Annotated in this window: 99 protein-coding genes and 3 tRNA genes (1 of these 102 running past the window's edge); 63 read left to right on the plus strand and 39 right to left on the minus strand. The window is 63.2% G+C overall.

Annotated elements, in window-relative coordinates; genetic code table 11:
* Window positions 1-563 precede the first annotated feature (563 nt).
* Entirely contained in the window at window positions 564-1,217 is a 654-nt protein-coding gene (gene fsa, locus BMY84_RS10670; RefSeq protein ID WP_093083749.1) for a fructose-6-phosphate aldolase, read from the minus strand.
* A 132-nt stretch (window positions 1,218-1,349) separates the two neighbouring features.
* Between fsa and BMY84_RS10675 the strand changes: the two genes are divergently transcribed.
* Both BMY84_RS10675 and BMY84_RS10680 read left to right on the plus strand, forming a co-directional pair.
* Complete coding sequence (locus tag BMY84_RS10675; protein WP_093083751.1) at window positions 1,350-2,009, plus strand: DUF2490 domain-containing protein; 660 nt, start codon at window positions 1,350-1,352, stop codon at window positions 2,007-2,009.
* Between the two features lie 46 nt (window positions 2,010-2,055).
* Window positions 2,056-4,227 carry a primosomal protein N' gene (locus BMY84_RS10680; protein WP_093083752.1) on the plus strand — a complete coding sequence of 724 codons (2,172 nt, stop codon included), beginning with the start codon at window positions 2,056-2,058 and terminating at the stop codon, window positions 4,225-4,227.
* Window positions 4,228-4,230: 3 nt separating this feature from the next.
* On the opposite strand, the gene BMY84_RS10685 is transcribed toward BMY84_RS10680, so the two are convergent.
* Genes BMY84_RS10685 through BMY84_RS10695 form a run of 3 tightly spaced genes read right to left on the minus strand, consistent with a single transcriptional unit; the run spans window position 4,231 to window position 6,508 of the window.
* A complete protein-coding gene (locus BMY84_RS10685) occupies window positions 4,231-4,728 on the minus strand; it encodes an OmpA family protein (protein WP_256215207.1) in 498 nt (165 codons plus the stop codon).
* A gap of 13 nt (window positions 4,729-4,741) precedes the next feature.
* The gene (locus tag BMY84_RS10690; RefSeq protein WP_218146945.1) at window positions 4,742-5,965 is read right to left on the minus strand and encodes a diguanylate cyclase domain-containing protein; all 1,224 of its coding nucleotides are present in this window, start codon (window positions 5,963-5,965) and stop codon (window positions 4,742-4,744) included.
* A 3-nt stretch (window positions 5,966-5,968) separates the two neighbouring features.
* Window positions 5,969-6,508 carry a YfiR family protein gene (locus BMY84_RS10695; protein ID WP_218146946.1) on the minus strand — a complete coding sequence of 180 codons (540 nt, stop codon included), beginning with the start codon at window positions 6,506-6,508 and terminating at the stop codon, window positions 5,969-5,971.
* 150 nt (window positions 6,509-6,658) lie between these two features.
* On the opposite strand from BMY84_RS10695, the gene BMY84_RS10700 reads away from it, so the two are divergent.
* Window positions 6,659-6,865, plus strand: coding sequence for a DUF1289 domain-containing protein (locus tag BMY84_RS10700; protein WP_093083754.1), 207 nt, complete (start codon window positions 6,659-6,661; stop codon window positions 6,863-6,865).
* Here the strand turns inward: BMY84_RS10700 and BMY84_RS10705 are convergent.
* A complete protein-coding gene (locus tag BMY84_RS10705) occupies window positions 6,783-8,300 on the minus strand; it encodes a hypothetical protein (RefSeq protein ID WP_093083756.1) in 1,518 nt (505 codons plus the stop codon). The genes BMY84_RS10700 and BMY84_RS10705 overlap by 83 nt on opposite strands.
* A 74-nt stretch (window positions 8,301-8,374) precedes the next feature.
* Window positions 8,375-9,448, minus strand: a complete 1,074-nt coding sequence (ada, locus tag BMY84_RS10710) for a bifunctional DNA-binding transcriptional regulator/O6-methylguanine-DNA methyltransferase Ada (RefSeq protein WP_093084053.1) — start codon at window positions 9,446-9,448, stop codon at window positions 8,375-8,377.
* Between the two features lie 112 nt (window positions 9,449-9,560).
* Between ada and BMY84_RS10715 the strand changes: the two genes are divergently transcribed.
* The 13 genes from BMY84_RS10715 (at window position 9,561) to BMY84_RS10775 (ending at window position 23,871) form a co-directional block, all read left to right on the plus strand.
* Window positions 9,561-11,120, plus strand: a complete 1,560-nt coding sequence (locus BMY84_RS10715) for a S1C family serine protease (protein ID WP_093083757.1) — start codon at window positions 9,561-9,563, stop codon at window positions 11,118-11,120.
* Between the two features lie 183 nt (window positions 11,121-11,303).
* A complete protein-coding gene (locus tag BMY84_RS10720) occupies window positions 11,304-11,858 on the plus strand; it encodes a F0F1 ATP synthase subunit delta (RefSeq protein WP_093020290.1) in 555 nt (184 codons plus the stop codon).
* A 3-nt stretch (window positions 11,859-11,861) separates the two neighbouring features.
* Window positions 11,862-13,391, plus strand: a complete 1,530-nt coding sequence (gene atpA, locus BMY84_RS10725; RefSeq protein ID WP_093083759.1) for a F0F1 ATP synthase subunit alpha — start codon at window positions 11,862-11,864, stop codon at window positions 13,389-13,391.
* A gap of 42 nt (window positions 13,392-13,433) precedes the next feature.
* Window positions 13,434-14,024: a LysE family translocator gene (locus BMY84_RS10730; protein ID WP_093084054.1), complete on the plus strand. Its 591-nt coding sequence runs from the start codon at window positions 13,434-13,436 to the stop codon at window positions 14,022-14,024.
* A gap of 3 nt (window positions 14,025-14,027) precedes the next feature.
* Window positions 14,028-14,912, plus strand: coding sequence for a F0F1 ATP synthase subunit gamma (locus BMY84_RS10735; RefSeq protein ID WP_093083760.1), 885 nt, complete (start codon window positions 14,028-14,030; stop codon window positions 14,910-14,912).
* A gap of 21 nt (window positions 14,913-14,933) precedes the next feature.
* On the plus strand, window positions 14,934-16,379 hold the full coding sequence (gene atpD, locus BMY84_RS10740) for a F0F1 ATP synthase subunit beta (protein WP_093083762.1): 1,446 nt from the start codon (window positions 14,934-14,936) through the stop codon (window positions 16,377-16,379).
* Window positions 16,380-16,547: 168 nt separating this feature from the next.
* A complete protein-coding gene (locus BMY84_RS10745; RefSeq protein ID WP_004210764.1) occupies window positions 16,548-16,802 on the plus strand; it encodes an ATP synthase F1 subunit epsilon in 255 nt (84 codons plus the stop codon).
* A 225-nt stretch (window positions 16,803-17,027) separates the two neighbouring features.
* Window positions 17,028-19,007, plus strand: a complete 1,980-nt coding sequence (locus tag BMY84_RS10750) for a hypothetical protein (protein WP_093083763.1) — start codon at window positions 17,028-17,030, stop codon at window positions 19,005-19,007.
* Entirely contained in the window at window positions 19,004-19,588 is a 585-nt protein-coding gene (locus BMY84_RS10755) for a hypothetical protein (RefSeq protein ID WP_093083765.1), read from the plus strand. The genes BMY84_RS10750 and BMY84_RS10755 overlap by 4 nt, the downstream gene beginning before the upstream one ends.
* Window positions 19,589-19,684: 96 nt before the next feature.
* Window positions 19,685-21,217 (plus strand): CpaF family protein, encoded by a 1,533-nt coding sequence (locus tag BMY84_RS10760; RefSeq protein ID WP_093020212.1) that lies wholly within the window; start codon window positions 19,685-19,687, stop codon window positions 21,215-21,217.
* Window positions 21,218-21,279: 62 nt separating this feature from the next.
* A complete protein-coding gene (locus tag BMY84_RS10765) occupies window positions 21,280-22,011 on the plus strand; it encodes a hypothetical protein (protein ID WP_256215208.1) in 732 nt (243 codons plus the stop codon).
* Window positions 22,012-22,090: 79 nt separating this feature from the next.
* Window positions 22,091-22,888: a class I SAM-dependent methyltransferase gene (locus BMY84_RS10770; RefSeq protein ID WP_093083766.1), complete on the plus strand. Its 798-nt coding sequence runs from the start codon at window positions 22,091-22,093 to the stop codon at window positions 22,886-22,888.
* 95 nt (window positions 22,889-22,983) lie between these two features.
* A complete protein-coding gene (locus BMY84_RS10775; protein ID WP_093083768.1) occupies window positions 22,984-23,871 on the plus strand; it encodes a DMT family transporter in 888 nt (295 codons plus the stop codon).
* Here the strand turns inward: BMY84_RS10775 and BMY84_RS10780 are convergent.
* On the minus strand, window positions 23,843-24,274 hold the full coding sequence (locus tag BMY84_RS10780) for an OsmC family protein (RefSeq protein ID WP_093083769.1): 432 nt from the start codon (window positions 24,272-24,274) through the stop codon (window positions 23,843-23,845). The two genes, BMY84_RS10775 and BMY84_RS10780, sit on opposite strands and share 29 nt — an antisense overlap.
* Window positions 24,275-24,362: 88 nt before the next feature.
* On the opposite strand from BMY84_RS10780, the gene BMY84_RS10785 reads away from it, so the two are divergent.
* The 13 genes from BMY84_RS10785 to BMY84_RS10845 all read left to right on the plus strand — a co-directional run bounded on the left by BMY84_RS10785 (window position 24,363) and on the right by BMY84_RS10845 (window position 35,516).
* Window positions 24,363-24,728 carry a PRC-barrel domain-containing protein gene (locus tag BMY84_RS10785; protein WP_093083771.1) on the plus strand — a complete coding sequence of 122 codons (366 nt, stop codon included), beginning with the start codon at window positions 24,363-24,365 and terminating at the stop codon, window positions 24,726-24,728.
* Between the two features lie 176 nt (window positions 24,729-24,904).
* Window positions 24,905-25,573, plus strand: coding sequence for an RBBP9/YdeN family alpha/beta hydrolase (locus BMY84_RS10790; protein ID WP_093083772.1), 669 nt, complete (start codon window positions 24,905-24,907; stop codon window positions 25,571-25,573).
* A gap of 103 nt (window positions 25,574-25,676) precedes the next feature.
* On the plus strand, window positions 25,677-25,868 hold the full coding sequence (locus BMY84_RS10795; protein ID WP_093083774.1) for a YezD family protein: 192 nt from the start codon (window positions 25,677-25,679) through the stop codon (window positions 25,866-25,868).
* 176 nt (window positions 25,869-26,044) lie between these two features.
* Window positions 26,045-28,483, plus strand: coding sequence for a TonB-dependent receptor (locus BMY84_RS10800; RefSeq protein WP_093083775.1), 2,439 nt, complete (start codon window positions 26,045-26,047; stop codon window positions 28,481-28,483).
* Window positions 28,484-28,586: 103 nt separating this feature from the next.
* The gene (locus tag BMY84_RS10805; RefSeq protein ID WP_093083777.1) at window positions 28,587-28,868 is read left to right on the plus strand and encodes a type II toxin-antitoxin system Phd/YefM family antitoxin; all 282 of its coding nucleotides are present in this window, start codon (window positions 28,587-28,589) and stop codon (window positions 28,866-28,868) included.
* Complete coding sequence (locus tag BMY84_RS10810; protein WP_093083779.1) at window positions 28,861-29,196, plus strand: type II toxin-antitoxin system RelE/ParE family toxin; 336 nt, start codon at window positions 28,861-28,863, stop codon at window positions 29,194-29,196. The genes BMY84_RS10805 and BMY84_RS10810 overlap by 8 nt, the downstream gene beginning before the upstream one ends.
* A gap of 58 nt (window positions 29,197-29,254) precedes the next feature.
* Window positions 29,255-30,127 (plus strand): 3-methyl-2-oxobutanoate hydroxymethyltransferase, encoded by an 873-nt coding sequence (gene panB / locus BMY84_RS10815; RefSeq protein ID WP_093083780.1) that lies wholly within the window; start codon window positions 29,255-29,257, stop codon window positions 30,125-30,127.
* 75 nt (window positions 30,128-30,202) lie between these two features.
* The gene (locus BMY84_RS10820) at window positions 30,203-30,901 is read left to right on the plus strand and encodes a tetratricopeptide repeat protein (protein WP_093083782.1); all 699 of its coding nucleotides are present in this window, start codon (window positions 30,203-30,205) and stop codon (window positions 30,899-30,901) included.
* An 8-nt stretch (window positions 30,902-30,909) separates the two neighbouring features.
* Window positions 30,910-32,247: an outer membrane protein assembly factor BamB family protein gene (locus BMY84_RS10825; protein WP_256215209.1), complete on the plus strand. Its 1,338-nt coding sequence runs from the start codon at window positions 30,910-30,912 to the stop codon at window positions 32,245-32,247.
* Between the two features lie 95 nt (window positions 32,248-32,342).
* Entirely contained in the window at window positions 32,343-33,710 is a 1,368-nt protein-coding gene (gene der, locus BMY84_RS10830; protein ID WP_093083783.1) for a ribosome biogenesis GTPase Der, read from the plus strand.
* A gap of 17 nt (window positions 33,711-33,727) precedes the next feature.
* Window positions 33,728-33,928, plus strand: a complete 201-nt coding sequence (locus BMY84_RS10835; protein WP_256215210.1) for a sulfurtransferase TusA family protein — start codon at window positions 33,728-33,730, stop codon at window positions 33,926-33,928.
* 92 nt (window positions 33,929-34,020) lie between these two features.
* A complete protein-coding gene (locus BMY84_RS10840; RefSeq protein WP_093083786.1) occupies window positions 34,021-34,455 on the plus strand; it encodes an Hpt domain-containing protein in 435 nt (144 codons plus the stop codon).
* 56 nt (window positions 34,456-34,511) lie between these two features.
* Window positions 34,512-35,516 (plus strand): LLM class flavin-dependent oxidoreductase, encoded by a 1,005-nt coding sequence (locus tag BMY84_RS10845; RefSeq protein WP_093084058.1) that lies wholly within the window; start codon window positions 34,512-34,514, stop codon window positions 35,514-35,516.
* Here the strand turns inward: BMY84_RS10845 and BMY84_RS10850 are convergent.
* On the minus strand, window positions 35,486-36,598 hold the full coding sequence (locus tag BMY84_RS10850) for an acyltransferase family protein (RefSeq protein ID WP_256215211.1): 1,113 nt from the start codon (window positions 36,596-36,598) through the stop codon (window positions 35,486-35,488). The genes BMY84_RS10845 and BMY84_RS10850 overlap by 31 nt on opposite strands.
* A gap of 223 nt (window positions 36,599-36,821) precedes the next feature.
* Between BMY84_RS10850 and BMY84_RS10855 the strand changes: the two genes are divergently transcribed.
* Window positions 36,822-38,477, plus strand: a complete 1,656-nt coding sequence (locus tag BMY84_RS10855; RefSeq protein ID WP_093083789.1) for an ATP-binding protein — start codon at window positions 36,822-36,824, stop codon at window positions 38,475-38,477.
* On the opposite strand, the gene BMY84_RS10860 is transcribed toward BMY84_RS10855, so the two are convergent.
* From BMY84_RS10860 to BMY84_RS10895, 8 genes are all read right to left on the minus strand, one after another.
* Window positions 38,474-39,928, minus strand: coding sequence for an MATE family efflux transporter (locus BMY84_RS10860; RefSeq protein ID WP_093083791.1), 1,455 nt, complete (start codon window positions 39,926-39,928; stop codon window positions 38,474-38,476). The genes BMY84_RS10855 and BMY84_RS10860 overlap by 4 nt on opposite strands.
* A gap of 169 nt (window positions 39,929-40,097) precedes the next feature.
* Window positions 40,098-42,797: a valine--tRNA ligase gene (locus BMY84_RS10865; protein WP_093083792.1), complete on the minus strand. Its 2,700-nt coding sequence runs from the start codon at window positions 42,795-42,797 to the stop codon at window positions 40,098-40,100.
* 72 nt (window positions 42,798-42,869) lie between these two features.
* Window positions 42,870-43,616, minus strand: coding sequence for an SDR family NAD(P)-dependent oxidoreductase (locus BMY84_RS10870; protein ID WP_093083793.1), 747 nt, complete (start codon window positions 43,614-43,616; stop codon window positions 42,870-42,872).
* A gap of 74 nt (window positions 43,617-43,690) precedes the next feature.
* Window positions 43,691-45,742: a S9 family peptidase gene (locus BMY84_RS10875; RefSeq protein ID WP_093083794.1), complete on the minus strand. Its 2,052-nt coding sequence runs from the start codon at window positions 45,740-45,742 to the stop codon at window positions 43,691-43,693.
* A 112-nt stretch (window positions 45,743-45,854) separates the two neighbouring features.
* Complete coding sequence (add, locus tag BMY84_RS10880) at window positions 45,855-46,964, minus strand: adenosine deaminase (protein WP_256215212.1); 1,110 nt, start codon at window positions 46,962-46,964, stop codon at window positions 45,855-45,857.
* Window positions 46,965-47,086: 122 nt separating this feature from the next.
* Window positions 47,087-47,569, minus strand: coding sequence for a DUF2497 domain-containing protein (locus BMY84_RS10885; protein WP_093083796.1), 483 nt, complete (start codon window positions 47,567-47,569; stop codon window positions 47,087-47,089).
* A 70-nt stretch (window positions 47,570-47,639) separates the two neighbouring features.
* Complete coding sequence (locus tag BMY84_RS10890; RefSeq protein ID WP_093083797.1) at window positions 47,640-49,136, minus strand: TolC family outer membrane protein; 1,497 nt, start codon at window positions 49,134-49,136, stop codon at window positions 47,640-47,642.
* 18 nt (window positions 49,137-49,154) lie between these two features.
* A complete protein-coding gene (locus BMY84_RS10895; RefSeq protein WP_093083798.1) occupies window positions 49,155-49,787 on the minus strand; it encodes a protein-L-isoaspartate O-methyltransferase family protein in 633 nt (210 codons plus the stop codon).
* Window positions 49,788-49,975: 188 nt separating this feature from the next.
* Here BMY84_RS10895 and BMY84_RS10900 point away from each other — a divergent pair.
* A tRNA-Cys gene (locus BMY84_RS10900) sits at window positions 49,976-50,049 on the plus strand.
* A 212-nt stretch (window positions 50,050-50,261) separates the two neighbouring features.
* Here BMY84_RS10900 and BMY84_RS10905 read toward each other — a convergent pair.
* The 3 genes from BMY84_RS10905 to BMY84_RS10915 form a co-directional block, all read right to left on the minus strand.
* Complete coding sequence (locus BMY84_RS10905; RefSeq protein ID WP_093083800.1) at window positions 50,262-50,984, minus strand: spermidine synthase; 723 nt, start codon at window positions 50,982-50,984, stop codon at window positions 50,262-50,264.
* A gap of 5 nt (window positions 50,985-50,989) precedes the next feature.
* Window positions 50,990-51,298 carry a DUF6481 family protein gene (locus BMY84_RS10910; protein ID WP_093083802.1) on the minus strand — a complete coding sequence of 103 codons (309 nt, stop codon included), beginning with the start codon at window positions 51,296-51,298 and terminating at the stop codon, window positions 50,990-50,992.
* Window positions 51,299-51,454: 156 nt separating this feature from the next.
* Window positions 51,455-51,530 (minus strand) — tRNA-Thr (locus tag BMY84_RS10915).
* Window positions 51,531-51,713: 183 nt separating this feature from the next.
* Here BMY84_RS10915 and BMY84_RS10920 point away from each other — a divergent pair.
* Together BMY84_RS10920 and BMY84_RS10925 are read left to right on the plus strand one after the other, a co-directional pair.
* Window positions 51,714-53,021, plus strand: a complete 1,308-nt coding sequence (locus BMY84_RS10920) for a PAS domain-containing protein (protein ID WP_093083803.1) — start codon at window positions 51,714-51,716, stop codon at window positions 53,019-53,021.
* A gap of 307 nt (window positions 53,022-53,328) precedes the next feature.
* On the plus strand, window positions 53,329-57,993 hold the full coding sequence (locus tag BMY84_RS10925; protein WP_093083805.1) for an NAD-glutamate dehydrogenase: 4,665 nt from the start codon (window positions 53,329-53,331) through the stop codon (window positions 57,991-57,993).
* A 75-nt stretch (window positions 57,994-58,068) separates the two neighbouring features.
* Here BMY84_RS10925 and BMY84_RS10930 read toward each other — a convergent pair whose 3' ends face one another.
* The gene (locus BMY84_RS10930; protein ID WP_093083807.1) at window positions 58,069-59,058 is read right to left on the minus strand and encodes an MlaA family lipoprotein; all 990 of its coding nucleotides are present in this window, start codon (window positions 59,056-59,058) and stop codon (window positions 58,069-58,071) included.
* A 288-nt stretch (window positions 59,059-59,346) separates the two neighbouring features.
* Here BMY84_RS10930 and BMY84_RS10935 point away from each other — a divergent pair, with 288 nt between their 5' ends.
* The 4 genes from BMY84_RS10935 to BMY84_RS10950 all read left to right on the plus strand — a co-directional run bounded on the left by BMY84_RS10935 (window position 59,347) and on the right by BMY84_RS10950 (window position 62,419).
* On the plus strand, window positions 59,347-59,991 hold the full coding sequence (locus BMY84_RS10935; protein ID WP_093083809.1) for a PepSY-associated TM helix domain-containing protein: 645 nt from the start codon (window positions 59,347-59,349) through the stop codon (window positions 59,989-59,991).
* Window positions 59,992-60,003: 12 nt separating this feature from the next.
* On the plus strand, window positions 60,004-60,528 hold the full coding sequence (locus BMY84_RS10940) for a DUF2271 domain-containing protein (RefSeq protein ID WP_093083811.1): 525 nt from the start codon (window positions 60,004-60,006) through the stop codon (window positions 60,526-60,528).
* 11 nt (window positions 60,529-60,539) lie between these two features.
* A complete protein-coding gene (locus tag BMY84_RS10945) occupies window positions 60,540-61,445 on the plus strand; it encodes a DUF4198 domain-containing protein (RefSeq protein ID WP_093083813.1) in 906 nt (301 codons plus the stop codon).
* Window positions 61,446-61,555: 110 nt separating this feature from the next.
* Window positions 61,556-62,419: an FAD:protein FMN transferase gene (locus BMY84_RS10950; RefSeq protein ID WP_093083814.1), complete on the plus strand. Its 864-nt coding sequence runs from the start codon at window positions 61,556-61,558 to the stop codon at window positions 62,417-62,419.
* 278 nt (window positions 62,420-62,697) lie between these two features.
* Here BMY84_RS10950 and BMY84_RS10955 read toward each other — a convergent pair whose 3' ends face one another.
* A complete protein-coding gene (locus BMY84_RS10955; RefSeq protein ID WP_093084061.1) occupies window positions 62,698-63,198 on the minus strand; it encodes a hypothetical protein in 501 nt (166 codons plus the stop codon).
* A 94-nt stretch (window positions 63,199-63,292) separates the two neighbouring features.
* Between BMY84_RS10955 and BMY84_RS10960 the strand changes: the two genes are divergently transcribed.
* Both BMY84_RS10960 and BMY84_RS10965 read left to right on the plus strand, forming a co-directional pair.
* The gene (locus BMY84_RS10960; protein WP_093083816.1) at window positions 63,293-63,700 is read left to right on the plus strand and encodes a VOC family protein; all 408 of its coding nucleotides are present in this window, start codon (window positions 63,293-63,295) and stop codon (window positions 63,698-63,700) included.
* On the plus strand, window positions 63,697-64,227 hold the full coding sequence (locus BMY84_RS10965; protein WP_093083817.1) for a peroxiredoxin: 531 nt from the start codon (window positions 63,697-63,699) through the stop codon (window positions 64,225-64,227). The genes BMY84_RS10960 and BMY84_RS10965 overlap by 4 nt, the downstream gene beginning before the upstream one ends.
* 195 nt (window positions 64,228-64,422) lie before the next feature.
* Here the strand turns inward: BMY84_RS10965 and BMY84_RS10970 are convergent, their stop codons facing one another.
* Both BMY84_RS10970 and BMY84_RS29040 read right to left on the minus strand, forming a co-directional pair.
* A complete protein-coding gene (locus BMY84_RS10970) occupies window positions 64,423-64,815 on the minus strand; it encodes a gamma-glutamylcyclotransferase family protein (RefSeq protein ID WP_093084063.1) in 393 nt (130 codons plus the stop codon).
* The gene (locus BMY84_RS29040; RefSeq protein ID WP_143075022.1) at window positions 64,808-64,990 is read right to left on the minus strand and encodes a hypothetical protein; all 183 of its coding nucleotides are present in this window, start codon (window positions 64,988-64,990) and stop codon (window positions 64,808-64,810) included. Before BMY84_RS29040 ends, BMY84_RS10970 begins: the two co-directional genes overlap by 8 nt.
* Before the next feature lie 169 nt (window positions 64,991-65,159).
* On the opposite strand from BMY84_RS29040, the gene BMY84_RS10975 reads away from it, so the two are divergent.
* Window positions 65,160-65,345 carry a PspC domain-containing protein gene (locus BMY84_RS10975; protein ID WP_093083818.1) on the plus strand — a complete coding sequence of 62 codons (186 nt, stop codon included), beginning with the start codon at window positions 65,160-65,162 and terminating at the stop codon, window positions 65,343-65,345.
* Between the two features lie 333 nt (window positions 65,346-65,678).
* Here BMY84_RS10975 and BMY84_RS10980 read toward each other — a convergent pair whose 3' ends face one another.
* Window positions 65,679-66,422, minus strand: coding sequence for a DUF72 domain-containing protein (locus tag BMY84_RS10980; RefSeq protein WP_093083820.1), 744 nt, complete (start codon window positions 66,420-66,422; stop codon window positions 65,679-65,681).
* 118 nt (window positions 66,423-66,540) lie between these two features.
* Here BMY84_RS10980 and BMY84_RS10985 point away from each other — a divergent pair, with 118 nt between their 5' ends.
* The gene (locus tag BMY84_RS10985) at window positions 66,541-66,777 is read left to right on the plus strand and encodes a DUF2061 domain-containing protein (protein ID WP_093083821.1); all 237 of its coding nucleotides are present in this window, start codon (window positions 66,541-66,543) and stop codon (window positions 66,775-66,777) included.
* 6 nt (window positions 66,778-66,783) lie between these two features.
* On the opposite strand, the gene BMY84_RS10990 is transcribed toward BMY84_RS10985, so the two are convergent.
* Together BMY84_RS10990 and BMY84_RS10995 are read right to left on the minus strand one after the other, a co-directional pair.
* Window positions 66,784-67,455 carry a peptidylprolyl isomerase gene (locus tag BMY84_RS10990; RefSeq protein ID WP_093083823.1) on the minus strand — a complete coding sequence of 224 codons (672 nt, stop codon included), beginning with the start codon at window positions 67,453-67,455 and terminating at the stop codon, window positions 66,784-66,786.
* Between the two features lie 59 nt (window positions 67,456-67,514).
* Window positions 67,515-67,985, minus strand: a complete 471-nt coding sequence (locus BMY84_RS10995) for a hypothetical protein (RefSeq protein WP_143075023.1) — start codon at window positions 67,983-67,985, stop codon at window positions 67,515-67,517.
* 317 nt (window positions 67,986-68,302) lie between these two features.
* Here BMY84_RS10995 and BMY84_RS11000 point away from each other — a divergent pair, with 317 nt between their 5' ends.
* On the plus strand, window positions 68,303-68,824 hold the full coding sequence (locus BMY84_RS11000; protein ID WP_093083826.1) for a sterol desaturase family protein: 522 nt from the start codon (window positions 68,303-68,305) through the stop codon (window positions 68,822-68,824).
* Between the two features lie 43 nt (window positions 68,825-68,867).
* On the opposite strand, the gene BMY84_RS11005 is transcribed toward BMY84_RS11000, so the two are convergent.
* From BMY84_RS11005 to BMY84_RS11040, 8 genes are all read right to left on the minus strand, one after another.
* Window positions 68,868-69,551, minus strand: coding sequence for a Fe2+-dependent dioxygenase (locus tag BMY84_RS11005; protein ID WP_093083827.1), 684 nt, complete (start codon window positions 69,549-69,551; stop codon window positions 68,868-68,870).
* An 18-nt stretch (window positions 69,552-69,569) separates the two neighbouring features.
* Window positions 69,570-70,337, minus strand: a complete 768-nt coding sequence (locus tag BMY84_RS11010) for an energy transducer TonB (protein ID WP_093083828.1) — start codon at window positions 70,335-70,337, stop codon at window positions 69,570-69,572.
* A gap of 183 nt (window positions 70,338-70,520) precedes the next feature.
* Complete coding sequence (locus BMY84_RS11015; protein ID WP_093083830.1) at window positions 70,521-72,833, minus strand: TonB-dependent receptor; 2,313 nt, start codon at window positions 72,831-72,833, stop codon at window positions 70,521-70,523.
* An 82-nt stretch (window positions 72,834-72,915) separates the two neighbouring features.
* The gene (locus tag BMY84_RS11020; protein ID WP_093083831.1) at window positions 72,916-73,182 is read right to left on the minus strand and encodes a ribbon-helix-helix domain-containing protein; all 267 of its coding nucleotides are present in this window, start codon (window positions 73,180-73,182) and stop codon (window positions 72,916-72,918) included.
* On the minus strand, window positions 73,182-73,904 hold the full coding sequence (gene phbB / locus BMY84_RS11025; protein ID WP_093083833.1) for an acetoacetyl-CoA reductase: 723 nt from the start codon (window positions 73,902-73,904) through the stop codon (window positions 73,182-73,184). The genes BMY84_RS11020 and phbB overlap by 1 nt, the downstream gene beginning before the upstream one ends.
* A 25-nt stretch (window positions 73,905-73,929) precedes the next feature.
* The gene (gene hemH / locus BMY84_RS11030) at window positions 73,930-74,925 is read right to left on the minus strand and encodes a ferrochelatase (RefSeq protein ID WP_093083834.1); all 996 of its coding nucleotides are present in this window, start codon (window positions 74,923-74,925) and stop codon (window positions 73,930-73,932) included.
* Window positions 74,922-77,201 (minus strand): molybdopterin cofactor-binding domain-containing protein, encoded by a 2,280-nt coding sequence (locus BMY84_RS11035; RefSeq protein WP_093083836.1) that lies wholly within the window; start codon window positions 77,199-77,201, stop codon window positions 74,922-74,924. The genes hemH and BMY84_RS11035 overlap by 4 nt, the downstream gene beginning before the upstream one ends.
* A gap of 38 nt (window positions 77,202-77,239) precedes the next feature.
* Complete coding sequence (locus tag BMY84_RS11040) at window positions 77,240-77,674, minus strand: CoA-binding protein (RefSeq protein ID WP_093083837.1); 435 nt, start codon at window positions 77,672-77,674, stop codon at window positions 77,240-77,242.
* Between the two features lie 87 nt (window positions 77,675-77,761).
* On the opposite strand from BMY84_RS11040, the gene BMY84_RS11045 reads away from it, so the two are divergent.
* Window positions 77,762-78,220, plus strand: a complete 459-nt coding sequence (locus BMY84_RS11045; RefSeq protein ID WP_093083839.1) for a GNAT family N-acetyltransferase — start codon at window positions 77,762-77,764, stop codon at window positions 78,218-78,220.
* A 172-nt stretch (window positions 78,221-78,392) separates the two neighbouring features.
* Here the strand turns inward: BMY84_RS11045 and BMY84_RS11050 are convergent, their stop codons facing one another.
* Entirely contained in the window at window positions 78,393-79,376 is a 984-nt protein-coding gene (locus BMY84_RS11050) for an Mrp/NBP35 family ATP-binding protein (protein WP_093083840.1), read from the minus strand.
* Window positions 79,377-79,450: 74 nt separating this feature from the next.
* Here BMY84_RS11050 and hflK point away from each other — a divergent pair, with 74 nt between their 5' ends.
* From hflK to BMY84_RS11095, 9 genes are all read left to right on the plus strand, one after another.
* Window positions 79,451-80,578, plus strand: coding sequence for an FtsH protease activity modulator HflK (gene hflK, locus BMY84_RS11055; protein ID WP_177203981.1), 1,128 nt, complete (start codon window positions 79,451-79,453; stop codon window positions 80,576-80,578).
* A 1-nt stretch (window position 80,579) separates the two neighbouring features.
* Entirely contained in the window at window positions 80,580-81,416 is an 837-nt protein-coding gene (gene hflC / locus BMY84_RS11060) for a protease modulator HflC (protein WP_093083844.1), read from the plus strand.
* 134 nt (window positions 81,417-81,550) lie between these two features.
* Complete coding sequence (locus tag BMY84_RS11065; protein ID WP_093083845.1) at window positions 81,551-83,062, plus strand: Do family serine endopeptidase; 1,512 nt, start codon at window positions 81,551-81,553, stop codon at window positions 83,060-83,062.
* 165 nt (window positions 83,063-83,227) lie between these two features.
* On the plus strand, window positions 83,228-84,859 hold the full coding sequence (locus tag BMY84_RS11070) for a helicase HerA-like domain-containing protein (protein ID WP_093083847.1): 1,632 nt from the start codon (window positions 83,228-83,230) through the stop codon (window positions 84,857-84,859).
* Window positions 84,860-84,892: 33 nt separating this feature from the next.
* Window positions 84,893-85,297, plus strand: a complete 405-nt coding sequence (locus BMY84_RS11075; protein ID WP_143075024.1) for a hypothetical protein — start codon at window positions 84,893-84,895, stop codon at window positions 85,295-85,297.
* 260 nt (window positions 85,298-85,557) lie between these two features.
* Window positions 85,558-86,556, plus strand: coding sequence for a hypothetical protein (locus BMY84_RS11080; protein ID WP_143075025.1), 999 nt, complete (start codon window positions 85,558-85,560; stop codon window positions 86,554-86,556).
* Window positions 86,557-86,696: 140 nt separating this feature from the next.
* The gene (locus tag BMY84_RS11085; RefSeq protein ID WP_093084064.1) at window positions 86,697-88,001 is read left to right on the plus strand and encodes an MFS transporter; all 1,305 of its coding nucleotides are present in this window, start codon (window positions 86,697-86,699) and stop codon (window positions 87,999-88,001) included.
* On the plus strand, window positions 87,998-88,915 hold the full coding sequence (cysK, locus tag BMY84_RS11090) for a cysteine synthase A (protein WP_093083851.1): 918 nt from the start codon (window positions 87,998-88,000) through the stop codon (window positions 88,913-88,915). The genes BMY84_RS11085 and cysK overlap by 4 nt, the downstream gene beginning before the upstream one ends.
* A 123-nt stretch (window positions 88,916-89,038) precedes the next feature.
* Window positions 89,039-90,346, plus strand: a complete 1,308-nt coding sequence (locus BMY84_RS11095; protein WP_256215213.1) for a cell wall hydrolase — start codon at window positions 89,039-89,041, stop codon at window positions 90,344-90,346.
* A gap of 130 nt (window positions 90,347-90,476) precedes the next feature.
* Here BMY84_RS11095 and BMY84_RS11100 read toward each other — a convergent pair whose 3' ends face one another.
* The gene (locus tag BMY84_RS11100; RefSeq protein WP_256215214.1) at window positions 90,477-91,565 is read right to left on the minus strand and encodes a helix-turn-helix transcriptional regulator; all 1,089 of its coding nucleotides are present in this window, start codon (window positions 91,563-91,565) and stop codon (window positions 90,477-90,479) included.
* Window positions 91,566-91,728: 163 nt separating this feature from the next.
* On the opposite strand from BMY84_RS11100, the gene BMY84_RS11105 reads away from it, so the two are divergent.
* From BMY84_RS11105 to BMY84_RS29700, 7 genes are all read left to right on the plus strand, one after another.
* Window positions 91,729-93,081: an aminotransferase class V-fold PLP-dependent enzyme gene (locus tag BMY84_RS11105; RefSeq protein WP_093083853.1), complete on the plus strand. Its 1,353-nt coding sequence runs from the start codon at window positions 91,729-91,731 to the stop codon at window positions 93,079-93,081.
* A 77-nt stretch (window positions 93,082-93,158) separates the two neighbouring features.
* The gene (locus tag BMY84_RS11110; RefSeq protein ID WP_371262413.1) at window positions 93,159-94,478 is read left to right on the plus strand and encodes a metal-dependent hydrolase family protein; all 1,320 of its coding nucleotides are present in this window, start codon (window positions 93,159-93,161) and stop codon (window positions 94,476-94,478) included.
* A gap of 191 nt (window positions 94,479-94,669) precedes the next feature.
* A complete protein-coding gene (locus tag BMY84_RS11115; RefSeq protein ID WP_093083856.1) occupies window positions 94,670-96,778 on the plus strand; it encodes a TonB-dependent siderophore receptor in 2,109 nt (702 codons plus the stop codon).
* A 328-nt stretch (window positions 96,779-97,106) separates the two neighbouring features.
* A complete protein-coding gene (gene rpoB, locus BMY84_RS11120) occupies window positions 97,107-101,267 on the plus strand; it encodes a DNA-directed RNA polymerase subunit beta (protein ID WP_093083857.1) in 4,161 nt (1,386 codons plus the stop codon).
* Window positions 101,268-101,423: 156 nt separating this feature from the next.
* Complete coding sequence (gene rpoC / locus BMY84_RS11125) at window positions 101,424-105,710, plus strand: DNA-directed RNA polymerase subunit beta' (RefSeq protein WP_093083859.1); 4,287 nt, start codon at window positions 101,424-101,426, stop codon at window positions 105,708-105,710.
* Between the two features lie 222 nt (window positions 105,711-105,932).
* A tRNA-Gln gene (locus BMY84_RS11130) sits at window positions 105,933-106,006 on the plus strand.
* 113 nt (window positions 106,007-106,119) lie between these two features.
* Entirely contained in the window at window positions 106,120-108,141 is a 2,022-nt protein-coding gene (locus BMY84_RS29700) for a calcium-binding protein (RefSeq protein WP_093083861.1), read from the plus strand.
* Window positions 108,142-108,159: 18 nt separating this feature from the next.
* Here BMY84_RS29700 and BMY84_RS11140 read toward each other — a convergent pair whose 3' ends face one another.
* Entirely contained in the window at window positions 108,160-109,776 is a 1,617-nt protein-coding gene (locus tag BMY84_RS11140; RefSeq protein ID WP_093083862.1) for an NAD(P)/FAD-dependent oxidoreductase, read from the minus strand.
* A gap of 125 nt (window positions 109,777-109,901) precedes the next feature.
* On the opposite strand from BMY84_RS11140, the gene BMY84_RS11145 reads away from it, so the two are divergent.
* On the plus strand, window positions 109,902-110,312 hold the full coding sequence (locus BMY84_RS11145; protein ID WP_093083864.1) for a MerR family transcriptional regulator: 411 nt from the start codon (window positions 109,902-109,904) through the stop codon (window positions 110,310-110,312).
* 50 nt (window positions 110,313-110,362) lie between these two features.
* The gene (locus tag BMY84_RS11150) at window positions 110,363-112,165 is read left to right on the plus strand and encodes an acyl-CoA dehydrogenase C-terminal domain-containing protein (RefSeq protein WP_093083866.1); all 1,803 of its coding nucleotides are present in this window, start codon (window positions 110,363-110,365) and stop codon (window positions 112,163-112,165) included.
* Window positions 112,166-112,234: 69 nt separating this feature from the next.
* On the opposite strand, the gene BMY84_RS29705 is transcribed toward BMY84_RS11150, so the two are convergent.
* A complete protein-coding gene (locus tag BMY84_RS29705; RefSeq protein ID WP_177203982.1) occupies window positions 112,235-112,384 on the minus strand; it encodes a hypothetical protein in 150 nt (49 codons plus the stop codon).
* Between the two features lie 348 nt (window positions 112,385-112,732).
* Here BMY84_RS29705 and BMY84_RS11155 point away from each other — a divergent pair, with 348 nt between their 5' ends.
* Together BMY84_RS11155 and BMY84_RS29710 are read left to right on the plus strand one after the other, a co-directional pair.
* Window positions 112,733-114,040 (plus strand): amino acid permease, encoded by a 1,308-nt coding sequence (locus BMY84_RS11155; protein WP_093083867.1) that lies wholly within the window; start codon window positions 112,733-112,735, stop codon window positions 114,038-114,040.
* The gene (locus tag BMY84_RS29710) at window positions 114,037-114,210 is read left to right on the plus strand and encodes a hypothetical protein (protein WP_177203983.1); all 174 of its coding nucleotides are present in this window, start codon (window positions 114,037-114,039) and stop codon (window positions 114,208-114,210) included. The genes BMY84_RS11155 and BMY84_RS29710 overlap by 4 nt, the downstream gene beginning before the upstream one ends.
* Before the next feature lie 40 nt (window positions 114,211-114,250).
* On the opposite strand, the gene dnaJ is transcribed toward BMY84_RS29710, so the two are convergent.
* Window positions 114,251-115,343 carry the 3' portion of a molecular chaperone DnaJ gene (gene dnaJ / locus BMY84_RS11160; RefSeq protein ID WP_093083869.1) on the minus strand. The gene runs 56 nt beyond the window's last position, so 1,093 of the gene's 1,149 nt are visible here — the last part of the coding sequence; its start codon lies off the right edge, out of view; its stop codon occupies window positions 114,251-114,253.

Consider the following 115,343-nt stretch of genomic DNA (forward strand, 5'->3'; position numbering starts at 1 on the left):
CATGATGGCTTCCAAGGTTGGTGTCGCAACCCCTCGGAATCATATCGAAACTCGGCCGTCCACCGTTGCGTTAGCGTTCCGACACAGCCTCTAAGAGCCAACCATCACCGGCGCCCAACTGCACCGTAACGATTGATGTCCGACGCTGCCGCCCCGCTATGGCGACCAACGGCCACACCCTGCCTGTGATCCCACCATTCACCCGCGCTCGGCATATAGTGGCGATGCTCCCCTCAAGAGCCCCTTAAAACAAGGATCGGAGCAGAGGTTGACATAAAACCCCTTCCAGAGGAGCAGAAGTTGAAAATCAGCCCTGATCCTCTGGTGACAAAAGCGCCGGAATGCGTGGTTGTCAGGAGCAGTCTTCCTGACAACCGACATCAGCCGTAAAACAGCATGAACAGCAGGCCCATGAGGGTCAGCAGCAGCGCGAACCACAGGAAACCGAAATCGGGCTTGTCGGGGTCACGCATAGGTCAGTCCATCATTCGGCAACGGCCCGCCCTGACCTTCCAACGCCATCATAGGGACGGTGGAAGCCAAAGCGGGCCGGTGCGGATCTATCAGAGAATCGTCTGGCCGGTCTTGGCCCAGTCGGCGGCGAAGCCTTCGAGGCCCTTGTCGGTCAGCACATGCTTGGACAGCATCTTGATGACGGATGGCGGTGCGGTCATCACGTCGGCGCCGATGCGGGCGCTTTCCAGCACATGGATAGGGTGACGGACCGAGGCGACCAGGATTTCAGTGTCGAAACCATAATTGTCATAGATCAGGCGGATATCGCCGATCAGCGCCATGCCGTCGAAGCCATTATCGTCATGGCGGCCGACGAAGGGCGAGATGAAGCTGGCGCCGGCCTTGGCCGCGAGCAGGGCCTGATTGGCCGAGAAGCAAAGGGTCACATTGACCAACGTTCCATCGTCGGTCAGCGCCTTGCAAGTCTTGAGCCCGTCGATGGTCAGCGGCACCTTGATGCAGACATTGTCGGCGATCTTGCGAAGGACTTCGGCTTCCTTCATCATCGTTTCATGGTCGAGCGCGACCACTTCGGCGGACACCGGACCATCCACAATACCGCAGATTTCCTCCACCACTTCCAGGAACTTGCGGCCCGACTTGTGGATCAGCGAGGGGTTGGTGGTGACGCCGTCGAGCAGGCCGGTGGCGGCGAGTTCACGGATTTCGGCGGTGTCGGCGGTGTCGACGAAGAATTTCATGGGATGGACTCCGGGGATGGGCGAATCGCGCCCCTTTAGCGACTGCCGGCCGGATTCGCCATCTTGCGCGACACGAATTGCATCGGCGATGCGGCCAGACTAAGGCGTCGGCACCTTTCCAAAGGACCAGACATGCCCTGTTCGCCCCGCGCCCGCTTCGCCACGGGGCTATGCCTCCTCCTTGCGCCCATGCCCGCCATTGCTGCCGAAAGCGAGAGTCAGGCGTGGATGACCGAGCAGGCGACAGTGCGCATCGACGACGCCAATATCGTCACGATCGATTCGAGCCAGCGCCTGCGGTCCGACGCCAATAGCGGCGGCGAACAGTTTGTTGCGCGGATCGGGCTGGATCATGAAATCGCGCCCCATGTGCAACTGGGTGGCGGCATCGCTTATCTCGACAGCGAGGTGGACAAGGAACTGCGCCTGTTTCAGCAGGCGATCGTGACGAAAGGCGTGTGGCTAAGCCGTACCCGGATTGAACAGCGATTCTTCAGCACGGCAGATGAGCCAAGCTGGCGATTGCGGCAACGGGTGCAGGCATCGGTGCCGATCGATCGCGCAAAGAAGTGGACGGTGGTGGCCGCGACCGAACTCTTCTTCCACCTCAACCGCGCAAGGCCCAGCGACAAGACCGGCCTGGCCATGATGCGCAACCAGATCGGCCTGCGCCACCCGATCGCCAAGGCGCTGGACGCGCAACTCCTTTATATGCGGCAGCAGAATTTTCGGGATGGGCGGCCGGATGTCGTGTCCCACATCCCCTGGCTGACGCTAAGCTGGCGGCTGTAGCCGCGAAGCCATTGCGCCCCGCGCCCAGCGCTTTAAGGACAGTGCCATGTCGTCCCGCGCCCGTGTCCTGATCCTGAACGCTGCCCTGGGGCCGCTCGACTATCGCGTGCCGCATGGCATGCGGGTGGAGCCGGGCAGCATCGTCGTCGCACCGCTGGGACCGCGCCAGCTGATCGGCGTGGTGTGGGAGGAGGATAGTTTCCCCGATATCGACACGGTCGGCGACAACAGGCTGCGCAATTTGCTGGAGGTGGTGGATGCGCCGCCCCTGCCCGAACCGCTGCGCCGGCTTATCGAATGGACAGCGGATTATTATCTGAGCCCGCCCGCCGCGGTATTGCGCATGGCGCTGTCGTCCATGGCGGCGCTGGAGGGCGCGCGGACGGTGATCGAATATCGGGCCACCGGCGCGGTGCCCGACCGGATGACCGAACAGCGGAGCCAAGCGCTGGAGCGGATCGGCGAGCGACAGGGGCTGATCCGCGAACTGGCGATGATCGGCGGGGTGAGCGACGCGGTGATCCGCGGCCTTATCAAGCAGGACATATTCGAGGCGGTGGAGGTAAGCGTGGATACGCCCTTCCCCATGCCCGATCCTGCGCATGCCCAGCCTGTGCTGTCGGAAGCGCAGACGGCAGCGGCCAAACAGATGGCCGACGCTGTGCGCGCGCACGATTTCGCGCCCTTTCTGCTCGACGGCGTCACCGGATCGGGCAAGACGGAGGTCTATTTCGAGGCGATCGCGGCGGCCATCCGCGCCGACCGGCAGACTTTGGTGCTGCTCCCCGAAATCGCGCTGACCGAGCCGTTTCTGGAGCGGTTCGAAAAGCGGTTCGGCACGGTGCCGGTCAACTGGCACAGCGGCCTGCGCCAGAGCGAGCGGCGGCGGGCCTGGCGCGCCATCGCCAGCGGGCAGGCGCAGGTGGTGGTGGGTGCGCGATCGGCGCTGTTCCTGCCCTATCCGAACCTTGGCCTGATCGTCGTGGACGAAGCGCATGAAGCCAGCTTCAAGCAGGAGGAAGGCGTCCATTATCACGCCCGCGACGTGGCGGTGATGCGCGGGCTGATGGAGAAATTCCCGGTCATCCTCGCCTCCGCCACGCCCGCGATCGAGACGCGGCATCAGGTGGAACTGGGCCGCTATGCCGAAATCAAGCTGCCGTCGCGCTATGGCGGAGCGGAGATGCCGTCCATCGAGGGCGTCAACCTGCTGACAGATCCGCCAGAGCGCGGCCGCTGGATCGCGCCGCCTGTGGTCAAGGCGATCGACGCGGTGATGGAAAAGGGCGAGCAGAGCCTGCTGTTTCTCAACCGGCGCGGCTATGCGCCGCTGACGCTCTGCCGTCATTGTGGTTATCGCTTCCAATGCCCCAATTGCACCGCCTGGATGGTGGAGCATCGGCTGACGCACCGACTGGCCTGTCACCATTGCGGCCATGTCGTCCCGGCCCCGCGCCGCTGCCCGGAGTGCAAGGAAGAGGATTCGCTGGTCGCCTGCGGTCCCGGCGTGGAGCGGATCGCCGACGAGGTGAAAGCGCTATGGCCACAGGCGCGGATCGCCATCGCGACATCGGATACGCTGCATTCGCCGGCGCGAGCGGCCGACTTCGTGAAGTCGGTGGAGGCAGGTGATATCGACATCATCGTTGGCACCCAGCTCATCACCAAGGGCTATCATTTCCCCAACCTGACCCTCGTGGGCGTGATCGACGCCGATCTGGGGCTGGAGGGCGGAGACTTGCGCGCGGCGGAGCGAACCTTCCAGCAGATCGTGCAGGTAGCCGGGCGTGCGGGACGCGGGGAGAAGCCCGGCAAGGTCTTCATCCAGACGCGCATGCCCGAAAGCGAGGTTATCAAGGCGCTGATCGACGGCGATACCGAACGATTCTACTGGGTGGAGACGGAGAACAGGCGGCGCGCCAACGCCCCGCCCTTCGGCAGGTTCGCCGCCATCATCATATCGAGCGAAAATGCCGATGAGGCGGCGCAGACCGCGCGGCTGATCGGCAAGTCGGCGCCGGTGATAGAGGGCATGCGCGTCTATGGCCCCGCCCCTGCACCACTATCCGTGCTGCGCGGACGGCATCGCCATCGCCTGCTGATCCATGCGACGCGGCAGGTGGATGTGCAGGCGGCAATCCGCGAATGGCTGGGCAATCTGGCGTGGAAATCGGGGACGCGCGTGGCTGTGGATATCGATCCCTATAGCTTCATGTAGACGTCAGGACGCATCGGCGGGCGAGACGATGATGACCACGCGACGATTTTCCCGGCGCCCGTCCGCCGAGCGGTTGCTTTCCACCGGCACCCGCGCGCCCATGCCCACGACCCGCATCGCCGGCCGGGCCATGCCGCCGACAATCATGGCATCGGCCACCGCCTGTGCACGGCGGAGCGAAAGCGCTTCATTATAGCTGGCTGCGCCGGTGGAATCGGTGTGCCCTTCCACCCGCGCGCCACGAATGTCGACCGCGACCAGCGCGGCGGAAATATGGCCGATCGCGACTTTCTGGTTCGCGATCAATGTGCTTTCATCGGTCGCAAAGAGCAGTCGATCGGCCATGCCGAACTGCCAGTCGTCCCCTGCCGGTTCGAAACCCTGTTGCTGAAGCGCGACGACCTGACGCGCCGTGAAGCCGGACGGCCGCTGCGGCTGAACCGTCTGGCAGGCGGCCAGCAGGCCTAGCGAGACGATCAGCAAAATCCGGTGCATGCTCATTTTATACCCCTCCTTATTCCCTGCCGCCTGCACGCCGTCCCTTGGCTGCATACATGGCCGCGTCCGCATGGCGCAGCAGGTCGCGCGCGTCTGCGCTGTCCTGCGGGTATCGGGCGCTGCCGATGCTGAGCGAGCCATCGACGCTCTGGCCGCCGGGCAGCATGATCGGCTGGCGCATACCGTCCAGAATGCGCATCTTGATCGCTTCCAGTTCCTCCGGCCCGACGCCCGGCGCCAGAATCAGCGCGAATTCGTCGCCGCCCAGACGGAAGGCCTGATCGCCAATGCGCAGCCCGGTCCGCAACCGCGCGGCGATAACGATCAGCATCGCATCCCCTGCATCATGGCCATAGGTGTCGTTGACCGGCTTGAACCGGTTCACGTCCAGATAGAGGATTGCGAAAGGCAGGTTCAGTGCATCCGCCTGCGCCATGGTGGCAGGCAAAGAACGTTCGAACATGGCACGATTGCCAAGGCCCGTCAGCGCGTCACGGGTCGCCTGCCGCTCCAGCATGCGATTATGCGACAGGAGACCGCTATGCCAGTCGCTCAACTCCTCCAGCAAGGCGTTGAAATCGCGGCCCAACTGATCGACTTCGCGAATATGGGAGCGGGGTGCGCGGCGGTCGAACTGTCGATTGGCGCGAACTTCATGGGCGACTTCCGCGATCCGGCCCAGCGGGTCGGTAACGTCGCGCTGCAAGCGCCGCGCCAGTGCCCAGGTCGCGATCAGGGTGAGCACAAGGCAGGCGATCGCCGTGGCCAGACCCGACAGGATGAAGCGCCCCAGCCCCTCTGCCCCGCCATGGACGCTGACCCGCGCGATCAGCCGGTCGCCGCGCCGGACCTCCACTGTAGCCGGGGATGGCGCGACCAGATTGGCGATGCCGCCCTCGATCATCGTCATGATGCCATCGCCGGGCCGACGCCAGATGACCAGTTCTCGCCCCTGCGGATCACGCACATCGACCCGGTGCACGCTTTCGGACGCGGCGACGGCGGCAATGCCGCTGCGCGCAGCCTCCATATCGTCGAACATCAGCGCCGGTTCGACCGTATAGGCAACAGTCCGGGCGATCAGCGCGAGATTGCGGTCGGCATAGCCGCGAATGACGAGAACACCGGTGACGGTCAGGGTCACCCCCGCCATCAGCACGGCAAAGAGGATCAGGCGCATATGCGCGCGGGCCAGTACCTGACGCAGGGTCGGCATGACTTTATCGACGGGGGCTGACATGGTTCAATAGCCTCCTTTCGACAGGCGCAGGACACGGGGATCGATCCGCACGGCCGATCGCGACACAGCGTCGATATTAAGCTGGAAGGACAGGGTTTGCGGCGCGTAGAGCAGGCAGAAGATCGCCCCGCTGCGGCAATCCGGGTCGTCCTCCGCGATGGTCAGGACCGGTTGGCCGCGGGTATCGGCGATCAGGCCCTGCATCGGCGCAGGGTCGAGCCGACCGATATAGAGGGCGTCGCAACCTTCTGATCGGGCTGAAGCCGATCCGGTCACACTGGAAAACTGGAGTTGGGCGCCGTTGGACAGGCTGATGTCGGCCAGCCGCCCGGCATGGCGCGCAGTACCGGCCAGACAGAAGCGAACCACCGGTCGGGGCGTCGGCCAGCGCGTATATTCCAGCATCGCGCCGACCATACGCGCGGTCCCGGCCGCCGTTGCATCCGTACCGGTGCCCAGTGGCAACATGGCAGGCTGGATCGTGGGAACCGCAAAGGCGACGGTCGGGATCAATAGCAACAGGTAGAAGAAGATACTGCGCAAGCCCGACCTCAATCCCCAGACTCATCAAGGTCGGGCCGACTATAGTTAATCACACGTAAAATACAGCAAAAATCATTCCGCTCGCGAGACGGTATCGGAACGGGCCGTGCGTCGCTGGCGAAGGTCTGTGCGACAGGCTAAGCTGACGAGATGGACAGCCCGTGTCGCAACCTCTGTTCGCTCGACCGCAACCGGCACTATTGTACCGGCTGCGGCCGGACGATCGAGGAGATCGTCCATTGGCGCAGCCTGGGCGACGCGCAGCGCATGGTGGTCATGCAGCGGGTGCGGGACTTCCAGCCGGAGCGGCAGGCTTCTTCTTCGCCGCCTGCGCATCATAGTCCGCCTTCATCCTGATCGCCGCTTCGCGCATCTCCGATCCGTGCGGAGAAAAGGCAATCGGATCGAGCAGGATCGAGGCGGCTTCATATTCGCCGCGAAAGGCCATCGCCCGGGCGATCTGGAAACGATAATTGGGATTTTGCGGCAACAGAGTGAAAGCCTTGTATAGACCGTCATAGCCAATGTCGGGCATTTTGCCGCCCCGCATGGCGTGATAGCGGTAGAAGAGCGCGAGCGGCACCGGATCTTCCGTATCGGCGCGATTGGCGCGCACGATGGAGGTCAATGCGGCCTTCCAGTCTTCCTCCTTGTCGCTATCCTGCGCGCGGGCCAGCAGGGCTTCGGCCCGCACCGCATAGGCACGGGACGCTTGGGGATCGATTGCAATCGCGCGGTCGGCATCAGCCAGCGCAGCGTCCGGTTGCTCCGCGTCCCATTCCGCCTCCGCCAACAGCGCCAGGGCATAGGCATTCCCCGGATATTTGGCGGCAGTAGTACGGATAGACGCGACCAGCGCAGGCATCTCCTCGGTATTCGGGCGGTGGATGAGATGCAGTTCATCCTCCATCAGCGCGCCCTGCGCCGGATCGACAGGCACCACCGTAACGGCGCCGATATTCATCTCCTGCGGCTTTAAGACCGATATATAGAGGCGCTTGCTCATATAGGCCTTCAGCACCTTTTCCAGTCCTGCCACGCCCCCTTCGAAATAGTCGTCCGGCTTCACGTCCGGCTTCCCCTGCGCCAGATCGTTGAGATAGCGGGTCATCCCCGCCGTATAGGCATTCTTGTTCTGGAAATAATAATGGGTGAGCAGCCAGGCAGTGCCATAATAGCGATCCCCATCCCGCAGGTTCAGGCCATCGGTCGTGCGGGACAATAATTGGGCGAGCGGATAAGGCTGGCCCTGAACCAGACCGGGCACCCGGCCCATCGGCACCTTGGCGAACTGGATCGACCCGTCCTTCGGGAATTCCACGACCGAGAAAAATTCCGCGAACCCTTCCACATACCAGGCAGGATAGGCCGCCGGGAAATGATGCAGCATGAAATGATGGGTATATTCGTGGAATAAGATTTCTTCAGCGCCAGTGTCATACATGCCCGTCTTGGCGCCCCGCGCCAGAAAGGCATAAGCCGTGCGATCGGACGTGGTGTAATAGCCCGCAATGTTGGGATTACGGGCCAGCGCCTTCACCTTGCCCTCGTTCGACAGAAGATAGACCTTTACCGGGCTTCCCTTGTCGGGGCTGATCACGCCGGTCAGGCGGCGCAGCAGGAAATCGAACTTTTCCAGTCGTTCTGCAAAGCCCCTCAGCTTTTCGTCATTGCCTTCGCTATAAACGGTGAAATGCCGGGTTTGCGCCTGATACCAGGTCGCTTGCGCACCGACTGGCACACCCCCGCCAAGCAGCAAGGCCAACACGGCTTTTATCCAGAATCGCTTCATCCCCAAACCGCTCCCCAATACCCGGGAAGCAAGGTGGCCGAAGGCAGGCATGATGAAAAGCCGTAATCTCTCCGTTACTTGCGCTTTTCTCGTGCCAGCAGGGCCTGTTTCTTTTCCAGTCCCCAGGCATAGCCACCCATGCCGCCATTACTGCGCACGACGCGGTGACAGGGGATCAGGATCGCAAGATTGTTATCACCGCAGGCCGTGCCCGCCGCCCGGACAGCGCCGGGGCGACCAATGGCGGCGGCGATCTGACCATAGCTGCGCGTTTCGCCCGGCGGGATGCCGCGGAGCGCCGCCCAGATCGCTTGCTGGAACGCCGTCCCTTTCACGTCCATGGGCAGGTCCGCTCCGGCCGCCGGGTCTTCTACCAGCGCCGCGACCCGTTGGGCCATGGCTTCCAACGCGGGATTGGCGGGATGGATATCGGCATGGGGGAAGCGCGTGCGCAGTTCCGCCTCCCCTTCCCCAAAGCTGATGCGACACAGACCCTTGTCGGTCGCGGCGACGAGCATGGGGCCAAGGCTGCTGCCGATAGTCCGCCAGCGGATCGTGACCCCGCGCCCGCCATCCTTCCAGGCGGTCGGCGTCATGCCCAGATGCTGCTCAGCGTCGGCATAGGCGCGGCTGGGTGCGTTATAGCCCGCTTCATAGATGGCGGACGTCACGCTGCCGGGCTCTGCCAGCGCCGCTTTCAGCCGTTCAGCCCGCAGACCGCGCGCATAGGCGGCAGGGGTCAGGCCGGTTTCGCGCTTGAAGAGGCGATGAAAATGATGCGGGGCATAGCCGACATGATCGGCGATATCGTCCAGTCGGGGCGCTTCCTCCGCGGCTTCAATCAAGGCGATCGCGGCGTCCACCGCCAGCCGATCCCGGCCGATCTCGTCAGGGCGACACCGCAGGCAGGCGCGGAAGCCTGCCGCCCGTGCCGCCGCCGGATCGGGCAGGAAGGTCATATTCTCGCGCCGGGGATGGCGCGCCGCGCAGCTTGGCTTGCAATAGATGCCCGTGGTGGACACGCAGCCCACGAAGGCGCCGTCCATGGACCGGTCGCGCGCCAGGAAGGCGCGCCAGCAGCTATCGGCATCGGGCATCGCAGCGGGCTGGGCCGGCGGGGAAATGGTGAGGCGAGTCATCTGGTTCATGAGGATATGGGATAGATGGAGGCCGACAGCCATGCTTCCTGCGTCTTGCGGTCAAAGCATTTTGCCTTTTCCCGATTGCACCGCGTGCCGCTTCGCATATGAATGCGCCACGATGGTCCCCTTCCCCCGCCGCTTCGCCCCTTTCCTCGGCTTCATGCTCGCGCTGCTGGCGCCAGCCTCTCTGCATGCCGAACAACAGGATATCGCCGCCGCCGCGCGTGGGGTCGTGCGCGTCGCGCTGGTCGCGACCGACGGGTCGGATGCCTATTTTGTCGGCCATGGCAGCGGCTTTGCCGTCGCGCCCGACAAGGTGCTGACCAACGCCCATGTCGTCGAACTGGCGCGCGAAGAGAAGAATCTGGTCATCGGCGTGATCCCTTCGGAAGGGACCAAGACCTATGGCGGGCGAATCATCGCTTACTCGCCGGGCAATGACCTGGCCCTCATCCAGTTGGAAGAAGGCAGCCTGCCGGTCAGCACCTTCTATGCCGGGGCCGTGACGGACGGGCAGCGTGTTACCGCGATCGGCTATCCGGGCACAGTCGACCGGGCGCAGGGCCTTGGCCTGAAGCAACTGGTCCAGCCGCTGGCGACGGTGAAGACCAGCGGCACCATTTCTTCCGGCCGAGCCAGCCAGAGTTTCGACACCCTGTTGCACACCGCGCCGCTGGCGGCAGGCAATAGCGGCGGGCCGCTGGTGGACGATTGTGGCCGGGTGCTGGGCGTGAACAGCTTCGGTTCCGTATCCGACGGCAATGATGCCGAATTCGGATTCGCCGTGTCGTGGCGCGAAGTCGCCTCCTTCCTGCGGCAGGCCGGGGTCAATTCGCTCCACACCATCGTCGGTTGCAAGTCCATGGCGGAAGCGGATGCGGCCGATGCGTCGCTGACCCAGCGCGAGGCGCAGGTGAGCGAGCAGAAGAACCGCGCCAGCGCCGATGCGCGCGAACAGGCGCTGAGCAAGGCGCGCGACGATGCGGAGCGCGACGTCATCACGGCGCGCGAAAATGCGATGGCGGGTGCAGCGGTACTGCTGGCGCTGGCGGTTCTCGGCCTGGGGGCTGGCGGCCTGTTCTACACGCAGGGCAAGGAAAAGCAGGCGACCTGGTTCCTGGGCGGCGGCGGCGCGTTGTTGCTGGCGGCGCTGGGCCTGTTCTTCCTGAAACCCAGCTTTGCCAGCATCGACGAACGGGTGAAGCTGCCCGAAGACAAGAGCATCACCAGCAATGGCGCCTTTGCGTGGGCTGGCGACAATGTCTGCAAGGTCGACCTGAACCGCAGCCGCCTGACGGTGTCCCAGCCCAATGACGTCGGCTTTAACTGGGCCGAGGGCGGCTGCGTCAATGGCGATACCCAATATGTCTCGGTCGGCAACCAGTGGCAGCGCGCCACTGTGCCAGACGATCATAATTTCGTGTCCACCAGCCAGTTTGACCCGGCGACCGGCACGTTGCGTGTCCAGCGCTGGTTGCCAGACCTCGACACGATGGACAAGATTCGCGCGCTCCAGAAGGATGGGCCGATCAAGGGATGTGGCAGCGACTCCGAACGGCTGACTCGGATCGCGGCGCTCCAGAGCGATATGACAACGTTGCTTCCGTCGCAGCCCAATGAGCGGATCATCTATCATTGCCAAAAGGGTCGGCTTGCACCGGCCGATCCTGCCGAATGATCGATTCGTCGCTGCGGAAATACTCAGGCAAATAGCCGTATTTCATCACTATGGATGGAATCGCGTCACATGACTTGCATAGTCATAATGGCGCTGCTAACCGGCCCGCAACAGGGGCTCGGGACGGATCAGACCGCGCCCCCTTTTTGCATACCGGCAAATCAAGCGGAGGACGATAAGCGCGTGGAGACTACCGGCGGTATTCAGGCCAGCCTCAGTGGCCGTTATGCGGTGGCGCTGTTCGATCTGGCGCGCGATGCACAATCGCTCGACACCGTGGCGGAAAGCCTGGCAGCGCTGAAGGCTGCCGTGGCCGAATCGCCCGATTTCAAGGGACTGATCAACAGCCCCGTGTTGAGCCGCGAGGCAGCAGGGAAGACGATCGCAGCCGTCGCATCCTCCATCGGAATCGACGACCTGACGACAAAATTTCTCGGCGTGCTCGCCCAGAACCGTCGCCTCGGTCAGCTTCCCGCCGTCATCCGCGCCTATGAAACGTTGCTGTCGAATCACAAGGGCGAGGCCCGCGCAGAAGTGACGAGCGCGCATCCGCTGACCAAGACCCAGATCACCGCTCTGCAAAAGAGCCTCAAGGCCCGTGTCGGTCGCGAAGTCGCGGTCGAGGCAAAGGTCGACCCCGCGATCCTGGGCGGGCTGGTCGTGAAGATCGGCAGCCAGATGATCGACAGCTCCATCCGCACCCGTTTGAATACTCTCGCCATGGCGATGAAAGGCTAAGACATGGACATCAACGCCGCAGAAATTTCGAAGGTCATCAAGGACCAGATCGCCAATTTCGGCACCGAAGCGCAGGTCAGCGAAGTCGGTTCCGTTCTGACCGTGGGTGACGGCATCGCCCGCGTCCATGGCCTCGACAACGTCCAGGCGGGCGAAATGGTCGAGTTCGCCAATGGCGTGCAGGGCATGGCGCTGAACCTGGAAGCCGACAATGTCGGCGTCGTGATCTTCGGCTCGGACGCCGAAATCAAGGAAGGCGACACCGTCAAGCGCACCGGCACCATCGTCGACGTGCCCGTCGGCAAGGGTCTGCTGGGCCGCGTCGTCGATGGCCTCGGCAACCCGATCGATGGCAAGGGTCCGATCCAGTATACCGAGCGCAAGCGCGTCGAAGTCAAGGCGCCGGGCATCATCCCCCGCAAGTCGGTGCATGAGCCCGTACAGACCGGCCTGAAGGCCATCGACGCCCTCGTCCCCGTCGGCCGCGGCCAGCGCGAACTGATCATCGGCGACCGTCAGACCGGCAAGACCGCCGTCGCGATCGACACCTTCATCAACCAGAAGGGCGTCAACGCAGGCGACGACGAAGGCAAGAAGCTCTATTGCATCTATGTCGCCGTCGGCCAGAAGCGCTCGACCGTGGCGCAGATCGTCAAGCAGCTCGAAGAAAATGGCGCGATGGAATATTCGATCGTCGTCGCCGCGACCGCTTCGGAGCCGGCTCCGCTCCAGTATCTGGCGCCCTATACCGGCGTCACCATGGGCGAGTTCTTCCGCGACAACGGCATGCACGCCGTGATCGTGTATGACGATCTTTCCAAGCAGGCCGTCGCCTATCGCCAGATGTCGCTGCTGCTGCGTCGTCCTCCGGGCCGCGAAGCCTATCCGGGTGACGTTTTCTATCTGCACAGCCGCCTGCTGGAGCGCGCTGCGAAGATGAACGACGCCAACGGTAACGGCTCGCTGACCGCGCTGCCGATCATCGAAACGCAGGCGGGTGACGTTTCCGCGTACATTCCGACCAACGTGATCTCGATCACCGACGGCCAGATCTTCCTGGAAACCAACCTCTTCTATCAGGGCATCCGTCCGGCCATCAACGTGGGCCTCTCGGTGTCGCGCGTCGGTTCCGCCGCGCAGACCAAGGCGATGAAGAAGGTGTCCGGCTCGATCAAGCTGGAACTGGCCCAGTATCGCGAAATGGCGGCCTTCGCCCAGTTCGGTTCGGACCTCGACGCCTCGACCCAGAAGCTGCTGAACCGTGGTGCGCGCCTGACCGAGCTGCTGAAGCAGGGTCAGTTCTCGCCGCTGCCGTTCGAAGAGCAGACCGCATCGATCTTCGCCGGCACCAACGGCTATCTGGACGCGATCCCGGTCAAGGACGTGACCCGTTACGAAGAACTGATGCTGGCCTATCTGCGTCACGATCACCCCGAAGTGCTGACCGCGATCCGCGACAGCAAGGATCTGGGCGACGACGCCAAGGGCAAGCTGAAGGCTGCGCTGGACTCGTTCGGCAAGACCTTCGCTTAAATCGCAGTGCTGACCGCCCATTCCCTTCTTGCCTGGACCGTGATGTCGATCGGTCTGGTGCTGCTGCCGGGACCGGACACCATGTTGGTGGCCGGTCACGCAGCACGCCGCGGGCTGAAGGCGGGGATGGCGGCGATCGGCGGCATCCAGCTGGGCGGCCTGTTCTACATGCTGCTGTGCGGCTTCGGCTTCCTCAGCGTGCTGAACGCGGTGCCGGGGCTGTTCATGGCGGTGAAGATCGCAGGCGCCCTCTATCTGGCGTGGATGGGCCTTGGCCTGCTGCGCGGCGCGATCAATCCGGCGCCGGCATCGGACACGCCCAAGGTTCGCATCGGCGGATCGCCCTTCATGCAAGGTTTCATCAGCACCGTGCTGAACCCGAAGGTCGCGATCTTCTTTCTGGCCGCCCTGCCCCAGTTCGTGGGCACCGGTCCGGATGCGCCGTGGCAGGGCATGTTGCTGATCGCGATCGTCTATGCGCTCGGTTTCGTCTGGTGCGCGCTGCTCGCGGCGCTCGCCACCAAGGCGGGCCGTTCGGTCGGTCAAAGCCGCGCGATGCGCTGGTTCGAAGGCGCCATGGGCGTCGGTTTCTTTGGTCTCGCGGGTCGTCTGGCCCTTGCTCGGAACGTATAAACTATGCCTAGCCTCAAGGAACTGAAGCTCCGCATCGGGTCGGTCAAATCGACCCAGAAGATCACCAAGGCGAAGCAGATGGTCGCCGCCGCGAAGCTGCGCAAGGCGCAGGCCGCTGCGGAAGCTGCTCGCCCCTATAGCAGCCGTCTGGAAGCCGTCGTCGCAAGCCTCGCTTCGAAGATCGCTGGCGGTTCGGGCGAAGGCGCTTCGCCGCTGCTCGCCGGCACCGGCAAGGATGAAGTCCATCTGCTGGTCGTCGCCAACTCCGACCGTGGTCTGGCCGGCGCGTTCAATGCCAACATCGTCAAGGCGGCTCTCGCCAAGGCGCGTGAGCTGGAACTGGATGGCAAGAAGGTCCAGTTCTATCTGATCGGTCGCAAGGGCCGTCCGGTCATCAACCGTGCCTATCCGGGCAAGATCGTCGCGCAATATGACACGACGGGCAGCAAGGAGCCGGGCTTTGCGCAGGCACAGGCTGTCGCGCAGGAACTCTCCAAGATGTTCCTCGACGGCAAGTTCGACGTCGCACATCTCTTCTATTCGCGCTTCAAGTCGGCTCTGGCCCAGATCCCGACCGAACAGCAGATCATTCCGGTCAAGATCCCGGCCGATGCCGACCGCAACGCCATCCCCGCCACGGTGGAATATGAGCCGAGCGAAGAAGCGATCCTGGACGATCTGTTGCCGCGCAACGTCGCGATTCAGCTGTTCAAGGCGCTGCTGGAAAACAACGCATCCGAACAGGGCGCGTCGATGACCGCGATGGACAATGCGACCCGCAACGCCGGCGACCTGATCAACAAGCTGACCATCCAGTATAACCGCAGCCGTCAGGCCGCGATCACCACCGAACTCGTCGAAATCATCTCGGGCGCCGAAGCCCTCTAAGTGCAGGCAAGGACAGAAGTCATGGCAACCACCAACAATGTAGGCCGCATTTCGCAGGTCATCGGCGCCGTCGTCGACGTGACCTTCCCCGATGCGCTGCCGTCGATCCTCTCGGCGCTGGAAACCAGCAACAACGGCCAGCGCCTGGTGCTGGAAGTCGCCCAGCATCTGGGTGAAAACACCGTTCGCACCATCGCGATGGATTCGACCGAAGGCCTGACCCGCGGTCAGGAAGTGACCGACACCGGCGCGCAGATCAGCGTTCCCGTCGGCCCCGCGACGCTCGGCCGCATCCTGAACGTCGTCGGTGAGCCGATCGACGAGCGCGGCCCGGTGCTCACCGACATGCGCTCGCCCATCCACGCCAAGGCGCCTGAGTTCGTCGACCAGTCGACCGAAAGCGCGATCCTGGTCACGGGCATCAAGGTCATCGACCTTCTGGCCCCCTATGCCAAGGGCGGCAAGATCGGCCTGTTCGGCGGCGCGGGCGTGGGCAAGACGGTTCTCATTCAGGAACTGATCAACAACATCGCCAAGGGCCATGGCGGCACCTCGGTCTTCGCAGGCGTCGGCGAGCGTACCCGCGAGGGTAACGATCTCTACCACGAATTCCTCGACGCCGGCGTCATCGCCAAGGATGCCGACGGCAACGCGATCAGCGAAGGGTCCAAGGTTGCGCTGGTTTATGGCCAGATGAACGAGCCCCCGGGCGCCCGCGCCCGTGTCGCCCTGTCGGGTCTGACCATCGCCGAATATTTCCGCGACGTCGAAAATCAGGACGTGCTGTTCTTCGTCGACAACATCTTCCGCTTCACGCAGGCAGGCGCGGAAGTGTCGGCTCTGCTGGGTCGTATTCCTTCGGCCGTGGGCTATCAGCCGACCCTGTCGACCGACATGGGCGCGTTGCAGGAACGCATCACGTCGACCAACAAGGGTTCGATCACCTCGGTTCAGGCCGTGTACGTCCCCGCGGACGATCTTACCGATCCGGCACCGGCAACCAGCTTCGCGCACTTGGACGCGACGACGGTTCTCAACCGTGCGATTTCGGAACTGGGCATCTATCCGGCGGTCGATCCGCTGGACTCGACCAGCCGCGTTCTGGAGCCGCGCACCGTGGGTCAGGAACATTATGACACCGCCCGTGCTGTCCAGTCGATCCTCCAGAAGTACAAGTCGCTTCAGGATATCATCGCCATTCTGGGCATGGACGAACTGTCGGAAGAGGATAAGGTCACGGTCGCCCGCGCCCGCAAGATCCAGAAGTTCCTGTCGCAGCCCTTCCACGTCGCCGAAGTCTTCACCGGCATCTCGGGCAAGTTCGTCCAGATGGAAGACACGGTGAAGTCGTTCAAGGCCGTGGTCGAAGGCGAATATGACCACCTGCCCGAAAACGCCTTCTACATGGTCGGCGGCATCGACGAAGCCGTCGAAAAGGCCAAGAAGCTGGCTGCTGAAGCGGCGTAAGCTGATATCCTTCTCCCCGCGGGAGAAGGATACGCAGACTTGCCAGCTTGCTGGCTAGTCGGAGTTGGATGAGGGCCAAGCCGGCATTGCCGATCACCCTCACCCTCCCACCGCTTCGCGGCGGGCCCCTCCCTCTCCCGATGGGAGAGGGGTTCAGAGGACTAGAGAATGGCACTGCATTTCGAACTCGTGACCCCGGAAAAGCTCGTCCGCTCGGAGGAAGTCTATCAGGTGGTCGTCCCCGGCACCGACGGCGACTTCGGCGTGCTGGAAGGCCATGCGCCCTTCATGTCGACCGTCCGCGACGGCGCGATCCAGATTTTCGCCTCGGCGGGCGCCGCACCGGAAATCATTCCGGTAGAAGGCGGCTTTGCCGAAGTGAATGAAAAGGGCCTGACGGTCCTGGCCGAAAAAGCTGGCTGATAGGACAGCGTCGGCCACGCAGGCCGTGGCCAATCTGACGACAGGCTTCAAAAAGGGAGCGGCATCCATGGGTTGCCGCTCCCTTTTGCTATTCTGATCAAAACGGCGACCAAGTCAGGGTTAATAAGCTCTTTACCTGCCCGATCTAAGGATGGCCGCCTGTCCGGACCAACCCTGTGAGCGCCGTGATGTTGTCGCCTGCCTCCCTTCTCGCCCTCGATTGATATGGGCAGCGACCTGTTCTTCGCTGATCTGCTGGGCTTTCTGGCCGCCACGTTGCTGGGTGCGGTCTGGATCTTCCTTCCCGGTACAGGTCTTGCACGCCTTGTCGCCCTGACCGGGCAGGATATGGGACGTGGCTGGCCGAGGATCGGCTGGTCGCTGCTGCTGGCCTTCACCCTGATGCCCGCGATCGATGCGCTGCTGGTCCGCGCGGGCGGCATGATCGCGATGGCGGGCCTGCATGGTCTGCTTGCGATCTACGGCCTGCTGCGCCCTCGCCTGTTATGGCCTGACCGGGTTGCGGACTGGCGGATCGCGGTGCCGCTGTTGCTCCTGTGGCTGGGGATCGTCGGCTTCGATTTCGTGGATTTTCCGACCGGCGACAATCTCAACCAGTCGCTGCTCGACCTCGATCTCGTCAAACATGCCGCCGTTACCAGCGCGATCGCGCGCGAAGGCCTCCCCTTCGTCGATCCGTTTTTCGCCCGGCCCGGCTATGTCGGCTATTATTATTATTATTATCTCTGGCCTGCCCTGCTGCACTGGTCGAGCGGCTTCCTGATCAATGCGCGGATGGCCTTTGCCGGTTCCGTCTTCTGGACGGGGTTGGCCTTTGTATCGCTGCTGTGGCGGATTAGCGCGGAGGGCGGGCTGATCCGGCCCGGTCGCATCAGAGCCTATATGGGGCTGATCCTGCTCTTCTGCTTCGTGTCCGGCGCGGACATGATCGTCATGCTCCTGCGGCTACTTGTGACCGGCCGGGTCGAGGCGCAAAGCGACTGGTGGAATGTCGCGGTCAATTTTGCCGTACATTCGACGCTCTGGGTGCCGCATCATCTGACCGCGATGATCGCTGCATGGGGTGCGATGCTGTTGCTGGCCCGCGCGCAGGAGACGTCGCAGCCGGGACGATGGGCGCTGACGGCTGCGGCCGGTGCCGGGATCGCCACCTGCTTTGGCTCGTCGGTATGGATGATGCTGACTATCGCACCGGTGCTGGTGGGCTGGGGATGTCTCGCGATCCTGCGACGCGATGCCCTGCTGCCCTTTGCGGGAATCGTGGCGCTGGCGCTGGCATCGGTGCAGATTGCCGACCTGATCGCCTTCCGGCATGACAGTGGCCTGCCGGTCGCGTTCAATGTCCGCCCCTTCACCGTGCTGCTGCCCGAAGGCGGCGCATGGACATGGCTGCATCTGGTGCTGCTGCCGCTCAATTATGGTATCGAGTTCGGGATTTTCGGCGTCGGCGCGATAGCCTGGCTGCGATCCGGGCAATATCGGCCAGACAATGCCGTTCAGACATTACTGGTCGCCAGTGCTCTGTCATCGCTGCTGGTCGCGACCTTCCTCAAATCCACGATCCTGAACAATGATCTGGCGTGGCGATCGATCTGGTTCGCGCAATGCGCGGCGATGATCTGGACCGCCGCCTGGCTGCAAGGCCCGACGCCTCGGCTGCGCGATCACCCAAGGATGATGATCCTGCTGGCGCTGGGGATGATGGCCGTCGCCTGGGATGTCGTCGGGATGCGATTGATCCGGCCGCCCTATGTCGCCACCAGCTTCAGCGAACTGATCAGCCCGCGCGCCGATGATGACGATCAGCGGCGTGTCTATGAATGGGCCGCCCATGCCCTGCCGCTGAAGGACGTGATCCAGCATAATCCGGCGCTGCACCGGCGCATCTTCAATTTCGGCCTCTATGGCGTGCAGCGTACCGGCGTATCCGATCGCGAAGCCAATCTGTTCGGCGCGTCGCCGGAAGCGGTGCGCCAGCGCGTCGCCCTGTTGCGGCCGATCTTCGAGACGCACTTGTCGTCCGGGGATATCCGCCGTCGGGCGGAGGCAGCCGGTGTCGATCACCTGCTGTTCGCATCCGTCGACCCGATCTGGCGCAAGATCGGCGGGCCACCTGAAGGTCTGCGTTGCGAGCGGCGGGAGCCGCTGGCCTGTATGGTTGCCGTGAAGGATATAGGATCATGACCGCCACGCTACGCACTTTGGGGATATTGGCGCTGATCTATCTGGCCGCGCTGACGGCTGGGTTCCTGCTCTATATCGGCCTGATCGCCTCGCCCTTGCTGGGGTCCATTCCCCTGCTCTTCTATCGCGGGGTGGCGATCGCCTTTATCGGCGCGCTGCTGCTGGTCCTGCTGCTGACGGTTGCCGCGCGCCGGATCGCTGCGCTGGACCTATCGACTATGATCGGGGCGGCCGCGCTGTCGCTGGCGTTCAACATCAGTTTCCTGATCGTCTTTCCCGTCACCTTCGACCGGTCGATCACCATGTTTCTGCTGGCCCGAATCGAAAAGCAGGACGGGCAATTGACGCCGCCGATGCTGGAAGAGGTTTTCGTGCGCCAATATCTGGGCGATCTGCATCAGATCGACCGGCGGGTGGCCGAACAGACGCTGTCGGGCAACATCGTCCAGCGTGACGACGGGCGGATCGAATTGACGCCGCAGGGGCGTCGGCTGCTGTCGGGCGCGCGGACGATCGGCGGCTGGTTCGGCGCCGACCCCCGCTTCGTGACGGCGCCGGACTCAGGCTTTCCGGCGCATTAGCCATTTGTCAAAGTTTCCATCCTATTCACTTTCATCACGAAATGATCGGCCCGCCGCAGCGCGGCAGGACCGAGAGAGACAGAGCGGCGGAGACCTATGAGCGCCTTTGGACGGAAAAATGGACCTGCCGGGATCAAGTCCGGCTTCGGCGTGGCCCGGCCGATGCAGGGCGGTGCGGCAGCCCGGGAAGAATTGCCCCGCGGCGGCGACCAGTTTCCTCCTCTCGACATCGCTTCCCTACCGGGCGAAGCGCCCTTCGATCCGCTGGCCGCACCCACCAGCGCGATGCAGCGCAATGCCGACGCGATGTCGCGCCTGTCCGACCGTGCCAATGCCGAACATGTGCCCGACGCCGGCCCACAGGGTTTCGAAGCGAGCGTCCACAAGATCAAGGAGCAGGTGCTGCCCCGCCTGCTGGAGCGGGTCGACCCGGAGGCCGCCGCGACCCTGACCAAGGATGAACTGGCGGAGGAATTCCGCCCGATCATCATGGAAGTGCTGGCCGAACTGAAGCTGACGCTGAACCGACGCGAGCAGTTCGCGCTGGAAAAGGTGCTGGTCGACGAATTGCTGGGCCTGGGGCCGCTGGAAGAATTGCTGTCGGACCCGGACGTAACCGACATCATGGTCAACGGCCCGGACCAGACCTATATCGAAAAGAAGGGCAAGCTCCAGATCGCGCCGATCAAGTTCCGCGATGAGGAGCATCTGTTCCAGATCGCGCAGCGCATCGTCAGCAAGGTCGGCCGCCGTGTCGACCAGACCACGCCGCTCGCCGACGCCCGCCTGCCCGATGGTTCCCGTGTCAACGTGATCGTGCCGCCGCTGTCGCTGCGCGGCACGGCCATCTCCATTCGTAAATTCTCGGCCAAGCCGATCACTATCGACATGCTGGCCGGTTGGGGCGCGATGAGCCCCAAGATGGCGACGGCGCTGAAGATTGCGGGTGCCTGCCGGTTCAACATCGTCATTTCCGGCGGTACGGGTTCGGGCAAAACGACGATGCTCAATGCCCTGTCGAAGATGATCGATCCGGGCGAGCGCGTGCTGACCATTGAGGACGCCGCCGAATTGCGGCTTCAGCAGCCACACTGGCTGCCGCTGGAAACCCGGCCGGCCAATCTGGAGGGCAATGGCGCGATCACCATCGGCGACCTCGTCAAGAACGCCCTGCGTATGCGGCCGGACCGCATCATTCTGGGCGAAATTCGTGGCGCCGAATGTTTCGACCTGCTGGCCGCGATGAATACGGGCCATGACGGGTCCATGTGCACGCTACACGCCAACAGCCCGCGCGAATGCCTGGGTCGTATGGAAAATATGATCCTGATGGGCGACATCAAGATCCCCAAGGAAGCGATTTCCAAGCAGATCGCCGACTCGGTCGACCTGATCGTGCAGGTGAAGCGCCTGCGCGATGGCTCCCGCCGCGTCACCAACGTCACCGAAGTCATCGGCATGGAAGGCGACGTCATCGTCACCCAGGAACTGTTCAAGTTCGAATATCATGACGAGGATGACAGCGGAAAGATCATCGGCGAATATCGCTCGATGGGCCTGCGCCCCTATACGCTGGACAAGGCCCGCATGTTCGGTTTCGATCAGCCTTTCCTGGAATCCTGCCTCTGAGGGAATAAAGGCGCCCCGCCCTGCGTAGACATGGACTTGTCCATTATCGCAGGGGGTCCATCTTGTTTCGACGAAGCACACGCCATCCCGTCCGCCACGGGGTGGCGTTTCTGTTTGTCGGCCTCTGGTCGCCCGCAGAGGCCCAGACCGATTATCCTGACGTTCCCGAACCGATGATATTCGACATGATGCGCCCGCTTGGCGCGAAACGGGGCGAGCTTGAGGCGAACGCGCTGGCCACGACGCCGCTTTCCGGTTCCGACAAGACCGTGCAATGGGCGCCGGAAGTGGAATATGCGGTGGCTGACGGCTTCGCGATCGAGGGCGAATTGCCGTTCGAGGATGGCAGGCTGGTCGACCTGAAATTGGGACTTCAGGCAGCGTTCGGCGCGTTCGACGGCGGCCGCAGCGCCCATGGCGTGCAATATCTGGGCATCTACAACCGTGAGGCCCGCCATTATCGCAGCAGCTTCGCCTATATGCTGGCGCATCGCTATAATGCCCGCTGGAGCAGCATCTCGATGGCCGGGCTGGGCGATATCGCCTTTTCAGGCGGCCATGGTCGCAACAGTGCGATCATCAACCATTCCCTCTTCTATGACAGTCGCGACGGGCAGGTTCTGGGGCTGGAACTCAATTATCGCGGCGGATCGGACGGCTATGTCCTGGCAATGCCGCAAATCCATCAGCGGTTGATCGAAAAGGTCAATGTCCAGGCCGGGCTGGGCGCGGAACGGCCCCATGGCGGCACCGTCCGGCCCAAGGCAGGGGTACGGCTGATCCGGGAATTCTGACGCAAAAGGAAGCGCTTGTCAGGCCGGTGCGGAGCGGGCACATCGGGCGCCATCATAATCATGATATGAGGAGTGCCCGATGCGCCTTTCCGCCATGTTCGCTGCCGCAATGGTCCTGCCAATGGGCGTCGCCGTCGCCCAGCATGCCGATCATCACAAGGCCGCGGACCCGATCGCGACGGCCATCGCCGCGCCCAGCCGCACGCCGACCAACGTCGTTCGCGACAAATATCGCCACCCAGCCGAGACGCTCGCCTTCTTCGGTGTGACACCGACTGCGACAGTTGTGGAATATGCGCCGAGTGGCGGCTGGTACTCGGAAATCCTGGCGCCGCTGTTGCGGGACAAGGGGACTTTCTATGCCTTGCAACCGACCGGCCGCTATCTGGACGGGTACAAAACCTTCCTTGCCGCCAAGCCGAACGTCTATGACAAGGTGAAGCTGGTTCCCTTCCCCGAGGAAACCGCCAGCATTCCCGCCAATAGCGTCGACACGGTCCTGACGTTCCGCAACGTTCACAACATGGTCATGGGCGGAACCGAAGCCGCGACCTTCAAGGCCTTTTTCGACATGCTCAAGCCAGGCGGCACGCTGGGTGTGGTCGACCATCGTTTGCCCGAAGATCGCGATACTGCGCTGGAAAAGAGCAGCGGCTATCTGAAAGTGTCGACCATCCGCCGGATCGCGGAAGCCGCCGGTTTCGAATATGTTGGCGCGTCGGAAGTGAATGCCAACCCCAAGGATAGCGCCGACTGGCCCAAGGGCGTCTGGACCCTGCCGCCGTCGCTGAGCCAAAAGGATGTCGACAAGGACAAATATCTGGCCATCGGCGAAAGCGACCGGATGACGCTGAAATTCCGCAAGCCGACGAAATAAGCCAAAATAGCAGCCAGCCCGGTTGCGTCATCGTGCAACCGGGTTAGAGCGGCGGCGTGACTGCCGCCGTTTCTTCCCCCCGCCCCCACCGGCCCATGCTGGCCATTGGCCTGCGCCTGATCGCGGTCATATGCCTGTCGATCATGTTCGTGAGCGGGCGGATCGCCAGCGAGCGGGGCGTCAATCTGGTCGAGACGGTCTTTTACCGGCAGTTGATCGCCCTGCCGGTCGTGTTCGCTTGGATCGCGTACACGACCGGAGCCTCCGCTATCAAAACACGGCGGATCGGGGTGCATGCCACCCGCATGGCCATCGGCCTGATCGGCATGATGCTGAATTTCCTGTCCTATATCCTGTTGCCGCCAGCCGAAGCGGCCACGATCGGCTTCACCATGCCGATTTTCGGAACGATCCTGTCGGCGTTGATACTGCGCGAAGCGACGGGCATGCATCGCTGGGCGGCGGTGCTGATCGGTTTTGCCGGGGTGCTGGTGATGGTCCGCCCGGATGCGGGCCATTTCCCGGTGCACGGCGTGGCCGTCGCCATCACCGCTGCCCTCGTCACGGCCAGCGTCAGTCTGGTCCTGCGCGAACTGGGGCGGACGGAAAGCGCGGGCGTTGTCGTATTCTGGTTCACTTTGCTGTCGATGGTGCCGCTGGGCATTGCCATGCCCTTTTATGCGCAGGCGCATGATGCGGTGACCTGGGGCTGGTTGCTGCTGATCGGCGTGGTCGGCGGCGTGGCGCAAATCTGCCTGACAGCCGCCTTGCGCTGGGGGCCGGTATCGGTGGTGCTGCCGATGGATTATAGCGCGATCATCTGGACCACGCTGCTGGGCGTGGCGATCGGTCAGGGCTGGCCGATGGCGACGACCTGGATCGGGGCAGCGCTGATCGTGGGGAGCGGGCTTTATATTGCCTGGCGCGAACATCTCCGCGCCAGGCAGATGCGGGTTAGCCCAGCAGTTCCGCGTCCAGACTGATATCCGCCTTCAGCAGCTTGGATATCGGGCAGTTGGCCTTCGCCTTGCCTGCCAGTTCCTGAAAGGTTGCGTCATCGGCGCCGGGAATCGTCGCCTTGAGTGTCAGCTTGCTGGCGGTCACGGCGAAACCATCATCCAGCTTCTCCAGCGTTACGACGGCACTCGTCTCCATCTTCTCCGCCGTCAGGCCCGCTTCGCCCAGGATCAGCGACAGCGCCATGGTGAAGCAGGAGGCGTGGGCGGCGGCGATCAGTTCTTCCGGGTTGCTGCCCGGTTGCCCTTCGAAACGGGTGGCAAAGCCATAGGGATAAGCGTCCAGCGCGCCACTCTGGGTCGAGATCGCGCCCTTTCCGTCCTTCAGACCTCCCGTCCAGACTGCCGAACCGCTGCGATTGATCTTCATAGCCAAAGCTCCTCTAGATGAAGTGGAGGAACCCCGGCGCTCCCCCATAGTTGCACGACTATAGAAACATTCGTGCAGGAGAGTGACAATGAGCGACCTGACTCTTGAAAATCACGGCGACCTGATCGCATCCGATCGGGTGGAGGGCACCGCCGTCTATAATCGCCAGGGCGAGCATCTGGGCAAGATATCCAACTTCATGGTCGACAAGGTCAGCGGGCAGGCGCGCTATGCCGTGCTGTCCTTTGGTGGCTTTCTCGGCGTTGGGAATGATCATTACCCCCTGCCCTGGTCGATGCTGAACTATGACAAGGCGCAGGGCGGCTATGTCATCGATCTGGACAAGCAGTTGCTGGACAATGCGCCCCGCCACAGGCTGGACCAGCGGCCCGACTATGACGATGCCTATGGCCGCAACGTCTATCAATATTACGGCCTGATCTATCCCTGGTGATCGGCCAGACAGCATTCTGAACGGCCCGGCGACACCCTGTCGCCGGGCCGTTTGCACGACTGATCGCCGCGCTTTTCCGATTGCCCAAATTTCACCACATTTCACCGCTTGCCCATTGTCTACCAGATGAATAGAATTATTGTCAGACCCTCGACATAGAGGATGAGGACCAGACCATGGAGCGATTCGGTTTTTCGAGTGACACGCGCCAGCCGGTCATACTGACCATCCCAGGCCTGAATAATAGCGGGCCGGGACATTGGCAGACATTGTGGGAGGAAAAGCGGGGCGACTGCGAACGGGTCGATCTGGGCAGTTGGGCCAGCCCCAACCGCAATGCCTGGGTCACGCGCCTGGACGCCGCCATCCGGCAGGCCAATGGGCCGGTCATATTGGCCGCGCATAGTCTGGGCTGCATGGCCGTCGCCTGGTGGGGCGCGCTTCAGAGTCAGGCCTATGGCTGGCCGGTGACGGGTGCCTTGCTGGTCGCGCCGCCCGATTGCGACCGGATGGAAACGCCCGAGACGATCGGCGGATTTGGCCCAACGCCACGCGCGCAACTGCCCTTCCCGTCGATTCTCGTCGGCAGTCGCGACGATCCCTATATCTTCTTCGAACGTGCGCACAGCATGGGCAAGAATTGGGGCAGCGAATTTGTCGACGCAGGCTATGCCGGGCATATCAATGCGGAGTCCGGCCTTGCCGACTGGCAGTTCGGCCAGTCCCTGCTGGAGCGGCTGATCGACAATGCGCAGGAGCAAGCGTCGGCCATGCGCCAGATGCGCCCTGCCATCCCGCTGGCACAGCAGGATCGCAAGCCCGTCCGAGCGGCGATGCATCCATAACAGGCTCACCCCCGAGGGGCGCGACAAGACAAACTTGCGCGCCCCTTATATTTGCTTTTTTGTCTATCTTTGGGGTTGAGATATGAAGGCGAAAGAGGGTTATATGAACGAACACAGACCAATAGATATTCGCCATGGCCGCGCCGAAGGGCAACGCGCCGACATCACCGTCAGCATCGACAAAGTGCGCGACGTGTTGGAAGGACTTCGCTTCGGATCGATCACGCTGACCGTCCATGACGCGCGCGTGGTGCAGATCGACGTGACGGAAAAGACGCGCCTCGCAGCCGGTTGACGGCGCCCGAAGGGACAAAGCCGCGGGGGCGCGGCATGACTTTGGGTCCGCATGGACCCATGGCGGCAAGGGGTGAGCCGCCGTTAAAGGGATCATCCCCCGAATATCGGCTCTGACCGGACAACCGGAACAGCCGCAATCAACGACCACCGGACAGCCGGATAAAGGGGAAAATCATGATTGCGCGTTTCCTGTTGCTCGCCAGTGCGGCGAGCGCCTCCATCATCACGCCCGCTGCCTTTGCGCAGGACGCGGCACCACAGCCCACAACGGACGAAACCGAGGCCGCCAACGTACGCGGCGAGGTGATCGTCGTGACCGCCCGCCGCCGGCAGGAAACCGCGCAGGAGGTGCCGCTGGCCATCTCCGTGGTCAAGGGCGACAGCATCGAGGCGACCGGTAACTTCAACATCGTGAAGCTCCAGCAGCTTGCCCCGACTTTGCAGGTCTATACGACCAATCCGCGCAACACGTCGGTCAATATTCGCGGCCTGGGCGTGCCGTTCGGCCTGACCAGCGACGGCTTCGAGCAGGGCGTCGGCATCTATGTCGACGATGTTTATAACAGCCGCGTCGCCGCCGCGACCTTCGACTTTCTCGACGTCAGCCAAGTGGAAGTGCTGCGCGGGCCGCAGGGCACGCTCTATGGCAAGAACACCACCGCCGGTGCGATCAACATAACGACCAACCAGCCGACCTTCGATTTCGAAGGCCGCGCCGAGCTGACTGCCGGCAATCTCAACTACAAGCAGGCCAAGGCGGCCGTATCCGGCCCGCTGTCGGAAACGATCGCCGCGCGCATCGCCGTGGCCGCGACTACGCGCCGAGGCACCATCTATAATGTCACCAGCGAACGCTGGATCAACGAACAGGATAATCTGGGCATTCGTGGCCAGTTGCTGTTCAAGCCCAATGACGATTTCAGCATCACCCTGTCGGGCGACTACAGTAAGCAGGACCCGGAATGCTGCGGCACCGTGTTCGTGCGCGTCGGCAAGACCCAGCGTGCCCTTACCCGCCAATATGACGCGCTCGCCGCCGCGCAGGGCTATGTCGTGCCCAGCCGCAACCCCTATGACCGCGTCACCGACATCGACGCCAATCTGAACGCTGGCAACAAGATCGGCGGCGTATCGGCCAAGGCTGTATGGAATGTCGGACCGGGCACGCTGACATCCGTCACCGCCTGGCGCTTCTGGGACTGGCAGCCGGAAAATGACCGCGACTTCACCGGCCTGTCGATCGTGTCCCGCTCGCAGAACCCGTCGCAGCAGGACCAGTATAGCCAGGAGTTCCGCTACAGCTATGAAGGTGAGAAGATAGATTTCGTCGGCGGCCTGTTCGGCTTCAAGCAGCGGATCGACACACAGGGCACGGAGCAGCAGGGCGCCAATGCCAGCCAGTGGAGCCTGACCGGCGCTCTGGCCAGCGATCCCAGCGTGCTGGAGGGGCTGACCGCCAGCAACACCCAGTGGCTCAAGAGCACCAGCGCGGCGCTGTTCGGCCAGGTCAGCTGGAAGGTGACCGACGCCCTGACGATCCAGCCGGGTGCCCGCCTGAACTATGACAAGAAGTCGGGCTATTATCAGCGCGTGGTGACGGACGGTTCCGGCAACACCATCAGTTGCACCCCCACGCCGGCCTCCGGCACGGTGCTGGCGGCCCAGTGCGGCATCTATCAGCCGCAGGAAAGCTCGCCATCCGATAGCGCGTGGAACTTCACCTACGACTTCAACGTCAATTACAAGGTCGCGCGCGACGTGCTCGCTTATGCGACCTATGCCAAGAGCTTCAAGACGCTGGGCATCAACCAGAATGGCCTGCCGCTCAATGCCGACAACACGGTGAATTATGATGCCGGCACGGTGAAGCCGGAGTCGGTCCATCATTTCGAACTGGGGCTGAAAACCCAGTTCTGGGATCGCAGGGCGACCTTCAACCTCACCGCCTTCCGCACCGACATCAAGAATTTCCAGGCGACCGTGAATGGTGGCCAGTTCGGCACCGTGCGCGGCTATCTCGCCAATGCGGAAAAGGTCCGGTCGCAAGGTATCGAGGCGGACTTCAAGGTGGTGGTGAGCGATCGCTTCACTGCCTATGCCAATGGCGCCTATACCGACGCCAAATATAAGAAGTTCACCAACGCCCCCTGCCCGCCCGAACTGTCCGGCGGTACATTGCAGGCAAGCGGCGCAACGCCGGATTATTCCAATGCAGGCGTTCCCGACACGCTCAGCCCGCGCCAGTGCGACATTTCGGGTCAGAGCCTGCCCGGCGTATCGAAATGGGCCTTTTCCTATGGTGCGGAATATAATGTTCCGGTCACGCTGCTGGCAAAGGACGGGCAAATCTATCTGGGCGTGGACGGCAATTATCGTTCGCACTGGAACAGCAATGCCTCGCCGTCCATCTACACCGACGTAAAGGGCTATGCGCTGACCAACGTTCGCGCTGGTTTCCGTGGCGAAGGCTTCGACATTTTCGGCTGGGTCCGTAATGCCTTCGACGTCAACTATATCGAGAATTTGCAGGTCGCCCCCGGCAATACCGGCCTGATCGTCGGCCAGCCGGGCGATCCGCAGACCTGGGGCGGAACGATCAAGTTCAGCTTCTGATCGGATTCTGCGATTTCGGACGGGGCGGCAGCGATGCCGCCCCGTTTGTGCTGGGCGGCGGAATAGACTATATATGGTCCGAATTTGTTCGAGGACCGAAGCGATGCGCTATTCCACCCGGATCAAGCCGATCAGCTATTTCAAGGCCAATGCCGCCGAGGTGCTGGCAGAGCTGAACGACGGCGCCGAACCGATGATCCTCACCCAGAATGGCGAGGCGAAGGCGATCATCCAGGATATCCGGTCCTATGAAAAGACGCAGGAAACTTTGGCGATGCTGAAGATACTGGCGCTGGGCATGGAAGAAGTCCGCACAGGCAAGACAACCCCACTGGAAGATGTCGTCGCCGAAATCAAAGCACGCCGTCGCGAAACCCATGGCTGAACCGCCCTATCCGGTCCGATTGGCCGATAGCGCAATGAACGATCTTGCGGACATTCGATCCTATATCGCTGAGCAGCGCTCGCCTGAGGATGCAGATCGCCTGATCGACATGCTGGTCGATCGCATGGCCTCCTTGCGTCACTTTCCTTTGCGCGGGAGTGTTCCGCTCGAACTCGATGCGCTGGGCGTCCGCGACTACAGGCAGTTGCTTCAGAATCCCTATCGTATCGTCTATCACTTTGCTGAAGACGCGGTCGCCATTCTGATGATCGCCGACGGCCGTCGCGATATGCAGGCGCTTTTACAACAACGGCTGCTCGGTTCGTAAAAGCGCGATGGCGCACCCACATTTGCGCCCTGCCCCGCGCTGGGCTAGACCGCGCCCCATGTCCACGACCTTCACGCTCGACACCGCGACCAGTCGCGCCAATCCCACGCCCGCGCCGATGAAGCGCCTGACCGTGCCCGCCATCCAGCGGCGCAAGTTCGAAGGGAAGACGCAGGAACCGCTGGTGATGCTGACCGCTTATACGGCGCGTCAGGCCCAGTTGCTCGATCCGCATTGCGACATGCTGCTGGTGGGTGATTCGCTGGGGCAGGTCATCTACGGCCTGCCCTCTACCCTGCCCGTCACGCTCGACATGATGGTCGCCCATGGCGCCGCAGTAGTGCGCGGCAGCTATCATAGCGTCGTGTTGGTCGACATGCCCTTCGGCAGCTATGAGGCATCCCCGCAACAGGCCTTTGCCAGCGCCAGCCGCATCATGGCGGAAACCGGCGCGGCGGGCGTGAAGCTGGAAGGCGGCGTCGCTATGGCGGAGACGATCAGCTTCCTGACCCAGCGCGGCATCCCGGTCATGGCCCATATCGGCCTGACCCCGCAGGCGGTGAATGCCCTTGGCGGCTATGGCGCACGGGGCAAGAGTCAGGAAGAACATGCCAAAATATTGGGCGATGCCCGCGCCGTGGCCCAGGCGGGCGCCTTTTCCATGGTAATCGAAGGAGTGATGGAAGACATTGCCATCGCCGTCACCGACAGCGTCGACGTGCCGGTCATCGGCATCGGTGCGTCGGCCCGGTGCGATGGTCAGGTGCTGGTCACGGAGGACATGCTGGGCATGTTCGAACGGGTGCCGCGTTTCGTGAAGCGGTACGATAATATCGCTGAAACAATCGGTAATGCAGCGCAACGTTATGCCGCAGATGTCCGTGGCCGGACATTTCCGACCGAAGAACAGGTCTATCGCCCTAAAAAGTGATTTGCCTGTGGCATAAGCGCCGCTATTGATCGCGCCTTCCGGCAGATATTTCTGACCCATTTCTCGGAGAATCCCGTGGCCCTCACGCCGCAAAACAGCGAAGCCTTCATGCGCGAGGTCGATGAAGCCGTCCGTCAGGACCGCCTTCTGACCTATTGGGAGCGCTATGGCCGCCTGACGCTGGCCGCCATCATCCTGGGTCTGGCTGCTTTTGGCGGCTGGCTCTACTGGCAGCATTATAGCAAGACCCAGTCGGAAGCCGTGTCCGAGAAGATGGACGCCGTGCTGACCACGGCCGCCGGTGGTGGCACGCCCGATGCCAAGGAACTGGACGCGCTGGCCGATGCCAGCCAGCCGGGCTATCGCGCCGCCGCCCTGCTGACCAAGGCGGGTCTGGCTGCGCGCAAGGGCGACAGCAAGACCGCGATCGCCGCCTATGCCGCCATGGCCGCCGACAGCAATCTGGACCAGCCCTATCGCGATCTGGCGCTCATTCGCCAGACTGCGCTGGAGTTCGATACGCTCAAGCCGCAGCAGGTCGTCGACCGGCTGAAGCCGCTGGCGATCGAGGGCGCCCCCTGGTTCGGCAGCGCGGGTGAACTGGTTGCGCTGGCCTACGTAAAGATGAACAAGACCGACCTGGCAGGCCCGATGTTCGCCGCCATGGCCAAGGACGCCAATGTGCCGGAATCGATCCGTTCACGCGCGCGTCAGATGGCCGGTGTCATGGGCATCGATGCGGTCGAAGTTCCGACCGAAACCACCGAAGGATGATCGAGCGGATGGCAAGCATGAAGATGGGCCGTGCAGTAACGATGGCGGCTCTCGTCGCCTTGCTGGCGGGCTGCGGCGTCGTCGGTGGCAAAAAGGGTGGCCCCAAGACCCCGGTCCTGGGCAACCGCGTATCGATACTGAGCAACGAACAGGGTGTCGAGGTCGAGCCTTCGCTGGCCGACGTGCCGGTCAGCCTGCCCGCCCCCTATGTCAATGACGCATGGGCGCAGCCGGGCGGCGATCCGTCCAAGGCGATGGGCCATGTGTCGCTGGGCGGTTCGCCGAGCCAGGTGTGGAGCACCAAGATCGAGGGCAGCACGCCGCAGGCACGGCTGGCAGCATCGCCGGTCGTTTCGGGCGGCAAGTTGTTCGTGACCGATGCGGGTGCCCATGTCATCGCATACGATGCGGCCAGTGGGTCCAAGCTGTGGCAGACCAGCCTGCCTTCCGAAGGCAAGGGCAATGGCCGCGCGCTGTTTGGCGGCGGCGTGAGTGTGCTGGGCGATCGCCTGTTCGCCAGCACCGGTCTGGGCGATGTATTCGCGCTCAATGTCGCAGACGGTTCGATCATCTGGAAGAAGCATCCGGGCGGCCCGCTGCGCGGCGCTCCGACGCTGGAAAACGGCCATGTCTATGTGATGGGTCAGGACAATCAGATCTTCGCAATCAACCAGAGCGATGGTGAAACCCAGTGGACCGATAGTGGCACGCTGCAAGTGACCGGCATTTTCGGTGTTGCCGCCCCGGCCGCTGCGCAGGGTACGGTGATCGCGGGCTATAGCTCGGGTGAAATCACGGCCTATCGTTATGAAAATGGCCGCAGCCTGTGGGGCGATGCCCTGTCGCGCACCAGCATTTCGACGGCCGTGGCGACGCTGACCGATATCGATGCCGATCCGGTTATCGATCGCGGCCGCGTGTTCGCCATCGGTCAGGGCGGCCGCATGGCCAGCTATGAACTGACCAGCGGCCAGCGCCTGTGGGAAATCAACATTGCGGGCATTTCCACCCCCGCCGTGGTGGGCGAATGGGTGTTCGCAGTGACCAGTGACGCCCGCCTGCTGTGCGTGGCGCGCGCCACCGGCAAGATCCGCTGGGTCAGCCAGTTGCGCCGCTGGCAGAAGGAAAAGAAGAAGGACAAGGCGATTCGCTGGACTGGCCCGGTTCTGGCCGGCGGCAAGCTGATCGTCGTGTCGACGCGCGGCGAAATGGTCTATGTCGATCCGGCCAGCGGTAACGTCCAGTCGACCGTCGACATGGACAAGCCGATGTCGCTATCCCCGATCGTCGCCAATAATATGCTTTATATTCTGGCAGACGATGGAAAATTGACAGCGTTCCGCTAAGAGCGACAAATATGCTAAGCGCTACTCCCGTGCAGGCCCTGCCTGCGCGGGAGTAGCGCGTTTAATCGGTTTGAATTTTTGGAAGGAATACGGGCATGCTGCCCACGGTAGCTATCGTCGGACGTCCCAATGTGGGCAAGTCCACCCTGTTCAACCGTCTGGTCGGCAAGAAACTGGCGCTGGTCGACGATCAGCCCGGCGTGACGCGCGACCGGCGGGAGGGCGAGGTAAGCCTGCTCGGCCTGGACTTCACGATCGTCGACACCGCCGGTTATGAGGATGAGGACGCCAATTCCCTGCCCGGCCGCATGCGCATGCAGACGCAGGCCGCCGTGGAGGATTGCGACGTCGCCCTGTTCATGATCGATGCGCGTGCCGGCGTCACCCCGCTGGACGAGGAAATCGCCCGCTGGCTGCGCGCCAACGACACGCCCGTCGTCCTGATGGCGAACAAGGCAGAGGGCAAGGCGGCCGATGACGGGGTGATGGAGTCCTTCGCGCTCGGCCTGGGTGAACCCATCCCCTTTTCCGCCGAACATGGTCAGGGGCTGGCCGATCTGTTTCAGGCACTGCTGCCCCTTCTTGATCGCGAGGAATTTCAGGCGGACGAGAAGGAATTTTACGAAGACGAGGAAAGCGCGCCGCTGAAGCTCGCCATCGTCGGTCGCCCCAATGCGGGCAAGTCCACGCTCATCAACAAGTTTCTGGGCGAAAACCGCCTGCTGACCGGACCGGAAGCCGGTATTACGCGCGACAGCATCGCCGTCGACTGGATGTGGACCGACCGCGAAGGGCTGGATCGTCCCGTGCGCCTGATCGACACGGCCGGGATGCGCAAGCGCGCCAAGGTGCAAGAGAAGCTGGAAAAGCTGGCGGTGTCGGACGGCCTGAACGCTGTGAACTTCGCCGAAGTCGTCGTGCTGATGATCGATTCCACCCGTGGTCTTGAGGCGCAGGATCTGCGCATTGCCGACAAGGTATTGGAGGAGGGGCGCGCCCTCGTCGTCGCGCTTAACAAGTGGGACACGGTGGAGCATGGCTCGGCGCTGTACCAGGGCATCAAGCAGGCGCTGTCCGATGGTCTGGCGCAGGTGCGCGGCGTGCCGATCATGACGATTTCCGGAGCGACCGGAAAGGGTCTGGACGACCTGATCCAGGTCGCCTTCGAAACGCGGACCGCCTGGTCGAAGCGCGTGTCGACCGGCATCCTCAACCGCTGGTTCGAAACCGCGCTGGAGGCCAATCCGCCGCCGGCGCCGGGCGGCAAGCGGATCAAGCTGCGCTACATCACCCAGAACAAGACCCGCCCGCCGACGTTCGTGCTGTTCGGCACGCGGCTGGACGATCTGCCCGAAAGCTATCGCCGCTATCTGGTGAACGGCATTCGCAAGGAACTGGGTTTTGGCGCGGTGCCGGTGCGGCTGACGCTGCGCAGCCAGAAAAACCCTTACGCGACCAAGTAAACACGATGGCGGCCGACATGCTGCATGTGAACGCCAGGGGCATGAAATGTCCCTGGCCTGCCCTGCGTGCGGCGCGCGCCATGCGGGAGGCCGACGCCATCCTGATCGAGGCGGACGACCCGATCGCTCCCAGCGAACTGGAAGCGCTCGCCCAGCAGCAAGGATGGGACTTTGCTGCGCTCGATGCCTGTCGTTTTTCGCTCCGTCGCGCGGCCTGATCGACCATCCAAATCCGTTGCGCGCCGCGACCCTTTAACCCCCTGTTTACGCGAAAAGCCTATTTTCAGCGACGCATCTAAGGGAGTGGCGGGTGTCTTATCAACAGGCCGATCTGGTCAACTGGACCGACTTTGCGCGGACCCGGAGCGAACTGGGCGCCGCATTTCTGCGCATTCTCGGCTATTTTCGGGAAGATGGCGTGAAGTCGATCGCCGCCGTCGAAGAAGCGTTCCGCGCCCGCAACGCCGCTGCGCTGGTCAGCCCGGCTCATACGCTGAAGGGCGAATCCGCGCAGTTCGGCGCCTATCGCCTGAGCGCCATGGCCGAAGAAATTGAAATGACCGCCCGCCGCTGTGTGGAAACACGCGAGGGGCCGGACGAACTGATCGAAACGGTCGTCGCGCTGCGCCCCTGCTTCACCGAGACGCTGGCGCTGATCGACCGGGATGCCAGTCCGCTGGTGCCGCGCCGTCCCGCAACCTTCGGGCGCCGTGTCGATGCGCCGACATTCGGCCGCGCCGGATAATCGGATCGCGCAATTACGTCTTGAAACAAAACTAATGCTGCCCCCATATGATGGGCATGACTCGCTTTTCCCTGCTCGACCTCGTCCCGGTTCGCGAAGGCGATACTGCCGCGACCGCCCTTGCCAACGCTGCCGATCTGGCCGCCCATGCCGAAGCGCTTGGCTATCACCGACTCTGGGTGGCGGAGCATCATGGCATGGCCGGCATCGCATCGGCGGCGACGGCCGTCGTACTGGCCCATATCGGCCATGCCACCTCCACCATCCGGATCGGCGCAGGCGGCATCATGCTGCCCAATCATGCGCCGCTGCTGATCGCCGAACAGTTCGGGACGCTGGATGCGCTTTTCCCCGGTCGGATCGATCTGGGGTTGGGGCGCGCGCCTGGTTCCGACCAGCGCGTATCGCAGGCGATCCGACGGACGCTGACCGGCGGGCCGGATCAGTTCCCCCGCGACGTCATGGAATTGCAGGCCTATTTTGCGGGCGACGATCGTCTGGCTATTCAGGCGACACCGGGCGCAGGCGCGCAGGTGCCGATCTGGATCCTGGGCTCCAGCCTCTATGGCGCGCAACTGGCCGCCGCGCTCGGCCTGCCCTATGCCTTTGCTTCCCATTTCGCGCCGGCCATGCTGGACGAAGCGATCGAAATCTATCGGCGTGACTTCCGGCCGTCGGCCGCGCTCAAATATCCCTATGTTATGGCTGGTTATAATGTCTTTGCCGCCGACACACAGGATGAAGCGCAATTGCTGGCCAGTTCGATGCAGCAGGCCTTTGTGAAGTTGCGCACCGGCCAGCCCGGCAAGTTGCAACCCGCGGTGCGCGACTATTTCGACAGCCTGCCGATGCAGGCGCAGGCGATGCTGGCCGACGTGCTGAGCGTATCAAGCATCGGCACACAGGCCGATGTCGAGCGGGATATTGCCGCCTTCCTGCGCCGTACCCAGGCCGACGAACTGATCCTGACCGGTCAGATTTTCGATCCGCAGGCGCGCAAGCATAGCTTTGCCATCGCCATGGCGGCGGCTCAGGCCATCGCGACGCGCGAGCCGGCCTGAACTTCCCCTTTCAGGCGCCCGCCGCTCAATATTCCTGCGGCGGTGGGCGCAATCCGGCGTAATGCCGTGCCGACAGCCACGACCACAGCCAGCACGATCAGCGGTTGCAGGATCAGATAGACCGGATAGAGCGGCGCGCCCATCCGACCGGACAGAGCGCCCAGCACGGGTCCACCCAGCCAGATCAGGATCAGATGGGCGCAGAAGAGGAAGAAGGCATAGGGTTCGATACGCAATAATGTGCCGCGTATCCGGCTGCCTGCCAGCGCCCATGCCAGCCGCCAGAAGGCCAGTGCCGCCGCGATGCGCACGGCGAGATCGATAGCCGTCTGGGTCGTGCGTGCGCCTGTGTCACCGACGGTAATCGCACGATAGAGTTGCAGCCCCATCAACAAGGCGAAGGGGGCGACGGCCAGTAGCCATGGCATGGCCACGGCACGCTCCGCCCAGCCGCCGCGCCGCGCCAATATGCCGGTGGTGAAGAAGAACAGGATCGATGCGCGCATCAGCACCGGCGGCCCCAGTCCGGCGATGTGACAAGCCGCCGCCGTCAACCCGATCAGCGCCAGCGTCCAGGCCGGAAGCCGGACCAGCAGCGGCGCGGCGACCATGCACAGGAACAGATCGCGCAGGAACGGCATCTGCACATTGATGTCGGGATTGCGGGTGATGATCAGCACTTCATCCACCACCCACCAGAGCGATTTAGGCTGCGGCGCGGACAGGTTGAACAGCCATGCGGCTCCCCCCACCAATAGGATGGCAATGATGTTCCACAGCGCCATCGGCAGCAATATGGTGCGCGCCTTGCGCCGGACATGACCCGCCCAGTCACGGGTTCGACTGGAGGTTGCGACCAGCCAGCCCGATATCAGCCCCAGCAGGGGCACCGCGCTCCGCCCGAACATTTCCATCAGCAGCCAGCGCAGATTTTCCTGCGGCGTACCGCGCAGGGCCGCCAGCGCCTCGCCATTCTGCCCGGTCCAGGCGTGGACATAGACCACCCCCAATATGCAGATGACACGCGCTATCGCGATCGCGTCGGAGCGGCGCGCTCCATCGGCCGGCAGAGTGAAAGACAAAAGACCATCCCGATTGTTACGCCCTGACAATGCCCAAGTCCCTCTGCCTGTTCCCCGTCCGAATTGTCTCATCCGGAATGGAGCTGTTTCAGGCAATGCTTAACCCTTGTCTTCCAGACTGATGCGGGCCGTGCGCAATTGGAGATAAGCCAATATTTACCAATCTCGCCTAATCACTGCCTGTTTGCCGGAAGCCTTCCGGTCAAGGGGACGACAAAGGCTCATGACCCATATGCCGGGCGCTCAACATTTCTCTGCTGCTTCCACGCCCTCGCACATGACCCCCGGCCAATCGATGGGGATGGTGTTCCAGATCGCCGGGTCAAGCTCCAAGGTGCTGATCGATTCCCATCTCCTTGCCCTGCTGGGGCAGGATGAAGACCCCTGTATCGCCATGGCCGGGCAGGTCGGCAGCCAGGTGAAGATGCGAGTCGGCGATTGCTGGCTGATCGCCAGCGTGCGGGCGATGATGCTGGATCAGGCCAGCCAGGGCATCATCGCCGATATCGATTTTCTGGGCGAAGGCGATGAGGAAAAGCTGACCGGCCGCATCTTCCGCTTTCGTCGCGGCGTCACCCGCTATCCCACACCCGGCACCGACATTTTCCCGGTGTCGAGCCATGACATGCAGCAAATCTATGCCGCCGACGATCGGCCGCATGTGCAGATCGGCACCGTCTATCCCACGAGCGATACCCGCGCCGCGCTCTATGTCGATTCGATGCTGGGCAAGCATTTCGCGCTGCTGGGGTCGACCGGCACCGGCAAGTCGACCAGCGCGGCACTGATCCTGCACCGCATCTGCGACCTGTCTCCGCAGGGGCATATCGTCATGATCGACCCGCATGGCGAATATGGCGCGGCTTTCGCCAGCAATGGCGCGGTCTATGACATCAGCAATCTGGCCCTGCCCTATTGGCTGATGAATTTCGAGGAACATTGCGAAGTGTTCGTCACATCGGAGGGACCGGAGCGCACGATCGACAGCGACATCCTGGCCAAGTGCCTGCTCGCCGCCCGATCGAAAAACCGGCTGGCCGAAAGCATCGGCCGGCTGACGGTGGATTCGCCGATCCCCTATCTGTTGTCGGACCTGACCACCATCCTCCAGAACGAGATGGGGAAGCTGGACAAGGGCACCGGATCGCTGCCCTATATGCGGCTGAAGACCAAGATCGACGAGATCAAGGCCGATCCGCGCTACAGCTTCATGTTCTCCGGCATGCTGGTGGCGGACACGATGCAGGCCTTTCTTGCGAAGATCTTCCGCCTGCCCTCCAATGGCAAGCCGATCTCCATCATCGACGTGTCGGCCATGCCATCCGACATCACGTCGGTCGTCGTGTCGGTACTGTCGCGGCTGGTGTTCGACTTTGCCAACTGGGCGCGGGACGAACCGCAGCGCCCCATCCTGCTGGTCTGCGAGGAAGCGCATCGCTACATTCCCAATTCGACCAGCGGTTCGGGTCAGGCGGTGCGAAAGATATTGGAGCGGATCGCCAAGGAAGGCCGTAAATATGGCATTTCGCTGGGCCTGATCACCCAGCGTCCGTCCGATCTGGCCGAAGGCGTGCTGTCGCAGTGCGGCACCATCATCGCCATGCGCCTGAACAATGATCGCGATCAGGCCTTCGTGAAAGCCGCCATGCCCGAAGGCGCGCGTGGCTTTCTCGATTCCATTCCGGCGCTGCGCAATCGCGAATGCATCATCTGCGGCGAAGGTGTGGCCGTGCCGATCCGCGTGTCGCTCGATACGCTGGAAGAGCATCGCCGTCCTGCATCGGGCGACCCCAGCTTCACCGAGCTATGGCGTCAGTCGGGCAATGAGGCCGATATTCTGGACCGCACTATCACCCGCTGGCGCAGTCAGGGGCGTTAACCTGCTGGCGCGATGCGACCGGCTGGTTCGGACTCGCTATGCACCGCCTCGCGGCACTCCTCTTCATGCACGGGGACCATCAGCTTGGCCTTGCGCCAGCCACCCTGCGCGTAGACCGCCCAGGCGAGCAGCAGCGCCACCCCCGATCCCACGGGGAAGCTGAGCCATAGCGCGTTGGCACCGAGTGCCGGATAGCCCAGTTCATAAAAGCCAAGCCGCACGCCGAACAGGGTGAAGGTCAGGATCAACAGCGGCGCCACCACCACGCCGTTCGCGCGCATGACGCCGAACAGGATCATGGTGATGCCGAATATCAGGAAGCTCCAGCTCGCCAGCAATTGCATGTTCCACGCCGCGTCGATCGCCGCCTGATTGCTGCCCAGGAACAGCGAGAGCAGCGGCGCGTGGAAGAGCAGGATGATGGCGATCATCGCGCTGGTGATCGCCAGCAGATAACCGATGCCATAGCCGGTGATACGGCTGATCCGGTCCCACCGGCCGGCGCCCACATTCTGCGCGGCCATGGCGCTGACCGCCGCGCCCATCGCCATCGCCGGCATCTGAAGATAGGTCCAGATCTGCTGGGCCGCACCATAAGCTGCCGTGACCAGCAGGCCTTCGCGGTTGACGAGGCCGATCATGACGAGGCCGGAGGCCGACATGACGATCATCTGAAGGCCCATGGGCAGCCCCTTCCCCACCAGCACGCGCATCTCGTCAGCGGCGGGCCATAGATAACGCAGTTCCGCGCCGCGCAGCCGCAACGGCAGATCCTTTGCATAGGTGAAGCTGACCAGCCCGATCAGGCTGACGAAACCGGCCGCCGCCGTGGCCGCTGCCGATCCGGCGATACCGAAGGCGGGAACTGGCCCCAGCCCCAAAATAAGCACGGGGTTCAGGATCAGGTCGATGGCGACGCTGACGATCATGAAGATGAGCGGCGTCCGCGCATCCCCTGCCCCGCGCAGGCCCATCATCATCATGACGCTGAGCAGGGTGGCAGGCATGGCGATGAAGATGACGCGCAGATAGACGAGTGCCAGCGGGAAGGCTTCGGCCGGCGTCGCCAGCAGACGCAATAGCGCGGGCGCGCCGATCCAGCCAGCGATTGCAACGCCAAGGCCGAGCATCGAGCAGAAGCCGACGGCCGATCCGAAGGCACGGCGCGCCGCATCCAGATCGCGCCTGCCCACCGCCTGCGCGATCATCACGGTCGACGCCATGCCGAAGCCGAACACGACCGAGAACATCAGGAACATGATGATATTGGCATTGGCCGTCGCGGCCAGCGCCTGCGCACCCAGAAAGCGGCCGACCCAGATGGCGTTGATCGATCCGTTCAGGGACTGGAGAATGTTGGACGCCAGCGTCGGAATCGCGAACAGCAGCAGAGTCGAGGCGATCGGCCCCTGCGTCAGGTCTTTTGTGCCCGGTCTGCCTGTCCCTGCCATCGGTCTTCCCCTTGTTATATTGCAGGAACGCCCGATGCCCCAGACATGCCCAACCACCCGTTCGCCCTGAGCCTGTCGAAGGGTGCCTCTTTCTTCAAGAGACAATCCACCTTCGACAAGCGCAGCGCGAACGATAGTAGCTTTTATGCCCGGCTGTTAAGGGCTTGGATCAGCCCAGCCGTTCCAGCGCAGCCTTCAGCCGCTCGGCCTCTGCCGTCTTTTCGGCATGATCCTCGCGCGCCTTGACGACCGCTTCGGGCTTGGCCTTTTCGACGAAGCTGGGGTTGGACAGGCGACCGCCCAGACCATCCCGCTCCTTCTCCGCCGCGGCCAGCGCCTTGGCGAGACGGGTCTTTTCCGCCGCAATGTCGATCACGCCTTCCAACGGCAGGATGAAGGTCGCCTCATCCACCACGATCTGCGCCGCGCCACCTGCCGGCGGCTCGCCGAAGGTGAGGCTTTCGACACGGCCCAGACGCGCCAGCGCCACGCCCTGACGATCGAGGCGGCGCTGCGTGGCTTCCGCCGCGTCGCGCACCACCATGGGCAGCTTGGCGCCGGGCGGCACGTTGAGTTCGGTACGCGCCGTGCGGATCGCACTGACAAGACGGATCAGCCAGTCGATCTCGGCCTGCGCGTCAGTGTCGACCGCCGCCAGCGCCTGCGGCCATTGCGCGACGATCAGTTCGTTCGCACGCTTGCCGGTCAGGTGCCACAGCTCTTCGGTGATGAAGGGCATGAAGGGATGCAGCATGACCAATATCTGGTCGAATGCCCAGCCCGCGACGGCCTTCGTCTCGTCATCCATCGCGCCCTTCGTAAGCTCGATATACCAGTCGCAAAACTGATCCCAGACGAAGTGATAGATGGCGTTGGCGGCCGCGTCGAAGCGCAGTTCGGTCATCGCCGTGTCGATCGCCTGCACGGTCGCGACCGTCTCCGCGATGATCCAGCGGTTGACCGGCAGCGTGGCGTGCGGCGCTTCATGCGTGGTGGAGGCGGTGACGCCGTTCGACTGGAGGAAGCGCGCCGCGTTCCACAGCTTCGTCGCGAAGTTGCGATAGCCCTCAACCCGCTTCTCATCCATCTTCACGTCGCGGCCCTGGCTTTCCATCGCCGCCATGAAGAAGCGCAACGCGTCCGCACCGAACTTGTCGATCAGCCCCAGCGGATCGACCACATTGCCCTTGGACTTGGACATTTTCTGCCCGTCGGCCGCGCGGACGAGGCCATGGAGGTAGAGCTTCTTCCACGGGACTTGCCCCATGAATTCCATCCCCTGCATCGCCATGCGGGCGTCCCAGAAGAACAGGATGTCGAAGCCGCTGATGAGCAGATCATTGGGATAGTGCCGCGACAGCTTCTCGCTCTGCTCCGGCCAGCCCAGCGTGCCGAAGGGCCACAGCGCGGACGAGAACCAGGTATCGAGGACGTCGGGATCGCGGGTCAGCTTTTTGTTACCCGCCAATGCCTGCGCTTCGGCCTCGCTTTCGGCGACATAGGAATTGCCGTCCTCGTCGAACCAAGCCGGGATCTGATGGCCCCACCACAACTGACGCGAGACGCACCAGGGCTGGATATTCTCCATCCAGTTGAAGAAGGTCTTTTCCCACGTCTTGGGCACGATTTCGATCGCGCCTTCGCGGACGGCCTGCATCGGCGCCACCGCCAGCTTTTCGGCATCGACATACCATTGGTCGGTCAGCCAGGGTTCGATGACCACGTTGGACCGGTCGCCGAAGGGTGTCTGGATGGTGCGAGGCTCGAAATCGGCCGAGACTTCCTCGCCTTCCTTGTTTTTGGTGACATGGGGGACGAGGAAGCCGAGTGCCTTCATCTCCGCGACCACGGCTTCGCGGGCACCATCCACGCCATCCTTCTTGAAGCGATGCAGCCCCAGGAAGCGGTCGGGGATCAGGCCGTCGGTGGTCTGGACGACATTGGCGTCGGCATCGAACATGTTCAGCATCTCGCCGGCCTTGAAGCCCGCGCGCTTGCCCACGTCGAAGTCGTTGAAGTCATGGCCGGGTGTGATCTTGACCGCACCCGTGCCCAGTGCCGGGTCAGCATGTTCGTCGGCCACGATCTTGAAACGGCGGCCGGTGATCGGCTGGAGGATTTCCTTGCCGATGACGGACCTGTAGCGCTCGTCGTCGGGATGCACAGCGATCGCCATGTCGGCCAGCATCGTTTCCGGCCGCGTGGTGGCAACGACGATATGGTCGCTGCCATCGGCCAGAGTCACGCCATCGGCCAGCGGATAGCGGAAGCGCCAGAAGCCGCCCTTCGTCTCGACCGTCTCGACCTCAAGGTCCGAAATGGCGGACCGGAAATGCGGGTCCCAGTTCACCAGCCGCTTGTCGCGGTACAGGAGCCCGCGCTTGTGCAGTTCAACGAAGGTCTTGATGACGGCTTTCGAAAAGCCCTCGTCCATGGTGAAGCGTTCGTTCGCCCAGTCCATGGAACAGCCCAGCCGCCGCAGCTGGCGCGTGATCGTGCCGCCGCTTTCTTCCTTCCATTCCCACACCTTTTCGACGAACTGCTCGCGGGTGAAATCGGTGCGCTTCTGCTGCTTGGCGTTGAGCTGGCGCTCGACCACCATCTGCGTCGCGATGCCCGCATGGTCGGTGCCGACCACCCACAGCGCATCCTTGCCGCGCAGCCGCTCGTAACGGATCACGATATCCTGCAACGTATTGTCGAGTGCGTGGCCGATATGCAGGCTGCCCGTCACGTTCGGCGGCGGGTTCACGATGGTGAAGGGCGTCGCGTCCGGGCGGTCGGGGCGGAACAGGCCCTTCTCCTCCCAATGGGCGTACCAGCGGGATTCGATATCGGCGGGGTCGAAGGTTTTGGGCAGTTCGGTCATGGCTGGCCTTTAGCCGGACCTGCGCCAAGATCAAATAGTCCGCGCAGCCTTTTGCCGCGCGGACTTGCGCATTTATACGGCCAGATAGCCGCCATCGACGGGATAATAGGTCCCGGTCATGAAGGAAGCGCGATCCGACAGGATGAAGCTGGTCACAGCCGCAATCTCCTCGGGCCGGGCCAGCCGGTTGAAGGCGTGTTTCTGCGCCAGCACGCTGCGCTCCTCATCGGTCATGGTCTTGCCCAATGCAGGCGTTTCCACGAAGGCGGGGCCAATAGCGTTCACGCGAATGCCCTGCCCCGCATAATCCAACGCCGCCGTCTTGGTCATGCCGACCAGCGCATGTTTCGACGTCACATAGGCGGCCGACCCAGCCCAGCCGACCGCGCCCAATATCGACGCCATATTGACGATGGCGCCGCCGCCTGACGCGATCATCGCGGGAATCTGATATTTCAGGCCATAGAATACGCTGTGCAGATCGACGCCAAGCACACGATGCCAGTCATCAATGTCGATATCGGCCAAGGGCGTGGATGGCGCGCCGATACCCGCATTATTGACCGCCAGATGCAGGCCACCCCATTGCGCGACAGCGAAGGAGACAGTTGATTCCACCGCCTGCGCATTCGACACATCGACCTTGAACGGCAAAGCCACGTCGCGCCCCAGTTCGTCGGCGAGCCGACCGGCACCCGCTTCATCGAAATCGGCGATGACCACGCGGGCGCCTTCATTGACCAGATCGCGGACCACCGCTTCACCGATCCCCGAAGCACCACCGGTGACGATGGCAACTCTATCCTGAAACAGTTTCATTCAAAAACTCCTTTCGACGCAACGGGAACGCCCGCTGCGGCGAAAGGTTCATGAAAACAGTATGTTACAAAGATTTATTTTCCCGTCCACTTGTCCAGCCAGCCCAGCGCCTCGCCATACCATTGCAGCGAGTTCTTCGGCTTTAGCACCCAGTGGTTTTCGTCCGGGAACACCAGCAGCTTGGACGGGATATCCCGCCGCTGGAGCGCGGTGAAGGCGGCCAGCCCCTGCGTATAGGGGATGCGGAAATCCTTTTCGCTGGTAACGACCAGCATCGGCGTCTTCCACGCGGTCACATGGTTGACCGGGTTCCATTTCTCGAACTCTTCCGATTTCTCATAATAGGGACCGCCATGTTCCCATTCGTCGAACCAGAGTTCCTCGGTTTCATAGGCCATGGCGCGGGCGTCGAACACGCCATCATGCTGGACGATGCATTTGAAGCCGTCGGCCCATAGCCCCTCGATCCAGTTCATCATATAGCCGCCGTAGCTGGCGCCCAGCGCGCAGGCATTGCCCGCATCGACTTGTGTGTCCTTCGCAGCGGCAGCAGCGAGGCCGAGTTTCAGATCTTCAAGCGGCTTGCCGCCCCAATCCTTGTTGATGGCGTCGGTGAAGGCTTGCCCATAACCGGTCGAACCGTGGAAATCGACGATCACCGCCGCATAGCCGTGGGCCGCGAAGGCCTTGGGATTCCAGCGATAGGACCATGAATCGTTGAAGCTGCCCTGCGGCCCGCCATGCACCAGAAACGCGACTGGCAATTTGCCCGTCGCGCCTTTGGGCTTCACGATCTGGCCCCAGACGGTGTCGCCATTGGCGCCTTTGAAACTGTAGCGTTCGACCGACACGTCGTCCACGCTAGCCAGCTTCGCGGCATTGACGTCCGTCAGACGGACGGGCTTGCCCTTCCCGCCTGGCATCTTCCAGAAATCGGCGGGCGACTGGATGCTGTCCATCGCATAGACGAAACCGCCGCCCGGCAGCGGCACGACGCTGCCGGCATGGCCCTTTTCCGTCAGGCGCGCGACCTTGCCCGATACGGCATCGACCCGGAATACCGGATTGTCAAGCACGTCATTGGCGGTGACGAGCAGCCCCTTGCCATTTGCCTCCCACGCGATCGAGGCGACGGAACGGTCCCAGCCTTCCGTCAGCGCCTTCGTCTCACCGGTGGCGATGTTGCGCAGCATCAGCACCTGCCGGTCGGCTTCATAGGTCGGCCGCTTCATTGCGACATAGGCCAGCCACTTCCCATCCGGCGACACGGTGGGCAGCGTGTCGGTCGCATCATTGGCGTCGGTCAGATTGGTCGGCGCGGCACTGCCGTCTGCGGGCACCGAGAAAATGTCGAGATTGGTCGATAGCGGTTCGATTCGGCCCGATTCCCGCAAGGCGAAGAACAGGGTCTTGCTATCCTGGCCCCAGGCGATTTCCTCCGCGCCGCCAAAGGGCTTGGATGGGCTATCGCCAACCAGACCGCCCATCACCGACACCGCTGGGCCACCCGCGACCGGCATGACGAAAATCTGCGAGCGCTGGCCGTCCGACCATGTATCCCAGTGGCGCACGAACAACTGGTCATAGACCCGGCCCGATCCTGCCTCCTTCGGTGCATCGGCCTTTACATCGTCGATCGTCTTCGCGCCGACCGGGCGATCGGCCCACAGCGCGACCTTGCTGCCATCGGGGCTGAGCAGGAAGCCGGAGATGCCGCCGGGCGCGTTGCTGATCTGCACCGGATCGCCGCCGGACAGCGCGACCCGCCACAACTGGTCGTCTCCGCTGGCGTTCGACTGGAAATAGAGCGTGGAGCCATCAGGCGAGAAGACCGGTGACGCCTCATTCTTGTCCGGCTTCGACGCGATCAGTTTCGGAGCCTGTCCGGCCTTGCTGATGTCGAGCAGATAAAGGTCCGTCCGCCCCTTGTTCCCGGCCAGATCGGTGCTGCGCAGCTGATAGGCCAGCCATTTGCCGTCCGGCGACACGGCGGGCGCGCCGATCCGGTCCAGTGTCACCATGTCGGCGGGAGTGAAAGGCCGGGCAATAGCGGATGTCGGGCACAGGGTCAGCAGGGCAGGCGCCAGCGCGGTGGCGGCCAGCGCAGCGGTCAGGATTTTCTTCATGAGACAGGCTTTCCAGATCGATCGCCTGCGCCCCGACAGGACATCATAGGGCGGCGGGCGATACGGATGATGGCCAAGGACTAATCCCGGACAGCCGTGCCGACAAGTCCGATCAGGCGGCCACACCCTCCGCCCTGGCAAAGGCGTCCAGCTTCGCGAGGTAGGCGACCCGCTGCGCCTCCTCCATCCATCCCGCGTTGAAGGCATTGCGCGACAGCATCACCAGTTCGGCCTTGGTCAGCGCGCTGCGCGCCTGCGCTTTCACCAGCACTTCGTTGAGATATTCGCTGCCCATATAGGCCGGATCGTCGGAATTGATGGTGAGGTTGAGGCCCGCATCGATCATCCCGCGCACCACGTCGACCGGCGGCGCATCCCCACGCACCGTGCCGGAAAAGCTCGGGCAGACGGTGAAATAGAGATTGCGCGCCTTTGCCGCCGCGATCAGTTCGGGCGACTCCAATATATTGCCGCCATGGTCGATGCGGTCGACGCGCAAGTCGACAATCGCCTGCCGCAGATGATCGATTATGTCTTTCTGGTTGAGGTCGCAATGCGCCGTGATCTTCAGGCCCGCCGCGCGCGCCTTGGCGAAATGGGCGGCGAACTTGGTTGGCGGATGATCCTTTTCGTCCGAATCCAGCCCGACCGCGACCAGTTGATCGCGGAACGGCAGCGCCGCATCCAGCGCCGCCATGGCCGACTCGGCGGAAAGATCGCGCACGAAACAGAGAATGAGCTGCGATCCGATCCCCAGCTTTGCCGCCGCATCCTGCCGCGCCCGGGTGATGCCGCCGATCACCGCCGCCATCGGGACGCCGCGCTTCAGATGCTCCTGCGGGTCGAAGAACATCTCGGCATAGAGGATGTTCTGCGACGCCGCCTTGGCCAGATAGGCATAGGCCAGATCGTAGAAATCCTGCTGAGTCCGCAGCACCTTCATGCCGTCATAATAGATGGCGAGGAAGCTGGGCAGATCGTGATAGCGATAGCTGGCCTTCATCGCGGCGACATCGGCAAAGGGCAGGTCCAGCCCGTTGCGCTTGGCCAGCGCGAACTTCATCTCCGCTTCCAGCGTGCCTTCCAGATGGACATGATATTCCGCCTTGGGCAGGGCGGCGATGAAGCGGGCCATGTCGGCCCCGTCCCCATCCGGCGCGGCCCACGCCGGCAGAGAGGAAGCACAGGCTGCGACAGACGCGCCAGCCATTGCCCGGATCATCGCGCGCCTGCTTATCATCAACCATACCCCCTTGAAACCCGGGCTTCTATCCGGGGATCGGGGCACGCCTGTCCATCATGGAATAGGCGACAGGCCGTCGCAAAAAAGGAAGCGGCCCGGCCTTAACGGCCGGTGATGCGCGCGATTTCCTTCGCCACCATTTCCTCGACCATCGAGGGCAGCCTTGTGTCCAGCCATTCCTTGAGCATGGGCTTCAGCATCGAGCGGACAAGGCCGTCGAGCGTGTTGTCGCCGCCATCCTTGGGCGTCACCAGCATCGAGGACAGGGCGGACAGCGAATGGCGCGCGGCGACTTCGCTTTCGACCGACAGGATCGAATCCTCGGTTTCAGCAGCAACAGCCTTGGGCGCGGCTTTGGGAGCAGGCACGGCGTCTTCCTCCGCAATCTCGTCGGTCAGTTCCAGCACTTCTTCGATCGCCGTTTCCACGGGGACAGGCGCAATCGGCGGCAGCGCGGTGGCTTTCGCCTCCCCCCGCATCCGACGCGGCGCAGCCTGCACCGCTTCCTCGCCTTCTTCAGCAATGATCCGCTTGATGGACGAGAGTATCTCTTCCATCGAGGGTTCCTTGGTCATGTCACCCATGGATAGTCCCCGTCCAACACGCATTGCGCATCCCTAGCCTTTAAGATTACCCGACCGGGTTAACAAGCAGTTAAGGCTGCTGCGCAGAAGCCGCATCGACATTGGCATTTTGCGTCGGCGTGTCAACGGTGCGCGTGGCGACCGGCTTGGCGGCGGGATCGAAATCCCAGTCGAACCATTTGCCCTTCACCCGCTCATAATTGACCATCGGGTCATAGAGCGTACCGCTTTCCAGCCCCAGATCATCGGCTTCGGCATGGCCCATCGCCGCCAGCAGGCTGAAACCCGCGACATAGGCGTTGCGCCGCGCCGTCACCAATTGAACCTTCGCGTTAAGCGATTCCTGCTCGGCATTGAGGATATCGAGGATGGTACGGCTGCCCACCGAATTTTCGGCGCGTACGCCCTCCAACGACAGGTCGGCGGCATCGACCGCCCGGTTGCTCGATTCGATCGTCTGCAACGATGCCTGCCAACTGGCATAGGCGGCGCGAGTCTGGGCAATGACGCCGCGCTCGGTCTCGATCTCCTGTTCGATCGCTTGCGATTCAAGTGCCTGATTCTGGCGCACCTGCGCAGCGGGGCGCCCACCCTGATAAATCGGGATGGTCAGTTGCACGCCAGCAGCCGCCTGTTTGTTGATTTGCGGCCCCTCCACTGCGTTGCCTTCGGCATCCTGCGCGGTGCCACCCAGCGAATGGAGATAATTGGTATAGCCCGCCTGGGTGAAAGCCGACACGGTCGGCATCACCGATCCGCGCGCCGCCTTCACATCATAGCGACGTGCCTCACGCTGCTTCTGCGCGCTCAGAATATCGGGATTGTCCTTCAGCGCGACCTGCACCGCGACTTCGGGATCGGCCGGAAGACCGGGCAGTTGCGGCGGCGATTCCAGCGCATCAGGAGCTTCACCCACCAGTGCGATGTAATTTTCGCGGCTGGTGATCAGATTCGCCTGCGCCGTCTGGAAATCCGACCGCGCCAGCGCCAGACGCGATTGTGACTGGGCAACATCGGTACGGGTCAGATCCCCCACCTCGAACCGATCGTTGGTCGCCTGGAGATTGACCTCCAGCACCTTCACGTTCGCCTGATTGAGCGACACGATCGCCATGTCGCGGATGACATCCATATAGGCGGCGACAGTTTGCGAGAAAATGCTGGCCTCGGTCCCGCGCAGCCCGGCCTGCCCGGCCGCTACGCGAATCTTGGCGGCCTTCACGCCATTGCGAACCGTGCCGCCGCTATAGATCGGCACGCTCAGGTTCGCCTGTGCGTTCACGGTCCGCTGCGGCGAGGTGAAACTGATCGTCGGCTTGAGGATGCTTTCGCTATAGCTGCCGGTCACGTCCAGCCCGGGACGTCCGGCCGCCTTCTGGATCGGCACATTCTCGTCCGTCGCGCGCTGACCAGCGCGCGCGGCAGTCAGCGTGGGGTTGGACGCATAGGCTTTGGCCAGCGCGCCCTGCAAGGTTTCCGCCTGCGCCGGGACGATGGTCAAAGCAGAGGTGAGCAACAGCAGTGCGGCTGCGGCACGATGCCGTGTGTAGGTGCGCTTCGCTGTCATCTCCCCCCGCCTGTCATATTAGAATGTAAAAGCCTTGGGCGTGCTGAAACCGGGCAGCACGACCATTTCCATATCCGTAAGGCTGTTCAGCCCCAGCAGACCACCAATCACCCGTCCGCTGCTCACACGGGTCACGCCGCGATCGGCGATCCCCGTCACGACGCGCGCGCCATCGGCGAGTTGCTGAACGAGCGCGGCGGGAACTTCCTCCACGGCGCCGTCAACGAAAAGAACATCATAGGGCGCACCGGCCGCAGCGCCGGCACCCAGCGCGCCACGCACCACGGTCACGCCGGGAAGTGCGATATCTGTGCCGCCCTCTTCCTCGACCGCCGTCACCTGCGCACCCAGTTCGGCCAGCAGCGCGGCGGCATAGCCGGTCGCGGCGCCGATCAGCAGCACCTTGTCGCCCGGCACGATCTGCGCTTCCTTGAGCAGACGCCCCGTCACCAGCGGCGGATTGAGCGCGCGATCGCCGCTCAGCGGGATCGGACGATCAATATAGGTCATGGCACGGCGTTCGGCGGGCACAAAATCCTCGCGCGGCACCTTGGCCATCACGGCGATGACGCGCTGGTCGTCCACGTCGCTGGTGCGCAACTGGCTTTCGACCATGGCGGCCCGCATCGAAGAATAGTTCTGCTCGGTCACGATAATTCCTCGCTTGGCACAACTGTATTGGCAATGCAATACACTATGGGGATCATCGGACCTCTAAATCAGCCTGCGCCCCGCGCCAAGCGGGTTTCCACGAGGGGTGAGAAGATTCTTGCATCCTGCGTGACATCCCCGGCTTGACTTTGCATTCAAAGCCGCACATTTGCGGCGTCCCACACCGAGGCCCGATGGCGGAGTGGTGACGCAGAGGACTGCAAATCCTTGCACGCCGGTTCGATTCCGGCTCGGGCCTCCACTAAACTCCCGGAGACTTAGGCCTTAGCGCTAAGTTGACTGTGGTGATCAGACATTTCTCATTTTGGAAATTTGTCAAAGGCTCAGGCAGGCCGTCTTCCGTAACTGCCCCCCCCCAAAAAAAAGAGACAGCAATAGTTGCTCAATGGCCGGCCGCTTTTGCCTCGATCGACAGGCACAGCGCTAACCAGACGGCGCTGCTTGCTCGCTATCCTACCGTTCCACCTTCTTTGCGAACCAGATATGATGGAACTCGTCGGCGCTGCCAATGAAAGCAGGCACAGCCTGTTCATCTACATCAAACCCCATATCTTCCAACCTGCGGCCGAACCCTGGGACAGGATAGGCCGACCAGATTGCGAGAATGCCGCCGCATTTAAGCGCAGCACGTGCCGAACGCAGACCCCAATTGCAGTAGAGCCGCTCATTTTCCGGCTGGATCATACCGTCGGGGCCATTATCGACATCCAGCAGGATAGCGTCGAACCGATCGGCCGAGGCGGCGATCACGTCATGCACATCGCTGACATCAATGGTCACACGCGGGTCGGAGAGATGGTCGCCGAAGATGTGCGCCAGCGGCCCTTTCGCCCAGATCACGACCTTGGGCACCAGTTCTGCCACCGTGATGGATGACCGCGACGACCAGGCAGACAGCGCCGCGCCCAGGGTAAAGCCCATGCCCAGCCCGCCGATCAGCACGTTGCCATCGCGATTGCCAAGGCGCTGGCAGGTCATCGTCGCCAAAGCCTCTTCCGAGACATGGTCACAGCTACCCATCAGCTCTTCCGAACCGAATTGTATCGAATAATGATCGTCGGACTTGAGGAGGCGCAATATCCCGCCGCCCGGTATGTCCGCTATATCTACGACTTCTACATCCTGCGGATAGAGAGTGGGATCGATTTCGCCGGAATTGCCTGACTGGACTAACATTCCGCCTATTTACGCGCTTTGCGCGCTGCATAACGCGCATCGCGGGCCGCCTTGCGCTCGGCTTCGGTCAGGATCACGGGCTTGACCGCTGCCGCCTTCTCGCGCTTGGCGATCTTCGCGGCTTCCCGCTCGCGCAGCATCGCTTCACGCCGTTCCTGCGCAGCGGCTTCTTTTGCAGCACTCTTGGCCAGACGCTCTGCCTGTTCGGCTTCGCTGAGCGGCGCTTTGTTACGCAGCAACTCCAGCGCCTTGTCCTTGGCAGCCTTGGCTGCGGCGGCCCGGTCCTGAAGACCCGGTTCCCTATATCCTCGCATCAAAGTCCTTCTTGTTCACCAGTTCCCAGCCGCCCCACGTTCGCCCCACCGGGTACCCACTGTGTCAAGCCCAAAGGCACATACAGCAGACAACCGCCCGGACATTAACCGGATGGCACTTTGGCTAGCGATTTCAGGGATTTCCTACTGAAAGGCTGGTGCCGCTTACGTGACTCGAACACGTGACCCCATCATTACGAATGATGTGCTCTACCAACTGAGCTAAAGCGGCGTCGGGGCGGGCAGATAACAGCGGTCGAGGCGAAGGACAAGCATGCATTTGCATCGATTGGCTTCTTTTCACATTCGTCGCGCAAAACCCGCAGCACGGCGGCCTATTTACCGCAAATTTACCATCCAATGCGATGGTCCCATCCGATAATGCCGCATTCTGGCCTGAGATAGGGACGATTGGATGGACACCCTGCGGGGGCATGACGCCGCCAATGACGAAGATGATTTCGACTATGCCGATGCCATGGAGGTCGAAAATCCGCCGGTCCTCGTTTCCGACGAGCGGCGCATGCAGGTGCGCGCCTATAATTACTGGACATCGCTGCTGGGCGATCGGTCCCTGCCCTCGATCGAGGATCTGGTCCCGGACCAGCTGGAAGATTTCGGCCCGCATGCGGTGCTGCTCGATTTCAGCGTCGGACTCGACAATCCCGCCATCGTCTATCTGGGCACCGCGCTGCGCCAGGAATGCGAGATCGAAGGGGCGATCGATTATATCAACGATGTTCCGGCCCGATCGCTGCTGTCGCGGCTGACCGACCATTATCTTCAGATCATCGCCAATGCCGCGCCGATCGGTTTCGAAGCCGAGTTCGTGAACCAGCGCAATGCGGAGATCATGTATCGCGGCATATTGATGCCCTTCTCCTCCGATGACGAGACGATCGACTTCGTGTTCGGCGTCATCAACTGGAAGGAAGTGGCGAGCCACAGCGTCACGCAAACGCTGGAGCAGGAAGTCGGCGAAGCGCTGCGCACCGCGCCGGTACAACAGAGCAGCGCGCCTATCTGGGCCGATGGCCCTGCCGCCCCGGCCGCCTCCAACTATTTCGAGGCGGAGGACGAGGATGAGGACGATACGCTCGACCTGACCGGCATGGAATGCCCGCCCGACGATGCTTCCCTGTCCGACTGGCTGGCGCTCGCCAGAGATGGCGCCGCCCGTGTCCGCATCAGCGAGGCGCGCAGTCATGCCGCGCTCTATCGTGCGGTCAGCCTGTCTTACGACTTTGCACTGGTGGCAAAGGTGCGGCCGGACGATTATGCCGAACTGCTGGCTGACTATGGGGTGAAGGCGCAGGCGCGTAGCCCGATGACGGCCATCATCAAACTGGTCTTCGGCGCGACCTATGACAAGACGCGGATCACCGAATATGCGACCGCGCTCGACCATGCGATGAAGGCAGGATTGGGCGTCGGCGCGCTCAGCGATTATCTGGGCGCCTATCGCGGCGGCCTCAAGGCACTGGTTCAGGAAGAACGCGCCGCGCGCAAGGCCGATGCCCCTGCCCGTCCCGACAGGCGCCAGAAGGCCCGCGCTGCGATCAAGGCGGCGGTTGCGATCGATCCGCTTGCCGTTGCCACCGATGCGGATGGCCTGGCCGTGGTCATCGCCCGACGCGAGGCGGACGGCACATTGGCGATCGTCGCGGCCCTGCCGGAAGATTCGGATCTGGGCCAGCGGGTGATCACTGCCGCCGGTTCCTGATCGCGCCCTCGTCGCGTATCATGTGGCGATGGCAAAAAGGGGTCTTTTTTAGCCATATTGCGGGTCGACATGGCCCAACGTCTGGCCGATAAAGGCACCGATTGCACGCCCCGCCCGACCGCGCGGGCCATGTTGCGTTGCATCATATAATTTCAAAAATTAGAAATTATATTTCGCGTGAAGGGTTGAGCCCCCCTGTCACCGAGCGCATATAGGCGCCCCAAGCAGAGGAGTCGCATGGCGGCGATCCGGCGTCTCCTCCGTTTACGATCGAAGCGGGCAGCACCCGCTGTGAGAGGTGGAGCGAATGACGGCGCTGGTTGAAGCGAAAAGCAAGGAAGTCGACAACAACATCCGCAAGGCGCTGGAAGATGCGCTGAGCAAGGGTGCCCTACCCGGCGAAAGCGAGGGGCTGGATGCAGCCGCTCTATCCGCAGCGGCATCCTTCCTGGGGGCGACCAGCAACGGCCGCAAGAGCGGACAGGCCGCGATCGCCGTCGAAACGCTGGGCGAAGGCGCCAATGGCCGCTTCATGCGCCTGGCCGTCGTCAATGACGATATGCCTTTCCTGGTGGATTCGATCGCCAATGCGCTGGCAGCGGCGGACATCACCATTCATCGGCTGCTGCATCCCGTCCTGTCGGTCGAGCGGAACGGCGATGGCGCCCTGTCCACCATTCTGGACGATGATGCCCCCGGCGCGCGTCGAGAATCGATGATCTATATCGAAACCGACCGGGCCGATGCGAAGGCGCGCCGCGCGCTGGAAAAGGCGCTGGCCGAAACGCTGGCCGACGTCCGCGCCGCCGTTACCGACTGGAACCCGATGCAGTCGGCCATGGCCGCCGATGCAGACGCGGTGCCCGATGAGGAAGGCGCCGCCCTGCTGCGCTGGTTCCTGGCACGTCACTTCACCCAGACCGGCCATGAAATCGTCCATCGCAACGGCAGCAGCAGCGCACCGCTGGGCATTTGCACCCGTCTGGACAAGCCGCTGATCGCCCCGACATCGCTGGAGGCGGCCTTCACCTGGTTCGAGGAAGGCAAGCGCACCCCCCTGATCATCAAGTCCAGCCGCATATCACGCGTTCATCGCCATGTGCTGCTCGACCTGATCGTCATTCCGATCCGCGAAGGCAAGGACGTCAAGGCTCTGTCCATCCATGCCGGCATGTGGACCAGTTCGGGTCTGGCGGCGACGCCTGACAAGGTGCCGCTGCTGCGATCGGCCCTGTCGACTCTGATGGACAAGTTCGGTTTCGACCCGTCGGGCCATGCCGGCAAGGCGCTGGCCCACGCGCTGACGGCGCTGCCGCACGACATCACCATCGGTTTCGATCGCGAGACGCTGGAGCGGCTGGCGCTGACCTTCATGTCGCTGAGCGACCGGCCCCGGCCCAAGTTGGCGCTGGCCACCAGCGCACTGGCCCGCCATCTCTATGCCTTCGTCTGGCTGCCGCGCGACGAATTGTCGACGGCGCGCCGGGTCGCGGTGCAGGACATGCTGGCACAGGCCGCCAATGGTCCGGTGCTCAGTTGGTCGATCGCGCTGGAGGAAGGCGGCCTGGCGCTGCTGCGCATCACGCTCGACCTGCGGGAAGGCGGCGTCGTGCCTGATACCGCCACGCTCGATCGCCGGTTGCAGCAGATGGTGCGCGGCTGGGTGCCCGCCGTCGAGGAAGCGCTGGCCGAAACCGAGGAAGGTGGTCGTGCCGCCGCGCTGGCGCAGCGTTTCGCCCCCGGCTTCCCGCTCGCCTATCGCAATGGCGCCGGTCCGGCCGAAGCCGCGATCGACATTCGCCTGATCCACGGCCTGTCGGGTGAGGGCGACAAGTCGATCCGCATCTATCGCAACACGGAAGACAGCGCCGAACGGCTGCGGCTGAAACTCTATAGCCAGCATACGGTCGCCCTGTCCGAAGTCGTGCCGGTGTTCGAGAATTTCGGTTTCCGGGCGATCGAGGAAATGACTACGGCGATCGATGGCGGCGCGCTGGGCCATGTGCAGCGTTTCGTGCTGGAACTGCCAGCCGGCGGTCAGTCGCAGGGCGTGATCGATCGGGCTGAGGTCGTGACCGAAGCAATTGCGCAGGTGCTGGAAGGCCGTGCGGAAAATGACCGGTTCAACGAACTGATCGTCACCGCCGGGCTGGCACCGCGATCGGTGGTGCTGTTCCGCGCGCTTTATCGCTATCTGCGGCAGGCGGGCGTGGCCTATGGCATGGCGACCTTCGCGGAAACCCTGCGCAAGGCGCTGGGCGTTACGAATAACCTGATCACCCTGTTCGAAGCGCTGCATGACCCCGCCGCGCAGGATGGCGCGGCCGATCGTATCGCACAGGCGCAGACCGAGATCGATGCCGGTCTGGAACAGGTGACGGCGATCGACGAGGACCGTGTGCTGCGCCTGTTGCGCGCCGTCATCACCGCAACGCTACGCACCAATTTCTATGCACCCGCCGCGCAGGAAGCGCTGGCGTTCAAGCTGGACAGCGCGCTGGTGCCGGGCCTGCCCGCGCCGCTGCCATGGCGCGAAATCTGGGTCTATTCCCCGCGCGTCGAGGGCATCCATTTGCGCGCCGGGCCGGTTGCGCGTGGTGGCCTGCGCTGGTCGGATCGTCGCGACGATTTCCGCACCGAGATTCTGGGCCTGATGAAGGCGCAGCGCGTGAAGAATGCCGTCATCGTGCCGACCGGCGCGAAGGGCGGCTTCTATCCCAAGCAATTGCCCAGTCCGCAGGTAGACCGTGACGCATGGCTGGCCGAGGGTACGGAAAGCTATCGCATCTTCATCCGGTCGCTGCTGTCGATCACCGACAATATCGTGAAGAACAAGGTGAAGCATCCGGCCGATGTCGTCATCCATGACGGCGACGATCCCTATTTCGTGGTCGCCGCCGACAAGGGCACTGCGACCTTCAGCGATGTCGCCAATGCGATCGCGCTGGATCAGGGCTTCTGGCTGGGCGATGCCTTCGCCAGCGGCGGCTCCAACGGTTATGATCACAAAGCCATGGGCATCACCGCCAAGGGCGCCTGGATCAGCGTGCAGCGTCACTTTGCCGAAATGGGCATCGATGTGCAGAGCGAGCCGGTCAGCGTCGTAGGTTGCGGTGATATGTCGGGCGACGTGTTCGGCAACGGCATGCTGTTGTCGAAGGCGATCAAGCTGGTCGCCGCGTTCGACCATCGCCATATCTTCTTCGACCCCGCGCCCGATCCGGCGAAGAGCTGGGAAGAGCGCAACCGCATGTTCGCCCTGCCCCGGTCGAGCTGGGAAGATTATGACAAGGCGCTGATCTCCAAGGGCGGCGGCGTCTTTTCCCGTAGCCTGAAGCGCATCGCACTGACGCCCGAAATGCAGGCGATACTGGCCGTGACGGACAAGGAAATGGAGCCGGCCGCTCTCATTTCCGCGATCCTGAAGGCGCCGGCCGACCTGCTGTGGTTCGGCGGCATCGGAACCTATGTGAAGGCGGCAGCGCAGAGCCATGGCGATGTCGGCGATCCCGCCAATGATCGCCTGCGCGTCAATGCCGAGCAGTTGCGCGTCAAGGTGGTGGGTGAAGGCGCCAATCTGGGCACGACCCAGGCGGGCCGTATCGCCTTCTCGCTGCGTGGCGGGCGGATCAACACCGACTTCATCGACAATTCGGCCGGCGTCGATTGTTCGGACAATGAAGTGAATATCAAGATCGCGCTGAACAAGGAAATGGCGGAAGGCCGCCTGCCCTTCGACAAGCGCAACGCGCTGCTGGAAAGCATGACCGACGCCGTCGGGGCGATCGTGCTGGAGGATAATCGTCTTCAGGCGCTGGGCCTGTCGATCGCCGAAGCAGGCGGCGCGGCCGATCTGGCGTCTTATGTCCGCCTGATCGAGACGTTCGAGGAAAGCGGGCGGCTTGATCGTCAGGTCGAGGGGCTGGCAGCCAACGACCAGTTGCTGCGCCGGGGACAGGATGGGCTGGGCCTCACCCGCCCCGAACTGGCCGTACTGCTCTCCACCGCCAAGCTCGCCTTGCAGGATGCAATAGAGCATGGCGATCTGGCGACGGACGCCAGCATGGGTGCGGAACTGACCGCCGCCTTCCCCCCTGCGATGCAGAAGAAGGAAGCGGACGCGATCGCAGCCCATGCGCTGAAGAAGGAAATCATCGCGACCAAGGTGGCGAACCGGATCGTCAACCGGCTCGGCCTGATCCATCCGTTCGAACTGGCCGAGGAAGAGGGCTGCTCGCTCGCCGACCTTGCCAGCGCCTTCCTGATCGCGGAGCGGCTCTACGATATCCGCACTTTGTGGGATGATATCGACGCGGCCGACATGTCCGAAGCGGCGCGGCTTGCGCTGTTCAGCGACATTGCCAGCGGGATGCGGGCGCAGATTGCTGATATCCTGCGTGCCCTGCCCGCCGGCAGTCTGCCCGCACAGGGCCATGAGCGGCTGGCGAAGGGCGTCGGCGCACTGGCCGCGCAGGTCGACGATCTGCTGACCAGCGAGGCACAGCGCCGGGTTAATGCCGTGACCGATCGTCTGCTGGGCCTAGGTGCACCCGAAGCACTGGCGGTGCGCACCGCCGGTCTGTTCAAGCTGGACGGGGCCGTCGGCATCGCGGCGCTCGCCGCGCGGCTGGATCTGGAAGAGATCGCGCTGACCCGCGCCTTCACCCATCTGGGCGAAGCGGTCGGCATCGACTGGGTTCAGTCCACCGCCGCCCGCATGGAGCCGTCCGACCCATGGGAGCGGTTGCTGATTTCCGGCGTGGCGCGTGACATGCAGCAGGTGCGGCTCGACTTCCTGGCACAGGGCAAGGGCAAGGACATCGCCCAGCATGTCGAGGAATGGCTGAAGGCCAAGGGCGCACGCATCCAGCAGTTCCGGTCGCTGGTCCACCGCGCCAAGGCGGCCGCGACGCCCAATGTCGCGATGCTGGCCGAGATTGCCGGGCAGGCACGCGGCCTTCTGGGCCGCTGACCGCCCCGGCAGGCATGAAAAAGGCTCCATCCCGATCGGGATGGAGCCTTTTTTCTTGTCCGACGAAGCGGCTGCTTATTGGGGCTGGTCGGTGTCCGGATCATCGGCCGCCGGGGCGTCCTGATCGGGTATCGTCACCTTGGGCGCGCCCTTCTTGCCGGGTGTCGGCATATCCTCGCCATAAATGGGGACGACACCTTCCGGCGGGGCGCGGCCGTGCAGCGCGTCGATCTCCGCCTGCCGCTGCTTCATGTAGAGATTCTTGTAGACGGTATAGGGATCGTCTTCCTTGCGGATCGCCTGGATCGTCTCGTCAAAGGCCGCGCGCTCGCCCAACTGGTTGAGGATGGTCGCGGGGATGACATAGGTCGGCTTGTTGAACGGCTTGCCCACGGCGAAGGGCAGGATCATCTTGTCGACCGTATCACCGATGATATCGCGCAGCGTGGTCGGCCCGACGATCGGCAGATACATGTACGGCCCCAGACCGACGCCATAATAGCCCAGCGTGTTGGCAAGGCCGTTGTTGCGATGGGGCAGATAGAAAGGCTTGCGCTTGGCGACGTCGAACAGGCCCAGGAAGCCCAGCGTCGAGTTGACGCCGAAGCGGCCGGCCGTCTCCGCCGCCTTGCCCGGCTTGAACTGGAGCAGATAGGCCGCGAACACGACCGGTTCCTGCAAATTGGAGAAGAAGTTGCGCAGCCCCTTTCGCACCGGACGCGGCAGGCCCTTATTATAGGCCTTGGCCATCGGCTCCAGGACGGCCTTGTCGACCGACTGCACCGCCTCGAAGCTCTTGGCGTTGAGCTGCTCCAGCGGGTCGCCCTTGGGCGCGCCCTTTTCGCCGGTGACGACGATGTCCTGCGGCTGATCGCCCGTAGCGGCGGGCGGCGGGGGCGGCGTATCTGTCGTGGCAGGTGGCGCCGTTTCGGTCGCAGCAGGCGCGGGCGCGCTGGCCTGTGCCAGTTCCGCTTCTGCCACGGCGGCCATAGCGATCTGCGGCGCATCAGCCTCAGCCTGCGCGCCCATCATCATCATTCCCGCAGCAACGGCCGGCAGCAGCATATCTTATTCCTAGCAGCGGCCTTCACTCGCTCTCCTGAAGAGCGGGCCGATCCAATATCAGACGTACGGGCCATGGCTGACCCGTGTTACATCCAGCAAACACTGCGGCTAGAAGGGATAGCCCCCCCCGTCAATAGCGCGCCGCCGACGACGCCTGACGCCGCAGATCGCCCATTGTTCCCGCAGTTTACATTTTAATACAATTTTCCTTTCGCGACTCATTTGCAATTGCGAGTCGCTCGCGGTATTTCGGCCACTCTATTTACCGCAGGACCAGCCCCTTTCCCGATGCACGGAACCGCCCGTATCCAGACGCCCAAGAAGAAGAGCGCCAAAGCCTTCTGGATGAAGCAGCTTCACACCTGGCATTGGGTGAGTTCGGCGATCAGCCTGATCGGCCTGTTGCTGTTCGCCTTTACCGGCATCACGCTCAACCATGCCGCCGATGTCGAAGGTGCGCCGAAAACGGTGGAGAAAAGCGCCACCCTGCCCGCCGATCTGCTGAAGCAGGTCGCGGCCGACGATGCGGCTGACGCCAAGAAGCCCCTGCCCGCCCCGGTCGCGACATGGGTCGAAAAGGCCATCGGCCAGAGCGGCGAAGGCGTGGCCGAATGGTCGGCGGACGAAGTCTATCTGGCGCTGCCACGCCCCGGCGGCGACGGCTGGGTCGCGATCGACCGGCATAGCGGCGAAGTGACCAGCGAGAGTACCAGTCGGGGCTGGGTCAGTTACCTGAACGATCTGCACAAGGGCCGCAATGCGGGCACCGCGTGGAAATGGTTCATCGATATCTTTGCGGTCGCCTGTTTCCTGTTCGCGCTCACCGGACTGCTGTTGTTGCAGCTACACGCCAAGAAACGCCCGACCACCTGGCCGCTGGTAGCGGCCGGCCTCGCCATTCCGGCGATCCTAACCATCATCTTCATCCATTAAAGGGGGACATCCATGCAGATCCGCCACAGCCTGTTGCTGACCGGCACGGCCGCGCTCGGCGCGGCCGCCACGCCGGCCAGCGCAGAGACGCTGAACCTCACCGTCAATATTCCGCGCCTGTCGGTTGCCGAATATCATCGCCCCTATGTCGCCATCTGGATCGAGAAGGAAGGCGCCACGCCGCGCAGCCTGTCCGTCTGGTATGACGGAGCCAAGCGGAATGGCGAAGGCACCAAATGGCTGCGCGATGTGCGCCAGTGGTGGCGCGCCTCCGGACGGGCGATGAGCTTCCCGGCCAATGGCGTGACCGGCGCCACCCGTGCGCCGGGCGACAACAAGATCGCCTTCACATCCGGCAAGGGGCCGCTGGGCCAGCTGGCACCGGGCAATTACACTTTGCTGGTCGAAGCCGCACGCGAAGTCGGCGGCCGCGAAGTCGTCCGCCTGCCCTTCTCCTGGCCGCCCAAGCCGGGCGCAACCGTGAAGGCCGCAGGCAGCAGCGAACTGGGCGCCGTTGCCCTGACTTTCAGCAAATAAGGGGATAGTCCATGAAGGCCAAATATCTGATCGCGGGCGCAATCGCCGCCCTGATGCTGTCCGGCGCGGCGCAGGCGCATCGCCAGTGGATGCTGCCATCGTCCACCACCCTGTCGGGCACCGATAGCTGGGTCACGGTCGACGCGGCGGTCTCCAACGACCTTTTCTATTTCGAACATTTCCCGATGGGCACGGACAATATCGCCGTGACCGAGCCTGACGGCGCAACCGGCAAGATCGAAAATGCCGCCAAGGGCAAATATCGGTCGACCTTCGACGTGCACCTGACCAAGCCGGGCACCTATCGCATCGCCAATGTTTCGACCGGCGTGATGGGCAGCTATATGCTGAACGGCAAGCAGGAACGGCTGCCGCGGGGCACGACCAAGGACAAGCTGGCCAGCGCCATTCCGGCCGGCGCGACCGACGTGCAGACCGCCGAAATGTCCAACCGCAACGAGATTTTCGTGACGCTGGGCGCGCCGACCAGCACCATCTTCAAGCCGACCGGTGAGGGCATCGAACTCGTCCCCGTGACCCACCCCAATGATCTGGTGTCGGGCGAAGCGGCGACCTTCCAGTTCCTGCTGGACGGCAAGCCGGCGGCGGGCCTGAAGGTCACCGTCATCCCCGGCGGCATTCGCTATCGCGATGCGCTGGGCCAGATGGACCTGACCGCCGACAAAGATGGCAAGGTGTCGGTGACGTGGCCGACGCCGGGCATGTACTGGCTGAACGCCAGCCTGGGCGGTGGCCGTGAAGGTGGCGGCGAAGGTGGTCCTGGCGGTCCGGGTGGTCCCGGCGGTGCGGGGGCTCCCGGTGCTGGTGCGCCGCAGGGTCCACGTCCGCAGGCGCCCGCTGGTCCGCCGCAGCGCCGCGCCTCCTACATCACCACGCTGGAAGTGCTGGCGCCCTGATAACGGCGCGTCCTGACTTTACCCGTGTCGCGATAGCGCCCGACCTGTCGCCCGAGCATTTTGCCGGGCGGCAGCCTTCGGGCGCTATCGTCGCATATGGCGGCTCCACCATGGGGACAAGCTGGTCGGCACAGGTCGTCGATCCGCCAGCGGGCTGCCTGACCGCGATCGAGGCGGTGCTGGCGCGCATCATCGAACAGATGAGCAATTGGGAGCCGGACTCCGTCATCAGCCGCTTCAACCGGCTGACCGTGGGCGAATGGATGCCGATTCCCGATGAGATGCGGACGGTGCTGGCCGCCGGGCTGGAAATGGCGCGCCTGTCGAGCGGCGCCTTCGATCCCGCCATCGGTCGGCTGGTCGACCAATGGGGCTTCGGCCCCGGCACGCAGTCCGTGTCGGAAACCATACCCGCGCCGTGGACTCGCATCGAGATCGATGGCTGGCGGGCGCGCCGTCTGGCCGACGTGACGCTGGATTTCTCCGGCATTGCCAAGGGCTTCGCCGTGGATGCGGTAGCGACAGAATTGCGCGCGCTAGGCGTCGTCCACTTTCTGGTCGAGATTGGCGGGGAATTGCGCGGCGATGGCATCAGGCCCGACTTTCAGCCCTGGTGGGTCGATGTCGAAGCGCCACCGGACCTGATCGTGCCGACGCTGCGGGTGGCGCTGTGCGACCTCGCCATCGCGACATCCGGCGACTATCGCCGCTTTCGGCTGGCGGACGAGAGCCGCCTGTCCCACAGCATCGACCCTGCCACCGGCGCGCCGATTGCGCAGGGTGTCGCATCGGTTACGGTGCTGCACGAACAGACGATGATGGCCGACGCCTGGGCGACCGCGATCACCGTGATGGGGCCAGACAAGGGCATGAAGTTGGCCACTCGCCACGATCTGGCCGCCCGGCTGGTGCTGCGGACATCAGCGGGCGCGCAGGAATATATGACGCCCCGGCTGGCCGCGATGCTGGCGTGAAAAAATAGGAAAAGCCGCGCTTAACTTCGCACATTTCCCGCGAGTTTCGACATATTGAAACAGATGTAGGAAATTTTGTTTCGCGGCCGACGAGCCTGTTTGCGTTGGACAGAGCGACTGAAGCCTAGCAAGGTGGGGGCCGGTAGGACAGATTTGGGTGGGGAAGCGACGGTCTGCTCATCCTCCCCAAGCTTGCTTGGGGAGGATTTCATAGCCACCTTTGCTCAAAATCCGCCGAAATCCTGCATTGGCCGTGCGTCTGTCGAACTCTTCTATGCCTAACAGCGCTTACGCACCACGGCCGTCCCGTCGTTGGTGATCGTCAGCGCCTGACCATCGGCTGAGGGTCGCATCTGGAGGGTGCGGGTCCAGCTTTGGCCTTCGCCGGTGAAGGCGGCGTCCACTGCGACGCGGCCGTCGCTCTCTGCGCGGACCGCCTTCACGGTGCCGACGCTTTCGTGGAAGATCAGGCTGTCGGGGGCGACCTTGAGTTCCAGCGGGGCGGCGCGGTCGCCGCATTTTTCCTGTTCGCCCACCCAGCGCCCCTGAAAGGCGGCGGGGATCAGGCCGTCCGGCGCGGCGGGCGGCGGGGGCGTATCGACGGTGGGGGATGGCTCCATCGGCGCTATGCCATTGGCGGGCGCGTCGGCCGGGCGGGCGTCCGGCACGGCCTGATCCAATATATTGGTGACGACGCCGGGTTGCTTGGCGGCGTCCCGATCCTGCTTGCCGCAGGCGGCGATCGGCAGGAGCAGGCTGAGCAAGATCATCCTCTTCATGATCAAGGAACCCGGCGCGCGGCGCGCGGTTCCGTCGCATGACTTGGGCCGGGGACCGTGATAGCGTGCCGGGACCATGAGAGGAGTCGAGGCGATGCCGGTATTGGGAATGGGTGGCCTGTTCTTTCGATCGCGCGATCCCGATGCGCTGGCCGCCTGGTATCGCACGCATCTGAATGTCGGCGGGGGATGCGTCGTGAATCCCGATGACGAACCCAATGAATGGATATGGCAACCGCTGGGCGGGCCGATGGTGTTTGCCCCGTTCAAGGCGGACAGCGATTATTTCGCCGCCGACAAGGCCTTCATGCTGAATTTTCGTGTTTCCGATCTGGATTCGCTGCTGGCGGACTTGCGCGCGGCGGACGTTGAGATCATCACCAAGCCCGAATGGGACGACCCCATGCTCGGCCGTTTTGCCCGCATTCATGACCCGGAGGGCAATGCGATCGAATTATGGGAACAGCCCGACCAACGCCCGACCCAAGGAAGTGATCTATGAAGCGCCTGTCCCTGCTGCTCGCCGCCGCCATCGCCGTCAGTTCGAGCGGGGCGATGGCCGCGCTCGCCATCGGCGCCAAGGCACCCGATTTCACCACGCGCGGCGCGATTGCGGGCAAGACCTTCACCGTCACCCTGTCGCACCAGTTGAAGCGGGGGCCGGTGGTGCTCTATTTCTTCCCCAAGGCGTTCACGCCGGGTTGTTCGGCCGAGGCGCGTGAGTTCGCCGAGAATATCGAGAAGTTCAAGGCGGCGGGCGCGACCGTGATCGGCATGTCGGCCGATCCGGTGGACGATCTGGTCGCCTTTTCCACCAAGGAATGCGCCGGCAAGTTCGCCGTCGCCTCGGCCGGGCCGGGCATCGTGTCGGGCTATGACGTGGCGCTGAAGATGCGGCCGGGCATGACCGACCGGACATCCTATGTCATCGCGCCGTCGGGCCGCATCGCCTTCGTCCATAGCGAAATGAGCTATGCCGGGCATGTGAAGAGCACGCTGGCGGCGGTCGAGGCGATGAAGGGGAAATAAGCGCGATCAGGCGAAGTCGGAAAAAGTCGCGCAAGGGCTTTCCGACTTCGCGCCAGCGAATAAGAGTGCGAGATCGCCAGACTGAAATGAGTTTCTTGATCCGTTCGTTTCGAGCGAAGTCGAGAAACATAAATGCTGCCCTATCCACTTCTCGCCTTCGCTCGAAGCGAACGGAAGTTTTTGGACCAGTTTATTTTAGCCAGCGGCCAGGAAATCGCCACCGTCGATCCGCTCCAACCCGTCTACGCTGTGTTCATAGATATAGGCCCAGGCCTGAACCGGGCCGTCCACCGTTTCGACAATCAACCGGTCGCGACGATATTCCTGCGGCACGGGGAATGTCGGGCTGCATTCCTCATATTCATCCAGCCAGGCGAGCGTCGCTTCGGCATCGCCGAGCGCGAACAGGTCGCCCGCCACCCAATCCGCGCCGCCCGGCACGAAGCCCGGATAATGATCGACGCGATAGAGGCTGCCCCGAACACGCGCGGCGCCGAAATGACAGGCTTCGTCCCGCAATCGCCGGGCCATCGGGCCGTCAAAGCCGACACGCAGGGTGCCATAGACGAACAGAAAAGCGTCAGCCATTGCGGCATCCGACATTTTCACCAAGTTGCGGCATTTTTCCCCAATAGCGGGAATTTTTTCTGCGTGCACCATTGGCGCCATCTATTAAAATCGGCAGATTTCCGTCATTAATCGGAATTGGCACACCCCCTGCAATGTCGCCTGACATCAAGGCCGGACGATCCGGCCACCACATCAGGGAGTATCCATCATGACCATCGCCAAGATCCAGAACGCCGCCTTCGCCCTCGTTGGTGCCGTCTTCTTCGCCAGCCTGTTCGTCGGCGCGGCGCTGCCGGTAGTGCCGATCGCCTGACCGGACCACCCCTTCCCCCACATAATCATTCAGACAGAAGGCCAGACACATGAACAACAGCTTCACCCTCGACCGTCGCAATGGCAAGATCATGGGCGTATGCGCGGGCGTTGCCAACCGGACCGGTTTGGACGTCACGCTGATCCGCGTCGCACTGGCACTGCTGACGCTGTGCGCGCTGGGGCCGATCGGCGTCGTGGCCTATCTGCTCGCCGGCTGGCTGGCGGAGGGCTGATGCCTTCCGGGCCGTTGGCCGCATCGATCCAAAGTCGTTACATAGTAAAAAGGCCGCTCTGGTTAAACCAGAAGCGGCCTTTTCGCATCCCGTTCTGTCGGGATCAAGATCGCGCGATCTGCGCGATCAGGCATAGAGCACCGAATAGAAAGTGAGCATCTGAACGCCGACTGCGATAGCCAGCACCGTGCCTTGAAAAGCCTGACGCATATTTGACTCCATCATTACAAGAATTATCCACCCAAAACGGGCGGACCGCGCCTCTACGCCCGTTATATTCTTGTAACAATCGCAAAGCATGACTTTCCAATTGCATCAAACGCAACAGCGCTGTTACCGAAAAGCCACGATCATCGCCTGCGCCGCCTGCGGATTTTTCTCCTTCGCGCCGCTGATAAAGAAGGTGAAGACGTCGCCGCCATCGGCCGCCGCCTTCCGGGCATCATCCGCCCAGCCCGCAATGTCCGCCGATGCATAGCCGGTCGGCTCTTCCGCCTGCGTGCGCATGAGCCGTCGATAGGACAGGCCGACATCATGTCCCCGGATCGCGGGATAGCTGTCATGATCGGCCAGCACGATCGCCGCCCCGGCATCCCGTGCCAGCGCGAGGAAGGCGGGATCGTCGAAACTGTCATGGCGCACCTCCAGCGCGTGACGCAGCGGCACGCCATCGATGCTGGACGGCAATAGCTTCAGGAAGGCGCCGAAATCATCCGAATCAAATTGCTTGGTCGCCATGAATTGCCAGAGGATCGGCCCCAGCCGGTCGCCCAGTTCCGATATCCCCTGTCCCACGAACTTCGCGACCGAATCGCCCGCATCGGCCAATATCTTGCGATTGGTGCAATAGCGCGACGCCTTGACCGCGAACTGGAAGCCGTCCGGCACCGCCTTCGCCCAATTGGCGAAGGTCGCGGGCTTCTGGCTGCTATAATAGGTCGCGTTGATTTCCGTCGCGGTCAGGTGGGTGCCGACATAGGCGAGTTCGTCCTTCTGGCGCAGGCCCGCCGGATAGAAGCTGCCGCGCCACGGTTCATAGACCCAGCCGCCAATGCCCACCCGGATCGATCCCGCCATGTCGCCATCTCCTGTTGTCGCTGCATAGTGATCGCCCGAAACGATCAGAGCCAGCGGAAAGACGCATTGGCCTTTATTGCGAACGACTCTTAAATGGAGTGCAACAAGGAGACGCCCCATGTCGCTCGACCTGATCAAGACCGGAACTTACCTGACCATCCACCTGACCGTCGGTTTCACCGTCGCCTATCTGATGACCGGATCGCTGGCACTGGCCGGTGGCATCGCGCTGATCGAACCGATGATCAACGCCGTCGCCTTCTTCTTCCACGAACAGGCCTGGAAGAAGATTCAGGCCCGGCCGCCAAAGGGCAGCGGGCGGGCATGGCTGCGGGATCAGGCGGCTTTCGCCTGACAGCCCCTATCTCGTCGGCTTGCGGTTGAGGCCGATCAGCCAGGGCTTCACGCCGCGTGAAGGCTTGGGCGTGCCGTCCAGACGGCGGGCGTGCAGGATGATGATCGGCTTGATGATCATCTGCCCGCGCATCGGCCCCGATCCGCAGCAGGTGGGCACCGCCAAAATCTTCTTCACCACGTCCATACCCGCCACGACATGGCCGAAGGCGGCATAGCCGATATAGTCGCCCCGCGCGTCCATATTGGGCGTGGGGCCGATGGTTATGAAGAAATTGCCCATCGCCGAATCCGGCCGGTTGGGCCGGGCCATGGACAAAGTGGCGTCGAGATGCCGGATGCCCGTCTGCGTCGTGGGCTCATGCGGAATCGGCGGCAGCGAGCGGCGCGCGTCGGTATCGATGCCGCCCTGAATCAGGCCATATTTGGGATCGCTCTTGCGCCGCGCCGCGCGGTAGAAGGTGACACCGTCGAAGCGACCATCATCGACATAGGTCAGGAAATTGGCCGCGGTGCGCGGCGCATGTTTCTGATCGGCGGCGACAATGATAGTCCCGACCGATGTCTCGATCGCCACGCGGACAAAGCCGGGCGTCGGCCGGTTGGCGGGAAGGGCAGCGGCAAGGCCGGGCCAGAAGGCAAGCAGGAAGAGCAGTCGGCGGAACGGCGCAGCGATCATGCGGGTGAAACAGTCGTCAGGGTCATGCGACCTCGCCTAGCAAGGTCGCAGGGCCAAGGCTATTTGCGTTTCTTCGACCCGCCCTTGCGCGCCGGTACGCTGGCATAGCTGATCTGAAGCCGCTGAAGCACATAGCTGCCCGCGCCCGACGGAATGGCGATGGAGAGCGCCGTCGGCAGCGCCTTTTCCACGCTGAGGCTGGACTCCGCTAATTGCCCCTCCAGCGCAAACTGGGTCGCGTCGCTATCGACCCCATCCTGCACGAAGGACAAGGCCAGACTGTCGACCGCCACAGCCGACTTTGCCTTGCGGCCCGTGACGATCGCTTCCGCCTTCACCGCCTTGACATAAGAGGGGAAATCAAGCGGGACCAGCACAGGGCCATGCTGATCCTTGCCATTCACGCGCAAGACGATGCCATCGCGCGATTCCTGCGTGGCGCAGTCGACACCCTGTCCGGACAAGATCGTTTCAAGCTGGGCCGCATCAAGGTCGAACAACAATTTCTTACTTTTAGCCGCGGACGCCATGCTTCCTCCAATAGTATCGAAAGCGGAATGATAAGCGCTTTACCGCCAAAGGCAAATCGCACCATCTCGCAGGTGCGGCATTCCGCCGCAGCGATAGCGGCAGCGCATGGTTAACTTGTGCGAGAGGCAATGCGCCTTATGACGCGGACTGCGTGACATCTTCCAACGATGTGCAGGCCATCATCAGATCCTATATGCGCATTTTAAATATTGCATTGCATAATCTTCATTGGACATGGCCATCGTGGCCTCTGGGACCGCGATCATAAGGTACTTTACCGGTCGCCTCCGGTTGCGACGCGCCCTATAGTCGCGCCATGTCGGCCCTATCCCTGCTCCTGATCTTCTTTGCCACGGTCGCCACGATGGAGGGCTTTGCCTATGTCATGCATCGCTGGGTGATGCATGGCCCCGGCTGGTTCCTGCACGCGAGCCACCATCGGCCACGTACCGGCTTTTTCGAAGCAAACGACCTTTATTTCGTGATCTTCGCCATGCCCTCCATCCTGATGCTGCTGGGCGGGGTGCAATGGGGCTGGGGCAATTGGGCGACAGCGTGCGGTGCGGGCATCGCGGCCTATGGCGCCATTTATCTCGGCTTTCACGACATCATCGTGCATCAGCGGGTGCGCCATCGCTATGTCGCCCGGTCGCGCTACATGAAGCGTATCGTGCAGGCCCATCGCCTGCACCATGCGGTGGAGACGAAGGAAGGCACGGTCAGCTTCGGCTTCCTGATCGCCCCGCATCCTACGACGTTAAAACGCGCGCTCGCTCAGCGGGGTCGGCACGGCGTGCGTGCGGCCAAAGGGTTGTCAGACACGGGCCTATCAGAGTGATCCGGGCGCCCTCAAAATAGAAGCACCTGTCCGGCACAAATCCTCAGGCGTCAGCCCAGCGGCGTAGCAGATTGTGGTAGAGGCCGGTCAGGCGGACGACTTCGGGATGGCCCTGCCCCAGGTCCGCCGCGACGCCCTGGACGCTGCGGTCGAGGTCGAACAGCATCTGGCGGGCGCTGTCGTCGCGGATCATCGACTGGACCCAGAAGAAGCTGGCGACGCGCCGTCCGCGCGTGACCGGTTCGACGCGGTGCAGCGAGGAGGAGGGATAGAGCACAGCATGCCCGGCCGGCAACTTCACCTGTTGCACGCCGAACAGGGTTTCGATGGTCAGTTCCCCGCCATCATAGGCGTCGGGTTCCTCCAGAAAGACGGTGATCGACAGGTCGGAGCGAATGCGCATGCCGGTGCCCGGCAGCATGCGCATCGCATTGTCGACATGCAGGCCGAATGCCTGACCACCAGCATAGCTGTTGAAGAAGGGCGGGAAAATCCGGAGCGGCAGCGCGGCGGCGATGAACAGCGGCGATCGGCCCAGCGCATCCAGCACCATCTGCCCCGCCTGCCGGGCGGCTGCGCTTTCCTCCGGCAATTGCATGTTGCGCTTTACCAGCGCGGACTGATGCCCGGAGGTGGCATTGCCGTCCACCCATTCGGCAGCGTCGATGATGGCGCGAATGGCGGCGACGCCGGGCGCGTCGATCAGGTCGGGAATGGCGATCAGCATGGTGCAACAGCCTGTGCGTCAGGCGGCGTCGGTCCGCAAGACGAAGGGAATTTCCACGACGCCCTTGACCCGTACCGGCTGCCCGCCACGAATGGTCGGCTTCCAGCGCCAGCCCTTCACCGCGTCGCGCGCGGCATTGTCCAGCCGGGCCGATCCGCTGCTTTGCGACACGACCAGCGTTTCGACGGCACCGTCCACGCCAAGGATCAGCGTGAGGACGACCGTGCCCTGTTCATGCTTGCGGCGACTTTCGATCGGGTAGCGGGGCGGCTTTCCGGCCACCATCTGCGTACCGAGATCGCCACCCTGCACCATGCTGGGCGGGGCCGGCGGCGCGACGGGCGCAGGCGGACCGGGCACCGCGACGGCGACGGGCGCAGGAGTCGGGACCGGCGTGGGATCGGGCGTGGTCTGCACCTGTGGCACCGGCGGGACCGGGGTCTGCACGATCGGCGGTGGCGACACGACTTCCGGTTTGGAAGGCGGCGGCGGCGTTTCGGCGGCGGGCGGCGGAGGGGGCGGCGGGCTGAGATTGACCACCGTCAGCTTCGCCTCCTCCATGCGCTGCACATGGTTGCGCACCTGAATGAGCGCACCGATCAGCAAGGCATGGACGACGACGATCGCGACGATCGCGGGGATATTCGGACGGCCCTTCGCGCCATAGCGTTCCGTGATCGGGGACGAGGACGGGGCCGCCGAGGCCATGCCCGCAGGAGCATGAGGCAGATCCTGCCGCAGATCCGGTTCATAATCGTCAAACGGCTGGCTTGCAGCTTGCAGCATGGCAGCGCCTCCCTTCCCGGCCCATAGCGAGAACCATAATGCGAATCAATTGCGATGTTTCACTTAGCAATGATTCAGCAAATTTGGGCGGGCGGCGACCCGATGAGTCTGGCCAATAGCCAGGAGTGTGTCGCCGCCCGCCCGGACCCCGGCCGGGACGTGCCGGGAGAATCGGGTCCAAGGTCAGAGCTTGTAGCCCAGGGTCAACACCCAGGAACGGCCCTCACCCGGATTGGCCCAGCCATTGTTCCGGATGTTGGTGTAATATTTCTTGTTGGTGAAGTTCTGAACGTTGAGCTGTGCGCTGAACTTGTCAGTGATGGGGTAGGACAGCATGGCGCGGTGCACCAGATAGTCGTCCGACTTGTAATAGTTCGTCACAGTCGCCGTCAGGGCGTTGTTCAGATAGAAGCTGCCCTGATAGGTCAGGCCATAGCCCAGTTGCAGTCCAAAGGGCAGCGTGTAGGTGGTGAACAGGCTGCCCGAATGTTTGGGTGTGTTGGTCAGCGGGTTGCCGGCCTGTGCGTCCACGACGCCCTGCCCCTGCTGATAATCCGAGATGCTCTGGATCACCTTGCTGTCGAGATAGGTATAGTTGGCGAAGATCGACCAGGCGTCGGTGATGTTGCCGGTGGCGCCCAGCGTCACGCCATCGACGCGGTTGCGGCCGTCATTGACAGGCAGCGTGCCGATCAGCGGATCGTTGCTGGCGACGCGATAATTGGTGCGTTCGTTGCGGAACACAGCCGCCGTCAGTTGAAGCCGGGCATCGAACAGGTCGATCTTGCCACCGATTTCATAATTGACCGCCTGTTCGGGCTTGGCTTCGCAGGCATCATTGGTGCCGCCGGTGCCGGTGATCAGCAGGCCGCAACCCGAACGGACCGTGGTCGCCGTGGGCGTCTTCGAATTGCCATAGGCCAGATAGAGGCTGGCATTTTCGACCGGCTTGTAGACCAGGCCGACGCGGTAGGAGAGGAGATCGTCCGTGGCGTTTTGCTGCGCGCCGGTGGTGTAGGCACCGCCCGTCGCCGGGGTGGCGATGCTGTCCGAACGGAATTTGGCGCGATTATGTTCGAAGCGAACGCCGCCGTTCAGTTCCAGCTTGTCGACCAGCTTGACCGCCGCGAAGGCATAGGCCGCGATATTGAACAGGTCGCCATCCTGATGGCCGGAACGGAGCTTGTTCACCGGGCCGGTATAGATGCCGTTGGGATTGCCGATATTGATCGGGTCCAGCGTGGGATTGGGCGTGGCGCCCCCCGCATTGCGCAGGACGTTGCCGTTGTTGAGCGTATAATCTTCCTGAAGCATCGAGGTGCCCAGCACCAGCGAATGACCGCCCGGAATGGTGAAGGTCAGGTCGACCTGATTATAGAGCGTCTGGTTGATCGAATCCCGATAGCCGCCGCGCGGGCCGCTGGGATAATAGGTGCCTGCCACCTGACCGGTGCCGCAAGCCGCGCCCGTGGGCGTCTGGCCATTGGCAAGGCAATAGGTGCCCTGCGGCGGATCGACGACCAGATTCTGTTCGACCCGCTGCCAGCGCGACAGGTTGCGGACAGCGACAATGTCGCTGAAGCGATGATCGAAGATGACGGTCGCCTGATCGATCGTCTGATCCTGACGATCCAGATTCTTGTAACCATAATAGCCGCTATAGGGAACGCCGGGCAGCGGGCCGTCATAGAGCGCGTTCTTGTAATAAGGCACGCCGTAAAGCGGCGTATTCTTGTCTTCCTGATGCGTGTAGAGAAGCGTCAACGAGGTCGGGCCATCAACGCCGAACTTGACCGATGGGGCCACGCCCCAACGTTCATACCGGTCGAAGTCGCGGCGTGCGACGTCATTTTCATGATACATGGCGTTGAGGCGGACGGCGGCGAAATCCGACACGCGCACATTGCTGTCGATCGTGGCGCGATAATAGTCGGACGTGCCGATGCCGGCCTGCACCAGCGTTTCGTCCACCGCCTTGGGCCGCTTGGTGACGATATTGATATTGCCGCCGATCGCGCCGGACCCGCCATAGACCGAGTTGGAGCCGTTGGTGACTTCAATCTGTTCGATATTGAACGGATCGGTGCGGCTATATTGCGCGCTGTCACGCACGCCATCGATGCTGATGTCGGTATTGGCGCTCTGGCCGCGCAGGTTGATGCTGTCGCCATAGCCGCCGCCGCCTTCGCCCGCGCCGAAGGTGATGCCCGGAATGGTGGACAGCACATCGCGCAGGGTCAGCAGATTCTGCTTCTGGATGGTCTGGTTGCCGATCACCGTGATGGTCTGCGGCATGTCCAGCAGCGGCCGGGTATATTTTGGCGATTCCGCCTTCTCGACCTTGATCTGCGGTTCGTCGATCGCGCTGTCGGTGACGGTGACGCCGCCCAGTTTCTGACCCTGTTCAGTGTCCTGCGCCTGACCGGTCGCAGCGAAGGCTAGCGCGCCAACGCAACTGAGCGCGAGGAAGGATGTCGCGGATGCGGCTTTACTCATGAAAAACAGACCCCTCTGTTACAATTGAGGGCCTGCTATTGCGACTCACTCTTACTGTCAACTTTATTGCGAATGATTCTTATCATTGTCGCAGAGGGATACGATCGAACAGCCAGCAACGGATGGCGCTGGCGAGATTGGGGGCTGGGTCGGCGGCAAGGCGCGCGACATCGATGCGCGCGATCAGGGCGTTGATCGGCACATTTTCATCGAGCGCCGCCTGCCGCAGCGCATCCCAGAATATCGGTTCGAGGCTGATCGCCGTCTGATGACCGGCGATAGTAACGCTCCGCTTCACAGGCGGAGCGAAGGGCGGCCCGGAAGGCTCCACAGGGCCGCCCTGACGCATCAGTACATGTGCTGGCCGCCGTTGATCGACAGCGTGCTGCCGGTCACGAAGCCGCCTTCTTCGCTGCAGAAGAATGCCACGCCGCGCGCGATTTCATGGGCCTGACCCAGACGGCCGACGGGAATCTTGGCGACGATCTTTTCCAGCACCTGCGGCGGCACGGCGGCGACCATGTCCGTATCGATATAGCCCGGCGCAATGGCGTTGACGGTGACGCCATATTTGGCGCCTTCCTGTGCCAGCGCCTTGGTAAAGCCATGGATGCCCGACTTGGCGGCGGCATAGTTGACCTGCCCATATTGGCCGGCCTGGCCGTTGATCGACCCGATATTGACGATGCGGCCCCAGCCGCGTTCGCGCATGCCGCCAAAGGTGGCCTTCGCCATGTTGAAGCAACCGCCCAGATTGATGCGCATCACTTCATTCCAGTCGTCGAAGCTCATCTTCGCGAGCACGCCGTCGCGGGTGATGCCGGCATTGTTGACGACGATGTCGACCGGACCCAGCGCTTCGGCCACGGCAGCGCAGCCGTCGAGACAGGCCTGATGATCGCCCACATCCCATTTGAAGGCGGCGATACCGGTCTTGTCGGTGAAGGCCTTCGCCTTCTCTTCATTACCGGCATAGTTGGCGGCGACCTTATAGCCCAGATCCTGTAGCGCCAGACTGATCGCTTCGCCGATGCCCCGCGTTCCGCCCGTCACGATCGCCACTTTCGACATATCAGCGTCCTCTTCCAATAGGGGGTCAGTCAATCCAACCCGAAAGTTCGCGGCTTATAAGCCTCTGGTACAGAGTGATAGCGTCGGCCGATGCGTTTAGACAGGGCAAAAAGGCAAATTTTTCGCCGCCTTGGGCCAAAAATACATCTTTTGCGCGCAGGGCGATTTCCTCCAGGGTTTCAAGGCAGTCTGCCGAGAAACCCGGCGTTATTACAGCAATATTGCGGACATTATTTTTAACCAGATCGGTTAGGGTCGCTTCCGTTTCCGGTTCCAGCCATTTGGCCCGGCCGAACCGCGACTGGAAGCTCATATGCACGGGCAGCGGCAGGACTTCGCGCAGCAGGCGGACCGTCTTCACCGCCTGGCAATGATAGGGGTCGCCCAGATGCAAAGTGCGTTCGGGCATGCCGTGGAAACTGGCAAGCAGCGCGTCGGGCGTGAAATCCAGTGTCGCCAGACTGGCTTCGATCGAGCTTTTCAGCGCGTCGATATAGGCCGGGTCGTCATGATAGGGCGGCAGGGTGCGGATCGCGGGTTGCCAGCGCATCGCCCGAAGTGCGGCAAAGGCGGCGTCATTGGCAGTGGCGGTCGTCGCCGCGCTATATTGCGGATACAGCGGCGCCAGCAGGATACGATCGCAACCAGCCGCCTTCATCGCCGCCAGCCGATCGGCAATTGCGGGATTGCCATAGCGCATCGCCCAGTCGACCGTCACTTGCGGCATCGCCTGTTGCAGCGCCTGCGCGGTCGCGCGGGTATGGACGGCGAGCGGCGATCCTTCATCGGTCCACACCTGTTGATAGGCATGGGCGGATTTCTTTGGCCGGGTGGTCAGGATCACGCCGCGCAGGATCGGTTGCCAGACCAGTTGGGGGATTTCCACCACGCGCGGGTCGGAGAGGAATTCGGCCAGATAGCGGCGGACCGACCGTGCATCCGGCGCGTCCGGCGTACCGAGGTTGATCAGCAATATGCCCACACGCGGCGCGGGGATGACGGGGTGATCGGTCGGTGTCATGCGGTTCCCACAAGCGGCAGGCTGCGCAGACGCTGGCCGGTCCAGGTATAGAGAGCGTTGGCGATGGCCGGGGCGACCAGTGGCGCGGCAAGATCGCTGACGCCGACGGGATCGGCGGTGCTGCGCATCAGTTCCACTGTCACTTCGCCGATGTCGGCCAGCCGGGGCAGGTTCATGCGTCCCAGAATCGCGCGGGTCGGAAGGCCGCGCTCATAGGGCACGGACGCGCCCATCGCATAGGCAAGGCCATAAATGAGGCCGCTTTCGATCTGCTGCCGGGCGATATCGGGATTGACCTGATCACCCGCGTCGACGGCCGCGACGATGCGGCTGACGCTGAGCCGGTTGCCGTCCATCGCCGCCTCCACCATGACGGCGGCATAGGCGCCATCCATCATATGGGTGGCGATCCCCTGCCCGCTGCCCGCTATGCCGCCCTGCCAGCCGCCCATCGCGGCGGCGGTGGACAGGCAATGGGCGAGGCGCGGATTGCCGCCCAGCATCTGGATGCGGAAGGACATCGCCTCGATATTGGCGAGATGCGCCAGTTCGTCGACGAAGCTTTCGGTGAAGAAGGCGCCGTGCAGGCGGGCATTGCCACGCATGAAGCCCAGCGGCAGGCCGACATCGGTGGGATAATGATCGACCGCCCAATTGGGGATGGCATAGGGCGGGACCATGCCGGCGACGGCCAGACGGGTCGCCTTGTCCGCTGCGTCTTCGGCGGCGTCATGGGGCAGCTTGCGGTCGGCGATGCGCGCCCATGTCTGGGTCAGCGCACAGGGGGCGGCGATCTTTGCCAGCCAGCCTTCGATCGCGCCGTTGCGGCCGAGCTTGGCCGCCATGCGGGCATGGGCCGGGGCGCTGGGCCGATCCTGAATCACATCTTCCAGCCGGGACCATTGCAATTGGACCGGCCGCCCCATGTCGCGCGCGATAAGCGCGGCCTGCACGCCCACATCCCAGTCCATGGCGCGGCCGAAGGAGCCACCGGCATGGAGCGGGTAGAGCGTGACGGCATCCGCGCCAAGGCCGAGCGCATCGGCAATGGCGGCGCGGGCCAGAGCGGGCGCCTGCGTCGCCATCCAGACTTCGGCGCTGTCATCGGAGATGCGCGCCGTGGCGCAAGGCGGCTCGACCGCCAGATGCAGACCGGCATCGACCTGATATTCGCTGGCAAGGATGGTCGCGCCTTCGAAGACCGGGAGGAGATCGCCTTGCGCATAAAGGCGGCGGCCGGATGAGCTGGAGAAAGCGCTTTCCAGCGCTTCGTCGATACGCCCGCTGTCGACCGGCGGGCCGCGCAGGGTGAAGACCGGATCGGCAAGGTCCAGCGCCTTGTTCGCCGCCCATGTATTGCTGGCGACGGCCGCGACCCAACGCTCCTGCCGTACCAGCTTGAGGAAGCCGGTGACGCTGCCGGCCGATCGTTCATCCAGCCCGGCGAGCATGGCGTCGCCGATCGGCCCCTGCCGGATCGAGGCATAGACCATGTCGGGCAGGCGGATGTCGGCGGCATAATTATGGCTGCCGTCAATCTTGGACGGGGTGTCGAGGCGCGGCAGATCCTGCCCGGAGAGGCGCCCGTCCTGCCCCTGACGGAAGGGCAATATGTCGGGCAGGTCGAACTGGGCCGCTTCCTCGACCACATCGCCGATCTTCATCCGCCGCTGCGCACCATCGCTGATGATGCCGTCCTGAATGTCGCAGCTTTCCCACGGGATGGACCAGCGCGCCGCCGCGGCCTTGCACAGCAGCACTCGCGCCGCCGCGCCGGCATCGCGATAGGCATCGTGGAACATCGGGACCGATGTGCCGCCGCCGGTCAGCATCAGTGCGCTGCGGGTCGCATATTGGTTGATCGCCCAGTCGCCCGCGCCACCCATCAGCCGGGTCCAGTCGCTGGCCAGCCACTGGCGGGCGAGCAGGTCATTGGCATAGAGCGGGCTGACCGGGGCGCTCTGCACCGCGACGGTGCGCCAGTCGGCGCCCAGTTCGTCGGCCAATATCTGTGGCAGGACGGTCGTGACCCCCTGCCCCATTTCCGTCTGCGGCACGATGACGATGATCTGGCCCGACCGGTCGATCTTCAGGAAGGCATTGACGATCGTCTCGTCCGGTCCGGCGTTGAGATTGGGGCGGTAGGTGCGGGGCCACAGACCCCAGGCCAGCAGCAGGCCAGCAGCAGCGCCGCCGCCCACCAGCCATGTCCGCCGGTCGATGCCCCCACGCCTGCCGACGCTCTTGTCCGAATGCTTCCGCGGTGCGCGCGCCATGCCTGCCTGATAGAGAGGCGTTGGCGCGCTGCCTAGGGCTATTCCGCAGTTATCGGTGCAATGCCCAGACGCGGTATCTCGATCGCCGGGCAACGGTCCATCACGACCTTCAACCCGGCGGCTTCGGCGCGGGCGGCGGCAGCCTCATCGATGACGCCGATCTGCATCCAGACCGATTTGGCGCCAGCGGCGATCGCTTCGTCCACCGCCTCTCCAGCCACGTCGCTGCGGCGGAAGATATCGACCATGTCGATCGGCACGCCGATGTCGGACAATCGGCCCCAGACGAATTCGCCATGGACATGTTCGCCCGCAATCTGCGGATTGACCGGCAGCACGCGATAGCCATGGTCCTGAAGAAAGGCCATCACGCTGTAGCTGGCGCGGCCGGGGCGGTCGGATATGCCGACCAGCGCGATGGTGCGGGTTTCGCCAAGCAACGTGGCGATATCCTCTGCCTGAGTGAGCGGCATAAGCTGTCTCCTTCCCTGCTGAGATGGGAAGTAGGCGCGCCGTTGCAAGCCATTCCCTTTCGTGCCGGATCGCGATAGCCATGCGCCATGTTCACCATCCGCCCCGACGATCTGAGCGATCCCCAGACCCGCGCGCTGCTGGCGCTGCATCTGGCAGGGATGCAGGCCCAAAGCCCGGCCGACGCCGTGTTCGCGCTCGATCTTTCAGGGCTGCAAGCGCCGGGCGTGCGGCTGTGGAGCGCGTGGGATGGGGCGCTTATCGCCGGGGTCGGCGCATTGCGTGCGATCGATACCGAGCATGGCGAGATCAAGTCAATGCGCACCCATCCGGACTATCTGCGCCGGGGCGTGGGGCGGGCGTTGCTGCGCCACATCATCGATGAAGCGCGCGATGGCGGCATGATGCGGCTGAGCCTGGAGACGGGGTGCGGGACGGCTTTCGGTCCGGCGCTGGCGTTGTATCGCGCGCAGGGCTTCGTGGATGGCGGTCCGTTCGGCGACTATCGGGTGAACGGATTCAGCCAGTTCCTGCATTTGCGGGTTTAAGGGGAGTGCAATCCTCCCCGCCTGCGGGGAGTTCAACAGAGTCACGCGCCTCTGTTGAACAGCCGCAGGCTGACGGAGGGGGCGGACCATCAACGCAACCTCTCACGGGAGGCCCACCCCCTCCACCACGCTGCGCGTGGTCCCCCTCCCCGCAAGCGGGGAGGATAATAGATCAGGCCGCCCGGTTCAGCCAGTCCGCGACCTTTTGCGCGATGGCGTGGAAGGCTTCGGCATGGGCGCCTTCACCGGCCGCCGGGGGATCGCCCGCGTCGGAGCGGCGGCGGATATCGATCGCCAGCGGGATGCGGCCGAGGAAGGGCATGGCGAGGTCACCGGCCGTGCTTTCTGCGCCGCCCTGACCGAAGGGATCGGACATTTCCCCACAATGGGGGCAGGCATAGCCGGCCATATTTTCGACCAGCCCGACCATCGGCACCCCCGCCTGATTGAACAGGCTGACGGCGCGGGTGGCGTCGATCAGCGCCAGATCCTGCGGCGTGGAGACGATCACGGCCCCGGCGGGCTTGTGTTTCTGCACCATGGTCAGCTGAATGTCGCCGGTGCCGGGCGGCATGTCGACCACCAGCAATTGCGTGTCGCCCCATTCGGCGTCGATCAACTGGGTCAGGGCATTGCCGACCATCGGCCCACGCCATGCCAGCGCCTTGCCCGGTTCCACCAGATGCGCCATCGACAGCATCGGAATACCGGCAACGCCGGTGACGGGCACCAGCTTCTTGTCGCGGGCGACCGGCTTCTGGTCTTCGCTGGCCATCAGCTTCGCCTGCGACGGACCATAGATATCGGCATCGACCAGCCCGACCTTGATACCCAGCCGATGCAGCGCGACGGCGAGATTGGCGGACAGGGTCGATTTGCCCACGCCCCCCTTGCCCGATGCCACCGCCAGGATGCGCAGGGCCGGCCGGGGCGCGGTCGCTTGTCTTTCTGCCGTCTGGGCGATCCGTACGTCGGTGACGCCCGGCACGGTCAGACCGCCTTCGCGGATCGCGGCGGCCAGACCATCGCGCTGTTCCGTCGACAGGCCGCCGACTTCCAGCGCCAAAGTCATCACGCCATCCTTGACGCGGGGAGTGCTGGCGCGGCCGTCGGTCAGGGCGGTCAGGCGGGCGGCAAAATCGGCTAGATCGGTCATGGGGACGCCCTGTAGGAAATATTCGCAGTCTTTGGCACTGTTTTTCGTGAATAAGCCTTCCTATAGAAGAGGGCATGAAAAGAATTTTCGGGTGGATGCCCGCGATCGCAGCGATGGTCCAGGGCCCCTGGGGGGGCAAGAATGACGGACCGGACGGGGACGGACAAAAGGGCGGCGATGGCGGCCCGCGCAATCCGTGGACCCAGCCGGGCAAGCCCAGCGGTGGCGGCCAGAAAGGCCCGTCGGCGATCGAGGAATTGCTGCGTCGTGGACGCGAAAGTTTCGGTCCCGGTGGTGGCGGAAGCGGTGGCGGCTTTGGCGGCCTGCCCCCGCGTGCAGCCGGCAAGGCGCTGTGGCCGCTGGCCGTGGGGCTGGTTTTCGTGCTGTGGATCGCGCTGACCAGCATCCATCGGATCGGCCCGCAGGAACGCGGCGTCGTGACGTTGCTGGGCAAATATAGCCGCACCCTCTCCCCCGGCATCAGCGTGACGCTGCCCGCGCCGTTCGAGGCAGTGACCGCCGTCGACGTCGAGGAAATCCGGACCATCGATATCGGATCGGTCAGCGCGGAGAGCGAAAATCTGGTGCTGACCGGCGACCAGAATATCATCGACCTTGCCTATTCGGTGCGCTGGAACATCCGCAATCCCGAACTTTACCTGTTCCAGCTGTCCGATCCGGATGCGACGGTAAAGGAAGTGGCGGAAAGCGCGATGCGCGCGGTACTGGCCAATGTGACGCTGGACGATGCGCTGGGCGCCGGCCGCAGCGGCATCGAGCAGCAGGTCGAGCAGCGGATGCAGGAAATATTGAACGGCTATAAGTCGGGCATTCTGATTCAGGGCGTCGCGATCAAGCAGGCCGATCCGCCAGCCGCCGTCAATGAATCCTTCAAGGCCGTGTCGGCTGCGCAGCAGGCCGCCGTGTCCCTGCTCAACAAGGCGCGCGCCAATGCGCAGCAGGTGACGGCGCAGGCGCAGGGTCAGGCCGCGGCCTTCGACAAGGTCTATGAACAATATAGACTGGCGCCTGAAGTTACCCGTCGGCGCATGTATTATGAAACCATGGAGGGTGTGCTGGCCAATGTCGACAAGACCATCGTCGAAGGTAGCAATGTGACGCCCTATCTGCCCCTGCCCGAATTGAAGCGCCGGGCGCAGGCGGCCCCTGCCCAAGGCACCGCGGTTACGGAGGGCCAGTAAGATGCGTCATCCCGTAACCATTGCGATCATCGCGCTCGTCCTGCTGATCCTTGTGGGCAGCACCGTCGCGATCGTACCGGAAACCAAGCAGGGCGTGATCGTCCGCTTCGGCAGTCCGCAATATATCTTCAACCGCTATCGCGAGAATGAGAAGTTCGGTCAGACCGGTGCCGGCATCGTCGTGCGCGCGCCGTTCATCGACCAGATCGTCTGGATCGACAAGCGGGTCCAGTCCGTCCAGATGGAGCGGCAGCAGGTGCTGTCGACCGATCAGTTGCGGTTGCAGGTCGATGCCTTCGCCCGCTATCGCATCGTCAATCCGCTGCGCATGTATATTACGGCAGGCAGCGAAGAGCGCGTGTCCGATGCGCTGCGCCCGATCCTGGGATCGGCCTTGCGCAACGAATTGGGCAAGCGGCCCTTCGCTGCACTGCTCAGCCCCGAGCGCGGGCAGGTGATGGACAATATCGAGGCCGGCCTGAACCGCGTCGCCCGCCAATATGGCGCGGAGATTGTCGACGTGCGGATCAAGCGGGCCGACCTGCCCGACGGCGCGCCGCTGGAAAGCGCGTTCAACCGCATGAAGACGGCGCGCGAGCAGGAAGCGCTGACGATCGAGGCGCAGGGCAACAAGCAGGCGGCGATCATCCGCGCCGAAGCGGATGCCAATGCGGCGCGCGTCTATGCCGAAAGCTATGGCAAGGACCCGCAATTCTACGATTTCTATCGGGCCATGCAGAGCTATCGCTATACCTTCGCGCCCGAACGGAGCGGACAGACCAATATCATCCTGTCGCCGGACAATGAGTTTCTGCGGCAATTCCAGGGACGACGTTAAATTTTCGTCATGATCCACGGGGATCATTACGGAACCAGCGTCATTCAATGAGGGTTAAGGCAAGGCGGCGCATGTCGGGGCTCCCCCCAAGTCCCGCCTTCCCTATCCCGAAGCTTTGAAGAGGACCGTCACGAGTGCGTTACGCTTATGCCATCACCGGCGCCCTGCTGCTCGGCGGCACCGCCATCGCCGTCACCACCAGTTCCAATGTCGGCGCGCAGGTCGCGCAGAATGAAGGATTGACGGCGGCGGCCCCGGCAGGCGCCCCCGCAAGTCTGGCCGACATGGTCGAAAAGCTGCAACCCGCCGTGGTCAATATCTCCACCAAGCAGCGCGTGAAGGTGCAGAATCCCTTCGCCGGCACGCCGTTCGGCGATCTGTTCGGCCAGGGTCAGGGCGGCCAGCCCCAGACCCGTCAGGCCCAGTCGCTGGGTTCGGGCTTCATCATCTCGGCTGACGGCTATATCGTCACCAACAACCATGTGGTGTCGGCCGGTGCCGAAGGCGCCAGTGTGGATTCGATTACGGTCACGCTGACCGACAAGCAGGAATTCCCTGCCAAGCTGATCGGCCGCGACCCCGCGACCGATCTGGCGGTGCTGAAGATCGAATCGCCCAAGCCCCTGCCCTTCGTGAAATTTGGTGACAGCACCAAGGCGCGCGTGGGCGACTGGGTGGTCGCGATCGGCAACCCCTTCGCCCTGTCGGGCACGGTGACGGCGGGTATCATTTCCGCCCTGCACCGCAATACCGGCGGCACGTCGGGCTATGACAAGTTCATCCAGACCGACGCATCGATCAATCAGGGCAATAGCGGTGGCCCGATGTTCGACATGCGTGGCAATGTGATCGGCATCAACAGCCAGATCCTGTCGCCGTCGGGCGGCAATGTCGGTATCGGCTTTGCCATTCCGTCCGAACAGGCGGCGCCGATCGTGGAGACGCTGCGCAAGGGTCAGACGATCAAGCGCGGCTATCTGGGCGTACAGATCAGCCCGCTGGGCGAAGATCTGGCCGATTCGCTGGGTCTTGCCAAGAATCGTGGCGAATTCGTGCAGGGTGTCGAACCGGGCAAGGGCGCGGAGAAGGCCGGGATCAAGGCGGGCGACGTGATCGTCAGCGTCGCCGGTCAGGAAGTGACCGCCGACCAGAATCTGTCCTCGATCGTTGCCAACCAGGCGATCGGCGCGAAGGTGCCGATCGTGCTGATCCGCAACGGCCAGCGCCAGACCGTGACCGCCATTGTCGGCGAGCGCCCGTCCGAAGACGAACTGAACAACTTCGCCCAACCGCAGGGTGACGAGGATTTCAGCCAGCAGGACAGCAATCCGGGTCAGGCCACGCAGCAGGCGCTGGGCATTTCGGCGATCCCGCTGACGCCGGGCATCATTCGCCAACTGGGCGTCGCAGCCGACACCAAGGGCGTCGTCATCACCGCCGTCGACGGATCGACCGACGCGGGCGCCAAGGGCCTGCGTCGCGGCGACGTGATCATCAGCGCCAACAACCAGCCGGTCGCCACTCAGGCGCAACTGGATGCACAGGCCAAGGCCGTAGCGGCACAGGGTCGCAACGCCATCCTGTTGCAGGTGCTGCGTCGTGGCCAGCCGGCGATCTTCCTGCCGGTGCGCCTGCGCGACAAGTAAGTGACATGACACCTCTCGCCTTGTGGGAGAGGAAGATGTGCGGTTAATTCCGTCATCCCCGCGAAAGCGGGGACCCATCTCTCGACCTCGCACCAGAGGTTAGCGCGGGAGATGGGTTCCCGCCTTCACGGGAATGACGGTTTTTTTGTTGGAAAAGGATCGGGAATGAGCGACGGCATTTTCATCGGCCTTGGCGCACCGGGCAAGGATGGCGGCATTCCGCAATCGCTGAACTTGCGCCGCGCCAACCGGCACGGGCTGATCGCCGGGGCGACCGGCACCGGCAAGACGGTGACGTTGCAGGGCATTGCCGAGAGTTTTTCCGCGCTGGGCGTGCCGGTGTTTCTGGCCGATGTGAAGGGCGATCTGGCCGGCATTGCCATGGCCGGTTCCCCCACCGCCAAAAATGCCGACAAGCTGGTCGCGCGCGCCGCCGAAGTGGGCATTAGCGACTATAGCTATGCCGATAATCCGGCGATCTTCTGGGATCTCTATGGGGAACAGGGACACCCTATCCGCACCACCGTCAGCGAGATGGGGCCGTTGCTGCTTTCGCGCCTGATGGGCCTTAACGAAACGCAGGAAGGCGTGCTGTCGATCGCCTTCAAATATGCGGATGAGGAAGGGCTGTTGCTGCTCGACCTCGGCGATTTGCAGGCGATGCTGGCCTATTGCGCGGAAAATGCGGATACGCTGTCGGCGCGCTACGGCAATGTCACCAAGGCCAGCGTCGGGACGATCCAGCGGCAATTGCTGCAACTGGAATCGCAGGGCGGCGATCATTTCTTCGGTGAGCCGGCGCTCGACATTCACGACATGTTGCAGGTGGATGAAAAGGGGCGCGGCTATGTGAATATACTGGCCGCCGACAAGCTGATGCAGAGCCCGAAGCTCTATGCGACCTTCCTGCTGTGGCTACTGTCCGAATTGTTCGAGACACTTCCCGAAGTGGGCGATCCAGACAAGCCCAAGCTGGTCTTCTTCTTCGACGAGGCGCATCTGCTGTTCGATGATGCGCCCAAGGCGCTGACCGACAAGATCGAGCAGGTCGTGCGCCTGATCCGGTCCAAGGGCGTCGGCGTCTATTTCGTGACGCAAAACCCGATCGATATTCCCGAGGATGTGGCCGGGCAGCTCGGCAACCGCGTTCAGCATGCATTGCGCGCCTTCACCCCGCGCGACCAGCGGGCGATCAAGGCGGCGGCCGAAACCTTCCGCATCAATCCGGACCTGAACGTCGAGACGGCGATCACCGAACTGAAGGTCGGCGAGGCGCTGGTGTCGCTGCTCGGCGAAGATGGATCGCCGGGCATCGTTCAGCGCACGCTGATCGCCCCGCCGCGATCGCGACTGGGGCCGCTGGAGCCCAAGGAGCGCGCGATCATCCAGTCGATTTCACCCTGTGCGGGTAAATATGACACGGCCGTCAACCGGGAGTCGGCGGAGGAAATATTGGCCGCGCGCGGACAGGCCGCTGCCGCCGCGGCGCAGGCGACCAAGGCGAAGGCCGAAGCCGACAAGGCCGCCGCCGTTCAGGCCAAGGTGGAAGCCAAGCAGCGCGAAGCCGAATTGAAAGAGCAGGCCCGGCGCGATGCAGCGGAAGCGCGGGAAGCGGCCAAGCCCAGCGCCTTCGACAAGGCGATCCAGTCCGCCACACGCGCGGCGGGATCGTCGGTCGGGCGGCAGGTCGCCAATGAACTGGGCCGTGCGGTGTTCGGCGGATCGAGCCGCAAATCCTCATCCGGCGGAATCGCGGGCAAGCTGGTGCGCGGCATATTGGGCAGCCTGTTCAAATAGGCTATGATGCCGCGAAACAGGGAGGCGGCTGATATGAAAGCGACAGCAATCTGGACAGGTGCGGCGATAATGCTGGCGGGCACGGCGCAGATAGGGACGGTGCAGGCGCAGTCGGGCATTCATCCCCATGATGTGCTGACCGCCGCAATCGTCAGCGACATTGTGCGCGACCGGCAGGATGAACGGGATACGCGGCGCGCGCCCTATATCCCGCAAGGCTATGGCCCGATCGCCACAGCCTCTGCCGCGCGCGATGCCTGTACCACCAAGGCTCTGTATCAGGCCGGGCCCGAGGGCAGGCTGATCGGACAGGCGCATGCCAGCACCATGTCGACCGGCTGGGAAGTCGAGGGCGCGATCGCGATGCCGGAGAGTGACATCCCCTTCGTCTGTTCGGTTCGCAATGGATCGGTCAGCGGGCTGTTGCTGCGGGAGTAGGATGGCAACATAGCGAAGACGCAATCGAAAAATGCGTGTTGATTTGCGCATAATTTCGAAGCCATTGAAATAACAAGGAAGATGAGTACCAGCCTAAGCTGGATGGGTGTTATAAAAGGAGCAAAATGGCTTCCATAGCAGCATGATCATCATAATTATCATCATCGCCCAGATGGCGCTAAATCTCTGACAACCATCTCGATTTCAGGTTGATAATCCCCGACTATTACATACTATACCCCCTGTTCCGGGGGGATCTTATGGCAGTGATATATTCTGCGACCGGTTTGGTGGTCTTGTTTTTGAGCATTGCACAGGCGCAGGGGGCATGCCTGCCGGATGCCGAAATTGCCGCCCGCATTGGTCCTCAGATTCAAAGCGGTGCCGCCACGGTGAAAGTGGGCGATCTCGCCAACAAGCCGTTATGCTCAGGCTTGACCTTGGCCGCCACCATTCAAAAAATGCATGATGCCGCTTTCCCCGCTGAAGCAGCCGATCGCGCCAGGATCGAAGAAGCGCGTCGAGTGGCAGCAATCCAGCAGGAAGAGACGCTGAAAGCGGCAGCCCTGAAAGCTCAGGAGGCACCGCCGACAACCCGGACTGAAAACCAATCGCCGACGGTTGTTGCAAGTGCCAGCGAACCCAAGCCGCCTGCAAAACCTGCGGAACTGGTGGGATTTCGGGGCGCCACCTACCAAGCGGCCGCCGCACAACCGACGAAAACCGTTTCGGATAAGCGCGCCGCGTCTGTCGTGAGTGCGCGCTTTCCGAATAATATCGATATAGCCAATCTTTTTGTGCGATATCACACGAAATATAACCTGCTGAGCAATGCAACATTTTCCGACGGAGAAAGTGCAATTTCGATGCCTTTATTTGGTATCATCATGTACATCCGCAGAAATGTAACGAATATCAAATGCGCAACGCTAAAATCCGGATCGGTGAAATGCAATTATCGCTATAATTATGAAACCGTTCCCAATGGCACTATCGCCCAACTTGCGCTGTTGACGACGGAAAAATCCGGCTTTTCGGATACGTCCGACACTTTCGCCAAGGTGAATGGGCAGTGGACATCGGAAACGATCAGGGCATGGACCCAAAAGGTAGCAGCGGAAGCATCTGCTCGACAACCAGCCGGCTCGGGATCTTCAACACCTTGTGTTGTAACGGGAGGAGTCGCCGCCGATTGGACGGGTGGCAATGGCATGATCAGCGGGGTGACCTGGGATCCCAATATCAGGACGCCATGCTGACGCCCCTGCTCGGCGCAGGAAGGGACGAGCGCAAGTCAACTCTGCTCCCCTCCCCCTCATAGATCGCAAAGCAAATCTTGTAGCATTGGCATCCCTGCAATGGTTGCCAGATGGTTGCCCGCATCGCTAAAGCCATCGCCATGACGGCTACCCTCCCGCCCCGGCACCCGCTGCATTTCCCCAATTTCCGTGCCTATCTGGTCGGGCGTTTCTGCGCCACGCTGGCGCAGTACAGCATGATGATCCTGCTGGCGTGGCAGGCCTATAATGTCGCGCGGGAGACGATGAGCACCGGGGAGGCGGCGGCGCAGCTCGGCCTCATCGGGCTGGCGCAATTTCTGCCGCTCTTCTGCCTGACACCGATCACCGGATGGGTGGCGGACCATTTCGACCGGCGGATCATCACCCGGTTGACGCTGGCGCTGCTGACGCTGGCGGCGGGCGCCCTCTCCTTCGCCACCTATGAAGGCTGGGTCAGCCTGCCGCTGATCTTCGGCATTGCCGTCATCGTCGGCATCGCCCGCGCCTTCAACGGCCCGGCCTATGGCGCGCTGGCGCCCAATCTGGTGCCGCCCGCCGTACTGCCCAATGCGATCGCGCTATCCTCCGTCGCCTGGCAGGCGGGCGATATCCTGGGCAAGGCGCTGGGCGGCTATGCCTATGCTATCGAGCCTTGGGCGGCCTATGCCCTGTCGGCCGTCCTCTTCGGCATCGGCCTCATTTCCATGATGCTGATCGGCCCGGTGCCGCAGCCGCCGCGCGAAGTGGGACGCCATCCCGTTCGCCAGATGATCGACGGCCTCACCTATGTCCGCACCAACCGGCTGGTGCTGGCGACGATCACGCTGGACCTGTTCGCCGTGCTACTGGCCGGGGCGACCGCCCTGCTGCCGGTCTATGCTCGCGACATATTGCATGTGGGATCGGCGGGTTTTGGCCATCTGGCGATGGCGCCCGGCATCGGCGCGGCCATCACCGCGCTCTGGTTCTCCTTCCGCCCGATGAAGAGCGAGGTGGGGATGAAGATGCTGGGATCGGTGATCCTGTTCGGTCTGGCCACCATTGCTTTTGGCTGCACCGCCTTCCTGCCGCGCGAGATCGCCGTCGAGGCGGGCGTCGCCGCGCTGGTGGTGCTGGGCGGCGCGGACATGGTGTCGGTGTTCGTGCGCCAGTCGCTGGTGCAGATCCACACGCCCGATGCGATGCGCGGCCGCGTGTCCAGCCTGTCGCAACTCACCATCTCCGCCTCCAACGAACTGGGCGAGGCGGAATCCGGCTTCCTCGCCGCCCTGGTCGGGCCGGTCGCGGCCGTGATCGGCGGCGGCGTGGGCGCCATCATCATCACCCTCATTTGGGCGCGACTCTTTCCCGAATTGCGCCTAGCACGTAGCTTCGATCCACCCGAAAGCGGGCGAGCGGACAGCAAAATGGAGAAGGCCCTATGAAAGCTGCCACGATTCTCGAAACCATCGGCAATACGCCGCATATCCGCGTCAACCGGCTGTTCGGGGACGCAGAAGTCTGGATCAAGTCGGAACGCTCCAACCCCGGCGGGTCGATCAAGGACCGCATTGCGCTGGCCATGATCGAGGCGGCCGAAGCGTCGGGCGAATTGCAGCCGGGCGGCACCATCATCGAACCAACGTCGGGCAATACCGGCGTGGGTCTGGCCATGGTCGCGGCGGTGAAAGGCTATAAGCTGATCCTCGTCATGCCCGAAAGCATGTCGATCGAACGGCGCCGGCTGATGCTGGCCTATGGCGCCAGCTTCGACCTGACACCGCGCGAAAAGGGCATGAAGGGCGCGATCGAGCGCGCGCTGGAACTGGTGAGCCAGACGCCGGGCAGCTGGATGCCGCAGCAGTTCGAGAACCCCGCCAATATCGACGTGCATGTCCGCACCACGGCGCAGGAAATCCTGGCCGACTTCGCCGACGCGCCGATCGACGCGCTGATTACCGGCGTTGGCACGGGTGGCCATATCACCGGCACGGCTGAGGTGCTGAAGAAGGCCTGGCCTTCCTTGAAGGTCTATGCGGTGGAGCCGACCATTTCGCCGGTCATCAGCGGCGGGCAGCCCGGCCCCCATCCGATTCAGGGCATTGGCGCGGGCTTCATTCCGGCCAATCTGCATACCCAGTTGCTGGATGGCGTGATCCAGGTCGATCCGGCCGATGCGAAGGAATATGCTCGCAAGGCTGCGACGCAGGAGGGCCTGCTGGTCGGCATCTCGTCCGGCGCGACTTTGGCCGCGATCGCGCAGAAGCTGAAGGAACTGCCGGCGGGCAGCCGGGTTCTGGGCTTCAACTATGACACCGGCGAACGCTATCTGTCGGTGCCGGACTTCCTGCCGGAATAAGGCGGCGAATATACGGGCGATCTCGGTCTGTTACGTGCTCCTGCGAAAGCAGGAGCCCAGTCGAGAGCGCAGAACTGGGCTCCTGCTTTCGCAGGAGCACGCCTTGTGAAAACGGAATGGAAATTGGCAAGCCGAACCGCCCCTTGGCAATTTCTGTCATATGTCATCTGGGCCTTGCTGTTCATCGGCCTGCCGTTCGGCGTGGCGGGGTGGGAAAGCCGGCATCGATCGGTCGATGCTGGCCCCGCCATGCACGCGGCGGCACACAACCGGCGGCCGGCCACCCCGCCCCCGCCAGTCGAGCCGGTGCAGGTCTATGCGCTGGAACGGGATCAGGCGCTGGCGCTGAATGCGACGATCCCCTTTTCGCGCGATCCCAATCCGGCCGCCCGCCCCTTCCTCTTTTCCGGCACCGAAACCGATCTGGCCCGCGCGACCGACTGTCTGGCGGCGGCGGAACTCTATGAAGCGGGGGACGATGCGGTCGGCGAAGCGGCGGTGGCGCAGGTGGTGCTCAACCGGGTGCGCCATCCCGCCTTCCCCAAGAGCGTGTGCGGCGTGGTGTTTCAGGGGCAGGAACGCACCACCGGTTGCCAGTTCACCTTCACCTGCGACGGGGCGATGGCGCGCACGCCGGGACAGGCGGCGTGGGAACGGGCGCGGGAGATTGCGCGCGGCGCGCTGGCGGGGAAGGTGTACAAGCCGGTCGGCCATGCCACCCATTATCATACCGACTGGGTCGTCCCCTATTGGAGCGACAGTCTGGACAAGATCACGGCGGTCGGCACGCATCTGTTCTTCCGCTGGCGCGGATGGTGGGGAACGCCGCCCGCCTTCCGCAAGAGCGTCGATCCCGGCGAGCCGCTGATCGCGCGGATCGCCCGTTTTTCGACCGCGCATCAGGACGCTGCCCCTACGCCCGCCACGCCGCCGGTGATGGTCGCCGAAGCCGCCGCCGCGCTGGCGGCCCGGCCGCAACAGGCGATCGGTGCGGAGGCGCTGGGCAAGACGGTGGCGGGGGTCCGGCTGATCGCGATCGCGCCGGGGGCCAAGAGCTTTCTGGTCGAATTGCCGCGATCCGGCGCGCCCGATAGCTGGCCCGCGCTGGCCCAGACCTTCTGCGCCGGACGGCCCGAATGCCGGATCATGGCGTGGAAGGCGGGCAGCGCGCCGCCGGGCCTGCCGCTGGACGACGGGCAGATGGCCGCGATGAGCTTTGCCTATATCCATAATGTGGGCAGCGGATTGCAGCGGGCGCTGTGGAATTGTGGGCAGACGCCGCGCGCGGCCAAGGCCGAATGCATGCGTCAGCGGGTGCCGACCGTGACCCCGTCGGCCGATACCGGGCTGGCGGGAGTGCGGCGCAAGGAGCGGTTCGAGACGGTGAAGATCGTGCCGCCCGGCGCGCCGTCGCAGGCGGGGACGCCCTGACCAAAGCCATCTCCGTTCGCCCTGAGTAACCACTGAGCGAAGTCGAAATGGCGTATCGAAGGACAGGTACTTCGATACGGGCCTTCGACAAGCTCAGTCCCTACTCAGCACGAACGGTTCTGGTTTGACGCTAATCTTCCGGCAGGGCCAGCCGGGGCAGGCGGCCAAAGCGGGCGACCAGTTCGGACTGGCGGCTGCAATCGGTTTTCGAGAAGATCGCCTTCATCTGGGTGCGCACGGTGCTGAGCGCCACGCCCCTTTCCTGCGACACATCTTCCAGCCCCTTGCCATCGCACAGGGCAACGACAATTTCCGCCTCCGCACGGGTCAGGCCGCAGAGCGCGCGCAGGCGGCTGGTGAAGCTGGCGTCGCCCTGATCGGGGTCGGTGGCGATGACGACGATCTGCCGCTCCTGCCCGGTCCAGACCGCCGCGATCGACAGCATATAAGGCGATCCCCGGTCACGGTGCAGTTGCACGGCCCCTGCCTGGCTGGCGTTACGTCCGCCCGCCGCGCGCAGGGCGAGTTGCAACGCGACGTCATCGACCGGATCGCGCGCCACGACATGCTGTTGCCGCAGCATCAGCGCATCCTGCCGTTGCAGCATGGCGTCGGCCTGGCGATTGCCATGGAGCAGGCGGCCACGCGTGCTGAGCGTGAAGATCGCATGATCGGACAGGTCGAGCGTCGCCTGAAGCGAGCGGCCATGATGCGCCGCCCGGTTGAGCCGGTGCCGCAATTCGAACATCCGGCCGATATGATCGACGCAATGCTGAATCTGCTGGCGCTCCTCCCGATCGAAAGGCTTTTGCGTGCGACCGCGATGCAGGCCGACATGGCCCGCCGTATCGCCCCGCCGCACCACCCCACCCAGGCAACGGAAGGTGTCGTCCCCCATCGGCCGGATCCATTCATTATAGATGCGGCTGTGGGCATAGGTCTTGTCGGGCACGAAAGCCTCGAAATCCCAGACCTGATTTTCCGCGCGACCGTTCAGCGCCGCGCTCCACAGATCGTCGTCGACAAATTCTTCGCTGTAGAGCGCCATCTGGTCGCCGGAAAAATAGCCCGAATAGCTGATTTCCGCGACTTGCGAGGCGCCCTGCCCCCAATGCAGGACCGCCGATCGCGCACCGACAGAATCCGCCAGCATCCCGGCGAGCTGATCGAACAGCGCGTCGTCCATGGCGGCATCATAAATATCTTCGGTACGGATCACGACCAACTCCCCGCTTTCCTATAGCGGCAAGTCACGGCGTAAACGACATAGAATCATGCCAATCGAAGCGGGCGACCGTCCGGGCGCGATCTTGGTCGAGGATGGCGGGTCTTTACCCGTCTTTCGTCATGATACAGTGTCACACGAAACAGGTTGAGGGTTTATGGTAACGCGGCGGACATTTCTGGGCGGCGGCGCAGCGATCGGCGGGGCAATGGGTTTCGCGCTGGCCGGCGGCGGGGATACGCTAGCGGCGGCCGGAGCGACGAGCGATCCGGGGGATATGTGGCCGGTCGACGCGCCCTTCCGCTTCGATGGCGACATGGACGATTTCAGGCGGGCGCAGATGGCATTTGGGTCGCTTTATCGCGTCGATCGCGACTTTGCGACGTTCGACGCGGCCTATTATGGCGTCATGACGCAGCCGGTGCAGGCATCCTATGAAGCGCATTCGCACTGGGTAAACCGCAATCATGCGCTGTTCCTGCGCAATGCGGCGCCGGGGCATCCGCGCGACGTGGAACTGGACAAATCGCGCGCGGCGGTGGCGAAGATGCTGGGCGCTTCGACCGAGGAAATTGCGCTGGCGGGCGGCGGGACAGAGGCGCTTTATGCGCTGATCGCCAACTATGCACTGCTCCAGCCCGGCGACGCGGTGATCTATGCCGATGTCGATTATGACGAGATGCAGTTCGCCTGCGACTATCTGGAAAAGAGCCGGGGCGCGCGGATCGTGCGGTTCAGCCTGCCCGAACCGCATACGGAGGCGAACATATTGGCCGCCTATGACAAGGTGCTGAAGGATACGCCGCGCGCCAAATTGCTGCTGCTGACCCACTTGTCGAACCGCAACGGGCTGGTGCCGCCGGTCAAGGCCATCGTCGCCATGGCCAAGGCGCGCGGGGTCGATGTGATTTTGGACAGCGCGCAGGCGGTCGGCCATATCCCTTTCACGGTCGAGGAGACGGGCGCCGACTTTATCGGCTTTTCGCTGCATAAATGGCTGGCCGCGCCGCTGGGCACCGGGGGCATCTATATCCGCAAGGAACGCTTGCAGGACATATCCCCCTGGCTGGGCAATCGCATCCACGGACCGGAGGATATTCGCGCCCGCATCCCCACCGGCACCGTCGATTTCGCCGCGAAGCTGACCGTGCCGCGCGCGATCGAGGTGCATGACGCCATCGGCGGAGAAGCGAAATATCGCCATCTGCTCAAGCTGCGCGACTATTGGGTGGACCGGGTGCGCGATGTGAAGGGGCTGGAGATCCTGCTGCCGCAGGAAGCCGGACGCTATGGCGCGGTCACGGGCTTCCGCCTGCCGGGCATGACCGGACCGGATGACGCGAAGAAGGCGGCGAAGCTGTTCCTCGACAAATATCGGCTGCTGGTGGTGGCGAAGGCGGGGCTGGCTTCGGGACCGGTGCTGCGGGTGACGCCGGCGCTGTTCAACACAAGCGCCGAACTCGACCGGCTGGTAGCGGCAATCCGGGCGGAACAGAAGCTGTTCGCCTGAAGATAGGCCGTTGACGGATCAGGCCGTCCGCGCAACCTTGTCCGCCGACAGCGGATAAGGGGACGGACATGAATGGGATGAAGCGCGCCGCATGGGCGCTGGGCGTCGCAGCGATCGCAATGTCGGGCGCCTGGGCGGGCGCCGTAAGCGCGAAGGATGTGGTGGTCCATGCCGGGCGCCTGATCGACGGCACCGGCGCAGCGGCGCGCGACAAGGTGTCGATCCTGATCCATGACGATCGCATCACCGCGATCCAGCCCGGCTTCGTGACGCCACAGGGCGCGGAGATTGTCGACCTGTCGACCAAGACCGTGTTGCCCGGCCTGATCGACACGCATGACCATATCACGGCGGGCTGGCACACAGGCGACCCGATCCGCAACAGCGTGACCCGCAGCGATTATGAGGATGCGATCGAGGCGACCGGCTTCGTCCGCGACACATTGCTGGCCGGCTTTACCGCCGTGCGCGATTGCGGCGCCAATACCGCCGTCATCGTCGCGTTGAAGAAATCGATCGACGGCGCGGTCATTCCCGGGCCGCGCCTGTGGGTGGCGGGCACGCCGCTCGGCCCCACCGGCGGCCATGGCGACGCAGTCAATGGATTGCGCACCGAATTTGCCGATATTCCCCATATCGCGGACAATATCATCGACAGTCCGGAAGCCGCACGTATCGCAGTGAGACGGCTCAAGCGGGAGGGCGCGGACCTCATCAAGATCATGCCGTCGGGCGGGGTCATGTCGATCGGCGACGATCCCACCCACCAGTTGATGACCGACGAGGAAATCAAGGCGGTGATCGACACCGCTCATGCGTTGGGCATGAAGGTGGCGGCCCATGCCCATGGCAAGCAGGCGATCGACCACACGATCGCGCTGGGCGTGGATTCGATCGAACATGGCTCCTATGCCGATGCGGGCAGTTACAAGATCTTCAAGCAATATGGCGCCTATCTGGTGCCCACGATGCTGGTGGGCGAGCGCGTCTATCAGCGGGCGAAGGAGCATCCCGAGCAACTCAACCCCTCCACCGCCGAAAAAGCGCTGGTGATCGGGCCGCTGCTCCAGAAGAATTTGCACGACGCCTATGCCGCTGGTGTGAAGATCGCGTTCGGCACAGACACGTTCGGCCTGTCGCGCCATGGCGAGAATGCGCAGGAATTCGCGCTGATGGTCGGCGCGGGCATGACGCCGATGGACGCGATCAAGGCCGCGACCGGCAATGCCGCCGATCTGCTGGGCAGCCAGGATGTCGGCACGGTGCAGGCCGGTCGCTATGCCGATCTGATCGCGGTGGATGGCGACCCTTTGCGTGACATTCGCCTGCTGGAGACGGTGGGCTTCGTGATGAAGGGCGGCGCGGTGGTGAAGGCCGGGGGCAAGCCGGTGACATGACACTGCGCTACCAATCGCAATAAACTGAAATATATAATTGATAATCATTTGCATTGTCGTTAGCTGCTGCAACCGGGAGAGGCGCAGGGGCAGCAAAGAGCCGTGTTCGAAGCGCACCCGTCGTTTTTCGCATCCTGACGAAGCACGCAGCGCACCCCCTGCCGCCATCATCGATCAGCAGGATGCTTTGCATGACCCGTTCGCACGCCCTTTTCATTCTGATGCTCTCCACTGCCCTGCCCCAAATGGCACTGGCGCAGGCGCCCGAAGCCCAATCGGGCGACGCCGACATTCTGGTCACCGGCCGCGCTGAAAAACTCTATCGCGCGACCGATACGGAGATTGGCCGGGGCAGCAGCGATCCGCTGGACATTCCGCAATCGGTGCAGGTCATTACCAGCGAACTGATCCGCGATCAGGGCGCGCGCGACATCACCGACCTGTATCGCAACATCGCGGGGATCAGCGCCAGCCAATATGCGACCGTCACCTATCGCGGCTTCCGGCAGGACGGCAATTTCTATGACGGGATGCGTGGCGACCCGTTTCAGGGCTTTGCCGTGCCCAGCCTGTTCAGCATCGATCGGGTCGAGTTTCTGAAGGGGCCGGTCGGCATGCTCTATGGCGCCAGCGCGCCGGGCGGCATGATCAACTATGTCACCAAGAAGCCGCAGGACGAATTCGCCGCATCGCTGCGCGGAATCGTGGGCAATTATGACCGCTATGGTGGGTCGGGCGAGATTACCGGGCCGATCGACAAGGACGGAGTGCTGACCGGTCGGGCCGGCGCCTTTTACGAACATGTCGCGACCGTCCAGCGCAACAGCGGATCGGAATCGCTGGTTCTGGACGGCGGCCTGACCGCGCATATCGGGCCGGACACCAAGCTGACCGCGCAACTAACCCATTATCGCCAGACCCTGCCGGGCCGGCAGCGCGGTATCCCGATCGACGACGATGGCAATTTCCTGGCCGACCGGAAATGGACCCATCTGGAACCGACGGACTTTTCGAAACTGAACGGCACCGTGGCGCAGGCGCGGCTGGACCATAAGGTCAGCGACGCCGTGTCGTTCAACCTGGCAGCGCGCTGGTTCCGCTATCGCGAGCATCAGGAATATCATGAGCCGCGCGCCTATACCGACACGAATGGCGACGGCACGCCCGACACGGTGCCGCGCGAATATCGCAGCCAGCATTATGATGTGAGCGGCGTCACGATCGCCGCCAATATGACCGCCCGTTTCGAGACGGGGCCGCTGCGCCATACGATCGCGGCGGGTGGCGACTGGTATCGGCAGCGCTATCAACTGGACAGCATATCGGTGCGGTCCGGCGTGCCGGCACTGTCGCTCCGCAATCCGGTCTATGGGCTGACGTCGGGCGTCGACTATGATTTCAGCAATGGAAGCGGCGAGACGCTCGACACGCGATCGCACCGCTATGGCCTTTATGCACAGGATCAGATCGACTGGGGGCGCTTCATCCTGGTCGGCGGGGTAAGGCAGGACTGGTTCGACGATGCAGACCCGGCCGCCGGCGATCCCAAGACTTCGGGCAGCCGGACAAGCTGGCGCACCGGCGCGATCTACAAGCCGATGCAACGGGTGTCGCTCTATGCCAGCTATTCGCAGAGTTTCGAGCCGCAAGACCCTTCCCGCCAGAGCGCCAGCGTGGGTGGCCCTTTCGCGCCAGTGGCGAGCCGACAGGTCGAGATCGGCGCCAAGGGGGAATTGCTGGGCGGGAAATTGCAGCCGACGATAGCGCTCTATCGCATCGTGCGGCGGGGCATCGTGCAGGTCGACCCCGATCTGCCGCCGATCAATGGCGTCGACCAGATGTCGCCGATCGGCGAGGTGACGAGCAAGGGCATCGAACTGACGCTGGCAGCAGACATTACGCGCAACTGGGTGCTGACCGCCAACTATGCCTATAATGATGCGCGCATCACGGACAGCGCGCCGGGCGCGGCGATCGACAATTCGGTCGGCGGACGCTTTCCCAACGCACCCGATCATCAGGCGGGCTTCTGGACCCGCTATCAAATCCCGGCGATCGACGCGGCTTTCGCCTTTGGCGGGCAATATGTTTCGGGCCAGCTGGCGCGCAGCGGCGCGCATATGAAGGGCTTCACCGTTTTCGATGGCAGCGTGACCAAGGGGCTGGGCTTTGCCGACCTGATGATCCGCATCGAAAATATCTTCGACAAGACCTATGCCACGTCCGCCTTCGACGCGCGGCGGGGGGCGTTCGTCGGACGGGCGCGCACCGTCTTTGCCGAATTGCGCGTCAATCTTTAAGGGGGTGGGCGGCTCCTCCCCCGCCCCCCTTCACAAATCCAACAGGCGCGCCTATATGCGTCAACGAAATCCGGTTTGGACGGTGCATTTTGCGCCCCTGAACCGGCCCTGGATTTTCTGTCGGGTCCCATGCCGCATTGCGCACGGTTTTGGGTAGAATGGGCGGAAATCCTGGGATCACAAGACGCTGACAGTGCGGATCGGACAGTCCCGGCCCGCACTTTTTTGCGTGGCGACGAAAGGGCGAATCACCCCTTTTATCGTTCACGCCAGGCTGAATTTTCGCCGGGATGCGAAAAAACGCGACGAATGAAGGCAAGGACAACGCATGGCGACCAAGGCTCTCCCAACGATCAACACCGGCGCTAAGAAGCGCATCCGCAAGGTGTTCGGCGACATCCACGAAGTGGTGCAGATGCCGAACCTGATCGAAGTACAAAGGGAGAGCTACGAACAGTTTCTGCGCTCCGACCCGTCGATCGGCTATGTATCCGGTCTGGAAAAGACGCTGCGCAGCGTCTTCCCGATCCGCGACTTCGCCGGCACCGCCGAAATGGACTTCGTCCATTATGAGTTGGAAGACCCGAAGTACGACGTGGAAGAATGCCGTCAGCGCGGCATCACCTATGCAGCGCCGATGCGCGTTACCCTGCGTCTGATCGTGTTCGAAGTCGATCAGGACACCGAAACCCGTTCGGTCCTGGATATCAAGGAACAGGACGTTTACATGGGCGACATGCCGCTCATGACGTCGAACGGCACCTTCATCGTCAACGGCACCGAGCGCGTCATCGTGTCGCAGATGCACCGTTCGCCGGGCGTCCTGTTCGACCATGACCGTGGCAAGACCCACTCGTCGGGCAAGTACCTCTTCGCCGCGCGCGTCATTCCCTACCGTGGTTCGTGGCTGGACTTCGAATTCGACGCCAAGGACATCGTCAACGTCCGTATCGACCGCAAGCGCAAGCTGCCGGTCACGGCACTGCTGTTCGCGCTGGGCCTGACGCCGGAAGAAATTCTGGGCGAATTCTATAACAAGGTCGTGTTCGTCCGTGGCGAAGGCGGCTGGCAGATCCCCTACCTTGCCGAAGCATGGCGCGGCCTGAAGCCCGCCTTCGACATCGTCGACGCCAAGTCGGGCGAAGTCGTGTTCGCGGCCGGCCACAAGATTTCGCCCCGCGCCGCCAACAAGGCGGAGAAGGACGGTCTTGAAACGCTGCTGATCCCGACCGAGGAAGTCTATGGCCGCTACAGCGCCTTTGACCTGATCAACGAGTCGACCGGCGAAATCTACATCGAGGCGGGCGACGAAGTGTCGCCGGAAAACCTGGAAAAGCTGGACAAGGCGGGCATCGACCGTCTGGAACTGCTGGACATCGACCATGTGTCGACCGGTCCCTGGATCCGCAATACGCTGAAGGCCGACAAGGCCGAGGAACGCGACCAGGCCCTGAGCGATATCTATCGCGTCATGCGCCCCGGCGAACCGCCGACGAAGGAAACCGCCGAAGCGCTGTTCGCCGGCCTGTTCTTCGATCCGGAACGCTATGACCTGTCGGCCGTCGGCCGCGTCAAGATGAACATGCGCCTGGAACTGGACGCAGAGGACACCGTCACGACGCTGCGCGTCGAGGACATCCTGGCCGTGGTCAAGGAACTGGTGAACCTGAAGGACGGCAAGGGCGAAATCGACGATATCGACAACCTCGGTAACCGTCGTGTCCGTTCGGTCGGCGAATTGCTGGAAAACCAGTATCGCGTCGGCCTGCTGCGCATGGAACGCGCGGTCAAGGAACGCATGTCGTCGGTCGACGTGTCGACCGTGATGCCGAACGACCTGATCAACGCCAAGCCCGCCGTGGCCGCGGTGCGTGAATTCTTCGGCTCCAGCCAGCTGTCGCAGTTCATGGACCAGACCAACCCGCTGTCGGAAGTCACCCACAAGCGCCGCGTGTCGGCGCTTGGGCCGGGCGGTCTGACCCGTGAGCGCGCCGGCTTCGAAGTCCGCGACGTTCACCCGACCCATTATGGCCGTATCTGCCCGATCGAAACGCCAGAAGGCCCGAACATCGGTCTGATCAACAGCCTCGCGACCTTCAGCCGCGTCAATAAGTATGGCTTCATCGAAACGCCGTACCGCAAGGTGATCGACACCAAGGTCACCAACGACGTCGTCTATCTGTCGGCGATGGAAGAAGCCAAGCACACGATCGCGCAGGCGAACGCGGAACTGAACGCTGATGGCACGCTGGCCGAAGACCTGATCTCGGCGCGTGAAGCGGGCGAATTCCTGATGGCGCCCAAGGATCACATCACCCTGATGGACGTCAGCCCCAAGCAGCTGGTGTCGGTCGCGGCTTCGCTCATTCCGTTCCTGGAAAATGACGACGCCAACCGCGCGCTGATGGGATCGAACATGCAGCGTCAGGCGGTGCCGCTGGTCCGTGCTGAGGCGCCGTTCGTCGGCACCGGCATGGAAGGCACCGTGGCCCGCGACTCGGGCGCCGCCATCGCGGCTCGCCGTGCCGGTATCGTCGACCAGGTCGACGCGACCCGTATCGTGATCCGCGCCACCGGCGATATCGAACCCGGCCAGTCGGGCGTCGACATCTACACGCTGCAGAAGTTCCAGCGGTCCAACCAGGACACCTGCATCAACCAGCGCCCGCTGGTGAAGGTGGGCGAACTGATTTCCGCTGGCGAAGTCATCGCCGACGGCCCGTCGACCGAGTTTGGCGAGCTGGCACTGGGCCGCAACGTGCTGGTCGCGTTCATGCCCTGGAACGGCTACAACTATGAAGACTCCATCCTGATCTCCGAGCGGATCGTGAAGGATGACGTCTTCACCTCGATCCATATCGAGGAGTTCGAGGTCATGGCCCGCGACACCAAGCTGGGGCCGGAAGACATCACCCGCGACATTCCCAACGTCGGTGAAGAAGCGCTGCGCAACCTCGACGAGGCGGGCATCGTGTATATCGGCGCCGAAGTGGAGCCGGGCGACATTCTGGTCGGCAAGATCACCCCCAAGGGTGAATCGCCGATGACCCCGGAAGAAAAGCTGCTCCGCGCGATCTTCGGTGAAAAGGCCAGCGACGTGCGCGACACGTCCCTGCGTCTGCCGCCGGGCGTTGCCGGTACGGTCGTGGAAGTCCGCGTGTTCAACCGTCACGGCATCGACAAGGACGAACGTGCCATGGCGATCGAGCGGGAGGAAATCGACCGTCTCGCCAAGGACCGTGAGGATGAACGCGGCATTCTGAACCGTGCGACCTTCAACCGCCTGTCGGAAATGCTGATCGGCCAGACCGCTTCGGCCGCGCCCAAGGGCGTGCGCAAGGGCGTGGTCATCGACGAGGCCCTGCTGGGTGAAGTCGAGCGTCATGAATGGTGGAAGTTCGCGGTCGAGGACGATGTCCGTCAGACCGGTATCGAAGCCGTCAAGGCGCAGTATGACGAAGCCGTGAAGCTGATCGTCGAGAAGTTCGAGGATCGCGTCGACAAGCTCCAGCGCGGTGACGAACTGTCGCCGGGCGTGCTGAAGATGGTCAAGGTGTTCGTTGCGGTGAAGCGCAAGCTGCAGCCGGGCGACAAGATGGCCGGTCGTCACGGGAATAAGGGCATCATCAGCCGCATCCTGCCGTCTGAAGACATGCCCTTCCTGGAAGACGGTACCCCCGTCGACTTCGTGCTGAACCCGCTGGGTGTGCCTTCGCGCATGAACGTCGGCCAGATCTTCGAAACGCATCTGGGTTGGGCCGCACGCGGCCTGGGCGCCCAGATCGGTGCGGCGCTGGACGACTGGCGTGAAGCCAATCCCAATCCCGAGGCCGGTTCGCCGCCCGAGGCGATCAAGGATCTGCTCAAGACGATCTACGGCGAAAATTACGTCGAACAGATCGATCAGCGCAGCGCCGAGGAGATTGTCGAGCTGGCGCAGAATGTCCGTGGTGGCGTGCCGATGGCGACGCCGGTGTTCGACGGTGCCGTCGAATCCGACGTGTCGGCCATGCTGAAGCTGGCGGGTCTGGATGAATCGGGTCAGGTGACCCTGTTCGACGGCCGCACCGGCGACAGCTTCGACCGTAAGGTGACTGTGGGCTACAAGTACGTCCTGAAGCTGCATCACCTGGTCGACGACAAGATCCACGCACGTTCCATCGGGCCGTACTCGCTTGTTACCCAGCAGCCGCTGGGCGGTAAGGCGCAGTTCGGTGGCCAGCGCTTCGGTGAAATGGAAGTGTGGGCGCTCCAGGCCTATGGCGCTGCCTACACGCTCCAGGAAATGCTGACGGTGAAGTCGGACGACGTGATCGGCCGCACCAAGGTCTACGAGGCGATCGTCAAGGGTGACGACACGTTCGAGGCCGGCATTCCCGAAAGCTTCAACGTGCTGGTCAAGGAAATGCGCTCGCTGGGCCTCAACGTCGAACTCGCCACGATGGACGAGGTCGAGGACGACGACGGCTTCGCGGCGGCAGCGGAGTAAGGGGGAAAGATGAAGCGCATGCGCCTCAATGATCCGATCACACAGCCACGTTGGGTTTGGCTGTCACTGTGTCTGACCATGATGGTGTTTGCGCTCATCTGCCTCGACAAAGCCGTTCGCTAGACGACCAGATTTACCCTTCAGAGGGATTGAAAAATGAACGAACTGACCAACTTCGCCAATCCGATCCAGAAGCCGGAAACCTTCGACCAGATCCAGATCGGTCTGGCCTCGCCCGAGCGCATCCGCAGCTGGTCCTTCGGCGAGATCAAGAAGCCGGAAACCATCAACTATCGCACGTTCAAGCCCGAACGTGACGGCCTGTTCTGCGCCCGCATCTTCGGTCCGATCAAGGACTATGAGTGCCTGTGCGGCAAGTATAAGCGCATGAAGTATAAGGGCATCGTCTGCGAAAAGTGCGGCGTGGAAGTGACCGTTTCGAAGGTCCGCCGCGAACGCATGGGCCATATCGAACTGGCCGCGCCGGTTGCCCATATCTGGTTCCTGAAGTCGCTGCCGTCGCGCATCGGCCTGCTGCTCGACATGCAGTTGAAGCAGCTTGAGCGCGTTCTGTACTTCGAAAGCTATATCGTCATCGAGCCGGGCCTGACCCCGCTGGAGAAATATCAGCTTCTGACCGAAGACGAACTGCTCGACGCGCAGGACGAATATGGCGAAGACGCCTTCTCGGCCGGCATCGGCGCGGAAGCGGTCAAGCAGATGCTGATGGACCTCGACCTGGTGGGCGAGAAGCAGGCGCTGCTGGACGAACTGGCTGTCACCAAGTCGGAACTGAAGCCCAAGAAGATCATCAAGCGGCTGAAGGTCGTCGAAAGCTTCATCGATTCGGGCAACCGCCCCGAATGGATGATCCTGGACGTCGTTCCGGTCATCCCGCCGGAACTGCGCCCGCTGGTGCCGCTGGACGGTGGCCGTTTCGCGACGTCGGATCTGAACGACCTGTATCGCCGCGTCATCAACCGTAACAACCGCCTCAAGCGCCTGATGGAACTGCGTGCGCCGGACATCATCGTCCGCAACGAAAAGCGCATGTTGCAGGAAGCCGTCGACGCCCTGTTCGACAATGGCCGTCGCGGCCGCGTCATCACCGGCGCGAACAAGCGTCCTCTGAAGTCGCTGTCCGACATGCTCAAGGGCAAGCAGGGGCGCTTCCGTCAGAACCTGCTCGGCAAGCGCGTCGACTATTCGGGTCGTTCGGTCATCGTGACCGGTCCTGAGCTGAAGCTGCACCAGTGCGGCCTGCCCAAGAAGATGGCGCTCGAACTGTTCAAGCCGTTCATCTACGCGCGTCTGGACGCCAAGGGTCTGTCCATGACCCTGAAGCAGGCCAAGAAGTGGGTCGAAAAGGAACGCAAGGAAGTCTGGGACATCCTGGACGAAGTGATCCGCGAACATCCGGTCATGCTGAACCGTGCGCCGACGCTTCACCGTCTGGGCATTCAGGCGTTCGAACCCGTGCTGATCGAAGGCAAGGCGATCCAGCTTCACCCGCTGGTCTGCTCGGCCTTCAACGCCGACTTCGACGGTGACCAGATGGCCGTCCACGTACCGCTCTCGCTGGAAGCCCAGCTGGAAGCGCGCGTGCTGATGATGTCGACCAACAACATCCTGTCGCCCGCCAACGGCAAGCCGATCATCGTCCCCTCGCAGGACATGGTATTGGGTATCTATTACCTGTCCATGGAACGCGAAGGCGAACAGGGCGAAGGCATGCTGCTGTCGGACATGCAGGAGGTCCATCAGGCCCTCTATGCCAAGGCCGTCACCCTGCATTCGAAGATCATCAGCCGCGTGCCGCAGACCGACGAAAATGGTCAGCAGTATATGAAGCGCTTCGAAACGACGCCGGGTCGCATGCTGCTGGGCGAATGTCTGCCCAAGTCGCACAAGGTGCCCTTCGACGTCGTCAACCGCCTTCTGACCAAGAAGGAAATCGGTGACGTGATCGATCAGGTCTATCGCCACACCGGCCAGAAGGACACGGTGCTGTTCGCCGACGCGATCATGTCGCTGGGCTTCAAGCATGCGTTCCAGGCCGGCATCAGCTTCGGCAAGGACGACATGGTCATTCCTGACTCGAAGGAAGGCACCGTCGCCGAAACCAAGGCGCTCGTGGCTGACTATGAGCAGCAATATCAGGACGGCCTGATCACCCAGCAGGAAAAGTACAACAAGGTCATCGACGCCTGGAGCCGTTGCGGCGACGTGGTGGCGAACGCCATGATGGACGAAATCCGCGCCCAGCCCAAGGACCCGAAGACCGGCCGTCTGGCGCCGATCAACTCCATCTACATGATGGCGCATTCCGGTGCCCGTGGTTCGCAGGCCCAGATGAAGCAGCTGGCCGGTATGCGCGGCCTGATGGCCAAGCCTTCGGGCGAGATCATCGAAACGCCGATCATCTCGAACTTCAAGGAAGGCCTGACCGTCCTTGAATATTTCAACTCGACCCACGGCGCCCGTAAGGGTCTGGCCGACACCGCGCTCAAGACGGCAAACTCGGGTTACCTGACCCGCCGTCTGGTCGACGTGTCGCAGGACTGCACGATCGTCGAGGAAGATTGCGGCACCGAAAAGGCGCTGGAGATGAAGGCCATCGTTCAGGGTGGTTCGGTCATCGCCTCGCTGGGCGAGCGCATTCTGGGCCGTACCACGGCGCAGGATATCGTCGACACCAAGGACGGCACCGTCATCATCCCGATCGGCACCCTGCTGGACGAAGCCATGATCACCCAGATCGAGGCGGTCGGCACGCAGGCCGTGAAGATCCGCAGCCCGCTAATCTGCGAAAGCCGGATGGGTGTTTGCGGCAAGTGCTACGGCCGTGACCTGGCCCGTGGTACGCCGGTAAACATCGGCGAAGCGGTCGGCGTCATCGCGGCACAGTCCATCGGTGAACCGGGCACGCAGCTCACCATGCGTACCTTCCACATCGGCGGCGCGGCGAACTTCAACGAAACGTCGAACCTGGAAGCCATGTCGGACGGCACGATCGAGCTGCGCGACATGCCGACCATCACCGACAAGAATGGTCGTCGCCTGTCGCTCGCCCGTAACGGCGAAGTCGCGATCATCGACAGCGAAGGTCGCGAACGCGAAACGCATCGCCTGCCTTATGGCGCCACCATCCTGTTTGCGGATGGCGATGCCGTGAAGAAGGGCGATCGCTTCGCCGAGTGGGATCCCTTCACCATGCCGGTGATCACGGAAAAGCCCGGTATCGTTAAGTATGTCGACCTGATCGACAACAAGACGCTGACCGAGCAGACCGACGAAGCCACCGGCATCGCCCAGCGCGTTGTTATCGAACATCGTGGTGCTGCCCGTACGAAGGAAGATCTTCGTCCGCGCCTGACCCTGATGGACGACAATAGCGGCGAAGCTGCCCGCTATATGCTGGCGGTGGGGGCCACCCTGTCGGTCGACGATGGTGCGCAGGTTCAGGCCGGTGACGTGCTGGCGCGTGTCAGCCGTGAAGCGGCCAAGACCCGCGACATCACCGGTGGTCTGCCGCGCGTTGCCGAACTGTTCGAAGCCCGCAAGCCCAAGGACAATGCGATCATTGCCAAGGTGTCGGGCCGCGTACAGTTCCTCAAGGATTACAAGGCGAAGCGTAAGATCGCCATCAATCCTGAGGATGGCGGCGAGCCGGTCGAATATCTGATCCCCAAGAGCAAGGTGATCGACGTTCAGGAAGGCGACTTCGTGAAGCGCGGCGACAACCTGATCGGCGGTTCGCCCGATCCGCATGACATTCTGGAAGTGCTGGGTATCGAGCCGCTGGCTGAATATCTGGTCGCCGAAATCCAGGAAGTCTATCGCTTGCAGGGCGTGAAGATCAACGACAAGCACATCGAAACGATCGTTCGTCAGATGTTGCAGAAGGTCGAAATCATCGAATCCGGCGACACCACTTTGCTGGTGGGCGAGCAGATCGACCGCGAGGAAATGGACGAGATCAACAGCAAGCTCCAGCCCGGCTTCCTGCCGGCCGCGGGCAAGCCGGTGTTGCTCGGCATCACCAAGGCCTCGCTCCAGACCCGTTCGTTCATCTCGGCGGCCTCCTTCCAGGAAACCACCCGCGTCCTCACGGAAGCGGCGGTTCAGGGCAAGAAGGACACGCTGGTCGGTCTGAAGGAAAACGTCATCGTCGGCCGTCTGATCCCGGCAGGCACGGGTGCAGGCATGAACCGCCTGCGCGTCGCTGCCTCGTCGCGTGACGCGGCGCTGCGGGCCGCCCTGCGCGCTTCCAGCCAGGTCGACCTGATCGCGCCGAAGTCGGCGGCTGCGGAACGGGCTGCCGAACTGGCGCAGGGTCCGGAAGCGGCGATCGGCAACGATCCGCTGGGCGCCATCGAAGGGGAAACCCATGGCAGCGATGCGGATGCAGGCGATTACCTGCTGAAGAGCGACGGCGAATAAGCCCCTTTAAAGCCCGGGAGCCGCTTCCTATTTAGGGAGTGGCTCCCATGCCCGTCGCGCCAAAAAGCGCTGACGATATGCCCGCCGGATGCGTTTCGCGCCCGGCGGGCTTTCTTTTTTGGGGACAGGAAAGAAGCCGTCGAAAAATGTCAGAAAGGCGGTTGACGCGCGGAACGTACCCGCCTATCTGCGGCGTCCCAAGCGCGGTACGCGTTGGATCGATGCCCGATCCTCTAATGGTAAGAGAGCGGACTCTGACTCCGTCAATCAAGGTTCGAGTCCTTGTCGGGCATCCAAAACTTCCCAGCTTCCAGTTTTCGCGGCGGTCGCAACCGCACGCCCCTGCTCTTGATCGCCTGTCAAAAGCAGCATAACCCGTTGCCGGGGTTTATATTTATGGGCGGGGCGGATGGCGACTTATACGGGCACGACAGGCAATGATCGCCTGACAGGCACCAGCGCCAACGATATTTTCCTCCCTCTTTCCGGCCAGGACAGCGTCAATGGCGGCAATGGTTTCGACCAGTTGATCGTCGATTACAGCGTTTTCAAAGCCCATAACTATCAAAATGCATCCACGATGCGGCTGGACGCCAGCGGGCTGACCGGGGCGATCCGGTCGCAAGTGTCGAACGACAGCGTCTCCTTCTCCCGCGTCGAGGCACTGGACGTTCGCCTGGGCAGCGGTAACGACTATGTCTCCTTCCGCGCCGAAATCGCCATGGTCGGGATATCGCTGGTCATCGATGCTGGTGGCGGTCGGGATCAGTTGACGCTCGCACTGGCGCCGGTCGGCGACGTGACCTTCACGGTCGATACGACCGGCCTTGCGACGACCAGCTTCGGCGGCCGCTTCACCGGCTTCGAAGACTATAATCTGACGCTGGGCAAGGGGGCGCACCACATCGCAACCGGCGCAGGCCATGACAGGGTGACGCTGGCGACCGGCAGCAGTCAGGTGGATGCAGGCGCGGGCGATGACAGCATCATCACGCGCGGCGGCCACGACATCATCGATGGCGGTGCGGGATATGATAGCTGGATCATCCAGATGGCGACTTCTTCGAAGGCGCAGAACCTGACCGTCAACAGCCTCACGGGCCAGAGTGACATAGCCGGGCTCGCCAGCGCAACGGGGATGGAGCGAATCGAGGCCAGCCTGGGGGCCGGCGCGGATCAGATCAATCTGACCGACGCCCGCGGAACCTTCGTGCAAGCGGGCGCCGGAGCGGACCTGTTCATCATAAGGCGGCCCGAAGGCATAGAGATTGACGGCGGCAGCGGGATCGACACCGCCAAGATCAATATGAGCCGCACCCTCCGCTTCTATGAAAGCGTGCTCACATCCAATGGCGCGGGCGGGGTCGACGGCTATCTGAGCCTCTACAACGGCGTGAAACTGACCTCGATCGAACGACTGAGCGCGACGTTGAGCGATGGCGATGACCAGATCAGCGTGGATGGCGACGCGCTGGCCCGTGGTGCGATCCTGACGCTGAATGGCGGGGTTGGGCAGGATCATCTGACGCTGGACCTGTCGGCACTGACGGCCGTCACGCTCACGCCATCGGCAGATGGCACGGTGCAGCTTCTGGGCAGCAGCTTTTCCGGCTTCGAAAGCCTGCGCCTAATCGGCACAGCGGGCAATGACCGGTTGGGCGGTATAGCGGGCAGCAATTATATCGATGGCGCGGCCGGCAACGACAGTCTGATTGGCACTGCCGGCAATGACCTATTGCTGGGCGGCGATGGCGATGATCGACTTTATGGCATGGGTGGCCGGGACGAACTCCATGGCGGCATGGGCAATGATTTCTACTATATCGACACCGACGATTACAGCACGCTGATCTACGAAAATGCCGGCGAAGGTCTGGACATTCTCTATTCCAGCGTCAGCATGGGCCTGTTCGACAATGTCGAGCGGCTGCAACTGACCGGATCAGCGGACATTGCGGGCACCGGGACCGATGCCGACGACATATTGGTCGGCAATGTCGGCGACAACCGGTTGCAGGGTCTGGGCGGGAAGGACATTTTGAGCGGCGGCGCGGGCATGGACATATTGATCGGCGGAGATGGCGCGGACAGGCTGACCGGCGGCGCAGGGGCCGATCTGTTCTGGTTCGACCGGCTAGGCAGTGCGGCCGATCGCGACCTCATCACCGATTTCGCGCCGGGCAGCGACGCACTGGTTTTCGTGCCCGATGGCTTTCCCGGCCTGTCCACTCTGCCCGCCCATCACGCCATTCCTGCCAGCACCTTCGTCGCGGGAACGGCGGCGACCAATGCGGCCCAGCATTTCATCTATGATGAAGCCAGCGGCAGCCTCTATTATGACAGCGACGGCGCGGGCGGCGCCAGCCAGACGCTGGTGGCGACGTTCACCGGCCTGCCCCATCTGACGGCCAGCGACATCTTCATCGCCTGACGCGGTCCGGCGCCCGCCCTATACCATGGCGAGCGCGACGGCCTCCGCCACCTTGATGCCGTCGATCGCGGCGGACAGGATGCCGCCGGCATAGCCCGCCCCCTCCCCGGCCGGATAAAGCCCGGTTACGTTGAGGCTCTGGAAATCCTTGCCCCGCGTGATGCGCAGGGGCGAGGAAGTGCGGGTTTCCACGCCGGTCATCACCGCGTCGGGATGATCATAGTTGGCGAGTTGGCGACCGAAGACCGGCAGCGCCTCCCGGAAAGCCTCGATCACGAAGCCGGGCAGGCATTGCGACAGGTCGGTCGGGGTCACGCCGGGCTGGTAGGAGGGCGTGACCGATCCAAGCGCGGTGGAGGGGCGGCCTGCCAGGAAATCGCCCACCGTCTGCCCCGGCGCCCAGTAGGAGGAGCCACCGGCCACATAGGCGAGGCTTTCCCAATGGCGCTGGAAATCGATGCCGGCCAGCGGCCCGCCGGGATAGTCGCGCGCCGGATCGATGGCGACGACCAGCCCCGAATTGGCGTTGAATTCGGCGCGGCTATATTGGCTCATGCCGTTGGTGACGACGCGCCCTTCCTCCGACGTGGCGGCGACGACCCGGCCGCCCGGACACATGCAAAAGCTGTAGACGGTGCGGCCATTGGCGCAATGATGGGCGAGGCTATAGGCCGCCGCGCCCAGATCGGGATGGCCCGCGCAATTGCCGTAGCGGGCGCGATCGATCCAGCTTTGCGGATGTTCGATCCGCACGCCGATCGAGAAGGGCTTCGCCTCCATATGTACGTCATGCCGGTGCAGCATTTCGAAGGTCGGGCGCGCGCTGTGGCCGACGGCCAGCACGACATGGTCCGTTTCGATCACGCTGCCATCCTGAAGGACGAGGCCGCGCAGGCGCTGCGTGCCATCGCCCTGATTTTCCAGCACCAGATCGTCGACGCGATGCTGCCAGCGATATTCGCCGCCCAGCGACTCGATCTGCTTGCGCATCGATTCGACCATGGAGACGAGGCGGAAGGTGCCGATATGGGGATGCGCTTCCCACAGAATATCGTCCGGCGCACCGGCGGCGACAAATTCCTCCAGCACCTTGCGGCCGAGGAAGCGGGGGTCTTTCACCCGGCAATAGAGTTTGCCGTCGGAGAAGGTGCCCGCACCGCCTTCGCCGAACTGGACGTTGGAGTCGGGATTGAGTTCGGCCCGGCGCCACAGGCCCCAGGTGTCCTTGGTGCGTTCCCGCACCACCTTCCCCCGGTCGAGGATGATCGGCCGGAAGCCCATCTGGGCCAGGATCAGCCCCGCGAACAGGCCGCACGGCCCCGCACCGATGACCACCGGCCGCTTGCCCTGCCCGTCCTGCGGCGCGTGGGCCACGAATTTATAGCTGGTGTCGGGGGTCGGCCGGACATCATGGTCGTTGGCGAAGCGTTCCAGTATGGCGGCTTCGTCGATCAGGTCGACATCGACCGTATAGACAAGCTGGATCGCACTACGGCGGCGCGCATCATTGCCGCGCCGCACGAGGCTGTGGCTGCGCAATTCCTGCGGTGCGAGGCCAAGGCGTTCGCAAATGGCGACGGGCATCGCTTCGGCCGGATGGTCGAGCGGCAGTTTCAGGCCGGAAAGACGGATCATGTGCCGCCCATAGTCCTTCCCGGCCCGAAAGGGAACCGGGGCCGCCGGAGGCGCATATCCGGCAAAAGCATCAGAACATCTCACTGACCTTGACGTAAACGTAAGGTCGAATTACACCTATAGCCATGAACACGCGCAGCAGCATCGCCGGCATAGAATTGCCCGACCATAGCGAACGGCAAAGCTACAGCATCACCGACCTGTCCGAAGAGTTCGGCGTCACCGCACGGGCGCTGCGCTTCTATGAGGATGAAGGGCTGATCTCGCCCGAACGGCAGGGTCTGGCCCGCATCTATTCAAGGCGCGATCGTGCCAGGCTGGCCTGGATATTGCGCGGCAAGAGAGTGGGCTTCAGCCTGACTGAAATTCGCGAGATGATCGACCTGTACGACGCGGACGAAGCGCATGAGGAACAGCGCCGCGTCACCGTGGACAAGTGCAAGGCGCGGATCGACCTGCTGACCCGGCAGAAGGACGATATCGACGCCGCGATCGCAGAACTGGCCAGCTTCGTTTCAGCCATCGAACAACAATAATCCCCTTCCCCCGATCGGGGGGGAATTCAAAGAATAATCAGGAGAAGATCATGCCCAGCTATGCCGCCCCCGTCCGCGACACCCGCTTCGTGCTGGACCATATCGTCGGGCTGGACCGCTATGCCAACCTGCCCGGTTTCGAAAATGCCACGCCCGATCTGGTCGAGGCGATCCTGACCGAAGGCGGCAAGATGGCGGCTGAAGTGCTGTTCCCGCTGAATGCCGTGGGCGACAAGGAAGGCTGCACCCGGCACCCGGATGGCAGCGTGACCACGCCGACCGGCTTCAAGGCGGCATTCGACCAGTTCGTCGCGGGCGGATGGACCACCATCCATGGCCCGGCGGAATTTGGCGGTCAGGGCCTGCCCACCGTGCTGGCGACGGCGGTGGACGAATATGTGCTGTCGGCCAATCAGGCGTTCGAAATGTATCATGGCCTGACCGCCGGCGCGGTCGCCGCGCTGATCGCCAAGGGCAGCGCCGAACTGCAACAGCGCTACATCCCCAAGATGGTGTCGGGCGAATGGACCGGTACGATGAACCTGACCGAGCCGCATTGCGGCACCGATCTGGGCCTCATCAAGACCAAGGCCGTGCCGCAGCCTGACGGCAGCTATAGCATCAGCGGGACGAAGATCTTCATTTCGGCGGGCGAGCATGACCTGGCCGACAATATCATCCATCTGGTGCTGGCCAAGACGCCGGATGCGCCGGAAGGCAGCAAGGGCATTTCGCTGTTCGTGGTGCCGAAGTTCTTCGTGGGCGATGATGGCGTGCCGGGCGACCGCAATGCCGTGTCCTGCGGATCGATCGAGCACAAGATGGGCATCCATGGCAATGCCACCTGCGTCATGAATTATGACGGCGCGACTGGCTGGATCGTGGGCGAGGAGAATAAGGGTCTGGCCGCGATGTTCATCATGATGAACGCGGCGCGTCTGGGCGTGGGCCTTCAGGGTCTGGGTCAGGCGGAAATCGCATTCCAGAATGCGGTTCATTATGCGAAGGATCGCCGTCAGGGCCGCGCGCTGACGGGTCCCAAGGAGCCGAACGAAAAGGCCGATACGCTGTTCGTCCATCCCGATGTGCGCCGCATGCTGATGGAAGCCAAGGCGATGACCGAAGGGCTGCGCGCGCTGATCCTGTGGACAGCATTGCAGGTCGACCTGTCGCATCATGCCGCGACCGAGGAAGAGCGTCAGGCGGCCGACGATATGCTCCAGCTGCTGACCCCGGTGGTCAAGGGCTATGGCACCGATCGCGGCTTCGACGTGGCGGTCGCCTGTCAACAGGTGTTCGGCGGCCATGGCTATATCTGGGAAAATGGCGTGGAACAGTATGTCCGCGACGCGCGCATCGCCCAGATTTACGAAGGCACCAATGGCGTGCAGGCGATGGACCTTGTCGGTCGCAAGCTGCCGATGCATGGCGGCCGCGCGCTCCAGTCCTTCCTGAAGATGGTGGCGGAAGAGGTCGCCAGCGCCAAGACGGACGAGACGCTGGCGCCGATCGCCGAGGCGCTGGAAAAGGCCAGCGGCCAATTGGGCGCGGCGACCATGTGGCTGATGCAGAACGCCATGAAGAACCCCGAACATGCCGGGGCCGGCGCGCATCATTATATGCACATCCTGGGCATCGTAGCGACGGGCCTGATGTGGCTGCGCATGGGCAAGGCCGCCACCACGCTGATCGCGGCGGGTGAAGGGGACGCCAAATATCTGGAAGCCAAGCTGGTGACGGCGCGCTTCTTTGCCGAACGGGTCATGCCCGATGCCGGATCGCTGCGCCGCAAGATCGAGGGCGGCGCCGATGCGCTGATGGCGCTGGACCCGGACATGTTCCTGGCGGCCTGATCGGGCCGGTCGAAACATTAGTCATGCAAGGGGCGGCTTCCGAAAGGACAGCCGCCCTTTTTGCAGAAATCAGGCTGCGAGCGGCAGCTGCTCTTCGGCCGGAACCGGCGTCACATCGTCGGCGACCGGCGCATCAGCCTTGTTGAGCGCGGCGATATAGCGTTCGGCAGAGACGACATCACGACGATAGGCGAAATAGAGCGACAGCAGGGAAAACATTGTAGAGCCTCGATTGGGGATATTTTCTGCGTTGCAGCATCGAAGCCTATTTGGGCTTTGGCCGGACTTTTCGCAAATGCAATGGAATCGAACGCGATTGCAGGAAATGGAAGATTGGGTGGGTAGCAGCGGTTGAAGACTGTCCCTCTCCCAACGGGAGAGGGAGGGAGCCGTGCGAAGCACGGCGGAAGGGTGAGGGGTGAAAAGCTGCGCCTTGCATCTCCCTCACCTTCCCACTCGGCTACGCCGAGCGGGCCCCTTCCTCTCCCGACGGGAGAGGAAATATGCTTGCTTCCCTCTTATCACCCTCCCCTAGCAATCCGCCGCCTGCGCCGGTAGCATTCCGCCATGAATGACAATCCCAACGGGGCCGCGACCGGCTCCTCCTCTCGTACCCTGGGTCTGGCAGCCTGCATCGCGCTGGTCATGGGCAATATGATCGGGTCGGGCGTGTTCCTGCTGCCGGCGTCGCTCGCGCCGTTCGGCTGGGATGCGGTGGCGGGGTGGGTGTTCACCATTGCCGGGTCGCTGGTGCTGGCCTTCGTCATCGCGCGGCTGACCGTCGCCATGCCGGACGCCAATGCCTCGCAGATGATCGCGCGGGCCTATGGGCCGCTCGCCGGTTTTGCGATCGGGTGGATCTATTGGCTGTCGATCATCATCACCAACGTCACCATAGCCGTCGCCGCGACCGCGAACCTGAGCAGCGTGCTGCCTGCGCTGGCGAAGCCGGGTGTAGGCGCGGTCTGTTCGATCGCCTTTCTCTGGGCGATGACCGGCGTCAACCTGATCGGCGCGCGCGCGGCCGGGATTACCCAGATCGGCACCACCATCATCAAGCTGATCCCGATCGCGGTCGTGCTGGTGCTGCTGGTGATCGTGCTGGGCAGTGGCGAGGCGCAGGTCGCCCCCTTCCCCGCACAGGGGCTGACGGGCGTTGGCATCACCGCATCGGCGGCGCTGACCCTATGGGCGCTGCTGGGCTTTGAATCGGCCAGCGTCGCGGCGGACAAGGTGCGTGATCCCGCCCGCACCATCCCCCGCGCCACGCTGATCGGCACGGCGGCGACCGGCCTTATCTATCTGCTCGTCTGTTCGGGTATCGCGCTGACCCTGCCGGCGGCGGAGACGCAGACCGGATCGCCCTTCGGCGCGTTCGTCAGCCATTACTGGTCGCCCGGCCCCGCCAGCTTCATCGCGATCTTCGTGGTGATCAGCTGCCTTGGCGCGCTCAATGGCTGGACGCTGTTGCAGGGCGAAGTGCCGCTGGCGATGGCGCGGGCGGGCGAACTGCCCCGCTGGCTGGCGGTGACGGACGCCAAGGGCACGCCGGTCCGCGGGCTGATCCTGTCGACGATGCTGGCCAGCCTGATGCTGGTGGCGAACAGTTTGCAGGGGCTGGTGGCGCTGTTCACCGCCATGGCGCTGCTGGCGACGTCGGCGACCCTGTGGCTCTATGTCGGCTGCGCGCTGGCAAGCCTGCGGTTCCGGCTGGTGGTGCCGGCGGCAGTCATCGGGCTGGGCTATGCGCTATGGACGCTGTGGGGTGCGGGTGTCGCGGCCAGCGGATCGAGCATATTGCTGATGCTGGCAGGCCTGCCCTTCTACTGGTGGGCGCGGCGGGGGCGGAAAGCTAGCAAGGATATGATATCATGACGGATTTTATCGACTATAATCCGATCATGGATGTGATTGTCAAAGGCATCACCGTAGCCCGCAACAATCCACTTCCAGACGATGGCGAGGACACGGATCGCTACATAGCATGGTGCGCCGTACAAGAACTTCGCCGAGCCGGCTGGATTATAAAGAAAGCATCAGATTGAACGGTTGCCGGGCACCAGACATGCCCGGCAACTATATCCTTCAATCCCCCCAGATTTCCTTGAGCTTGGAGAAGAAGCCGGTCGATTGCGGGCATTCCTCGCCGGTTTCCGTGTCGCGGAAGGCTTCGAGCAATTCCTTCTGCTTGGCGGTCAGCTTCGTGGGCGTTTCGACATCGACCTGGACGACCAGATCGCCCTGCCCGCGCCCGTTGAGGACGGGCATGCCCGCGCCGCGCTGACGGATTTGCTTGCCCGACTGGATGCCGGTCGGGATCTTGATCTCATGCCGTGAGCCGTCGAGGCCCGGCACTTCGATCACGCCGCCCAGCGCCGCCGTGGTGAAGCTGACCGGCGCGCGGCAGAACAGCGTCGTGCCGTCGCGTTCGAAGATCGCGTGCCGCTTCACATGCAGGAAGATATAGAGGTCGCCCGCCGGTGCCCCCCGCGCGCCAGCCTCACCCTCGCCCGTCAGGCGAATGCGCGTGCCTTCATCGACACCCGCCGGGATATTGACCGACAACGTCTTGGGCCGGTCGACACGCCCGTCGCCCCGGCAGGAGCGGCAGGGGCTTTCGATCACCTGCCCCGCGCCATGGCAGGATGGACAGGTGCGTTCGACCACGAAGAAGCCCTGTTGCGCGCGAACCTGACCATGACCGGCACAGGTGCCGCAGGTCTTGACCCCGGTGCCGGGCTGCGCGCCGGAACCATCGCAACTGTCGCAGGCGGCTGAAACCTCGATCTGGATCTCGGTCTTCTTGCCATGATAGGCTTCGTCGAGGCTGATTTCCATGTCGTAGCGCAGGTCCGCGCCACGGCGCTGCTGCTGGCGCCCGCCGCCGCCCTGCCCACCAAAGCCGGACTGGCCGAAAATCGTCTCGAAAATATCGCCAAGGTCGGAAAAGCCGCCCGCCGCGCCGCCACGAAAACCGCCGCCGCCACCGCCGCCCGACTGGGCATTGGTATAGGCCGCATGACCATAGCGGTCATAGGCCGCGCGCTTTTGCGGGTCTTTCAGGCATTCATAGGCTTCGGACACGGCCTTAAACTTGGCCTCGCTGTCGGTGCAGCCCCCGGTCTTGTCCGGATGATATTTCATCGCCAGCTTGCGATAGGCGCTCTTAAGCGCTGCG

Source organism: Sphingobium sp. AP50, from assembly GCF_900109095.1.
Taxonomy (GTDB): domain Bacteria; phylum Pseudomonadota; class Alphaproteobacteria; order Sphingomonadales; family Sphingomonadaceae; genus Sphingobium.

Excerpts from the sequence above, each read along its gene's own strand:
- fsa (WP_093083749.1), bottom strand. The coding sequence starts at position 1,217 with ATGAAATTCTTCGTCGACACCGCCGACACCGCCGAAATCCGTGAACTC.
- BMY84_RS10675 (WP_093083751.1), top strand. The coding sequence starts at position 1,350 with ATGCCCTGTTCGCCCCGCGCCCGCTTCGCCACGGGGCTATGCCTCCTC.
- BMY84_RS10680 (WP_093083752.1), top strand. The coding sequence starts at position 2,056 with ATGTCGTCCCGCGCCCGTGTCCTGATCCTGAACGCTGCCCTGGGGCCG.
- BMY84_RS10685 (WP_256215207.1), bottom strand. The coding sequence starts at position 4,728 with ATGAGCATGCACCGGATTTTGCTGATCGTCTCGCTAGGCCTGCTGGCC.
- BMY84_RS10690 (WP_218146945.1), bottom strand. The coding sequence starts at position 5,965 with ATGTCAGCCCCCGTCGATAAAGTCATGCCGACCCTGCGTCAGGTACTG.
- BMY84_RS10700 (WP_093083754.1), top strand. The coding sequence starts at position 6,659 with ATGGACAGCCCGTGTCGCAACCTCTGTTCGCTCGACCGCAACCGGCAC.
- BMY84_RS10705 (WP_093083756.1), bottom strand. The coding sequence starts at position 8,300 with ATGAAGCGATTCTGGATAAAAGCCGTGTTGGCCTTGCTGCTTGGCGGG.
- ada (WP_093084053.1), bottom strand. The coding sequence starts at position 9,448 with ATGAACCAGATGACTCGCCTCACCATTTCCCCGCCGGCCCAGCCCGCT.
- BMY84_RS10715 (WP_093083757.1), top strand. The coding sequence starts at position 9,561 with ATGGTCCCCTTCCCCCGCCGCTTCGCCCCTTTCCTCGGCTTCATGCTC.
- atpA (WP_093083759.1), top strand. The coding sequence starts at position 11,862 with ATGGACATCAACGCCGCAGAAATTTCGAAGGTCATCAAGGACCAGATC.
- BMY84_RS10730 (WP_093084054.1), top strand. The coding sequence starts at position 13,434 with ATGTCGATCGGTCTGGTGCTGCTGCCGGGACCGGACACCATGTTGGTG.
- BMY84_RS10735 (WP_093083760.1), top strand. The coding sequence starts at position 14,028 with ATGCCTAGCCTCAAGGAACTGAAGCTCCGCATCGGGTCGGTCAAATCG.
- atpD (WP_093083762.1), top strand. The coding sequence starts at position 14,934 with ATGGCAACCACCAACAATGTAGGCCGCATTTCGCAGGTCATCGGCGCC.
- BMY84_RS10745 (WP_004210764.1), top strand. The coding sequence starts at position 16,548 with ATGGCACTGCATTTCGAACTCGTGACCCCGGAAAAGCTCGTCCGCTCG.
- BMY84_RS10750 (WP_093083763.1), top strand. The coding sequence starts at position 17,028 with ATGGGCAGCGACCTGTTCTTCGCTGATCTGCTGGGCTTTCTGGCCGCC.
- BMY84_RS10755 (WP_093083765.1), top strand. The coding sequence starts at position 19,004 with ATGACCGCCACGCTACGCACTTTGGGGATATTGGCGCTGATCTATCTG.
- BMY84_RS10760 (WP_093020212.1), top strand. The coding sequence starts at position 19,685 with ATGAGCGCCTTTGGACGGAAAAATGGACCTGCCGGGATCAAGTCCGGC.
- BMY84_RS10770 (WP_093083766.1), top strand. The coding sequence starts at position 22,091 with ATGCGCCTTTCCGCCATGTTCGCTGCCGCAATGGTCCTGCCAATGGGC.
- BMY84_RS10775 (WP_093083768.1), top strand. The coding sequence starts at position 22,984 with ATGCTGGCCATTGGCCTGCGCCTGATCGCGGTCATATGCCTGTCGATC.
- BMY84_RS10780 (WP_093083769.1), bottom strand. The coding sequence starts at position 24,274 with ATGAAGATCAATCGCAGCGGTTCGGCAGTCTGGACGGGAGGTCTGAAG.
- BMY84_RS10785 (WP_093083771.1), top strand. The coding sequence starts at position 24,363 with ATGAGCGACCTGACTCTTGAAAATCACGGCGACCTGATCGCATCCGAT.
- BMY84_RS10790 (WP_093083772.1), top strand. The coding sequence starts at position 24,905 with ATGGAGCGATTCGGTTTTTCGAGTGACACGCGCCAGCCGGTCATACTG.
- BMY84_RS10795 (WP_093083774.1), top strand. The coding sequence starts at position 25,677 with ATGAACGAACACAGACCAATAGATATTCGCCATGGCCGCGCCGAAGGG.
- BMY84_RS10800 (WP_093083775.1), top strand. The coding sequence starts at position 26,045 with ATGATTGCGCGTTTCCTGTTGCTCGCCAGTGCGGCGAGCGCCTCCATC.
- BMY84_RS10805 (WP_093083777.1), top strand. The coding sequence starts at position 28,587 with ATGCGCTATTCCACCCGGATCAAGCCGATCAGCTATTTCAAGGCCAAT.
- BMY84_RS10810 (WP_093083779.1), top strand. The coding sequence starts at position 28,861 with ATGGCTGAACCGCCCTATCCGGTCCGATTGGCCGATAGCGCAATGAAC.
- panB (WP_093083780.1), top strand. The coding sequence starts at position 29,255 with ATGTCCACGACCTTCACGCTCGACACCGCGACCAGTCGCGCCAATCCC.
- BMY84_RS10825 (WP_256215209.1), top strand. The coding sequence starts at position 30,910 with ATGGCAAGCATGAAGATGGGCCGTGCAGTAACGATGGCGGCTCTCGTC.
- der (WP_093083783.1), top strand. The coding sequence starts at position 32,343 with ATGCTGCCCACGGTAGCTATCGTCGGACGTCCCAATGTGGGCAAGTCC.
- BMY84_RS10835 (WP_256215210.1), top strand. The coding sequence starts at position 33,728 with ATGCTGCATGTGAACGCCAGGGGCATGAAATGTCCCTGGCCTGCCCTG.
- BMY84_RS10845 (WP_093084058.1), top strand. The coding sequence starts at position 34,512 with ATGACTCGCTTTTCCCTGCTCGACCTCGTCCCGGTTCGCGAAGGCGAT.
- BMY84_RS10855 (WP_093083789.1), top strand. The coding sequence starts at position 36,822 with ATGACCCATATGCCGGGCGCTCAACATTTCTCTGCTGCTTCCACGCCC.
- BMY84_RS10860 (WP_093083791.1), bottom strand. The coding sequence starts at position 39,928 with ATGGCAGGGACAGGCAGACCGGGCACAAAAGACCTGACGCAGGGGCCG.
- BMY84_RS10865 (WP_093083792.1), bottom strand. The coding sequence starts at position 42,797 with ATGACCGAACTGCCCAAAACCTTCGACCCCGCCGATATCGAATCCCGC.
- BMY84_RS10870 (WP_093083793.1), bottom strand. The coding sequence starts at position 43,616 with ATGAAACTGTTTCAGGATAGAGTTGCCATCGTCACCGGTGGTGCTTCG.
- BMY84_RS10875 (WP_093083794.1), bottom strand. The coding sequence starts at position 45,742 with ATGAAGAAAATCCTGACCGCTGCGCTGGCCGCCACCGCGCTGGCGCCT.
- add (WP_256215212.1), bottom strand. The coding sequence starts at position 46,964 with ATGATCCGGGCAATGGCTGGCGCGTCTGTCGCAGCCTGTGCTTCCTCT.
- BMY84_RS10885 (WP_093083796.1), bottom strand. The coding sequence starts at position 47,569 with ATGGGTGACATGACCAAGGAACCCTCGATGGAAGAGATACTCTCGTCC.
- BMY84_RS10890 (WP_093083797.1), bottom strand. The coding sequence starts at position 49,136 with ATGACAGCGAAGCGCACCTACACACGGCATCGTGCCGCAGCCGCACTG.
- BMY84_RS10905 (WP_093083800.1), bottom strand. The coding sequence starts at position 50,984 with ATGTTAGTCCAGTCAGGCAATTCCGGCGAAATCGATCCCACTCTCTAT.
- BMY84_RS10910 (WP_093083802.1), bottom strand. The coding sequence starts at position 51,298 with ATGCGAGGATATAGGGAACCGGGTCTTCAGGACCGGGCCGCCGCAGCC.
- BMY84_RS10920 (WP_093083803.1), top strand. The coding sequence starts at position 51,714 with ATGGACACCCTGCGGGGGCATGACGCCGCCAATGACGAAGATGATTTC.
- BMY84_RS10925 (WP_093083805.1), top strand. The coding sequence starts at position 53,329 with ATGACGGCGCTGGTTGAAGCGAAAAGCAAGGAAGTCGACAACAACATC.
- BMY84_RS10930 (WP_093083807.1), bottom strand. The coding sequence starts at position 59,058 with ATGCTGCTGCCGGCCGTTGCTGCGGGAATGATGATGATGGGCGCGCAG.
- BMY84_RS10935 (WP_093083809.1), top strand. The coding sequence starts at position 59,347 with ATGCACGGAACCGCCCGTATCCAGACGCCCAAGAAGAAGAGCGCCAAA.
- BMY84_RS10940 (WP_093083811.1), top strand. The coding sequence starts at position 60,004 with ATGCAGATCCGCCACAGCCTGTTGCTGACCGGCACGGCCGCGCTCGGC.
- BMY84_RS10945 (WP_093083813.1), top strand. The coding sequence starts at position 60,540 with ATGAAGGCCAAATATCTGATCGCGGGCGCAATCGCCGCCCTGATGCTG.
- BMY84_RS10950 (WP_093083814.1), top strand. The coding sequence starts at position 61,556 with ATGGGGACAAGCTGGTCGGCACAGGTCGTCGATCCGCCAGCGGGCTGC.
- BMY84_RS10955 (WP_093084061.1), bottom strand. The coding sequence starts at position 63,198 with ATGAAGAGGATGATCTTGCTCAGCCTGCTCCTGCCGATCGCCGCCTGC.
- BMY84_RS10960 (WP_093083816.1), top strand. The coding sequence starts at position 63,293 with ATGCCGGTATTGGGAATGGGTGGCCTGTTCTTTCGATCGCGCGATCCC.
- BMY84_RS10965 (WP_093083817.1), top strand. The coding sequence starts at position 63,697 with ATGAAGCGCCTGTCCCTGCTGCTCGCCGCCGCCATCGCCGTCAGTTCG.
- BMY84_RS10970 (WP_093084063.1), bottom strand. The coding sequence starts at position 64,815 with ATGGCTGACGCTTTTCTGTTCGTCTATGGCACCCTGCGTGTCGGCTTT.
- BMY84_RS29040 (WP_143075022.1), bottom strand. The coding sequence starts at position 64,990 with ATGTGGTGGCCGGATCGTCCGGCCTTGATGTCAGGCGACATTGCAGGG.
- BMY84_RS10975 (WP_093083818.1), top strand. The coding sequence starts at position 65,160 with ATGAACAACAGCTTCACCCTCGACCGTCGCAATGGCAAGATCATGGGC.
- BMY84_RS10980 (WP_093083820.1), bottom strand. The coding sequence starts at position 66,422 with ATGGCGGGATCGATCCGGGTGGGCATTGGCGGCTGGGTCTATGAACCG.
- BMY84_RS10985 (WP_093083821.1), top strand. The coding sequence starts at position 66,541 with ATGTCGCTCGACCTGATCAAGACCGGAACTTACCTGACCATCCACCTG.
- BMY84_RS10990 (WP_093083823.1), bottom strand. The coding sequence starts at position 67,455 with ATGATCGCTGCGCCGTTCCGCCGACTGCTCTTCCTGCTTGCCTTCTGG.
- BMY84_RS10995 (WP_143075023.1), bottom strand. The coding sequence starts at position 67,985 with ATGGCGTCCGCGGCTAAAAGTAAGAAATTGTTGTTCGACCTTGATGCG.
- BMY84_RS11000 (WP_093083826.1), top strand. The coding sequence starts at position 68,303 with ATGTCGGCCCTATCCCTGCTCCTGATCTTCTTTGCCACGGTCGCCACG.
- BMY84_RS11005 (WP_093083827.1), bottom strand. The coding sequence starts at position 69,551 with ATGCTGATCGCCATTCCCGACCTGATCGACGCGCCCGGCGTCGCCGCC.
- BMY84_RS11010 (WP_093083828.1), bottom strand. The coding sequence starts at position 70,337 with ATGCTGCAAGCTGCAAGCCAGCCGTTTGACGATTATGAACCGGATCTG.
- BMY84_RS11015 (WP_093083830.1), bottom strand. The coding sequence starts at position 72,833 with ATGAGTAAAGCCGCATCCGCGACATCCTTCCTCGCGCTCAGTTGCGTT.
- BMY84_RS11020 (WP_093083831.1), bottom strand. The coding sequence starts at position 73,182 with ATGCGTCAGGGCGGCCCTGTGGAGCCTTCCGGGCCGCCCTTCGCTCCG.
- phbB (WP_093083833.1), bottom strand. The coding sequence starts at position 73,904 with ATGTCGAAAGTGGCGATCGTGACGGGCGGAACGCGGGGCATCGGCGAA.
- hemH (WP_093083834.1), bottom strand. The coding sequence starts at position 74,925 with ATGACACCGACCGATCACCCCGTCATCCCCGCGCCGCGTGTGGGCATA.
- BMY84_RS11035 (WP_093083836.1), bottom strand. The coding sequence starts at position 77,201 with ATGGCGCGCGCACCGCGGAAGCATTCGGACAAGAGCGTCGGCAGGCGT.
- BMY84_RS11040 (WP_093083837.1), bottom strand. The coding sequence starts at position 77,674 with ATGCCGCTCACTCAGGCAGAGGATATCGCCACGTTGCTTGGCGAAACC.
- BMY84_RS11045 (WP_093083839.1), top strand. The coding sequence starts at position 77,762 with ATGTTCACCATCCGCCCCGACGATCTGAGCGATCCCCAGACCCGCGCG.
- BMY84_RS11050 (WP_093083840.1), bottom strand. The coding sequence starts at position 79,376 with ATGACCGATCTAGCCGATTTTGCCGCCCGCCTGACCGCCCTGACCGAC.
- hflK (WP_177203981.1), top strand. The coding sequence starts at position 79,451 with ATGAAAAGAATTTTCGGGTGGATGCCCGCGATCGCAGCGATGGTCCAG.
- hflC (WP_093083844.1), top strand. The coding sequence starts at position 80,580 with ATGCGTCATCCCGTAACCATTGCGATCATCGCGCTCGTCCTGCTGATC.
- BMY84_RS11070 (WP_093083847.1), top strand. The coding sequence starts at position 83,228 with ATGAGCGACGGCATTTTCATCGGCCTTGGCGCACCGGGCAAGGATGGC.
- BMY84_RS11075 (WP_143075024.1), top strand. The coding sequence starts at position 84,893 with ATGAAAGCGACAGCAATCTGGACAGGTGCGGCGATAATGCTGGCGGGC.
- BMY84_RS11080 (WP_143075025.1), top strand. The coding sequence starts at position 85,558 with ATGGCAGTGATATATTCTGCGACCGGTTTGGTGGTCTTGTTTTTGAGC.
- BMY84_RS11085 (WP_093084064.1), top strand. The coding sequence starts at position 86,697 with ATGACGGCTACCCTCCCGCCCCGGCACCCGCTGCATTTCCCCAATTTC.
- cysK (WP_093083851.1), top strand. The coding sequence starts at position 87,998 with ATGAAAGCTGCCACGATTCTCGAAACCATCGGCAATACGCCGCATATC.
- BMY84_RS11105 (WP_093083853.1), top strand. The coding sequence starts at position 91,729 with ATGGTAACGCGGCGGACATTTCTGGGCGGCGGCGCAGCGATCGGCGGG.
- BMY84_RS11110 (WP_371262413.1), top strand. The coding sequence starts at position 93,159 with ATGAAGCGCGCCGCATGGGCGCTGGGCGTCGCAGCGATCGCAATGTCG.
- BMY84_RS11115 (WP_093083856.1), top strand. The coding sequence starts at position 94,670 with ATGACCCGTTCGCACGCCCTTTTCATTCTGATGCTCTCCACTGCCCTG.
- rpoB (WP_093083857.1), top strand. The coding sequence starts at position 97,107 with ATGGCGACCAAGGCTCTCCCAACGATCAACACCGGCGCTAAGAAGCGC.
- rpoC (WP_093083859.1), top strand. The coding sequence starts at position 101,424 with ATGAACGAACTGACCAACTTCGCCAATCCGATCCAGAAGCCGGAAACC.
- BMY84_RS29700 (WP_093083861.1), top strand. The coding sequence starts at position 106,120 with ATGGCGACTTATACGGGCACGACAGGCAATGATCGCCTGACAGGCACC.
- BMY84_RS11140 (WP_093083862.1), bottom strand. The coding sequence starts at position 109,776 with ATGATCCGTCTTTCCGGCCTGAAACTGCCGCTCGACCATCCGGCCGAA.
- BMY84_RS11145 (WP_093083864.1), top strand. The coding sequence starts at position 109,902 with ATGAACACGCGCAGCAGCATCGCCGGCATAGAATTGCCCGACCATAGC.
- BMY84_RS11150 (WP_093083866.1), top strand. The coding sequence starts at position 110,363 with ATGCCCAGCTATGCCGCCCCCGTCCGCGACACCCGCTTCGTGCTGGAC.
- BMY84_RS29705 (WP_177203982.1), bottom strand. The coding sequence starts at position 112,384 with ATGTTTTCCCTGCTGTCGCTCTATTTCGCCTATCGTCGTGATGTCGTC.
- BMY84_RS11155 (WP_093083867.1), top strand. The coding sequence starts at position 112,733 with ATGAATGACAATCCCAACGGGGCCGCGACCGGCTCCTCCTCTCGTACC.
- BMY84_RS29710 (WP_177203983.1), top strand. The coding sequence starts at position 114,037 with ATGACGGATTTTATCGACTATAATCCGATCATGGATGTGATTGTCAAA.